Raw genomic sequence first — 114,070 nt, 5'->3', positions numbered from 1 at the left:
GGCGGCTCCTGGTACGTCGAGCAGCTGACCGAGGAGCTGGCGCGGGCCGCCTGGGCCTGGTTCCAGGAGATCGAGCGGGCCGGCGGGCAGCAGGCGGCGCTCGGCTCCGGGCTGGTCGGCGAGCGGATCGCGGCGACCTGGGCGGAGCGCTCGGTCAAGCTCGCCAGGCGGCGCGAACCCGTCACCGGCGTCAGCGAGTTCCCGCACCTGGACGAGCAGCCGCTGGTCCGCGAACCGGGCCCGGCCGGGCCCGGCGGCGGACTGCCGCAGGTGCGCCGCGCCGAGGCGTACGAGGCGCTGCGGGACCGCTCGGACGCCCACCTCGCGGCCACCGGCGCCCGGCCGACGCTCTTCCTCGCCTCCCTCGGCACCGCCTCCGCGCACACCGCGCGGACCACCTTCGCCGCCAACCTGTTCCAGGCCGGCGGCATCGCGACCACCGGCGCCGAGGGCACCGACGCCGTGGCCTTCGCCGAGGCCTTCACCGCCTCCGGCGCCACCGTCGCCTGCCTCTGCTCCAGCGACGCGCTGTACGGCGAGCACGCCGGGGCCGTCGCGGCCGCCCTGAAGGCGGCGGGCGCGCGGCGGGTGCTGCTGGCCGGGCGGCCCGGCGAGCAGCGGGCGGCCTACGAGGCGGCGGGCGTGGACGGCTTCGTGGCCGCGGGCGGCGACGCCGTCGCCACGCTGGCCGGCCTGCTGGCCGAGATCACCGGTGCGGGCACCGACACGACGAGCAGCACCGACGAGAGCAAGGTGGCGTGATGATCCCCGACTTCACCGGAATCGGGCTGGACGGCGACGCCGCCCGGGACGTCACCGACGGCCAGTGGCGGGCCGCGTGGCGCCAGGCCACCGGCAAGGACGTCGACGAGCTGGTCTGGGACACCCCCGAGGGCATCGGCGTCAAGCCGCTGTACACCGCGGCGGACCTGTCCGGCCTGGACTTCCTGGAGACCTACCCCGGCATCGCCCCGTACCTGCGCGGGCCGTACCCGACGATGTACGTCAACCAGCCGTGGACCGTCCGCCAGTACGCGGGCTTCTCCACCGCCGAGGAGTCCAACGCCTTCTACCGCCGCAACCTGGCGGCCGGCCAGAAGGGCCTCTCGGTCGCCTTCGACCTGCCGACCCACCGCGGCTACGACAGCGACCACCCGCGCGTCACCGGCGACGTCGGCATGGCGGGCGTGGCGATCGACTCGATCTACGACATGCGCCAGCTGTTCGACGGCATCCCGCTGGACAAGATGTCGGTGTCGATGACGATGAACGGCGCGGTGCTGCCCGTCCTGGCGCTGTACATCGTGGCCGCCGAGGAGCAGGGGGTGGCACCCGAGAAGCTGGCGGGGACCATCCAGAACGACATCCTCAAGGAGTTCATGGTCCGCAACACCTACATCTACCCGCCGCAGCCGTCGATGCGGATCATCTCGGACATCTTCGCGTACACCTCGCAGAAGATGCCCCGGTACAACTCGATCTCCATCTCCGGCTACCACATCCAGGAGGCCGGGGCCACCGCCGACCTGGAGCTGGCCTACACCCTGGCCGACGGGGTGGAGTACCTGCGCGCGGGCCTGGACGTGGGGCTGGACGTGGACGCCTTCGCGCCGCGGCTGTCGTTCTTCTGGGCAATCGGCATGAACTTCTTCATGGAGGTCGCCAAGCTGCGCGCGGCCCGGCTGCTGTGGGCCAAGCTGGTCAAGCAGTTCGACCCGAAGAACGCCAAGTCCCTTTCGCTGCGCACCCATTCGCAGACCTCCGGCTGGTCGCTCACCGCCCAGGACGTGTTCAACAACGTCACCCGGACCTGTGTCGAGGCGATGGCCGCCACCCAGGGCCACACCCAGTCGCTGCACACCAACGCGCTCGACGAGGCGCTGGCGCTGCCCACCGACTTCTCCGCCCGGATCGCCCGCAACACCCAGCTGCTGCTCCAGCAGGAGTCCGGCACCTGCCGGGTGATCGACCCGTGGGGCGGCTCGGCGTACGTCGAGAAGCTCACCCACGACCTCGCCGCCCGCGCCTGGCAGCACATCCAGGAGGTCGAGGCGGCCGGCGGCATGGCCAAGGCGATCGACGCGGGCATCCCGAAGATGCGCGTCGAGGAGGCCGCCGCCCGTACCCAGGCGCGGATCGACTCCGGCCGGCAGCCGGTGATCGGTGTCAACAAGTACCGGGTGGAGAACGACGAGCAGATCGACGTGCTCAAGGTCGACAACTCCTCGGTGCGGGCCCGGCAGTTGGAGAAGCTGCGCCGGCTGCGGGAGGAGCGCGACGAGGCCGCGACCCAGGACGCGCTGAACGCGCTCACCCGGGCCGCCCAGGCCGGTCCGCAGCGCGGCGGCTCACTGGACGGCAACCTGCTGCACCTGGCCGTCAACGCGGCCCGGGCCAAGGCCACCGTCGGCGAGATCTCGGACGCCCTGGAGAAGGTGTACGGCCGGCACTCCGGCCAGATCCGTACCATTTCCGGTGTGTACCGAGACGAAGCGGGCCCGTCGGCCTCCCTCCAGCGCACCCGGGACCTGGTCGAGCGGTTCGAGCGGGCCGAGGGCCGGCGGCCGCGCATCCTGGTCGCCAAGATGGGCCAGGACGGCCACGACCGCGGCCAGAAGGTGATCGCCACCGCCTTCGCCGACCTCGGCTTCACGGTGGACGTCGGCCCGCTGTTCCAGACCCCGGACGAGGTGGCCCGCCAGGCCGTCGAGGCGGACGTCCACATCGTCGGCGTCTCCTCGCTGGCCGCCGGACACCTCACCCTGGTGCCCGCGCTGCGCACCGCGCTCGCCGAGGCGGGCCGGGAGGACATCACCATCGTGGTCGGCGGGGTGATCCCCCCGCAGGACTTCGACGCGCTGTACGAGGCGGGCGCGGCGGCGGTCTTCCCGCCCGGCACGGTCATCCCGGACGCCGCCTACGACCTGCTGAAGTCGCTGGCGGCCGACCTCGGCCACGAGCTGTGAGCCGTTGATCGCATGCCTCCGCGGATGATCGACCTCGACAGCTACGTGACGGGCGTCCTGGACGGCTCGCGCGCCTGGATCGCGCGGGCCGTCACCCTCGTCGAGTCCTCCCGGCCCGACCACCGCGCGCTCGCGCAGCAGCTGCTTCAACGGCTGCTGCCGCACGCGGGCGGGGCGGTCCGGGTGGGCGTCACCGGCGTTCCCGGTGTCGGCAAGTCGACCTTCATCGACTCCTTCGGCACCATGCTGACGGGGTCGGGCCACCGGGTCGCGGTGCTGGCCGTCGACCCGACGTCGAGCCTCACCGGCGGCTCCATCCTGGGCGACAAGACCCGGATGGAGCGCCTGGCCGTCGATCCGCACGCCTTCGTCCGCCCCTCTCCCACCTCGGGTACTTTGGGCGGCGTCGCCAAGGCCACCCGGGAGTCGATGGTGGTGATGGAAGCGGCCGGCTACGACGTGGTGCTGGTGGAGACGGTCGGCGTCGGCCAGTCGGAGACGGCCGTGGCCGGGATGGTCGACACCTTCCTGCTCCTCAGCCTGGCCCGCACCGGCGACCAGCTGCAGGGCATCAAGAAGGGTGTGCTGGAGCTGGCGGACGTCATCGCCGTCAACAAGGCGGACGGCCCGCACGCGGCCGACGCCCGCGCTGCGGCCCGTGAACTCGCGGGCGCACTGAGGCTGCTGCAGGCCCCCGATGCCGCGTGGACGCCTCCGGTGCTCACCTGCAGCGGGCGGGACGGCGCCGGGCTGGACGTGCTGTGGGAGCGGCTGCAGCAGCACCGCAAGGTGCTCGACGCGACGGGCGCGCTGGCCGCCAAGCGGCGGGAGCAGCAGGTGAAGTGGACCTGGACGATGGTCCACGACCAGCTCTACGCGCGGTTGCACGAGCACCCGGACGTACGGCGCCTGGCCCCCGAGTTGGAACGCCAGGTCCGGGAGGGCTCGCTTCCGGCCGGCCTGGCCGCGCAGCAGATCCTGGACGGCTTCTTCGGCGACTCGTAGGTCCACAAAGCACCTCGACTCGCACGCGACGTCGAGGCGCTTTGTCGTACGGTCAGGCGGAAGGTACCCGGAAGGGGACCAGGATGACGCAGTGGACTGACTGCACCACAGGCGAGCGCATCAAACCTCTGCGCGGCACGGACATGACGCAGGAACAACTCGCCGAAGCCTCAGGCCTGTCGGTGGCAACGATCCGCAAGGCAGAGCGCAATCTCGGCGGCAGCCTGCAGACACTGCTGCGGATCTCCGCCGCGCTGCACACCGACGTGTCGGTGATCCTCGGCCAGCAGGCCCCCCGCCGGGCGATGCACGGCGCCGACCGGGCGATGATGCGCGAGCTGTCCCGCGCGGTCCACGACACCGCCGCCGGCGTCGGCGTCGACGTGCAGCCGCCGCCCCCGGCCGAGCTCGCCGCCGGGTCGTCCACTACCGCTACCAGTACGGGCTGGACTACACGTTCCCCGTCCCGCGCCTGGTCCTCTCGGACCTGTACCTGTTCCACTCCTTCACCGCCCCGGCCGGCGAGATCGCCGCGCACCTGCGGCAGATCGGCATGTGGCTCGACCAGGGCACGTGGCGCTCGCAGGGCGACGGCGTGTGGGCGAAGGGTGACCTGCGGGTCACCGTTACCGAGTACGACGACCACCCGCAGGACGAGCGTGCCGGGCGCCCCACGCCGGCCGGCTTCCGGTCCGTCGACCTGCGCTTCGTCTCGGAGGACTTCAAGGTTCCGCGCACCGTACGGAACCTGCCGTGGGATGTTCTCGCGGGCGGTATGCGGATCAAGGACCGGCGTGGAGAGCCGACGATCGCGCCCGACCTGACGCCGATCCTGGACTTCCTGCCGTTTCAGGTCGAGGTCGGCTGCGGCATGTCGATCGAAGCCGGTATCCCGCCGCTGCACTACCTGCACGAGGTGTACCGGGTCACCGACCGCCGCGACAACACCCTGACGCCGTCCCACGCTTTCACCCTCAGCCCCGAGGCTGACACGCTGATCCCGGAGATGCTACTCAGCGCCGACACCAAGGCGCCCGACCTGGTCGCGATGTTCCGCGCATGCTTCCTGGCCGAGCCGACGGCCGCGCACCACGCGCTCAAGGCCCTCCACACCGCCGGCTACCTGGTCGGCCCGGTGATCACGCACAACTTCGACGCCCTCTCGGCGCGGGCCGGGCTGCCCGAGGTCTTCGTCCGCCGCTATGACCAGAAGATCCCACCGGTGCCGCTGCTGCCCGAGGCCCGGGCCCTGCTGGTCGTCGGCCTGCACGCAGACCGGCGCGCGGTCCAGCAGCGCGCCCGCGAGATGGGCATGCGCATCTTCTACGTCGACCCCGAAGGGCTGGTGGAGAACGGCACCTTCAAGCCCTACCCGATCGAGGGAGCCCGTACCGGCGACGTGGTCGTACGGCAGGCCGCGATCCCGGCCCTGCTCCGGCTGTGCGAGCTGCTGAACGTCACCGCGTGACAGGCCGTCACATGTCGGCCGGTTGGGCCGCACCGGGCCGGTAGCGTCGCGGGTGCGCACACGCCCGTGTGCCCCGCGACCACTCCATTCGACAAGGACCACGATGCGCGTTTCCGTGATCGGCTGCGGCCACCTCGGCATCCCCCACGCCGCCGGGATGGCCCACCTCGGCCACGAAGTCCTGGGCGTCGATCTCGACGCCGCCAAGATCGACCAGCTCAGCCGGGGCGAAGCCCCGATCTTCGAAGCCGGGCTGCCCGAACTGCTCACCAAGCACACCAGCTCCGGGCAGCTGCGGTTCACGACCAGCATCGCCGAAGCCGCCGCGTTCGCCGACGTGCACTTTCTCGCGGTTGGAACCCCGATCGACGCCGACGGCCGGTCCTACGACCCGGGGCAGCTCTTCGGAGCCGCCCGCGCGCTGGCGCCGCACCTGACGCGGCCGTGCACGATCATCGGGAAGTCGACCGTCACCGTCGGCACCACCGCTCACCTGACCCGGCTCGTGCAGCGGCTCGCCCCGGCCGGCGAAGCCGTCCACGTCGTGTGGAACCCCGAGTTTCTGCGCGAGGGACACGCCGTCGAAGACACCCTTCGCCCGGATCGGCTGGTGGCCGGGCTCACCAGCCCCGACGCCGAAGCTGTCGTGCGTGAGGTCTTCGCGCCGATCCTCGCGGACGGCTGCCCGCTGTTCGTCACCACCCCGGAGACGGCCGAGCTGATCAAGGGCGCCGCGAACACCTTCCTCGGCCTCAAGGTGTCGTTCATCAACGCCGTGGCGGACATGTGCACCGCCGCCGGTGCCGACGTGATCCCCCTGGTGCAGGCCCTCGGTATGGACCCGCGCATCGGCACCGGTGGGATGCAGCCCGGCATCGGTTACGGCGGTGGCTGCCTGCCGAAGGACGTCCGGGCGTTCACCGCCTCCGCCGCCCACCTCGGCGCTAACGACGCCGCCGAGTTGCTGAGGGCGGCCGAGCGCATCAACGAGAACCGGTCACACTCCGCCGCCGCCCTGATCGAAGCCCACCTGGCGCGGCCCCTGAACGGCGCCCGGATCGCCATGTGGGGCGCCTCCTTCAAGGCCGGCACCAACGACGTCCGCGAATCCCCCGCGCTCGCTCTCGCCTCGCTGCTGCACACCCGAGGCGCGCAGGTCACCGTCCACGACCCGCACGCGAACGCGACCGCAATCGTCCGGCACCCCGAACTCGACTACGCCGACACCACCGCCGAAGCCTCCCGCGACGCGGACGCGGTCGTGATCGGCACCGAGTGGCCGCAGTTCCGCGACGCCAACCCCGCCAACCTCCGGCCGCTGGTGCACAACCCGCTGGTCATCGACCTGCGAAACGTCCTTGACGCCGACCTGTGGCGCGTCAACGGATGGACCGTCCACCAGCTCGGCCGGCCCCAACCCACCAGGTGAACCCGGAAAGGAACACCACGATGGAAGATCTCTTCGACGCGATCGAGAACCTGTCGGCCGTGTGCCGCGCCGCCGGCGCCGGCCTCCCACCCGAGGAGTTGAAAGCCTTGCAGGTCGGCAAGGTCGGCGAGGAAGCGGGCGAGGCCATGCACGCCCTGCACGGTCTCAAGGGGCTCACCACCTGCACCGACGACCACACGTGGGCCGAGGTGCAGAACGACCTGACCGGCGCCGTCATCGCCGCCATGATCGCCATGCACTACGTAGACCCCGACGGCTGGCGTGAGACCTTCGCCGAGATCTTCCACCGCCGCACCCGCCGGGGCCGCGAGACGGCAGCCGCCATCTGACCCCCACTACCAGGGTGGCAGCCGTCCGGCGACGGGCGGCTGCCGCCGTCTCATCCGGCCGCGCGACGACCAACGAGGACATCACCATCGTGGTCGGCGGGGTGATCCCCCCGCAGGACTTCGACGCACTGTACGAGGCGGACGCGGCGGCCCGTGGACTCGCGGGCGCACTAAGGCTGCTGCAGGCCCCCGATGCCGCGTGGACGCCTCCGGTGCTCACCTGCAGCGGGCGGGACGGCGCCGGGCTGGACGTGCTGTGGGAGCGGCTGCAGCAGCACCGCAAGGTGCTCGACGCGACGGGCGCACTGGCCGCCAAGCGGCGGGAGCAGCAGGTGAAGTGGACCTGGACGATGGTCCACGACCAGCTCTACGCGCGGTTGCACGAGCACCCGGACGTACGGCGCCTGGCCCCCGAGTTGGAACGCCAGGTCCGGGAGGGCTCGCTTCCAGCCGGCCTGGCCGCGCAGCAGATCCTGGACGGCTTCTTCGGCGACTCGTAGCGCGGGTGCCGTCCGCTGCCCGATGTCGGCGGCGGTGCTGGGCCCGCCGGCGGGTATCCGTTGTCGGTCGTCGGGAAAGGGCCTCACGTGCTGCTCACAGGCCGGGTGCCTGGGAGCCGTTCAGGTACCAGAAGGGGGCGACGTACCAGATCAGGGCGATCGCGGTGACGAGGGTACCGCCGGCCAGCGGGAGTGCCCAGCCGGGCCAGCGGCGGTGCCGGACCACGATGACCTTGGCGACGAAGGCCCCGTAGAGGAAGCAGCCGGCGAGCGCGTGCAGCGCCACGCGGGTGTCGGTCAGTTGGACGCCGTAGGCGGTGATGCAGTGCCGAGCGATGGGCAGGGAGAGGAGGAAGGCGGTCAGGCCGATGAGGCGGTGCGTGGTGCGGACCCCGTGCGGTGCGGCGCGCAGTACGGGCAGGCGGCCGTACATCCACAGGGCGAGAAGCAGTTGAATCAGCGCCAGGCCCAGGAGCGCGGAGCCCAGTTGGGCCTTCAGCAGCATCGCGTCGGTTCCGCGGTTTCCGAAGAGGCTGGTCTCGTAGTCGGGGGTGTGCACCCGGCCGTACCAGTAGAGGCCGGCCATCACCGCCACGGGCAGGAGAAGCCACAGGACGTCGTGGAGCCGTCGGTGGCCGGTGGGGTGAGCGAGGTCCTCCGCGTGATCACCCGCCCCCGACTCCGCAGCCCTGGACCTTGACGGCACAAGCCCGAGCTCGAAGGCCTGCCAGGTCGCGACGACGAGCAGGGCGAGCACCTCGGCGATGATGCTGAGCAAGGCCTGCGGGGCGGGCTGCAGGCCCTGTTCGGAGAACCCGAACAATCCAATGGTGCGCGATGCGGTGAACCCGGCGAGTGCCCCGATGGCGATCGCGGCAGCGGCGATCCGCAGGAGCAGGGGCGCCCCCAACAGCAGGAGCGCGGCCACCGCGAAGGCGGCGCTGGCCTGCAGCAGAAACAACAAGCCGATGACGTGGACGAAGCGGTATCCGTCGATGTAGAGCTGGGCGTGAATGTATCCGCTCACCGCGAGCACGGCGGCGAGCACCAGGCGCAGCGCGAGGGCGGGCAGGCTCCGGAGGGCCATGCGAGCTTCTTGTCCTTGCCGGCGGCCGGCGGGGTGAGCGAGGCCCTCCGCGTGATCACCCGCCCCCGACTCCACAGCCCTGGACCTTGACGGCACAAGCCCGAGCTCGAACGCCTGCCAAGTCGCGACGACCAGCAGGGTGAGCACCTCGGCGATGATGCTGAGCAAGGCCTGCGGGGCGGGTTGCAGGCCGTCTTCGGAGAACCCGAACAGTCCGCTGGTACGCGATGCGGTGAACCCGGCGAGTGCGCCGACGGCGATCGCCGCAGCGGCGATCCGCAGGAGCAGGGGTGCCCCCAACAGCAGAAGCGCGGCCACCGCGAAGGCGGCGCTGGCCTGCAGCAGGAACAACGAGCCGATGACGTGGACGAAGCGGTATCCGTCGATGTAGAGCTGGGCGTGAATGTATCCGCTCACCGCGAGCGCGGCGGCGAGCACCAGACGCAGCGCGAGGGCGGGCAGGCTCCGGATGGTCATACGAGCTTCTCGTCCTTGACGGCCAGTGCGTGGTTGCCCTGCCAGTAGTTGACGGTGCGGATGCCGAGTGCGTCCTTGAGGCGTCCGGCGGGCAGCACCTGGGGAAGTGGGGCGGGGCCCTGGCCGGGTTTGGGGAACGGGTAGCAGGTGGGAGCGGCCGAGTGGAAGGTGATGTTGCCCTCGGTCTTGCTGAACAGTTGGTGGACGTGCCCGTTGAGGCACGTGACTGAGGAGAAGCGGCGGAACATCGATAGCATCTGCACCGCGTCGTCGGTGCCCCAACCCCAGGTCGGATACATCGCGAACAGCGGGATGTGACTGAAGATGACGATGGGCGTGTCCGACGACAGACCGGCGATGTCCTTGCGCACGAAGTCGATCTGATCGTTGCCCAAGTGGCCGAGTTGCTCCAGGTGCAGTGTGTTGACCAGCGCGATGAAGTGCACACCGTGGGTGTCGAAGCTGTACCAGCCGTCGCCGAGGGTGTTCTTGCCGAAAGCCTGTCGGTAAGCGCGTGGTCCGTCGTCGCCGATCGAGTCGTGCTCGCCCGGCACGGTGAAGACCCGGTCCGTGTCCAGCTGCGACAGCATCTGCTTGACCTGGTCGAACTGGGCGGGGGTGGAAAGGTGCGTCAGGTCGCCGCTGTGCATGACGAAGTCGGGACGGAACCCGAGGGAGTTGACCTGGTTGATCGCTGTGCCGAACGTCCCGGCGACGTCCATGTTGGCCGGGCCCTGGAAGCCGATGTGGCTGTCGGAGACCTGCACGAAACGCAGGTCTGCGCTGCTTGCCGGAGCCGCGTGCGCCGAACCGGGGATATGACTGATCACCTCTCCTGCGGTGACTGTCAGGACCACGGCACCGCCGAACCAGGCGGAGTGCCGCATGAGCTGCCGGCGGGTCATGCCGTGCTCGCCGCCGCCGTCGGAGTCGGAGTCGGGTGTGGGCTCGGTCATGGGGTCACCTCCACGGTGGCGGTCATGAACGGGTGGATGGTGCAGTAGTACGGGTAGGTGCCGGGTTGGGTGAACGTGTAGCTGTAGGTGTCGTTGGTGGCCAGGGCCGCCGACTGCAGTGGCCCGCCCGATCCCTGCTTGCTGGTGACGGTGTGAGCGTCGGAGTCGGTATTGGTCCAGGTCACCGTCGTGCCCGCCTTGACCGTCAGCGTGGCCGGGGAGAATGCGAAGTTCTTGATCGTCACCGCGTTGGCGGCCGCCGGAGCGGACGGCTGGCCGCTGGTGGCTGAGGTCGAGGCCGTGGTTGGCAGTGGGCTGACCGCGACCGTACCGCTCGTTCCGGAGGCACCGGGAAATCCCGGCAGGGTCTGGCCGGGGCCGGGACTCAGCGCGCCGGCGGGGCTGGGATGTGACGATCCGCCGCACGCGCTGAGCAGTCCCAGTGCTCCGGCAACGGCAACGGCAACCAGGCACGCCGTACGAGACCGCCACACCGGCGCAGAGGAGTTCGCATTCATGGCCATCGTTCCTTCTACACGTCCCCAGCCGCACGGGACGGTGTGGTCCAGGACCGATCCGGGATCGGTCTTCTCAGGCAGATAGACGACCGCGTTACACCCGCCGGGGGATGCCGGAAGGGGATGCAACCCGGTGGGCCACGTTATGTGGGTGGGTAGCACATTCCTTGCAGCGAAACGAATTCCACAGCGGGGTCTCGTTGTTTCACCCCGGCGGCGGGCAGCGGAACAGGGCTTCGGCGTCCATACAGGTCAGGAGCAGCACGAGAGCGATGCGCAGTGTCGACCGACGCGCAGGAACGCGAGCACGACCGGGGCGGCCCCGCCGTTGTCGCCGCGGAAGGCGGCTCAGCGGCGGCCGATGGCCTGGCGGGTGCGGCGGGCGAGACGGTGGGCGCGCTGGACGGCGACGAAGCTGTGCATGGAGTCGGCCTGGGTGAGGCGGTACTTGAGGCGGAGCTGGCCGCTGAGGCCGGTCTGCGCCTCCGGGCCGATGGCCTGGAGCAGGCGGCTGACGTGCTGCTGGTAAGCGGCGCGGTAGGCGCGGTCGCCGTCCGGGACGGTCCAGAAGAACATCGGGATCTCCTCGACCAGGCAGTTGCGGTCGTAGGCGCGCAGGTGCTCGGCGAAGGCGGGCTCGGGGCGGGCAAGCAGCCACTCGCGGACGAGTTCCATCGAGCGGACCCGGTCGACCAGGCCGCGCGGGTCGGTCTTCCTCTGGGTGATGGAGAGGTCGCCGTCCTCGCGCACCCGCCAGTGGTAGATCGGGTCGGCGAGCACGTCGACCCGATCGGCGAGGAAGTGGTGGGGCACGCTGACCGGAGCGTCCTCGTAGAGGATGCCCTCGGGGTACGACAGGCCGGCGCCGTCGAAGAAGGAGCGCCGGTAGACCTTGTTCCAGGCGGTGCGATCGGTGACCAGGGCGGGCAACTCGCTGACGTGGGTGCGCAGCCGGGTCTCGCGGAACGGGCGGCGGTGGCCGTGCGAGGGGCTGAGGCCGGTGGTGCGCAGCCGCAGGGCGTTGCCGGCGACGAAGTCGGAGCCGGTCTCGTCCAGTGTGCCGGTCATCAGCTGGTAGGCGTGCGGCGGCAAGGTGTCGTCGCTGTCCACGAAGGCCAGGTACTCGGTGCCGGGGGTGAGGTGGCGCCGGCCGGTGTTGCGGGCGGCGCCCAGGCCCTGGTTGTGCTGGCGGACCAGTCGGAAGCGCGGGTCCTGTCCGGCGTACTCCTCGGCGATGGCCGGGCCGCCGTCGGTCGAGCCGTCGTCGACCATGACGCACTCGAAGTCCCCGAAGGTCTGTGCCGCGATCGAGTCCAGGCACTCCTGGAGGTAGCGCTCGACGTTGTAGACAGGGACGACGAGGGAGAGACGCGGGGCCATCGCACGGCCTTTCGCACAGGAGCGGACAGGCCGGGCGGCCGTCGACCGCCGGTCACCGACAGGTGGCCCGAGCATACGGACCGTACGCGGCCCGTGGGCGAACGCCGGGTTGAATCGAGCCAGTGGATCGGCACCTCAGCCGTGTCCGGCGCGAACCCGCCTTCGCGGGACGCCCCTTGGGGCACAAGGGGAAGGCCCCGGACCGCCCGACCGGTCCGAGGCCTTCCGTCACCCGCTACCGATCAGGCGGTCTTGGCCGCCGCGAAGCGTGACGAGACGTCCTGCCAGTTGACGACGTCCCAGAGCTTCTCGACGTAGTCCGGACGGACGTTGCGGTACTGCAGGTAGTAGGCGTGCTCCCAGGCGTCGAAGGCCAGCAGCGGGGTGGTGCCCTGGCCGACGTTGCCGTGGTGGTCGTAGACCTGCTCGACGATCAGGCGCTTGGCCAGCGGCTCCCAGGACAGGATGCCCCAGCCGGAGCCCTGCACGCCGGTGGTGGCGGTGGTGAGCTGCTTGCGGAAGGCCTCGAAGCTGCCGAAGTGCTCGGTGATGGCGTCGGCCAGCTCGCCCTCGGGGCGGTCGCCGCCCTCCGGGGAGAGGTTCTGCCAGAACAGGGAGTGCAGCACGTGGCCGGACAGGTGGAAGGCGAAGGTCTTCTGCAGGCCGACCAGGCCGCCGAACTGCTCCTTGTCGCGCGCCTCGGCGAGCTGGTCCAGGGTGTCGTTCGCGCCCTTGACGTAAGCGGCGTGGTGCTTGGAGTGGTGCAGCTCCAGGATCTCGGGGGACATCGCCCGCTCGAGCGCGGAGTAGTCGTACGGCAGGTCGGGAAGCGAGTAGGTGCCCATCAGGACACGGCCCCTTTCGGCGGGTTGAACGGTGGTGATCGTGCCGGAACAACACTATTGCGTATGACTTGCAGGAACGAAGCATGGGCTCCTGCTTATTCCGTACGTCTCGTCGGGCACAATGGTCACCGGAAGATGTAATGAGTGACAAGGGTGAGTGGCTGTGACCGGATCGCCGGTGGTGCTGGGGATCGAGTCCTCCTGCGACGAGACCGGCGCGGGCCTGGTCCGGGACGGCATGCTGCTCGGACAGGCGGTGGCGTCGTCGATGGACGAACACGCCCGCTACGGCGGGGTGGTACCGGAGATCGCCTCCCGGGCGCACGTGCACGCGATGGCGCCGGTGGTCCAGGAAGCGCTGGAGCGGGCCGGACTGACGCTCAAGGACGTCGGCGCGGTCGCGGTGACGACCGGTCCGGGGCTGGCGGGTGCCCTCCAGGTCGGGGTGGCCGCCGCGAAGGGCTACGCGTTCTCGCTCGGCGTCCCGCTGTACGGGGTGCACCACCTCGCCGGGCACGTCGCCGCCGCGACTCTGGACGGCGGGCCGCTGCCGAACCCGTGCGTGGTGCTCATCGTCTCGGGCGGGCACACCTCGCTGTTGCTGGTGCGCGACCTCGCCCGCGACCCGATCGTCCACCTCGGCGACACCCTGGACGACGCGGCCGGTGAGTGCTTCGACAAGGTGGCCCGGATCCTGGGACTCCCCTACCCCGGCGGGCCGGCCATCGACCGCGCGGCACGAGCGGGAGACGCGGCCGCCGTCCGGCTCCCCCGGCCGCTGACCGGGCCACGGGACGACCCGTACGCGTTCTCCTTCTCCGGGCTGAAGACCGCCGCCGCCCGCTGGGTGGAGGCACAGCGGACGGCCGGCGCCGAACCCCACGTCCCGGACGCGGCGGCCGCGCTGCAGGAGGCGATCGCCGACGTGCTGACCCGCAAGGCGGTGCGGGCCTGCACCGACCACGGGATCGGCACCCTGGTGGTGGTCGGCGGGGTCGCGGCCAACTCCCGGGTGCGGGCGCTGGCCGAACGGCGCTGCGCGTCGGCCGGGATCGCGCTGCGGGTGCCGCCGCTGCGGCTCTGCACGGACAACGGGGGGATGGTCGCGGCGATCGGCGACCTGCTGGTCCGCGCCAGGGCCGAACCGGCTCCGGCGGACCTGTCGGTGGATCCGTCGGCGCCGCTGGAGTTCGCGACGCTGACGCCGCTGGTGCGTGCCGCTGCCGCCTGACGGCACGTCCGATCAGGCGACGGCCCGGCAACGGTTAGGTCTCGCCGGTCGAAAATCCGTTCCCGGATCTTCCCTCCACGTTACTCCGTGTGCCATTTTACATGTCACACATCAGGTGCTCGTGTGCCCCAACCGCACGACGACCCTCAACAGCCCCGGAGGCCCCCACAGATGCGTCCCTTCCGGATATCCACGGCCCAGGCGCGCAGATTGCCCGCGCTTGGCGCCGCCTTCTTCCTCGCGCTCGGGCTGTTCGCGCCGCAGGCCCACGCGGCCGACGCCCCGTCAGCCGCCCCGGCCCCCACCGCCAAGGCGGCCGCGCCGCGCTCCGTCCCCGTGCCCAAGTCCCCCGACACGCCCAAGGACGCGCGCCCGCTGGCCTCGGACGCCCAGGCCAAGGCCACCGCTCCGGCGGCGGGCAGCGCCACCGGCGCCCACGCCGACGCCAAGGCCGCCAAGCAGCTCTCGGCCGCCGCCTGCGATGTCTCCGCCTTCACCGGCAACTCCGGTGCCGCGCTGGTCCAGCAGGTCAAGGCCGCCGGCCTCGACTGCGTCAACACGCTGTTCAACCTGACCGGCAACGACGCCAAGGCCGCGTTCAACGAGGCGCAGATGGCCACCGTCGCCAACGCCCTGCGCGACACGTCCGCCGCCTACCCCGGCGACGACTCCACCTCCGTGGGCCAGTTGGTCCTGTTCCTCCGCGCCGGCTACTACGTGCAGTGGAACCACGCGGACGTGGTCGGCCCGTACGGCACCACCCTGCAGACCGCCATCCGCGGCGCCCTGGACGGCTTCTTCGCCGCCCCGCACAGCAAGGACGTGACCGAGGCCAACGGCGCCACCCTCGCCGAGGCCGTCACCCTGATCGACAGCGCCCAGGAGAACGCCCGCTACACCGGCGTCGTCAAGCGCCTGCTGACCGACTACACCGGCGCCTGGACCGGCTCGATGGCCACCGCCGTCGCCAACACCAAGACCGTCATCGAGCGCGGCTTCGACCTCCCCGCCTTCACCGCCGCCCTCCAGGCCGACCCCTCCTTCGCCACCACCATGGCGTCCTTCGTCACCCGCAACAGCGCCCAGCTGAACGGCTCCGACCTGGTCACCTCGATCGGCATCCAGATCGGCAACCTGGTCGCCGTCGACGCGCTCAAGGCCCAGGGACGGCCGATCGTCAAGGACCTGGTCAACCGCTACCCGCTGGTCGGCAACACGGGTCCGCTCACCATGAACCTGGTCTGGTTCGCGGAGAAGAAGGACACCGGCAACTGCGCCTTCTACGGCACCTGCGACCTGCCCACCCGGCTCGTCCCGCTCGTGCTCACCGTCGACCACACCTGCAACGCCAACCTGCGCATCCGCGCCCAGGACATGACCGCGCAGCAGCTCGCCGACACCTGCACCAGCCTGATCAACGAGGACGCGTTCTTCCACAAGGTGGTCAAGGACAACGGCCCGGTCGCCAACGACAACAACACCAGCCTTGAGGTCGTCGTCTTCGACGACTACTACAACTACAGCCTCTACGCCTGGGAGATGTACGGCATCGCCGTCGACAACGGCGGCATGTACGAGGAGGGCGACCCGGCCAAGGCCGGCAACCAGGCCCGCTTCATCGCGCACGAGGCCTCCTGGCTGCGCCCCGCCTTCCAGATCTGGAACCTCAACCACGAGTACACCCACTACCTCGACGGCCGCTACGACTTCTACGGCGACTTCGACGCCGGCATGACCACCCCGACCGTCTGGTGGGTCGAGGGCCTCGCCGAGTACGTCTCGTACAGCTACCGGGGCGTCCACTACGACGACGCCGTCGCGCAGGCCGCCAAGGGCACCTACGCGCTGAGCACCCTCTTCGACAACACCTACGACAACTCCGACTCCACCAAGGTCTACAACTGGGGCTACCTGGCCGTCCGCTACATGCTCCAGTCGCACCCGCAGGACGTCGACGCGCTGCTCGCCAAGTACCGCGTGGGTGACTGGAACGGCGCCCGCACCCTGCTCAAGACCACCATCGGCACCAGGTACGACGCCGACTTCGCCACCTGGCTCAAGGCCTGCGGCGCCGACAACTGCGGCTCGCTGCCCACCGGCCAGGCCCCGCTCTGCACCGCCGGCGACACCCGGCAGTTCGACAAGAACTGCCGCCGCGACGGCGTCGCAGCCACCACCGGCAACTACAGCTACAGCTTCCTCAACCTGCCCGCCGGCGTGAAGCAGCTGACCATCACCACCAGCGGCGGCACCGGCAACGCCGACCTCTACTACAACGGGGGCGCCTGGGCCACCACCGGGTCGTACCTGGCCAAGTCCGCCAACGCGGGCAACGGCGAGACCCTCACCATCACCAACCCGCCGTCCGGCTGGGTGTACTTCAGCCTCTACGCCCAGCAGGGCTTCGGCGGCGTGACCGTCACCACGACGTACAACTGAGCGCCGACGCACGACTGACCGCCATGACGCACAACTGAGCACCGACGCACCAGGAGGGCCCCGCGGCGACGCGGGGCCCTCCCCCTTTCTCCGGCTACCCCGCCGCCCAGGTGACCACCGGCGGGCGGACGGCCGCGCACAGCGGGTGCCCCTTGGCGTCCGTCAGCCCGAGCCGGGCCACCAGCAGCCCGGTGCCCACGGCCTCCTCGACAGTCGCCCGGTCGACCGCCGCCAGCAGCAGCTTCGCCCGGCGGAACAGCGTCCCGGCGCCGGACGGCCACGTGGATGTCCCGGTACCCGGGGAACCCGGGCCCGGTGCCGCACTCGCGCCCCGGCAGGTCGGTGGCCTCGATCCTCAGCTCCATACCACGCATGGTCCCCCACCTGCGTCTCTCCCGGTCCCCCCGCCGTGATTCCTCCGCCGCGAATCGCCGGAAAAGGTTATAACGATTTGCCCATCGAATAGGCCGTCAGTGTTGCGCAAAGAGTCGGACATCTGTTGTCGGAGGGGTGTCAGAGAGACCCCTTTTCGGTTAAGGTCCAGAGACAGGTGAAGCCGTTCGGCCTTCCGGATCGGAATGCCGAATTTCACCGACAGCGCGGCCACACCCGTTAGCCGTGCCTGCAATCCCGAGATTGGAGAAGCCATGAAGAAGATCAAGGCGCTCGTGAAGAAGTTCAAGAAGGACGAGGACCTCGCCAACCACGCGTGGATCCTGCACGTGATCTGACGCACCACGGTCGGCGGAGGCAGCGGCCAAGCCATTGCTGCCTCCGCCGGCGCCGCAGAGTGCCCCGACCTCCCTCCGCCTTCCCCGGGAACCGCATTTCATCGCCGTTCCATGGAGGCGGGATTCTCGTGGAAGAAGTGGAAGAAATGGCGCCGACAGTGGTTCGCAACCATTCCGTCGTGTACGCCCCGCGAATTCAGGACCTGCTGGCCCGGGAAGAGAAGGTATTCCGGATCGACGCGACCACGGTCGGCGTCTCCGATTGCCATCTGATGGCCGAGATCGTCGCGGCGCGCCCCGTGCTGTCGACGGAACGCTCGGTCTACAAGCCCGCCGCAGGCGCCGACATCCACCACGACAGCGCGACCCGGACGATCCGCGCGCTGGGGCAGGACGTCATGGCTGGCATCCGGAACCCGCCGCCGCCGGCGCGCGGGCTGTCCGGCGCCTGGCCCTACGCGTCCACCTCCTACCTTCGCCGGTGGCTGTTCTCCTCCGACCCCCTGCCGGTCTCCCTGCTGTCGAAGCGCGGCATCACCCGCTCCGACACCCTCTCCCGGATCGTCGACCACGCCGTCACCGTCTGGCCGGGATCCGGCCCTGACGGCAGTTCCACCGCGCTGGCCGAGCTGATCCGCAACGCCTCCGGCACCCTGGAGCGGAAGCAGGCCATCGCCATGTACCGGCGGGCGACGGCCACCCTGTGCGACGGCGTGGCGGCCCTGGCCGGCAACGCCCTGTGGCTCATGGGACCGGCGCGGGAGCAGGAGGAAGCCCGCGCCGACCTCACCCCGGTCCTGTGGGAGACCCTGCGGCTGCTCCCGCCCGCGTGGATGCTGTACCGCAAGGGCGGGGACGCGTACACCGAGCTGCATCCCGAGATCCGCCCCGAGGACAACGTCGCGCTCTTCCCGCTCCTGATGCATCGTCATCCCGACTACTGGACCGACCCGATGGAGTTCCGGCCCGAGCGGTGGGCCGGGGTCGCGGACCCGGAGAAGACGCCCGGGTTCATGCCGTTCGGGTTCGACGGCGCCCGCTGCTGGGCCAAGCACCTGATCGTGCCCCTGGCCGAACGCCTGCTGACCGTCGCCTTCGACAACCGGCTCGTCATCCGCAGCCCGCGGCAGGACGCGGAAGTCCCCCTGCGCTCCCTGCTCTCCGTACGGTTCGAGGCCGAAGCCGGAGCCTGACCTGGGGGCCGACACTTCCGGCCGCGCGCACCGAACACCCTGACACCACGGGAACCACCATGGAATCGCCCACGCTGGCCGGCTGGGTCGGCGACGTCAAGACCTTCACCGGCCGCCAGTGGCAGCGCGAGCCCGCGGTCTTCACGCCGGAGACCCTCGCCGCGCCGTTCGACCTCGACGCGTTGGACGCCGCCTTCGACGGCGGACTGCTGCGCACCCCCTACCTGGAGATGGTCCGCTCCAACAAGGTCACCGTCCCGCCCGCCGCCTACACCACGTCACGCGTGGTCAACGGCACGACGTACGACGGCTTCGCCGACCGCGCGAAGGTCGTCGAACTCCTGCAGGCCGGGGCGACGCTGCTCCTGCGCTGCGTCGACCAGTGGCACCGCCCGACGGGCGATCTGGTGGCGCGGTTGTCCGAGGAACTCGACCGGCGGGTGGAGGCGTTCTTCTTCGTCACGCCCGCCGGCGGTCAGGGTCTCGCGGTGCACCGTGACGACGCCGACGTGTTCGTCCTCCAGGTGGCCGGACGCAAGACCTGGTACGTCCACGACGCCCCGACGGTCGCGGACTGGTCGCCGGGAGAGCTCCCGGACGACGAGCACTCCCCGCGGCTCCTGCACAGCGTCCTCGAACCCGGCAGCGTGCTCTACGTCCCACGTGGCTACGCCCACCGCGCGGTGGGCGCCGCCGGACTGTCCGCCCACCTGTCGCTGACGATCCGCGACATCTCCCTCCAGGACCTGCGCACGGCCCTGGAGCAGTGCTTGTCCGAAGGACTGGACCTCCCGCCGCGCCCGCTGGGCGAGGCCGCGATCGCCGACGCCTGCGCCACGCTGCTCGGCCACGTCCGGGCGAAGCTCGACACGATCGAACCGGAGGACGTGCGGCTCGCCGCCCGGGCCGCGCAGACGCGGCGACCGGTCGCGATGCCTCAGGCGCATCCGCAGACGCTCGCCGAGACGGCCCGGAACTGGGAGACCGACGGGCCCGGCGCCAGGCTCACCGGGCTGGCATCCGTCGGCCGCACCTGGCGCAGGCTGCGCGGCGGCGCGGAACGCACCGCGCGCTGACGCACAGTCACCGCGTGCCCGGGCTCCGCACCGTCCGGTCCTGATGTCCCGGACGGTGCGGAGCCCCCTGCACGCGCGGACTCCTAGGCCGGGACGGCCCGGTCGCGCTGGAGGTCCAGCAGTTCGCGGAACAGTCCGTCCGGGCGGGCCGCCAGCTCCGCCCAGGTGCCGGTCTGCACGATCCGGCCCTGGTCCATCACGATCACCCGGTCCGCCACCGCCGCGTTGGCGATGTTGTGGGTGACGAGGAGGGTGATCCGGCCCGGGGCGAGGGCGCGCAGGGCGTGCAGGATGCGGTGCTCCGCGCGCGGGTCCAGGTCCGAGGTCGGCTCGTCCAGGATCAGCAGCCCCGGGCTGCGCACCGTCCGGTACAGCGCCCGGGCCACCGCCGCCCGCTGCCAGCCGCCGCCGGACAACTCGGCGCCGCCCCACCAGCCCTGGGCCAGCAGGGTGCGCCAGCCCGAGCGCAGCCGGGACACGACCTCGTCGAAGCCCGTCCGCTCCGCCGCCCGCTCCACGTCCGCCATCACCTGCTCGGTGACGTGCCCCAGGTGGACGTTCTCGGCCGCGCCGAGCGGCCAGCGCGCGAACTCCTGCGGCACCCGGGCCACCCGCGACCACATCCCGTCCGCGTCCAACTCCTCCACCGGCACGCCGTCCCAGCTGATCCGGCCGGACTGCGGCAGGTAGAGGCCGGACAGCAGCTTCAGCAGCGTCGACTTGCCGCTGCCGTTCTGGCCGATCACCGCCACCACCTCACCGGCCCGCAAGGTCATGCTGACGCCGCGCAGCGCCGGATCCTTCTGCTCGCCCGGATAGGTGTGGCCGAGGTCCGCGACCTCGACCAGCTGCGGCGCGCCGGGCACGACCTGGCCGCGCCGGATCCGGTGCCCGCCCGCCTCGTCCAGGAAGGTGAAGTAGTCGTCCAGGTACAGGCCCATCCGGTACAGCCGGGCGCCGTTGCCGACCAGGCCCTGCAAGCCGGACGAGGCCGTCCGCAGCGCGAACGTCGCCGTGCCCGCGGCCGCCAGGTCGATCCGGCCGCTCGCCACCAGGTAGAGCAGCGTGCCCCAGATCAGCGCGCTGCCCGCCCCCGTGCCCAGCGCCGCGAGCAGGGACACCTTGGCCGCCTCCCGGGTCGCCCGGTCCGTGGCCGCGACGATCTTCGCCTCGGCCCGGCGGTACTTGGCCATCAGGAACGGTGTGACCTGGTCCGAACGGACCTGGTCGGCCCGGGTCTTGTCGATCAGGAACCAGCGGTACACGCGCAGCGCGCCACGGTCCTCGTTGGTGGCCACCGCTGCCAGGTAGTGGATCCGGGCCGTCCGGACGGCCGCCACCGCGGTCGGCACCGAACCGAGCAGCAGCAGCGGCACCAGCCACGGGTGGAGCGTCGCCAGGACGCCCGCGGCCGCCGCCAGCGAGACCGTGGAGGCGATCACGTCCTGGGCGTTGGAGAGGAGGTCCGGTGTGGTCGAGGCGCCCCGGTCCGCCGCCTCCCACTGCTCGTTGTACGCGGGTTCGTCGTACGCCTTCAGCTCGGCGGCGCACCCGGCCGCGATCAGCGCCAGCTCCGCCTCCCGGGTGATCCGCGGCGACACCCGGCCGGACAGGCCGACCACGGCGATCCCCAGCACGGCGCGCAGTCCGGCGGAGACGGTCAGCAGGAGCAGCGACGGCGCGGCGGTGCGCAGGTGCTCCCCCACCGGGCCCGCCACCAGCAGCGCGCCCAGGGTACCGGTGGTGGCGAACAGCGCCAGCGCCCCGAACACGCCCGCCAGTGCCTGGCAGACCAGCAGCAGCCCGGTGGACGTCCGGTCGGCCGCCCAGGCCAGCGCCAGCGCACGGCGCACCAGGTGCGGCAGGCGGCGCAGCATCGCGCTCGCCGACATCGAGGCACCGGCCTCGGCCCGGCGGTCGCCGGGAAACCGCAGGTGCAGCTCCTCGTCGTGCTCATCCTCCTGTCGTGGTCGGGGCATCTCCGGTTTCGCGATCTGCTCGGACACAGCGCTCCCTGCTCCCTCGTACGGCGGCCGGTGGCCGGTAGCCGGTGGCCGCAGCGGATCCGCACGCGGGCAGCCCTCAGCGCCGGGTGGGCGTGGTGGGGCGGCAGCGGTGCCGATGGGCACGCTGTGAAGGGCGGGCTGCCGGTGCGGACCCCGATCCTGGCAGCGGTCCGCGGGGCCGTCCGGCGTGTCCCGGCGGGTCTCACTCGATCCGGGCGATTCCGTGTCGGCGACGGCGAGTTGGTGGCAATCGATCACCGGAGGGGTCCGCGATGTTCGATTCGAGGGCGGGCCTCGGCGCACTGCGGGCATGCGATCCGACGATCACAGGAACCCCCCGGCACGGGGTGTGCCGGGGCGGTCGGGTCGGGCGCGGGGTGTGCCGGGGGCGGTCGGGTCAGGAGCGGGTCGGGGGGTGGAGGGCGAGGAGGGACGGGGTGGTGGCGGGGGCCGCGAGGCGGAGGAGGCCGTGGCCGATGCCGGCGAGGCCGACCATGAGGGAGGGGCTGTGGGCGCCCTGCGGGAGGCCACAGATCCAGCCCCGGGTGTCGAGGTCGTCGAGGGTGGACTGCGCCTGGCGGAGGGCGGCCGCGCGCCATGGGCCGCCGGCGAGGAGGAGGGGTTCGAGGTTGCCGAGGTCGCCGTGGCAGAGCGAGAAGTTGTGGCCGAAGCCCTCGCCCAGCACGGTGGTGAGGGCGGTGTCGCGTTCGGCGAGGAGCAACTCGTCGTCGCCGGACAGGAGTTCGGCGAGTTCGGTGCGGGCCAGGGAGATGCCGGCGGCGCCGTGGCACCAGAGGGTGGGGTAGGAGGGGGCGCCGGGGCCGCCGTCCTCGCGGACGTCGCGCCAGTTGGCGGCGGCCTGGTCGAACAGGGTGCGTTCGTACGCGACTGCGGCGAGGGCGAGTTGAGGCAGTCGCGGGTCGCCGAGGCGGTGGCCGGCCCGGGCGAGCGCCCAGGCGATGCCGGAGCCCCCGTGGGCGAAGCCGGCCAACGGGCGGGCGGCGGTACCGGCGAGGGAGGCGGGCAGCCAGCCGACGCCGCCTTCGGGGTGCGGGGCGGCGGCCTGCACGAGGCGCTCGGCGCAGACGGCGAGGGCGTCGGTGACCGCGGGCCCCGGGCGGACCGCCTCCCAGGCGAGCAGCCCGCCGATGGAGCCGGCGTTCCCGGCGATGAGGTCGTGCTGGGTGTCCTCGGCGGCGGTGGCGGCGATCCGGGAGACCACCAGGGCCCCCAGGGCGTCGAGTTCGGCGTCCTGGTGGTGGGCCGCGAGGTGGGCCAGCGCGTAGAGCACCCCGCCGGTACCGGCCAGGCCGCCGCCCAGGCGGTCGGCGCGCCGCCGGACCTGGTGCCGGAGCGTCACCTCCGCGGCGGTGGCTGCCTGCCGGTGCTCCCGCTCCCCGGTGGCCGTGGCGAGCTGGTGCAGGAAGAGGGTGACGCCGGCTGTCCCGCTGTAGAGGTCGGGGCCGAGTTCGGCGGGCGCCCAGCGACCGGGCGGGGCCCAGTTGGGGCCGACCCAGGCGAGGTCGGCGCTCCCCCGGTAGGCCTCGCGGAGCAATAGCCCGCCGGCTTCGACGGCCTTGGCGAGGGCGCGGGCGGCGAGGCCCTCGGCCGGCTCGCCGAGCCTCGCGGCACGGACCGCCACCGGGCGGCGGCGCGGCTCGCGGGCGCCGTCCGCAGTGGTCACCGACAGGCGCAGCAGCTGGAGTTGGCGGGTCAGGTCCTCCTCCCCGAGGACGCCCGCCTTGGCGAGGGCGAGGTCGAGTGCGGGCCGGTCGGTGACGCCGGGGATGACGGCGCCGGTGGAGGAGCGGGCGTCGACGCCGTCGGGGCGGATGGTGAACACCGGGACGTCGCCGCGCCAGAGGTCGGCGCGTTCGTGGTCGACGTAGGCGAGCGCGTGCTCCTCCCAGGCGGCGAGCGCCCAGAGCCGGTCGAGGTGGCGGTCCTGGTCGAGGCCGTCGCGGAGCAGGTCGGGGTGGCAGGCGGTGCTCGAAAGACTGCGGTACTCGAAGGTGTCGCGGCGCAGCATCCGGGTCTCGTCGGCGGCGAACGCCCTGATGAGGTCGCGGAGTTGGTCCTTGTGGGCGGCAAGCAACCGATAGGCCTCGGTGAAGCCGGCTTCGAGTTCGCCGACGTGGTCGGACAGCCGCAGCGGCTGTCCGGCCGGGACGGGCCGGCTGTCGGGCGCCACGACGGGCATCCGGCGGTACTCCAGCCGGAGCCGGTCGGTGCCCTGGTCGACCAGGACGGGCGCCGGGCGGGGCGGCAGGCTGGCCGGGTCCCAGCCGAGGGCGGAGAGGTCGGTACCGCCGTTGCCCTCGTCCCACATCCGTTCGGGCAGCAGGCCGGAGCGCAGGACGGAGTGCCGGGCCTGGTGTCGGGCGAGCCGTTCGGACTCGGAGAGCTCCTTGACGGGTTCGGGCAGGTCGGGGTGGAGCAGTGCCTCCAGGTCGATCAGTACGGGCTGGTCGCGGACGGCGAGCAGGTTCTGGGCGTGGCAGTCGACCGCGTCCAGCACGTACAGCAGCGCGGCGAGCGTCCCGGCGCGGTGGTAGAAGGCGCTCAACTCGGCGTCGTCGCGGGCCGGTTCGGCGGTGACGTAGGCGACCCAGCCGTAGCCGTCGCGGGCCAGGTGGGCGAGGTCGTGCAGCGGCAGCCGCAGTCGCGGGTTGAGCCAGCGCAGGAGGTGCTGGAAGTGGGTCTCGGCGCCGAGCGGGCGCGGCTTGTAGACGATCCGGGTGCCGTGTTCGAAGCGCAGGGCGCTGACGGTGGCGCCGCCGCGGTGCGGGTCGCCGAGGCCGGTGGCGAGTTCGGTGAGCCGGCCGAGCGGGCGGCCGTCGGCGAAGGTGCGGGCGAGGGCGGGGAGGTCGGCGGCGAGGCGGCGGTAGAGGGTGAGGCAGGTGTCGGTCCACTGCTCGGCACCGACGCTGAGCCGGTACGCCAACACCGGGTACTCCGTGAGGAGTCGGAGCGCCCGCTCGGGTTCGGTGAGCCGGTCGAGGAAGTCCCGGTAGCGCCGCTCGGGGGTGTCGCCGGTCAACTCGCCGCCCAGGCGGGCGATGTGGAGTTCGGTGATGACGGTGCGGACGGCGGTCGCGTGCGCGGCGGCGGTGAGCGCGGGCAGGACGAGTGCGGTCAGCTCCTCGGGGGTCCCGAGGTCGGCCAGCGGCAGGGCGGCGAGGCCGGTGCGCAGGCGGTCGCGGGCGTCCGCGAGCAGCGGGCCGGCGAGCCGGGCGAAGGCCTGCTCCTCGGGGAGGCCGAGGGTGAGGTCGAGGGCGGGCCCGGCCTCGAAGGCGGCGGCGAGGCGTTCGGCCCACGGCGGCGTGCCGAGGCGGTCGGCGAGCGCGTCCGGGTCCTCGGCGAGCAGGGCGCGCAGCCCGTCCGGGTCGAGGCCGTCGGCGGCGAGGCGGCGTTCGAACCAGCCGTCCCGGTCGAAGGGTGGTTGGGCGCGCCAGCGGTCGAGGATCCGGCCGGCCCGTTCCGGGTCCTTCCCGGCGGCGCCGGGCCGGGGCCCCCGGTCGGCGAGCGGGAGGGCCCGGGCGGCGGCCCGGCGGAGTTCGGACGCGTCAACCACGGGCGGTGCGGCCTCTCTGTCATCGGCTGAAGGCGGGGCGGCGGGCGGGGCGCCCCGGCGGTGCTGCCGCGGCGCGGCCGTCGGGTCGGGCGTCCGCGGCGCGGGCTCCGGCGGTGCGGCCGGGGCCCGCGCCGCGGACGGCGGGCTCAGAAGCTGCAGACCTGGCCGCAGCTGCTCCAGCCGCCACAGGTGCCGGACTGCACCGCGGCGGTCACGTAGACCTCGTCCGACAGGTCGCCGGCCGGGTGGACCTGGTGGCCCTGGCCGAGGGTGAGCCGGTAGTCCTCGTCCTTGAGCGCGCGGACCTGCTCAGCCGTGGGCTGCATGGTGCCTCCTTCAGACGGTCGGGTCTGGCACGGTCGTGCCGGGTCGGGATCCTGACACCGCCACACCCGTCACACCAGGGGCGGGCAGCGCACCGGGCCAAATTTCGGCCAGGGTCGAAATAGTGTCGATGTCGACCACCGGGATCCCGTTCCCGCAGGCCGGGCCCGTGCCCCGGGCGGCCCGTCGGCCCTCCTGCCCCTGTACACCTGTCCGGAATCCGGGCGGTGGCGGGCACCCGAACCGGGGCCCACGTTTGAACGGACGGGCCCCGGGCAGTCCGCGCCGACGGCCGCTCCTGTGGCCGGGCCGGGCACCGAAGGTCACGATGGAACCCGGCACCCCCGGCCCCGGCCCGATCGGAGCGCGATGAGCGACCAGCACAACGTCGTCCTGCTGACCTTCCCGGACGCCGCCGCGTGGCGGCCGGCCTTCGACGAGGCGCAGCACCTGCCGGGCCTGCGGCAGGTGGCGGCCCTGGAGCGCAGCGCCGACGGCCTGCTGGAGGTCAGGGACGCCTTCACCCGGGGCGCGGGCGTGGCCACCGTCGGCTCCGGCGTCCTCGGCGGCCTGGTGGGACTGCTCGGCGGGCCGATCGGCGTCCTGCTCGGGTTCGCGGCGGGTGCGGCGCTCGGCAACGCCGCCGAGGAGGGCCGGGCGACGGAGGGCGGCGCCGGGCTGATCATGCTCTCGCCCCGGGTCCCGGACGGCGGCGCGCTGCTCGTCCTGGAGCTGCGGGAGTCCTCCCCCGACCCGGCCGACGAACTGGCCACCCGGCACGGGGCCACGGTCGAACGGATCGATGCGCACACCTTCACCGAGCAGGTCCGGGCCGCCGAGCACAAGGCGGAGGGAGACCGGACGGACGAGGGCCGGACGAGCGAGCAGCGGACGGGCGAGCGGAGGACGGGCGAGGACAAGGCCGCTGGGGGCGGCTGACCCGCCCCCACCCCGCGCACCGCTACTCCGCCCGCAGTGCGTCCGCCGCCCGCGCCATGTTCCGTACCGCGTCGGACGGACACCGCGCGGGGTCATCCTTCCGAGGTAGTCGCCGGGTGGAGCGGACGACCGCCGAACCGGGGCTGTTCGCGGCGGCACCCGGCCCGCCAGAATGTCCCGGTGATCAACCTCCCCCGGTGGGACCTGCTGAGCGCGGCGGCCCGCCTCACCGGCGACCCGAGCGCCGACCCGCCGCCCCGGCCGACCCGGCGCGGCCGGGTGTTCGACGTCGCGCTGGCACTGCTCCTGGCCTGCATCGCCGGCCGCTACGTGACCACCGCGTCAGGGCCGCACGAGACCTCCTGGCGGGGGCTGATGCTGCTGGTGCCGCTCGTGCCACTGCCGCTGGCGCTGCGCCGCCGCTTCCCGCTGGCCGTGCTGTGGACGGTGCTGCCGGCCGCCCTGCTCATCCGGCACCAGTCCGCGGACATCGCCTACTCGGCGGGCGTGGTCGTCATCATCGCCGCCTACAGTGCCGCCGCGTACGGGCGCCGCCCCCGGCTGATGCTGCCGAGCCTGCCGGCGGCCGCCGCGGCCCTGGTGGTGCTCTTCGACGACGCCAAGCTGCCGCACTTCCCGAACTCGGTGATCGCCCTGCTGGTCCTGGTGCCGGTGTTCGCGGTCGCCTACGAACTGCGGATGTGGCGCCGCCGGGTGGAGGATGGACGCCGGCGGCTGTCCGCCCTGGAGCGCGAGCAGCTGGCCGCGCTGGAGCGCGCGGTGGAGCTCGAACGGGCGCGTATCGCCCGGGAGTTGCACGACGTGGTGACGCACAACGTGAGCATGATGACGATCCAGGCCGGGGCCGCCCGCAAGATCCTGGACACCGCCCCGGACAAGGCCCGTGAGGCGATGGCCGCGGTGGAGCGCGGCGGACGCGCGGCGATGACCGAACTGCGGCACGTCATGGGACTGTTGACGATCGACTCGGAAACAGGCGACGACCCGGCCGTGACCGCCGACCTCAGCCCGCAGCCGGGGCTGGGCCGGCTGGACGCGCTGGTCGACGGCGTCCGGCAGGCCGGGCTGCCGGTCGAGCTGACCGTCACCGGCGAGCGCCGGGCCGTCCCGCCCGGGGTCGAACTCGCCGCCTACCGCGTGGTCCAGGAGGCGCTCACCAACACCGTCAAGCACGCGGGCGGCGCGGACGCCGCGGTGACCGTCGAGTACGCCCCCGACCACCTGCGGGTGGAGGTCACCGACACCGGCGGCCGCCCCACCGGCGCCGCCGCCACCGGCAACGGACACGGCCTGATCGGCCTGCGCGAACGCCTCGCCGTCTACGGCGGCACCCTGCACACCGGCCCCCGGCCGCGCGGCGGCTACCGCGTCAAGGCCCTGATCCCCCTGGAGAGTTCATGACCGGCGAGCAGACGGCTGGCGCACCGACGACAGCGGCGCCGAACACCGGAGCGCCGCTGCGGGTGGTCGTCGCCGACGACCAGTCCCTGGTCCGGACCGGGTTCCGGCTGATCCTCGAATCGGAGGGGATCGAGGTGGTCGCCGAGGCCGAGGACGGCGGGCAGGCCGTCGCAGCCGTCCGCCGGACCCGCCCGGACGTCGTCCTGATGGACATCCGGATGCCCGTCCTGGACGGCCTGGAGGCCACCCGCCGGATCCTCGCCGACGCCGGCCCGACGGGCCACCCACCGCGGGTGATCATGCTGACCACCTTCGACCTCGACCAGTACGTCTACGCCGCGATGGCGGCCGGAGCGAGCGGCTTCCTGCTCAAGGACGTCACCCCGGAGCACCTGGCCGCCGCCGTCCGGCTGGTCCGCACCGGCGATGCCCTGCTCGCCCCGGCCATCACCCGCCGCCTGGTCGAGCGCTTCGCCCGCCCGGACGCCCCCGCCACCGCCCTGCACCGCGAACTGGCCGCGCTCACCCCGCGCGAACGGGAGGTGATGGGCCTGCTCGCCCGCGGCCTGAGCAACGCCGAGCTCGCCGCCCGACTCCAGCTCTCCGAGGCGACGGTCAAGACGCACGTGGCCCGGATCCTCGGCAAGCTGAACCTGCGGGACCGGGCCCAGGTGGTGGTCGCCGCGTACGAGACCGGGCTGGTCAGCGTCGGCGCGGGGCCGGGCCCGCAGTAGGGCTTGCCCCGCGCCGTCGTGCGGCGGTCAGCCGCGCAGGCTGGTGGTCTCCAGGTGCGGGGAGGCCTTGATCTCGGCCTCGGTGAACCGTTCGGTCACCCACTGCTTGCGGGAGTACAGCCCGGTCTGGTCGGTGTAGTGCGGCGACGCCGGGTTCACCGACTCGCCGTAGGTGAGCACCGTGCGGGTGCGCGGGCCCTGAGGGGTCAGCTCGGTGGCCATCACGAAGCTGGAGCCGTAGGCAGGGGCGGTCCCGTCCGGGTGCGCCGCGCCCGTGCTGCCCGAGTCCGCGCCCGCCCGGACGACGTCGAAGCAGCCCTCGCCCGAGTCGCAGCCGTGCAACGGGATGCCCGCCCAGCGCTGGACCTCGCCGACAGTCGCGTCCAACGCGGTGCCGTCCGTGGCGAGTTGCCGCACCGCTGCGGCCAGGGCCGTCCGGGCGGTGGCGCTGTCGCCCCGGATGCCGGCCGGGGTGGTCAGCGGGTGCGCCGGGTCGAACGGGATCCGCTCCCACGCGTCGGTCCGGTACCGGTACAGGTCGCTGACGAACTCGCCCCACAGGACGGCGCCGTGGCCGTCGGCGTCGGCCCGCGTGCTCCAGGCGGCGAGGACCTCGCAGGCGGCGCTGACGTCGACCGGATGGCCGTCTTTGTCGTTCAGCACCGGGTTGGCCCGGCACATCGCCACCGCGTCGTCCCGGCCCAGCTCCGCGCTGTAGACGCGATCGCCGAACATGGCCGCCTGCAGGGTCGACAAGGTGAAGCCCGGGGCACCGAGCCCGTCGCTGCCGTCGCGCCGGTCGGCGATCATCCGCAGGCCCAGCTGGGCGCGCGTCCCGATCCCGGGGAATGTGCCGTAGACCGTCGGGTAACCGGTGATCGGGGCGGCGGGGTTGGCGAGGTACGGGTTGTTGTTGGAATTGGCCACGTAGTCGGTCCGGCTCACCTTCGGGTGGTTCGCCGGGCCGAAGATCCCGGGCACCACCGCGTCCGGGTCGCTGCCCGCGTCGCAGGCCGACACCGAGCCGTCCAGGCCGACCGGCTCGTCGTGGACCGGCGGCAGGGCGCACTGCTTGAGCTGCGCATCGGTGAGGTGCGGGACGGCGGAGGAGTCGGTGAAGTACGTCTCCCCCGTGGAGTCCGTGGCGATCGTGTAGTTCCAGGGGTTGCCCTGGTAGGTGTCGTCCGCCTGCTTCAGCTCGGCCAGACTCTGCGCCCGGTCCATCGCCAGCCACCCGTTCATCGAGCGCAGGTTCTCGGCGTTGGCGTCGCGCAGGGCGTAGGCGTGCTCGGTGCTCCAACTGCCGCCCAGCACCGGGCCGTAGCGGGAGGTGTAGAGGGTGCGGGTGACGGTCGAGAGGGTGCCGTCCGTGCCCCGGACGGTGACCGGGACCTCCTGGCGGCCCATCGGCTCGGCCTTGCCGTCGACCAGGTAGCTGGTCGGGTCGCCGGGCACCAGCGTCAGGCGGAACTGCGCCGCGTGCTGGGCGAAGCTGGACGTCGCGGTGAACGCCACGTTCCGGGTGTGGCCGATCTCGACCAGCGGGGTGCCGTAGAGGCCGGCGCCGGAGACGTCCAGGACGCCGGGGATGGTGAGCTGCACCTGGTAGAAGCGGTCCGAACCGGTCCACGGCAGGTGCGGGTTGGCGAGCAGCATCGCGTCGTGGTCGCGGGTGACGTCGCGGCCGAGCGCCCAGCCGTTGCTGCCGAGCTCCGGGTCACGGCCGGGGCTCTCCTTCGGTAGCGCGGACGCCGGGGCCGGGCCGGACGGTGCGGACGCCGGGGCGGGCGCGGACGGGACCGCCGGGGCGCCCGGGGTCGGCGGGGTGGCGGACGCGATGGCGTCCTGGGCACCGCCGAGGCCGGCGGCCGTGTCGACCTCGTAGATCATCCCCCAGACGTCCTCGGCGGTGATCGGCCGCACCCAGTCCTGGCCCCGGCAGCCGGCGTCCGGCAGCCGGTCCACGCCGGTGTCGCTCAAGTACCGGTTGTAGCCCGCCGCGTAGCCCTCGACCAGTCGCCGCACGTCGTCGGTCGGGCCGAGCGGCGCGGGCTTGTCCAGCAGCCGCTTGACGGAACCGCTGCGCTGCAGACCCTGGTGGTAGACGTCGCTGGTCAGGTTGTCGGAGCCGCTCGGCGCCGTCGCGTCCAGCCCGAGGTAGCGAGCCCGCTCGCCTCGTACCGTCAGTACCTGGTCGGCGAGTTCACACAGGTTGTCCTGTGCGAAGGCGTACCCGTACCCGTAGCCGAGGCCCCGGAAGTCGTGCGCCAGGATGTGCGGGATGCCGTACTCGGTGCGCCGGATCTGCGCCGAATAGCCGTCCCGCCCGCCGAGTTGGCCATCGGAATCGGCGGCGACGGCCGTCCCGGGCAGCAGCCCGGCGGTGACCGAGGCGAGGCAGAGCGCCGCCAGGCCGGTGGAGACCCGCTTCGAGGGTGAGGTGCTGTGACGTGAGGTCATGCCGCAACAGTGCCCGGGACGGCACCCCGGCGGCATCGGCCCGTTGATCTAATCCCCGGGCACGGCATTGGCCCGGGGGCGTACGCCCCCGGGCCAATCGCCGGCGCCGGGCTTCGGGCCGACCGATCCGTCAGCCGGTCCGAAGCCGCGGCGATCAGACGAGGACGCTCAGACGAGGTCGAACCGGTCCAGGTTCATGACCTTGACCCAGGCCGCGACGAAGTCCGCCACGAACTTCTCCTTCGCGTCGTCGCTCGCGTAGACCTCGGCGACGGCGCGCAGTTCGGAGTTGGAGCCGAAGACCAGGTCGGCCCGGCTGCCGCTCCACTTGAGCGCGCCGGTCTCGGCGTCCCGGCCCTCGAAGGTGTGCGCGTCCGCCGAGGTCGCCTTCCAACTCGTGCCCAGGTCCAGCAGGTTGACGAAGAAGTCGTTCGTCAGGACCTCGGGTGTCCCGGTGAGGACGCCGAGCGGGGACTGCTGGTGGTTGGCGCCCAGCACGCGCAGACCGCCGACCAGGACGGTCAGCTCGGGCGCGCTCAGGTTCAGCAGGTTCGCCCTGTCGAGCAGCAGGTACTCGGCCTGCAGCCGGTTGCCCTTGCCCACGTAGTTGCGGAAGCCGTCCGCGGCCGGCTCCAGCGCGGCGAAGGACTCGACGTCGGTGAGCTCCTGCGGCGCGTCCACCCGGCCGGGCGTGAACGGCACCTCGACGTCGCGACCGGCCGCCTTGGCCGCCTTCTCGACGCCGACGCCGCCGGCCAGCACGACCACGTCCGCGAGCGAGACCTGCTTGCCGCCGGCCCGGGCGTTGAACTCCTGCTGCACGCCCTCCAGGGTGCGCAGCACCGAGGCCAGCCGGTCCGGCTCGTTGACCTCCCAGCCGATCTGCGGCTGGAGCCGGATCCGGCCGCCGTTGGCACCGCCGCGCTTGTCACTACCGCGGAAGGAGGAGGCCGCCGCCCACGCGGTGGACACCAGCTCGGACACCGAGAGGCCGGAGGCGGCGATCCGCTGCTTGAGGCCGGCGACGTCGGCCGCGTCGATCTGCTGGTAGGTGACCGCGGGAAGCGGGTCCTGCCACAGCAGTTCCTCGCTCGGGACCTCGGGGCCGAGGTAGCGGGCGACCGGCCCCATGTCGCGGTGGGTGAGCTTGAACCAGGCCCGGGCGAAGGCGTCCGCGAACTGGTCGGGGTGCTCCATGAAGTGCCGGGAGATCGGCTCGTAGATCGGGTCCAGGCGCAGCGACAGGTCGGTGGTCAGCATCGTCGGGGCGTGCCGCTTGGCCGGGTCGAACGCGTCCGGGACGGTGTCCGCGCCGGCGCCGTCCTTCGGCTTCCACTGGTACGCGCCGGCCGGGCTCTTGGTGAGCTCCCACTCGTAGCCGAACAGCGTCTCGAAGAAGCTGTTGTCCCAGGTCGTCGGGGTGGCGGTCCAGGCGCCCTCCAGGCCGCTGGTGATCGCGTCCGGGCCCTTGCCGGTGCGGAAGGTGCTCTTCCAGCCGAGGCCCTGCTGCTCCAGCGGGGCGTCCTCGGGGTCGGGGCCGACGTTGTCCGCCGGGCCGGCGCCGTGGGTCTTGCCGAAGGTGTGGCCGCCGGCGATCAGCGCCACCGTCTCCTCGTCGTTCATCGCCATCCGGTAGAAGGTCTCGCGGATGTCGCGGGCGGCGGCGATCGGGTCCGGGGTGCCGTTGGGGCCCTCCGGGTTAACGTAGATCAGGCCCATCTGGACGGCGGCGAGCGGGCTCTCCAGCTGGCGGTCGCCGGTGTAGCGCTCGTCGCCCAGCCAGGTGGTCTCCGGGCCCCAGTAGACGTCCTCGTCCGGCTCCCACTCGTCCACGCGGCCGCCGCCGAAGCCGAAGGTCTCGAAGCCCATGCCCTCCAGCGCGACGTTGCCGGCCAGGACCATCAGGTCGGCCCAGGAGAGGCTCCGGCCGTACTTCTTCTTCACCGGCCACAGCAGGCGGCGGGCCTTGTCGAGGCTGGCGTTGTCGGGCCAGCTGTTCAGCGGCGCGAAGCGCTGCTGGCCGCCGCCGGCACCGCCGCGACCGTCGCGGATCCGGTAGGTGCCCGCGCTGTGCCAGGCCATGCGGATGATGAACGGACCGTAGTTCCCGTAGTCGGCCGGCCACCAGTCGTGCGAGGTGGTGAGGGCCGTCGCGATGTCGCGCTTCACGGTCGGCAGGTCGAGGGAACTGAACGCCGCGGCGTAGTCGAAGTCCGCACCGAGCGGGTTCGCCACGGCCGGGTTCTTGGCAAGGATCTTCAGGTTGAGCCGCTCCGGCCACCACTGGCGGTTTCCGCCGCCCTGGGTCGGGTGCGGCGCGCGCCCGTGGGCTACCGGGCAGCCGCCCGTGCCCTCCGCCTGCGGCTCGGCAACGATCGGATCGTGGTTCTCAGACATGGGAATCCTTCCCTACAAGGCGGATCACGGTGTCTTCCTGCTACCCAGGCTATCGCCGGAGCCGATCCTACGATGGACGCAATCCAAGTCAAGAAAGGCACCAAACCCATATCCGATCGGGAACCGGAGAGAAGCCGATAACGGTTGGTAAAATCCGGTCTTCCCATTGACCTGAATAGGTGAACCGATATGAGTGACCTGCTGGAGCGGCTGCGCGGGCGCGGCTGGCGCCTCACCTCCCAGCGGCGTGTCGTGGCGGAGGTCCTGGACGACGGCGAGCACGTTCACCTCACCGCCGACGAGGTCCACGCCAGAGCCGCCGAGCGCCTGCCCGAGATCTCCCGGGCCACCGTCTACAACACCCTCGGCGAACTGGTCACCCTCGGCGAGGTCACCGAGGTCTCCACCGACGGCCGCGCCAAGCGCTACGACCCCAACGCCCACCACCCCCACCAGCACCTCGTCTGCACCGGCTGCGGCACCATCCGCGACGTCCACCCCAGCGGCAGCCCCCTCACCGACCTCCCCGCCGACCAGCGCTTCGGCTTCACCGTCACCGACGCCGCCGTCACCTACCGGGGGCTCTGCCCGGCCTGCGCCTCCTGACCCCGGCCGCCGGGCAGATCGGCGGGACGTGAGGCGCCGCGGTGGCGATCATCGGCTCGTCTCATCAGCCTGTCCTGAATACGCCGTCACACCACACACGGGCGTGCCTTCCACTGTTCCGACGACCGGGCTCACGACACCCTGTTCACGTGCTCCTGATCGAGCGTCACCTCACCGGCGCCACGGCAGCGCCGGGTGGCGCACCAGGGCCGCCGGGCACGGGGGCGGAACGGTCTGCCTCGGTATTGCCTTCGTGGCCCTCTCGCGCGGTGGCCCCTTGGTGCTATGGCTGGAGATCAAACCCCCAGCGACAGGAGCCGCCATGAAACGTGAACGCGAACAGCCGGGGCGGCCCGCCCCCGCACCCCGGGGCACCCCGGCCCGGCCGCAGGCGCGGAACGCGTCCCCGCCGCCCCGGAACTCCGTGCCCGGTCCGGACCTGCTCGCGACGCTGCAACGCACCGTCGGCAACGCGGCGGTGGCACGGCTGATGCAGCGCTCCTCCGCGCACCGGGGGCTCGACCCGCAGGGACAGCCGCTCGCACCCTCGCCGCGTGACGCCGAGGCCGACGCGGTCCGCGCGGTGTCCGGCCCGGTACCGGCGCACGATCCGCACGCCACGGAGTCGACCCCCGCCGGCGGGCGGAGCGGCGAGGCGGCCGTCCAGCGCACCCTGGCGCCGGGGCTCCCGAAGGGGACTGCCGTCGTCAAGCACGAGGACGACGGGGACAGTCCAGTGAACTACACGATCAGCGGGTTCAGTTTCGGGTCCTATCTGATCGCCGACGAAGCCGGCAAGAAGGTTCGCGCGTCCCCCCTCGCCAAGGAATGGGGAACTGTCGAGGGTCGCGAGGAGTCCCGCAGGAACTACACGGCCGCCCGCGAGCAGGAGCTGGATCCGGCGGCCGTCGCCGCCAGGCAGAAGCAGGCGGACCTCGATCTCGGCGAGAACTACCTCAGCGCGGACTACCGCCGGATCAATCCGCTGCTGGCGGCCCTCGGGGTGGTCGGCTACGGCCCTGCCGAGATCGCGAGCCCCGACTTCTCCTTCCAGTCGAAGGAGGCGGAGGTCCTTGAGGCATGGCGCAAGGTGGCCATCGCGCGAGGCTACGCGGACGAGATCAGCACGGAGGGGTGGGACACGAAGCACCTCCGGGACACCTTCGAGATCTTCCGGCGGATCAACGGCGTGTGGGGTGACTTCTCGAAGCCGTCCGCGAATGCGGAGGGGAAGGTGCTGCGTGGCGACAGCAAGCACCTGTACGACTCGTTCGGCGGCATCCTGAAGCCCGACGCCCACCCGGACGGCGGCTACGTCACGGTCAACAAGACGATCGCATGGCCGGCGATCCTGTCGACCACCTACGGCGATCCGCTGACCCACTCGTACGTGGCGGGCAAGGACATCGTGTGGGAATTCAGCGTGCCGGACGAACACCAGGGAAGGTCGCTCGGCCGGAACAACCAGTCCGAGCAGGAGATGACCTTCCCCCTCGGCACAAGGATCAACGTCAAGCAGATTCTCGTCCGGAGGGGCAAGTACCAGACCGAGAAGACGCAGAAGTACGGCGAGAGCGCCACCGTGATCGTGTTCGCCGACATCCTCTGACAGGTCGGCGGTGGCCGCCGTCGGGCGGCCTCTCCGGTCAGCTCGTCGCGGCCCAGGAGAGGAGGAGGCGGAGGGCGTCGTCGGAGGGAGTGGCGGGGTCGGGGGTGTAGGTGATGAGGGCCTGACCGGGGTCGTCGGCGGGGCGGAGGGTGTCGTAGGCGAGGTCGAGGGCGCCGGCGATGGGGTGGTGGAAGAGCTTGCGGCCGGAGGTCTTGTCGGCGACCGGGTGTTCGGCCCAGAGGTGGCGGAACTCCTCGCTGTGGACGCAGAGTTGGCCGACGAGTTCGGCGAGGAGGGGGTCGTGGGGGCGGCGGCCGGCTTCGAGGTGGAGGAAGGCGACGTTCTCCCGGGCGCAGGCCGTCCAGTCTCCGTAGAGTTCGCGCGAGGCGGGGTCGAGGAAGGTGCTGCGGGCGATGTTGCGGTCCTCGGGCGGGAGGGCGCCGTAGTCGCCGAAGAGGGCGGCGGCGGCGCGGTTCCAGGCGAGGACGTCCATCCGGTGGCCCATCACCAGGGCCGGGGTGTGGTCGAGTTGCTCCAGCAGGCGCAGCAGGGAGGGGCGGGGCTGCTGCGGGGCGGTGCGCCGGCGCGGGGTGCGGCGGGTGGGGCGGGCCAGGCGGTGGAGGTGGCCGGACTCGTCGGGGGCCAGCTGGAGGGCGCGGGCGACGGCGTCGAGGACGGCCTCGGACGGGTTACCGACACGGCCCTGTTCGAGCCGGGTGTAGTAGTCGACGCTGACGCCGGCGAGGTGGGCGAGCTCCTCCCGGCGGAGCCCGGCGACCCGGCGTCGGCCACCGTAGTCGGGCAGGTCGACGTCCTCGGGCCGCAGCTGGGCGCGGCGGGTGCGGAGGAACTCGCTCAGGGCGCTGGTCGGGTTCATACGGATGATTCTCACCCGTGGACGGGACGCCGTGCCTGGCCCTGTCAGGACCAGGCACGGCGTCCGAGCACGATCAGGCACGGCGACCAAGCGCAGCCAGGTACGGCCAGGGCTCAGCCGGCGACGGCCTGGACCGCGGGGACGAGCCCGCCGTCGATGACGATGTCCTGCGAGGTGATGTAGGAGGAGCGGTCGGAGAGCAGGAAGACGACGGTCTCGGCGACGTCCTCGGCCCGGCCGAGGCGGCCGAGCGGGACGCTGGCGCGGATCGGCTCGTGGGCGGCCGGGTCGGGAACGATCGCGTGGAACATCTCGGTGGCGATGAAGCCGGGGCTGACCGAGTTGACCCGGATGCCGCGCCCGGCGAGGCCGGTGCCGAGGGTGCGGGCGAGGCTGAGGACCGCCGCCTTGGTCGCGGCGTAGACCGGGGCGTCGGGCAGGCCGCGGTGCGGGGTCCAGGAGGCGTTGAGGACCACGGAGCCGCCACCGGCCGCCTCCAGCAGCGGCAGGGCGTGCTGGACGGTGAAGAAGACGCCCTTGAAGTTGACGTCGACGGTGTGGTCGAAGACGCCCTCCGTGACGTCGGCGGCGGGCTGGAAGACTCCGACGCCCGCGTTGGCGAAGACGCCGTCCAGCGTGCCGTGGCGTTCTCGGATGATGTCGGCGAGCCGGGCGAGGTCGGCCGGGACGGCGACGTCGGCGCGGACGGTGAGCAGGCGGTCGCCGCCGGCCGGTTGTTCGGCGGTCAGCTGTTCGGCGGCGCGGGCGAGCCGGGCGTCGTCACGGCCGGTGATGACCACCTGGGCGCCGGCGACGAGGAGGAGTCGGGCGGTGGCGAGGCCCATGCCGCTGGTGCCGCCGGTGACGAGGACGGTGCGGTCGGCGAATTCCCGGGAGGGGGCGTTGTCGGTCATGGGCCTCACTCTCCCGACGGCCGCCGGGGTGGGACCAGGCCCGGCTCGACCCTGGGTCCGGCAGGACCACCCTGCGTCCGGAAAAGCCGCCGTGCCACCGGGAATCGGAGCGGCCACCGGACGGTTGGGCCAAGGCGACGGGCTTGACGACCATCCGGTACTCGCACGAGGGGATCTCCCATGAAGATCGGCATCATCGGCGCAGGCAACATCGGCGGCAACCTGACCCGGCGGCTGACGGCGCTCGGGCACGAGGTCTCGGTGGCCAACTCGCGCGGTCCGCAGTCACTGGCCGCGCTGGTCGAGGAGACGGGTGCGACGGCCGTGCCGGCCACCGAGGCGGCGCGCGGGGCACAGGTCGTGGTGGTCACCGTGCCGCTGAAGAACGTGCCCGACCTGCCCGCCGGGCTGCTGGCCGGCGCGGCGGAGGGCGTCGCGGTGATCGACACCGGCAACTACTACCCGCAGCAGCGCGACGGCCGGATCGACGAGATCGAGGACGACGGGGTGACCGAGAGCCGCTGGACGGAGCAGCACCTCGGCCACCGGGTGGTGAAGGCCTTCAACGGCACCTACGCGCAGGACCTGCTGGAGCGGCCGCGCCCGGAGGGCGACCCGGAGCGGATCGCCGTGCCGGTGGCGTCGGACGACGAGGCGGCCAAGCGCGTGGTGCGGGCGCTGATCGACGAGTTGGGCTTCGACACGGTGGACGCGGGCGGGATCGACGAGTCCTGGCGCCAGCAGCCCGGCACGCCGGTGTACGGGCTGCGCGCCGGGGTGGCGGCCGTCACCCGGGCGCTCGCGGAGGCGTCTCCGGAGCGCCCGGCCGACCACCGGGCGTAAGGGCCTGTCAGCAGGCCCGTCCTCTCAGCCGATGCGGCGGGCACCCTCGGCCGGGACGGCGGTGAGGGTGCGCGGCGCGGCGTAGCCGGCGGCCCGGAACGCGGTGGTGACGGCGGCGGCGACGGTGTCGGCGGCCGGTGCGTCGACGAGGGCGATGACCGAGCCGCCGAAGCCGCCGCCGGTCATCCGGGCACCGTGGGCGCCGGCGGCGAGGGCGGCCTCGACCGCGAGGTCGGTCTCCGGGCAGGAGACCCGGTAGTCGTCGCGCAGCGAGGCGTGCCCGGCGGTGAGGATCGGGCCGAGCGCGGCGAGGTCGCCGGCGTCCAGGCGGGCCACGGCGGCCGTGACCCGCTCGTTCTCGGTGACCACATGCCGCACCAACGGTCGTAGCTCCTCCGGCAGTCGGGCCAGCGCGGCCGGCAGCGCAGCCGTCCCGAGGTCGCGCAGGGCGGGCAGCCCGAGCAGTGCGGCCGCCCGTTCGCAGCCGGCCCGCAGGGCGGCGTAGGCGCCGTCGCCGAGGTCGTGCTTGACCCGGGTGTCGAGGACGAGCAGGGTGAGTCCGGCGCCGGCCAGGTCGATCGGCACGTGACGCATCGCCAGGTCGCGGCTGTCCAGGTGCAGGGCGGCGCCGGCGCGGCAGCACATCGAGGCCATCTGGTCCATGATCCCGCAGGGGACGCCGACGAAGGCGTTCTCGGCCCGCTGCGCGATCAGGGCCAGTTCGGCCGCCGACAGCCCCAGCCCGTACAGGCCGTCGTACGCGACCGCGACGGCGCACTCCAGGGCGGCCGAGGAGGACAGCCCGGCGCCGCCGGGCACGTCGCTCTCCAGCCGGAACTCCGCTCCGCCGACCTCGTGCCCGGCCTCGCGCAGCGCCCACACCACGCCGGCCGGGAAGGCCGCCCAGCCGGGCACCGAGCCCGGGGCGAGGTCGGCGACCCGGAGTTCCGCGACCGTGTCGTCGCCCTGGGCCGACCAGAGCCGCAGCACGCCGTCGTCGCGGCGCCGGGCCTGGGCGCGGACGGCCTGCGGGAGGGCGATCGGCAGCACGAACCCGAGGTTGTAGTCGGTGTGTTCGCCGATCAGGTTGACCCGGCCGGGGGCGGCCCACGCCCCCTCGGGGGCGTGGCCGTACAGCTCCTCGAAGGTGTTCACAGGGCGACCTCTCGCAGCCGGCGGGCCGCGTCCTCGGGGGTGACGTCGTTGACGAAGGCGTCCATGCCGGATTCGACCCCGGCCAGGAACTTCAGTTTGTCGGCGGTGCGCCGGATGGTGAACAGCTCCAGGTGGAGGGCGAGTTCGTCCTCCTGCCCGGCGGGCGCCTGGTGCCAGGCGGAGATGTAGGGGGTGCGGCCGCCGCCGAAGAGACGGTCGAAGCGCCGCAGCAACTCCAGGTAGAGGGAGGGGAATTCGGCGCGCTGCGGCTCGTCGAGGCCGGTCAGGTCGGGCACCCGGCGGTGCGGGTAGAGGTGCACCTCGTACGGCCAGCGGGCGGCGAAGGGGACGAAGGCCGTCCAGTGCTCGCCGGCGAGCACCACCCGGTCGCCGTGGGCGCGTTCGGCGGCGAGGAGGTCGTCGAAGAGGCTGCGGCCGGTGGCGGCGCGGTGGTCGGCCGCGCGCGCGGCCATCCGGGCGGTGCGCGGGGTGGTGAACGGGAAGGCGTAGATCTGGCCGTGCGGGTGGGCGAGGGTGACGCCGATCTCGGCGCCGCGGTTCTCGAAGCAGTAGACCTGCCGGACGCCGGGGAGGGCGGCGAGTTCGGCGGTGCGGTCGGTCCAGGCGTCGAGGACCAGGCGGGCCCGCGGTTCGTCGAGGTCGGCGAACGAGGCGTCGTGGTCGGCGGTGAAGCAGACCACCTCGCAGCGCCCGGTGCCGGGGCCTGCGGTCCACAGGCCGCCGTCCGGCTCGGCGGGCGCACCGAACGCGCCGGGCACGCCGGGCACGCCGGGCACGCCGGGACCGTCCGCACCGAGCTCACCCGTACCGGCCAGCGAGGGGAAGCGGTTCTCGAAGACGGCCACCTGGTAGTCGTCGGCGGGGATCTCGCTGAGCCGGCCGTCCCGGGAGGGGCAGAGCGGACACTCCTCGGCGGGGGGCTGGTAGATGCGGGCCTGGCGGTGCGCGGCGACGGTGACCCAGGCCCCGGTGGCCGGGTCGAGCCGGACCTCGGAGCCGTGGGCCGGCGGATCGAGCGGGCGCCGGTCGACGGCGTCCCGGGGGACGGCCTCGCCACCGTCGTAGTAGATCAGCTGCCGCCCGTCCGCGAGTGTGGTCACGGTCTTGGCGGTGGGCTGGGTCAGAGTCCCGGCCATGGCCTTCTTCCCTCTATCCGACATGAAACAACAATATCCAACATTATCCATCAGACCTGGCTGTCCGGAAGGGGTCCGCGCCTGCCATGATGGCGGTGACCGTGACCCGCGGCCCGTGACCCGCGGCCCGTGACCCGCGGCCCGTTGATCCACACCGACACCGAGGAGGCCCCCGATGGCTGACAGCGCCCAACCGCTCGCCGGACAGCGCCGCGTGCTGATCCTGGAGCAGGTCCGCGCGCGCGGCGGGGTCCGGGTGACCGAACTGGTCCGGGACCTCGGGGTGTCCGACATGACGATCCGCCGTGACCTGGACGCGCTGGCCCGCCGCGGGCTGGTGCACAAGGTGCACGGCGGGGCGGTGCGGATCGAGGCGGCCGCCAGCGGCGAGCCCGGGTTCGAGACCAAGGCCGGCTGGCAGCTGCCCGCCAAGGAGGCGATCGCCAAGGCGGCCGCCGCCCTGGTGCCGCCCGGCTCGGCGGTCGGGCTGGCGGCCGGGACGACCACCTTCGCGGTCGCCCGGCACCTGCGCGCCGTCGAGGGCCTCACCGTGGTCACCAACTCGCTGCGGATCGCGGAGCTGATGGAGGAACCCGACGAGGACGGCACGCCCGCCACCGCGACGGTGATCCGCACCGGCGGCGTGCGCACGCCCTCGGACGCGCTGGTCGGCCCGGTGGCCGACCAGGCGATCCGCTCGCTGCACGTGAACGTGCTGGTCATGGGCTGCCACGGCCTCTCGGCCGAGACCGGGCTGACCACCCCGAACCTGGCCGAGGCGGAGACCAACCGGACCTTCCTGCAGTCCGCCCGCCGGGTGGTCGTGGTGGCCGACCACACCAAGTGGAACGCGGTCGGCCTGGCCTCCTTCGCCGCGCTGGAGCAGCTGGACGTCCTGGTCACCGACGACGCGCTGGCGGCCGAACACCGGGCGGCGGCGGCCCGGCTGGTCGGCGAGCTGATCGTCGCGCCGTCCGGGGAGCCGGAGCAGGTGGCGCACCCGTAGGCCCACCATCGGCTCACCCCGAGCTGGCCCGCACCACCAGCTCGGCGGGCAGCTCCAGCCCGGCCGCCGGCGGTGCCTCCCCCCGCACCTGGTCGAGCAGCCGCCCGACCAGCGCGGCGGCGATCGCCCGCAGCGGGAGCCGCACCGAGGTCAGCGCGGGGTGCAGGTGGCGGCAGAGCGGCGTGTCGTGGAAGCCGGTGACCGCCACCCCGGCCGGCCCGACCACCAGCCCCTCCGCCCGGACCGCCTCGTAGACGTCCAGCGCCAGCAGGTCGCTCGCCGCCGCGAAGGCGGTCGGCCGCTCGGGCCCGCGCAGCAGTTCCCGGACGGCCGCCACGTCCGGCCGCACCGCCTCCACCGCGGACAGGCCGAGCCGGCCCGCCTCGGCGAGGAAGCCCGCCCGGCGGGCGGCCATCCAGGGCAGCTCCCCGGCTCGGCCGACGTACCCGATCCGGCGGTGGCCGAGCGCCGCGAGGTGGCGCACCACCGCGGCCATCGCCGCGTCGTTGGCGATGTCCACCCAGTGCTGCGGCTCCCCCGGACCGGTCCGTCCGAAGGTGACGAACGGCACCCCGACCCGGGCGACGTGCCCGATCCGGGGGTCGTCGTGCAGCACGTCCGCCAGGACCAGGCCGTCGACCTGACGGGCCGCCACCAGTTCGTCGATGGCCGCCCGAGGGTCCGCCGCCCCCGGCCCGGCATCCCGCCCCCCGCCCTGTCCCGGACGGAAGAGCAGCACCCGCTGCCCCCGCGCCCCGGCCGCGTCGACCAGCGCCTCCAGGAAGCCGGCCATCAGCGGGTTGGGATCGAAGGGGTCGTCCACCGGGGCGAGGTAGCCGATGGTGCGCCGGGCGCCGCTGCGCAGCGAGCGCGCCGACTGGTCGGGCTGGTAGCCGAGTTCGCGGATCGCCGCAGTCACCCGTTCCAGGGTGTCCGGCCGGACCCGCTGGGGGGCGTTGAGCGCGTTGGAGACGGTCTGCCGGGACACCCCGGCCGCGCGCGCGACCTCCTCGATGGTGGTGGCGCCGCGGCGCGGTCGGCGTGTTCCCTCGGGCATCGCAGACTCCCAGGACGGTTGCTCAGGCGGTCGATCTGTCGAACCGGCAGCGGTCTGTCGGGCCGGTGCAGGCCGGCCGGATCAGTGGCGAGCCGGCAGGCCGGTGGCCGTCCGGTCAGACCAGTGGACGGCGCAGGGTCAGCAGCCCGCCGCGCGGCACCGGGATGGTGCCCGCCCGGTCGAGCTCGACCTCGCCCTGCCGGACGATACGCCCTCGGGCGTCCTGCACGGTGGCCTGCACCGTCCCGCCACCGCCGGTCAGCCGGACGTCCGGGTCGACGTCGGCGTTGGCGACCAGCAGCGTGCGCCAGCCGTCCCCGGAGGCGTCCACCGGCAGCGCGGCGTAGCGCGCCACCACGACGGTGGCGCCGCCGTCGGCGGTCACCATCGGGTAGCCGAGGTCCGGCCGGGCCGGGCGCAGCCCGCCGAGCTGCAGGGTGTCGGCGTGCTCGCGGAAGACGCCGAGCCAGAAGGCGATCGCCTCGCGCTGCCCGGGGCTCTGCGCGGCGAGGTCGACGGAGATCTGCGGCACCGAGTACAGCACGTTGATCAGGTGGCAGGCGATCTGCTCCGGCGGCTCGGCCGGGTGCCACATCAGCATGTCCGCGTGGACCGGCACCGGCCCGGCGGCGAGCCGCACGTCGATCGTCCGCTGCCGGTTCTCCTGCGGGCTGAGCGGGCAGTCGGTCGCGCGGATCATGGTGACGTACGGCCACAGGCCGGGGCTGACGTACGGCTGGCGGTGCTCGATCATCGCCTCCGGATCGACCGCGGTGATCCGGCCGCGGATCGCGGCGAGCAGCCGCTCGACACCCTCGTCGACGCTCTCGCAGTCCGCCTCGGGGCCGACGGGCGGCGCCTCCGCCCGGGCGAACCAGTCGACGAAGTCGACCTTGAGCCCGTCCATGCCCCACTCCTCGACGGCGCGGGCGAGCCGGCCGGTCAGGAACTCACGGACCTCGGGGTAGCGCGGGTCGGCGACGATCGCGCCCATGTGCGCGGCGTCGGCGAGCGCGTACCGGCCGATCCGTTCGAAGGCGGCGCTGTCCTTGCCGATGAACGGCAGCGCGTACCAGAGCATGTACCGCACGCCGAGGTCGTGGACGCGCCGCACGTGGGCGGCGGTGTCGGGGAGCGAGACCGGCTCCCAGTCGCCGCAGTGCGCGTAGCCGCGGGTGCGGTCGGCGGTCATCCAGCCGTCGTCGACGATGATGACGTCCAGGCCGAGTTCCCTGCCGAGCGCGGCCTGGGTCTCGACGCCCTCGGGCGTGATGTCCTGGTGCATCGAGTACCAGGTGGAGTAGGCGGGGCGGCGGGCGGCGGCGGGGATGTCGGCCTCGCGGCCGGTCCACCACCAGTCGGCGAGGCCGGCCAGGCAGCGGGCGAAGTGCCGGCGGGAGGTGTCGATGCGGACGGTGAGCCGGTCGGTGGCCTGGGCCCAGAACCGGAACTCGCCGGTCTCCTCCAGCACTCCGGCGCCGGCCAGCACGTCGGCGCGCTCGGCGGCGAAGGCACAGATCGCGACGTCGCCGGTGCCGATCAGGGCGGCGATCGGGGCGCCGTTGGCCAGGCTGGTGCGGCGCGGGGCGCTCCAGGCGGCGGGCAGCCAGCCGGTGCCGCGCGGCTCGGGGGTCCAGAAGGCGGTGGCGTCGACGCACGGCACCCGCCACTCGATCCGGACGTCGCCCTTCCCCTCCGCGGTCACCTCGACGACGCCCTCGCCCACCGTACGGGCGGTCGCCGGGCCGCTGACCCGCAGGTCCAGGCCCTCGGCGGACAGCGGGCGCAGGCCGCCGCCGGCGGTCGGGGCGTGCGGTTCCCAGATCTCGGTCATGCTCAGCCTTTCGTGGCGCCGGCCAGCAGGCCGGAGATGAACTGCCGTTGGAGGACCAGGAAGAGGACCATCATCGGCAGCGTGGACAGCGCGGTGCCGGAGAGGATCGCGCCGTAGTCGGTGTTGCTCTTGTTGCCGTGCAGGGTCGCGAGGGCGACCGGCAGGGTGTGCATCTCGGGGCTGCGCAGAGCGATCAGCGGCCAGACGAACTGGTTCCAGGAGCCGAGGAAGAGGAAGATCGAGAGGGCTGCCAGCACAGGCCTCATGACCGGCACCACCACGCTGAACAGCACCCGGAACTCGCCCGCGCCGTCGACCCGGGCGGCGTCCAGGAGCTCGTCCGGCAGGCTGCTCAGTGACTGCCGCATCAGGAAGATGGCGAACGGCACGCACAGGCTGGGCAGGATCAGCGCCTGGTAGGTGTCCAGCAGGCCGAAGTTCATCATCATCTTGAACAGCGGCACCAGCATGACCTGTTCGGGCACCACGAGGGTGGAGAACAGCAGGGCGAACAGCAGGGTCCGGCCGCGGAAGCGGAACTTGGCGAAGGCGTAGCCCGCCAGCAGGGCGACGACGAGGGCGCCCAGCGTCTGGATCCCGGCCACCAGCAGCGAGTTGCCGACGACCCGGAGCAGGCCGATCTTCTGCTGGAGGTGGTCGAGGTTCTCGCCCAGGTGACCGCCGGGCAGCAGCTTGGGCGGCCAGTCGAAGACCTCGGTGTCCTTGCGGGTGGAGGAGACCACCAACCAGTAGAAGGGGGCGATCGACAGCCCGGTGACGCCGGCGAGGAGGAAGGTCAGCGGCCAGCCGCGCAGCTTCTTGAGGGGGTTCACGCGCTTTGAGGTCTCGTTCTTGGAGGTCACGTGTCGCGCTCTCCCATCAGGCGCATCTGAACGGCGCCGAGCACCGTCACGAGCAGGGTGAGCGCGTAGGCGATGGCAGAGGCGTAGCCGAAGTCGAAGTACCGGAAGCCGTTCTGGTACAGGTACATGGAGACGGTCAGGGTGGCGTTGTCCGGCCCGCCACCGGTCAGCACGTACGGCTCGTCGAAGAGCTGGAGCGTGCCGATGGTCGAGAGCACGATCGTGAACAGCAGCACCGGGCGCAGCGCGGGGACGGTGATGGAGGTGAAGCGGCGGATCGGTCCGGCGCCGTCGACCATCGCGGCCTCGTACAACTCCCGCGGAATGGACTGGAGTCCGGCGAGGTAGATGACGGCGTTGTATCCGGTGTAGTGCCAGGTGAGCACCAGGACGACGGCCATCCGGGCCCAGACGGGCTGGCCCAGCCAGTCGACGGAGGGCAGGCCGACGGCGTTCAGCACCCAGTTGACCGCGCCGTCGTCGGCCTTGAGCAGGTAGGCGAAGATCACGCCGGTGGCGACCAGGCCGGTGACGGAGGGCATGAAGACGCCGAGCCGCCACACCGTGCGCCAGCGCACCAGCGCGGAGTTGATGCCGACGGCCATCAGCAGGGCCAGTCCGAGCATCAGCGGGACCTGCACGACGAGGATCTCTGCGGTGTTGCGCAGGGCGGTCCAGAACAGTGGATCGTCCAGCAGCCGCTGGTAGTTGGCGAGGCCGGCGCCGTGGGTGGCGGTGCCGGAGCCGGTGGTGAAGGACAGCAGCAGCGAGTCGATGACCGGGTAGGCCTTGAACACGCCGAAGGTCAGCAGGGCGGGGGCGAGCAGCAGGTACGGCACGGCGGTGCGCCGCCAGCGGGACCGGCGCGGCGCTGCGGACCTCCTGGTGAGGGCGGCGGGCGGGCTGGCGGCACTCATGCGGTACCGCGCCCGGTCTGCTGGGCGAGCTGCTTGGCGGCGTCCTGGAGGACGGCGGCCGGGTCGGCGCCCTTGAGGAGGACCTTGACCTGGGCGTCACTGACGAGCTTGAGGGCGCGGGCGTAGTCGCCGGAGTAGTTGGTGGGGTCGCCGCCCTCGGTGGCGAGGTCGGCGAAGGTCTTGAGCACCGGCTGGCCGCCGTAGTAGGCGCTCGGCGCGGCGTACAGCGGGTCGGCGTAGGCCTCGGTGAGGGCCGGGAAGACGCCGCCCGCGTTGAACATGGCGTTCACCGAGGCCGGACGGGTGACCGCGTACTCGACGAACTTCCAGGCGGCGCGGCGGCGCGGGCTGGACGCGGCGACGGCGAGGTGGGTGGAGTTGACCAGCGCGGTGCGCTTGCCGCCGGGGGTGACCGCCGGGGGCTTGGTGAGACGCCAGTTGCCGCTCTGGTCGGGGAACTTCTTCTCCAGGTAGTGCGCGACCCAGGCGGGCATCGCGGCCACCGCGAGCTTGCCGCTCTTCATCACGGGCATCCAGCTCTGGACGCCGGGGGTGTCGCCTATCAGCCCGGCCTCGTCCAGCCGCTTGACGATGGTCAGGGCGCGCACGGCCGGCTCCGAGCCGACGGTGATCTTGCCCTGGAGGTCGAAGTAGAAGGCGCCCTGGAGCTGCATCAGGGCCTGGACGAAGTCCAGGTCGGGGGTGGGGTTGGCGGCCCGGTTGACGCCGATCAGGGCGACGCCGGGGTTGGCGGCCTTGAAGCGGTCGGCCACGGCGAGCAGGTCGTCCCAGGTGGCGAAGGACTCGGGGTCGATGCCCGCCTTGTCGAAGTAGTCCTTGCGGTAGAAGAAGCCGAGCGGGTTGACCTCCCAGGGCAGCGCGTAGGCGTGGCCGTCCTTGCCGCTGACGACGGGCCACAGGCCCTTGGCGAACTTGTCCTTGTGCGCGTCGGCACCGAGCGCGGAGAGGTCGGCCAGGCCGCCGGGGAACTTCTCCATGTAGCCGGGCAGGTAGTCGCAGCCGATGTGCAGCACGTCGCCGAGGCCCTGGCCGCCGGCCGCCATGCCGACGGTGATCTTGTCCCAGATGGCCGGTTCGCCGATGTCCTGGACGTCGACCTTGATCCCCGGGTTGTCCTTCTCGAAGGCCGGGACGATCCCGCGCAGGGCGTCGGCGGCGGTGGCCCAGGACCAGACGGTGATGGTGCCGGTGTCGGCGTCCCCGCCCGAGGCGCTCCCCGAACCGGAGTCGCCGCAGGCCGTGAGCGCGCCGCCGGCCGCCAGGGCCAGCAGACCCGCCCCGGAGGCTCGGAGCAGATCGCGACGAGAAAGGTGTGACATTGCATTCCTCTCGGTGGGGTGGCGAGGGTAGGGGAGCGCGAGAAGGGGGGTGGCGAGAGCGGGGGGATGGCGAGAGTGAGGGGGTCGGGCTGGTTTTGAACGTTCAAATGCACAAAACAAACCGGAAACAAACAGGTTCGAACGGGCGGGTCACAGCAAACGCCCACCCTCCCCGCTTCGTCAAGACCCGAGCGCGGGGAGGGCGGGCTCCGAAACCGATCTGTTACCGACCCGCGCGCCGACCGCCGGGCGAAGATCCGCAGCAGTCATGGCAACCCCGCACCACCGAAGGAGCGTTAGGCGAAGACGACCAACATCGGTCTGTAGGAACAACTTTCCGAACACCAGCTGACCAGGTGTCGGAGAAAAGGAGGCAATGGTGCGGGCTGTTCGAGGCGTGGCCGTCCTGCTGGCGGTGGGGGTCGTCGCGGCCCTGGTCGCGGGAGACTCCGACGCGAAGGGCAGACCGACCGCCGCCGACGCCGCTCCGTCGAGCCCCGCGCCCGACCCGACCGACACGCCGCCCGCCGGCCCCGGCCCCGGCCCCGTCCCCGCCCCCACGCCGACCTGGGACGGCCAGGTCAAGGTGCTCGGCGACGGCTCCACCTCCGACACCGGCCCGCAGCCCAGGCAGGCCACGCCGGAGAAGCTGAAGCCCGGCGAGAAGCCGCCGCAGTTCGTGGTGTTCTCCTGGGACGGGGCACTGGAGGGCGACGACCACCTGTTCTCGCGCTTCCGCAAGCTGGGCGCGGAGAACAACGCCCAGATGACGTTCTTCCTCTCCGGCATCTACACCCTGCCCAAGTCCAAACGCACGCTCTACCACCCGCCGCAGCACGACGTCGGCACCGCCTCCATCGACTTCGCCACCGACGCCCACATCAAGGACACCCTGGAGCAGCTGCGCCTGGCGTGGCAGGACGGGAACGAGATCGGCACCCACTTCAACGGGCACTTCTGCAACGCCAAGGGCGGCAGCGAGTGGAGCACCGAGGAGTGGAAGAGCGAGCTCGACCAGGCGATCTCCTTCGTCACCAACTGGAAGACCAACACCGGCCTCAAGAACCTGCCGCCGCTGCCCTTCGACTACACCAAGGAGCTGGTCGGCGGCCGCGCCCCCTGTCTGGAGGGCCAGAAGGCCCTGCTCCCGGCCGAGAAGGCGACGGGCTTCCGGTACGACGCCAGCTCGCCGGGCGAGTTCCAGGTCTGGCCCACCAAGAAGGGCGGCATCTGGAACTTCCCACTCCAGATGCTGCCCTACCCGGGCAAGTCGACCCAGGGCCTCTCGATGGACTTCAACTTCCTGGCCGGCCAGTCCGGGGACAGCACCAAGGGCGACCCGAAGAAGTACGCCACCTGGGAGAAGGAGACCCGGGAGAGCTATCTCAGCGGCTTCGAACGGGTCTACAACGGCAGCCGGGCCCCGCTCTTCATCGGGAACCACTTCGAGACCTGGAACGGCGGCATCTACATGCAGGCCATCGAGGACGTGATGAAGAGCGTCTGCAAGCGGGACGGCGTCCGCTGCGTCTCCTTCCGCCAGGTCGCCGACTGGCTGGACGCCCAGGACCCCAAGGTACTCGACAAGCTGCGCAGCCTGGACCCCGGGCAGCCGGCCGACTGGTCACGACTGGTCAAGTGACCCGGTCCCGGCGGCCGTGGGGCCCGTGGTGTCACGGGCCCCACGGCGGGCCGGGCCTGCCCGGCCGCCGCTAGGACGTCTTCATGTACGAGGTCCAGATCCGGGTGGGCAGCGCGGAGTCCGGGGTGTCCGGGGCGGCGCCGCCCACCCCCTCCAGCGAGAGCAGCTTCATGTCCTTCAGGTCCGCCCGGAAGACCGTGACCGCCGTGGACACCTGCCCGTTGTAGCCGACGAACCACCCCGCCGTACGGTCCGCGGTGGTGCCGGGCTTCCCGGCGACGTCAGGGCCGGCCTCCGCCGCCGACGCGGCGCTGCCGGTGCGGACCGCGCCCTTGAGCGCCGTGTCCACCTCCGCCGCGACCGCCGGGGTCAGCGCCTGCGCGGCGGTCGGCAGGCGCAGGGCAAGCTGCTCGCCGTTCCGGGTGATCCTGAGGACCGAGTACGGGTCCGTGTGGCGGCCTCCCCCGGCGAAGGCGGCGTACGCGTCGGCGGTCCTGATCGCGCTCGGCGTGGAGTTCCCGACCCCGAAGGCCGGCACCAACTCCCCCATGGTGGCCGGGAGCACACCCAGGTCCGCGGCGGTCTTCTGTACCTGCTCCAGGCCGACGTCCAGGCCGAGCTGCATCATCGGCCCGTTGACGGACTGCTCCAGCGCGCTCCGCAGCGTGAGCGTGCCCCAGTCCCGCTTGCCGTCGTTGGCGGTCTTCACGATCTTCCCGTCCCGCCCCCAGTACGGCCCCTCCGGGGTCATCACGTTCACCCCGTTGTCGCCGTCGTAGGCCGTGGTGGGCAGGACCGGGGTACGGCTGCCGCCCCGCTGGCGCTGCACGCCCTGGCCGAGGCCGGCGGCGTACACCAACGGGGTGAAGGCCGAACCGACCGGCACCGAGGAGGTGTTGGCGTTGTCGAAGCCCTGCTTCAGGTAGTCGGGGCCGCCGTAGAGCGCGACGATCCGCCCGTCGAGGGACACCGACGCGGCGCCGACCCGCAGGAACCTGTCGGCCTCGCGGTTGCCGGGGTCGATCCCCTTGGTGGCGTCCTGCACCGCGGCGGCCAGGGCGGTGACCTTCGGCTTCTCGAAGGTGGTGTGGATCTGGTGGCCGCCGAGGTCGAACTGGGCCGCCGTGATGTCGCTGTGGCCCTCCACGTAGGTCCTGGCCATGTCCACCAGGTACCCGACCTGTCCGCTCAGCCCGGCCGACTTCGGCTGGGGCCTGGGCTCGGGGAACACCGTGTACTTGGCGCGCTCGGCGGCCGAGAGCTTGCCGGCCTTCACCATCCGGTCCAGGATCCAGGACCACCGGTCCTCGGCCCGCTGGTGGTTCTCCGTGCTGAGCGCCGGATCGAACTGCCCGGCCCCCTTCAACAGGGCTGCCAGGAAGGCCCCTTCACTCGGATCGAGCTGCGAGACGTCCTTGCCGTAGTACGCCGCCGCGGCACGTTCGATGCCGTAGCTGCCGCGCCCGAACCAACTGGTGTTCAGATAGCCTTCGAGGATGTCCTGCTTGCTCATCCGCTGGTCCAGCTTGATCGCGATGACCATCTCGCTGAGCTTGCGGGACATGTTCTGACGCTGGTTCAGGTAGATGTTCTTGACGTACTGCTGGGTGATGGTCGAGCCGCCCTGGGTGTCTCCGCCCGAAGCCATCTGGTAGACCGCGCGGCCGATGCCCGTGATCGAGATCCCCGGATCCGAGTAGAAGGTCTCGTTCTCGGCGGCCAGCACGGCCCACTGCACCGACTGCGGCACCCGGTCGAGCGGCACCTCCTGCCGGTTGGTCGGGCCGATCCGCGCCATCTCGGTGCCGTCCGCCCAGTAGTAGACGTTGTTCTGCTGGGTGGCGAAGGCGTTCAGGTCCTCCGGGACCTTGGTGGTCCGGTAGAACCAGGCCAGCCATCCCGCCAGCACCACCGCCCCCGTCCCCGCCACCAGGAGCAGCAGTCGCCAGGACGGAAGCCAGCGGCGGACCCCACGCCGCCCTCTGCGCGGGTAGTTGATCCACCGCAACGGACGCCATCGCCGACGTCCGGGCTTCTCGTCCTCGGCCCCGCCGCCTTGGTCAGCACACACAGTCCGGTCTCCGATTCGCTCGTGGGGACAGGTCCCCCGAACACTCAGACGCGATGGGGGCCGCATCACGGCAGACAGGAACGGGTGTGATCATGGTCATACCGCGCGCGGCCCGCGACCTCAACCGAACGCCCTCGCAGATCCGTTGACCCGGACGCCGACGTGGTCGTCACCGACCAGGTCGATGGCGACGTCGACCTCCCGTGCGACGTCCTCGAAGCGCCGGTGGCGGGCCTGCGGGCGAACCGGCGGGTGGTCAGTGCTGGGGGCCGGTGGCCAGGCTGAAGTGCGCGAAGTAGGCGTACTGGTCGGTGGCCGGGCCCCAACTGGTGTCGTGGCCGCCGTAGAAGGTGGAGAAGAACACTCCGCTGAACGGGATCGAGGCCAGGTCGGGCGCACCCGCCCCGGGCTGGGTGAACACCTGGCCGCCGTCGAGCCAGACGGTCACGTCGCCGCTGCCGCGGTCGACCAGCTGCTCGATGCTGTGCCAGTTGCCGTCGGCGGGCCACTGCCAGGAGCCGAGTCCGAGGTCCACGCCGTACCCGGAGGGGCCGGAGTTGGTCGGGGTGTAGAGGTAGACCTCGCCGTTCCCGACCCCGCTGCCGGGGTTGCGCCACATGTACCGGGTGGACCAGGCGTTGCCGTGGTTGCCGCCGGAGGCCTCGCCCGGGGTGCCGCCGTACAGCCCGGGGAGCTTGCCGGCCCGGCCGAAGTCGAAGCCCGAGGGCAGCTTGAGGTAGTACTTCAGGTCCAGGGTGGTGGAGTCGGCCAGGTCGCCGAGCCCGAGGGTGGGCAGGTCGGTGTAGAACTGGCCGCCGCCGCTGGAGGGGCAGTCGGAGCAGGAGTTGGCGGAGGAGCCGGCCCCGTAGAAGACCTGGAGGGCCGAGCCGTCCCCGGGGGCGGTGGGGTCGCTGGTCCCGCTGAGGTTCGGCCGGCCCCACTGGCCGGTGGACAGGGTGCCCCAGGCGCTGGTCCAGGCGCTGCTGCCGTAGCCGGTGAACTCGCCGGTCCAGGCGGCGGAGGTGGAGGCCGAAGCCTGGGCGGCGGAGGTGGCGGCGGCCGAAGCCGGGGCGGCGAAGGCCTCGGCGTCGACGGCCTGGGCGGGGCCGGCCAGGCCCAGCGCAGTGGCGCACAGGGCCATCGCGGCCCACGCGGCGATCAGTGAACGCTTCATGATGCTCCCTTGAGGCAGGTCGGCCACCCGGACGCGATGCGGGTCGCCGAGATGACTGGAACTCAGCTGCGCGAAGCTACGCACCACCCATGACAGCGCCGAGCGGCAAGGCTGGTCAAGTACCTGGACAGTGTTCACTGTTATGAACTCCATCGAGAGCCTGAGCCTGCCAGGGCGGCGCTATATTGGACCCCGTCCACATCTGTGAACAGGAAGGTCGTCCCGATGGCGCAGCCGAGCCCCGCCGCACCCGACGGCGCGAACGTGAAGTCCGCGGTTCGCACGGTCAAGCTCCTGGAGTACTTCGCCGGGCACGCCGGACTGCACAGCCTCGCCGACGTGCAGGAGGCACTGGGCTACCCGAAGAGCAGCCTGTACATGCTGCTGCGCACCCTGGTCGACCTCGGCTGGGTGGAGACCGACCTGACCGGCACCCGCTACGGCATCGGCGTCCGCGCCCTGCTGGTCGGCACGTCCTACATCGACGGCGACGAGGTGGTGGCGGCCACCCGGCCGGCGCTCGACCGGCTGGCCGACGAGACCTCCGAGACCATCCACCTCGCCCGCCTCGACGGCACCGACGTGGTCTACCTGGCCACCCGCGCCTCCCAGCACTACCTGCGCCCGTTCACCCGGGTCGGCCGCCGCCTCCCGGCGCACTCGACCGCGCTCGGCAAGGCCCTGCTCGCCACCCACACCGACGAGGAGGTGGAGCGGCTGCTGCCGGAACGGCTGGAGCCGCTGACGGAGCACTCCCACACCTCCCGCGCCGCTCTGCTCGACGACCTGCGCGCGATCCGCGAGCGCGGCTACGCGACCGACCGGGAGGAGAACACGGCCGGGCTGTGCTGCTTCGGCGTCCCCGTCCCCAACCGCACGCCGGCCCGCGACGCGGTCAGCTGCTCGGTGCCGGTCGCCCGGCTCACCCCGGGACGCGAGCAGATGATCCGCGACGCCCTCCTCACCGCGCAGGAGCGGCTCGACCTGGCCACCCGCCACCTGTGATCCGACCCCGCCCGTCGGGCAGGCACTGTGCCGGGGCGGGCAGGGCGGCCACCGCGCCCCGGACCGCCGCCAGGTCCGTACGCGACGCCAACCCCAGGTGGTAGAAGCGCAGTTCGCTCGCGCCGGCGCCGGCCAACGCCGCGCACCAGTCGGACAGGTCGGAGCGGTCGCCGCCCAGCCCCTCGACGGCGCCGACCGTCGCCACCACCCGACGGCCGGGACCGGCGTAGGCGCGGACGGCCGCCAGCGCCGCCGCGGAGCGGACGGTGGCGAGCAGGACCGGCCCGTCGGCCGGGGCGAAGGCGTCGGCGGGGTCCAGGCCGGGCGAGGGGCCGAAGCCGAGCGGGTCGGGCTGGGCGTGCAGCAGGACCGGCAGCCCGGGCCGCTCCCGCCGGACCGCCGCCACCGCCAGTTCCCGCAGCCGGGTGGCGGCGGCGACCCGCATCCGGACCACCGCCGCGTACGGCTCCGCGTCGAGTGCGGCATCGGGGGCGGCCCCGGCGAACACCGGGTCCAGGGCCGCCCGGACGGCCGCGCGCAGCGCCCGCGGTTCGGCTCCGGCGGCCCGGTAGGCGTGCCGGCAGCTCGGGCAGAAGCAGAGCGAGAACAGCAGCCGGGCGGAGGGTGGCAGGACGATCCCGGCCGCCTTGTCGTGGGCGTGCAGGTGGTCGAAGCCGTACCAGCCGCAGGACTCCAACTCCAAGCCCGCCAGGCCCGGTTGTCCGGCGACCTCGGCAGCGAGGGTGGCGCAGTACTGCTGGACCAGCGGGTTGGCGACGCACAGCGCCCACGGGTAGCGGTCGCCGTAGGCGTTGACCACGGCGGCCTCGGGACGGGCCTCGCCCAGCCGCTGGGCGTGCGCCAGCACGGTCCAGGCGTAGACCTCCACTCCGGCCTCGACCAGCGCATCGGCGGCCCGGCCGAAGGACCCGGGCGCCCCGGGGGCCTCGACCGGGCGCAGGCGCCCGGTCCCCTCCCAACGGGCCGGGTCCGGACGGTAGTACACGGCGGCATGGGCCGCGGTGACCACCTTGTGGCGCGGATGGTGCGGGGTCAGCGCCCGCACGCTGTGGTAGGCCGCGGCGACGGCCACCCGGCGGATACCGAGGCCGGCCAGGCGGTCGGCGAAGGCCGGGTCCCCGTCCACGTCCCAGGGGTAGAGGTAGCCGCCCACCTCGGGACGGCGACCCGGCGGCGCGCCGCCGCTCAGGTCGAACGGTGCCGCGCCGTCACTCGGGCGCAGCGGTGCCGCGCCGCCGCTCAAGCGAGCACCTCACGGGCGCGGTCGACCAGGTCGCGCAGGGCGCGCACGTGCTCGGGCTCGGGCTCGGCGAGCGGCGCCCGCACGGTGCCCACCGGGTGCCCGGCGGCCCGGGTCGCGGCCTTGACCAGGGAGACCGCGTAGCCGGGGCGCCGGCGCCGCAACTCGACGTAGGGGCGCAGGAAGACGTCGACCAGGGTGGCCAGGGTGGCCGTGTCCTCCTTGTCGAACGCCCGGTGGAAGGCGAGCGCGAGATCGGGGGCGAAGCAGAAGATCGCCGAGGAGTAGAGCGGCACCCCGATCGCCCGGTAGGCGAGCTGGGTCATCTCCGCGGTCGGCATGCCGTTGAAGAAGCGGAAGTCCGGCCGGTCCGCGGTGCGCACCGCGCTGACGATCCGGAGCATCAGGTCGAGGTCGCCGCGACCGTCCTTGAGGCCGATGACGGTGGGCACCTCGGCCAGTCGGGCCACGGTCGCGGGCTCGAAGGCCAGTTGGCCCCGCTGGTAGAGGATCAGGTCCAGTCCGGTGCCGGCCGCCAGCGCCTCGTAGTGGCGGGCGAGTCCCTCCTGCCCGCCGTCGACACCCTCCGGCGGGAGCACCAACAGGCCGTCGGCGCCGGCCCGTTCGGCGGCGGCGGCGTACTCGCGGGCGAGCGCGGTGCCGTAGCCGGTGCCGGAGATCACCGGGACGCGGCCGGCGGCGGCCGCCACCGCGACGGCGACGCAGCGCTCGTACTCGGCGGGGGCGAGGGCGGGGAACTCGCCGGTGCCGCAGGCGGCGAAGACCGCGGCGGGGCCGTCCGCCAGCCGCGCCTCCAGGTGGTGCCGGTAGCCACCGGGGTCGAAACCGCCGTCCTGGCCGAAGGCGGTCACGGGGAAGAACAGCAGGCCGTCCAGGCGGTCGGCGAGCGGGGAGTTGCCGGCGGGTGCGGACACGGGGCCGATCCCTTCAGATTCACGAACCGCGTACATGAATATGAACGCGTCCAGCGTAGGTTCGGGCCGAGTGGCGGTCAAGGCACCCGGCGTTCCCGTACCTGAACATCAGCCTTTCTTGTGAACGGCCTGATCCTCTGTGAGCATGGGCGGCGCCCCCATCCAGACAAGCCAGGCAAGGGAGTTCACCGTGTCCCTAATCCTCGTCACCGGCGCGGCAGGCGGCGTCGGCACCCTGATCCGGCCGCGGCTGGCCCGGCCCGGCCGCACCCTCCGGCTGCTCGACCTCGTCGCCCTCGAACCGGGCGAGGGCGAGGAGTTCGTCCAGGCCTCGGTCACCGACCCGGTCGCGATGCGGGCGGCCTGCGAAGGGGTCGACGCCGTGATCCACCTCGGCGGGCTCTCCCTCGAAGCGCCCTGGGAGCGGATCCTCGACGTCAACATCAACGGCACCCACACGGTCTTCGAGGCCGCCCGCCGCGCCGGCGTCCCCCGGGTCGTGTTCGCCTCGTCCAACCACGCCGTCGGCTTCCGCACCCCCGCCGAGTACCCGCTCACCGCCGCCACCCCGCCCCTGCCCGACACGTACTACGGCGTCTCGAAGGTGGCCGGCGAGGCACTCGGCGCGCTCTACCACCACCGGTACGGACTGGACGTCATCTGCATCCGCATCATGACCTGCTTCGCCGAGCCGCCCGACCCCCGCGCCCTCTCCACCTGGCTCTCCCCCGACGACTGCGCCCGCCTGCTGGAGGCCTGCCTCGCCGTCGAGCACCCCGGTTACCGGATCGTGTACGGCGTCTCCCCCAACACCAGGGGCGGCTGGGTCTCCCTCGACGAGGCCCGCGCGCTCGGCTACGCCCCCGTCGACGACGCCGAGGTCCACGCCGGCGCCGTCCTCGCCGCCCACGGACAGCCCGCCGCCGACGACCCCGTCCTCGCCCACCTGGGAGGGCGCTTCACCTTCCCCGACCTCGACGCCGACCACCTCTGCGGAGCCCCCGTGACCAGCCTCCCGCCCCGCCAGGGCCACGCCCCCCGCTGACCGGACGCGCGGCGCCCCGGCTCGCCCCGCCCGCCGGACGAACACGGCGGCCGGGGCAGGCCGGGGCCCGTCCGTGTCTCAGTGGCGCAGGCCGAGTTCGATCTGTTCCAGGCTGCGGCCCCTGGTCTCCGGGACCAGCCACGTGGTGAGGAGCAGGAGCACCACGTTGACCCCGGCGAAGACGTACATCGACCCGCCGACGCCCAGATGGTTGCCGTCGGACATGATCGGGTAGACGGCCGTGATCACACCGGTCGCCGCCCACAGCACGACGGAGGCCACGCCCATCCCCGCGCCGCGCGCCTTCAGCGGGAAGACCTCCGCCATCATCACCCAGACCACCGCACCCCACCCCAGTTCGTACCCGGCCAGGTACAGCACCAGCAGCACCACGGTCAGCACGCCGAGGGTGCCCTTGTCGTGGACGTGGGTCACCACCCAGCCGGCCAGGGCGAGGGTCACCACCATCACCACGTTGCCGATCAGCAGCAGCGGCTTGCGGCCCCAGCGGTCCACCACGAAGACCACCCAGGCGGTGAAGGCCAGTTTGGTGACGCCGAGGACGACCGCCGAGAGCAGCGCGGTGTTGGCGGTGAGGCCGAGCGCGACCAGCATGGTCGGGAAGTACGCGTTGATCGCGTTGACCCCGCTGAACTGCTGGCCGATCGCGAGCAGCAGGGCGACGAAGAGCATCGGACGCACCCACGGCGCCAGCAACTCCCGGACCCGGTAGGCGGTCTGGCCGGTGTCCAGGCGGATGACCTCGCGGATGGACGCCAGTTCGGCCTCGATCTCGTCCGCCGGGTGGGTGGCCGCCAGGACGGCCCGGGCCTCGTCCTCGCGGCCCAGGTTCACCAGCCAGCGCGGGGTCTCCGGCAGGAACGCCAGCCCGGCCACCAGGACCACCGCGGGCAGCAGGGCGCCGGCGAACATCCAGCGCCACTGCCCGTGCGGCTGGAGCCAGTAGTCGACCAGGAAGGCGATCAGGATGCCGCTGACGATGAAGATCTGGTTGAGCGAGCCCATCGCACCGCGGATCCTGGCCGGCGCCAGCTCGGACAGGTAGGTGGGCACGGTCGCGGACGAGAGGCCGACGCCCAGCCCGAGGACGGTACGGAAGGCCACCAGCGAGCCGAAGCCCGGCGCCAGCACGCAGGCCAGGGTGCCCAGGATGACCACGCCACCGGCCACCATGATGGTGCGCCGGCGGCCGATCCGGCCGGTCAGCCGGGCGGCGAGGCCCGCACCGAGCACCGCCCCGACCGACAGCGCCGCCGTGACGACCCCCTTGTCCAGGCCGGACAGCTGCCAGGTCTTGGATATGACGACCAGAATGCCCGCGATGACACCGAGGTCGTAGCCGAACAGGATGCCGCCGAGCGCGCCGAAGGCGTACAGCGTCACGGGATTGATGCTGCGCGGTGTCGATGACGACACCGCGGACGCGGTGCTCTGGGTCATGGATGGGATCGCCCTGTCTCGTGAGTGACCGGTGGCGGTGCTCCTGACCCGGGAGTGAAGCGGCAACCCACTGACCGGTCAAGACCTCTCGTCCACATCCACGAATTGAGGGCTTTGGCTATGTCCAGTTATCGACTGATATCCACCGAGATGTTGGTTCACATCCATGAATTCAGAACCAAATGGCGAACCGCCGCGCAGACCTACCTCCCGACCTCGCGCAGGCGGAAGTCCTCCACCGTCTCGCGGCGGATCAGCAGCCGGGCCCGGCCGTCCTTCACCGCGGCCACGGCGGGGCGGCCGACCAGGTTGTAGCCCGACGCCATCGACAGCTGGTAGGCCCCGGCCGCCGGGACGGCCAGCAGGTCGCCCGGCCGCAGGTCGGCGGGCAGGACGGCGTCGCGCACCAGCACGTCGCCGGCCTCGCAGTGGCGGCCCACCACGTCCACCCGGGCGGCGCCCGTCTCCGAGCGGCGGCCCACCAGCCGGACGCTGTACGGCGATCCGTACAGCGCCGGGCGCGGGTTGTCGCTCATCCCGCCGTCCACGGCGGCGAAGCAGTGGCCGTCCGCGGTGTGCTTCACCGACAGCACCCGGTACACCGCCACCGCGGCCGGCCCGGCCACCGCGCGGCCCGGCTCGACGATCAGGCGCGGCACCTCCAGGCCCGCCTCGGCGCAGCGCACCGCCAGCCGGTCGGTCACCCGCACCGCGAAGTCGGCGACGTCCAGCTCGGCGTCCCCCGGCAGGTAGCGGATGCCGTGGCCCCCTCCGAGGTCCAGCTCGGGCAGTTCCACGCCGTGCTGCGCCCGGATCTCCGCGAGCAGGCGCACCAGCGCGTCCACCGCCTGCAGGTACGGCTCCACCTCGGTGATCTGCGAGCCCAGGTGGCAGTGCAGACCGGCCAGTTCGAGCCCGGGCTGATCCAGCACCCGGGCGATCGCGTCGGCCGCGTCCCCGCCCTCGATCGGGAAGCCGAACTTCTGTCCGCCCACGCCCGTCCGCACCGCCGCGTGGTGCCCGGCCGCGATCCCCGGCACCACCCGGACCAGCACCCGCTGCGGGGTGTCGGCGGCCACCAGCGCGGCCAGCCGGGCGATCTCGGCCGGCCCGTCGATCACGATCCGCCCCACCCGCAGCCGCCGGGCCAGCCGCAGCTCCTCCGGGGACTTGGCGTTGCCGTGCAGCAGGATCCGCTGCGCCGGGAAGCCGGCCGAGGCGGCCAGCCACAGCTCGCCGGAGGAGCACACGTCCAGGCCCAGCCCCTCCTCTGCCACCCAGTCCGCCATCGCGCTGCACAGGAAGGCCTTGGCCGCGTACAGCACCTCGGCGTGCGGCAGCGCCCGCCGGTACGCCCGCGCGCGGCCCCGCACCTCGGCCTCGTCCAGGACGTACAGCGGGGTGCCGAACCGCTCGGCGGCCTCCGCCAGCCCCACCCCGCCGACCAGCACGTCACCGCCGGGACCGGGCCGCGCCGAGGCCGGCCAGGGGCCGCCGAGCGCGTCGGCGGGGGCGGTCGAGGGGACGGTCGAAGGGGCGGTCGAGGGGGCGGGGAAGGCCGGGGCGGTGAGCTGGGTCATGGCGGTACTCCAAGGGGGTGGGGCGGGGTGCAGGGGGCCGGTCAGTCCTCGAAATGCATCGCGATCCGGCAGTGCGCCGGGCGACCGCGGTCGTGGCCGACCGTGGCCGCGGGCGCAGGATGCGGCGGCTCGGCGCCGTCCTGGCGGTCCTGGCCGTCCTGGCGGCCGGCGGCAGACACCAGGCGGACCAGGCGGCGCGTCGGCTGCTCGACGGCGGTGGCGATCGTGCTGTTCACGAGAGGCTCCTCGGGGCTCGGGCGGGCCGCCGTGGTGCGGCCCTCGATTCAGTGGATCCCCACCGGCCGCCGATCGCACCGGGCCTTGACGCGTGGCCTACGCGCCGCCGGGCGTCCTTGACGCCTTCCTGACATCCGCCGCCGCCCGCCCGGCATCCGCCGCCACAGAGGCTCACCCGAACGGCCGCCCGCACACCCGAACGGCCGATCGACTCGCGTGTCAGAGAGCTGTCAAGGACGCCCGCCCCGGCGCCAAGCCCGCGTCAAGAGGTGCATGACGGGCAGGGATCCGATGGTGGGCTGTGCGCCGTCCCCGTCGCCACCGAGCACGCCGTCCCGCCGCTTCGGGGCGGCCCGGAAGGTCCCCCGAGACGATGCGCCGTTCGGCCCTCACCCCACCGGACACCACCACCGCCGCCCGAACCGACTGGTTCCGTCGCCCGGCACGGGTCCCCGAGCAGTCCCCACGCCACCAAGCGGACCGCCAACCGGACCACCGGTCCGATCAGCACCCGCACCACCACCCGAGCCACCGGCCGAGCAAGCCCGGCGGGCGGCGCCGGCTCATCACCCGCCGCCAGCTCGCCGAGGCCCTGCCCGCCGCCGTCCGCAAGCTCCACCCGCGCACCATGATGCGCAACCCGGTGATGCTCGTGGTGGAGACCGGCTCGGCGCTCACCACCCTCAGCGCGGTGATCCACCCGAGCGTCTTCGCCTGGGTGATCGGCTTCTGGCTCTGGCTGACCGTGCTGTTCGCCAACCTCGCCGAGGCCGTCGCCGAGAGCCGGGGCAAGGCGCAGGCCGAGTCGCTGCGCCGCGCCCAGGCCGGGACCACCGCCCGGCGGCTGCTGCACTGGCGGGTCGGCACCAGCGACCACCGCCACGACGTCATTCCCGCCGAGCAGTTGATGCTGCACGACGTGGTGCTGGTGCCGGCCGGCGAGGTCGTGCCGCAGGACGGCGAGGTGGTCGAGGGCGTCGCCGCCGTCGACGAGTCGGCGATCACCGGGGAGTCCGCGCCGGTGATCCGCGAATCCGGCGGCGACCGCACCGGTGTCACCGGCGGCACCAGGGTGCTCTCCGACCACCTGGTCGTGCGGGTCACCTCCCGGCCGGGGCAGAGCTTCGTCGACCGCATGATCGCCCTGGTGGAGGGGGCCGACCGGCAGAAGACCCCGAACGAGATCGCGCTCAACATCCTGCTCGCCTCGCTCACCATCGTCTTCCTGCTGTCCGTGGTCTCGCTCCAGCCGATGGCGATCTACGCGCACGCGCCGCAGACCACCGTCGTGCTGGTCGCCCTGATGGTCGCGCTCATCCCGACCACCATCGGCGCGCTGCTGTCCGCGATCGGCATCGCCGGGATGGACCGTCTGGTACAGCGCAACGTGGTCGCCCTGTCCGGCCGGGCGGTGGAGGCCGCCGGGGACGTCGACGTGCTGCTGCTCGACAAGACCGGCACCATCACCCACGGCAACCGCCGGGCCGTCGCGCTGCACCCGCTGCCCGGCGCGAGCACCGAACAGCTCGCCGAGGCGGCCCAGTTGGCCTCGGTCGCGGACGAGACGCCGGAGGGTCGCTCCCTCATCGAGTTGACGAACCGTCAGTACTGGGTGCCGCCTCGCGCACCCGGCGAACTCGGCGAGCAGCGGCCCGTCCCGTTCAGCGCGCACAGCCGGATGAGCGGCGTCGACCTCAGCTGGCCCGACGGGACGGGCTGTCTGATCCGCAAGGGTGCCGCCGGCGCCGTCGCCCGGTGGGTGGTGGAGTCCGGCGGGCGGATGCCGATGGAGGCCGAGCCGCTGGTGGACCGGATCGCCGAGGCCGGCGGCACCCCGCTGCTGGTCGCCGTCCACGACCGGCACGGCGCCCGCGCGCTCGGCGTGGTCGAGCTCAAGGACGTGGTGAAGGAGGGCATCGCCGAACGCTTCGCCGAGCTGCGGCGGATGGGCATCCGCACCGTCATGGTCACCGGCGACAACCCGCTCACCGCCCGCGCCATCGCCACCGAGGCCGGGGTCGACGACTTCCTCGCCGAGGCCACCCCCGAGGACAAGCTCGCCCACCTGCGGCGTGAGCAGGCCGCCGGGAACATGGTGGCGATGACCGGAGACGGCACCAACGACGCCCCCGCCCTCGCCCAGGCGGACGTCGGGGTGGCGATGAACTCCGGCACCCCGGCCGCCAAGGAGGCCGGCAACATGGTCGACCTCGACTCCAACCCGGCGAAGCTGATCGAGATCGTCCGGATCGGCAAGCAACTCCTGATCACCCGGGGCGCGTTGACCACCTTCTCGATCACCAACGACGTGGCGAAGTTCTTCGCGATCATCCCCGCGATGTTCGCCGGCTCCTATCCCGGCCTGCACCACCTCAACATCATGGAACTGCACAGCCCCACCTCGGCGATCGCCTCCGCGATCATCTTCAACGCGCTGATCATCATCGCGCTGATCCCGCTGGCCCTGCGCGGTGTCCGCTACCAGCCCGCCTCCGCCACCGACCTGCTCCGGCGCAACCTGCGGGTGTACGGACTGGGCGGGCTGATCCTGCCGTTCCTCGGCATCAAGGCGATCGACCTGCTGATCCAGTTCGTGCCCGGGCTTGGCTGACCCGGCGGCTGTCAGGAGGCCGTCAAGAAGTCCGCGGCCGGCGTCATGGTGGTGTCAGCGGTGGTACGGACGAACCGGTTCCGGGGTTCACTGGAGTCATCCGAAGCCTGGGAGTACCGACCCGGCGAGACAGCACCGGAGAGACGGAGGCGAACCGCCATGACCGGGACCACCCGAGTGATCGTCGGCCTGAGCGGATCACTGAGCAGTCTGGCCGCCCTCTACCACGCCGTCGGCGAGGCGGCCCGCCACGAGGCCGTGCTGGTGCCCGTCGTCGCCTGGACCGCGAGCGAGCGGGACGGGCTGCGCCCGCTGTCCGAACTGGAGCACGCCGCCCGGCGGCGGCTGGACATCGCCTTCGAGCAGGCCTACGGCGGCTACCCGGCCGGCCTGGTCATCCACCCGCTGGTGGTCAACGCCGAGCCGGGGCCGGCCCTGGTCGGCGCCGTCACCGGGCCGGCGGACCTGCTGGTCCTCGGCGCCGCCACCCGCCGCCGCCTCGACCGGCTGCGGCACGGCTCGGTGGCCCGGCACTGCCGCCACCGCGCGGGCTGCCCGGTGGTCGAGGTGTCGCCCTCCGCCCTGCTGACCCGGCTCGAACTCCCCGCCCGCACCGGCGCCCCGCTGCCTCTGCTCGGGCGGGTCTGACCCGCCGCCCACCGACCCATAGCCCGCCCGCCGACTCGGCGCGTCACCTCACCCACGCCGAGCCGGCGGGCGCCATCATGTCCGGAGCCGGCCCCAACTCGACCACCGTGTCCGCGTGTTCGCGTACCAGTGGCAGGTCGTGGCTGATCAGCGCCAAGGTCACCCCGTGCTCGGCGCGCAGCCGGCCCAGCAGGGCCATGATGCCCGCCGCCGTGTCGGCGTCCAGCGCCGAGGTCACCTCGTCGCACAGCAGGACGTCCGGCTCGGCCGCCAACGCCCGGGCGATGGCGACGCGTTGACGCTGGCCGCCGGACAGCTCGTGCGGGTGCCGGGCAGCCAGGTCGGCCGGGAGGTCGACGGCGGCCAGCAGTTCGGCGATCCGACCGGGGCACTGCTCGTGCGGGGTGGCGTGGTGCAGCCGCAGCGGCCTGGTGAGGGTGGCGCCGACGGTGCGGGCCGGGTTGAGCGCGCCGAGCGGGTTCTGCGGGACGAGCTGGACGCGGCGGCGCTGTTCGCGGGTGCGGGCGTGGTGCGAGCCGGCCAGCGGGGCGCCGTCCAGGGCGAGGGTGCCGCCGGTGGGCGGGTGGAGCCCGGCGAGGACGCGGACCAGGGTGGTCTTGCCCGCGCCGGAGGGGCCGGTGATGCCGGTGCAGCTGCCGGGCGCCAGGTGCAGGTCGACCCCGGCGAGGATCCGGCGCCGCCCGCGCCCGTACCCGACGTGGGCGTCGACGCCGAGCGCGGCCAGTCCGGCGGCGGCGCGGTCCGAGCCCGGTTCACCCGGTCCGGGCCGGAAGGTCCGTACGGCGGCCTGGACGGCGGCCTGGACGGGGACGGCCCCGGGGCGGGCCGGGGCGAGGGCGAGCACCTCGTCGGCGCAGCGGGCGACGAAGGCGGCGTCGTGGCTGGAGAGCAGGACGGCGATGCCGTGCCGGCGGGCCAGTTCACGCAGCAGGTCGGCGATCTCGTCCCGCAGTTCGGAGTCGAGACCGGCGCTGGGCTCGTCGAGGAGCAGCAGGTCGGGGCGGCGGGCGAGGGCCCGGGCGAGGGCGACGCGGCGCTGCTGGCCGCCGGACAGGGCGGCGGGGCGGCGGCGTTCGAGCTGCTGGTCGGCGGGCAGCCGGACCTGGGCGAGCAGCTCGCGCAGCGCCTGCGGGCTGCGGTCGACGGCGGTCTCGGCGAGCAGCTTGGCGACCCGCATCCGGGGGTTGAGGCCGGAGCCCGGGTCCTGGCCGAGGAAGGCGATCCGGTGGCGGCGCAGCCGGCGCAGCGGTTCGGGGGCGAGGTCGAGGACGTCCTGGCCGAGGACGGTGACCCGTCCGGTGGCGCGGGCGCCCGCGGGCAGGGCGCCCGCGAGGGCGTGCAGCAGGGTGGTCTTGCCCGCGCCGGAGGGGCCGGTGACGGCGTGCACCCGCCCGGGGCGCAGGTCGAGGCTGACCGGGGCGAGCAGCGGGGTGCCGTCCGTGAGGGCGACGGCGAGCCGGTCCACTCGGGCGGTGGGGGTGTCGGTCACAGCACTGCCTCCGAGTCGGTCCGGGTGGGGGCCAGGGCGTCGGCGGCGAGGTTGACGCTGACCGCGAGCAGGCCGATGGCCAGGCACGGCGCGGCGACCGCCCACGGGTTGAGCAGGATCCCGGCGGAGTTCTCGCGGATCATCAGCGCCCAGTCGGCTTCGGGAGGCTGCGGCCCGAGCTGGAGAAAGGCGGCGACCGAGACGACGTACACGCCCTCGACGAAGCGCAGCCCGAACAGGGCGAGGACGGTGGCCCGCAGGTTGGGCAGGACCTCGCGGGTGACCAGGTACCAGAGCCGTTCGCCGCCGGCCGCGGCGGCCTCGACGTAGCCGGTGGCGGCGATCGGCGCGGCCGCGGCGGCGACCACCCGGACGGCGTAGGGGGTGCCGAGCACCACCGCCGCGGCGGCAACGGCCAGGCGGCCGCCGGCCGGCCAGGCGAGGGCGATCAGCATGATGCCGAGCACGGCGGGCAGCAGGATGGCGACGTCGGCGGTCCGTTCGACCCAGCGGCCGAGCCGCGGGCGCAGCACGGCGAGCACGCCCAGCACGGTGGCGGCGCCGGTGACCAGCACGGCGACGGTGAGCGCGGTGGCGATCAGCGGCGCGCCACCGTGCAGCAGGCGGCTGAACACGTCGCGGCCGAGCTGGTCGCCGCCGAGCACGGCCTGGTCGTCCGGGGCCCCGTAGGGCGCGGTGAGCGGCAGGTCGACGGGGTGCGGGGCGAGCAGCGGCCCGGTGAGCGCGAGCAGGACCAGCAGCAGGGCGGGCAGGGCGCGGACCAGCACCCGGCGGCGCTGCTTGGGCAAGGCGCTCATCCGCGCACCCCCAGGACCCGCTCCCGGATCAGGTCGGCGGCGAGCAGCAGGACGCTGATGGCGGCCCCGGCCGCGGCGACCACGCCGGCCACCAGCGGAGTGTCCCGATCGGCGATGGCCCCGGCGAGGACGGCACCGATCCCGGGGTAGTTGAACAGCGTCTCGACCACGACGGCGCCGCCGAGCAGCATGCCGGCCGAGGTGGCGGTGGCGACGGCGATGCCGGGCAGGGCGCCGGGCAGCAGGTGGTGGGTGAGGATGCGGTGGCGCGGCAGTCCGTCCAGGACGGCGGCCCGTACGTGCGGCAGCGCGGCCTGGTCGGCGAGGGCACCGCGGACGATCCGGGTGTTCCAGCCGATCTGCGGGACGGCCAGGGCGAGGGCGGGCAGCACGATCATGTCCCAGGAGGCGGGTGCGCCGTCGGCGCCGGTGAGGGTGACTGCGGGCAGCCAGCCGGTCCACAGCGAGAAGACCAGCAACAGGCCGACGGAGAGCACGAATTCGGGCAGCGCGAAGGCGGCGGTGGCGAGTACCGCGATGGTCCGGTCGACGCGGCCGCCGGGGCGCAGCGCGGCCCAGCCGCCGAGGGCGAGGGCGCCGAGGACGCTGGCGGCGAGGGCGAGGCCACCGAGCAGCAGGGTGTTGGGGAAGGGGCCGGCCAGCACGGAGGTGACCGGTTCGCCGTGGGCGGTGGTGCCGAGGTCGCCGGTGGGCAGGCCGGTCATCCAGTCCCAGAAGCGTTCCGGGAGTGGCCGGTCGAGCCCGAGGGCGGCGCGGCGGGCGGCCACCTCGGCGGCGCTCGCGCCGCGGTCGGAGGTGGCGCCGGCGGCGTCGCCGGGCAGCAGTTCGACGGCCGCGAAGACGGCGGCGAGCAGGACGGCGAGCAGGCCGATCCGGCGGGCGGCGAGCAGCCCGACCCGGCCGAGGCCGCCGAGCCGCCCCGCCGGGGACGCGGCGGCGCCCCCGGCGGGAGTGTGCGTGGGCGTCACCGAGGCGGTGGTCAACGCGCCAGCCAGGTCTTTTCGAGCTGTACGCGCCCGTAGCCGGGCAGCGTGGGCAGGCCCCGGACGGCGGAGCCGGCGAGGTCGATGCCGTCGGCCATGCCCCAGAGCAGGTAGCCGGACCCGGCGTACTCGATCTCCTGGAGCTGGTGCAGCAGCTTGCCGCGCTCGGTGGCGTCGGCGGTGCCCATGGCCTTGCGGTAGGCCTCGTCGAAGGCGGGCTCGTTCCAGCCGGCCTCGTTCTGGCCGGCGTCGGAGAGCATGGTCTTGGAGGCGAAGAAGACCACCGCGTCGTTGGTGCCCCAGTAGCTGGTGTAGAGCTGGCCCTTGAGCCAGGTGGCGTCCCAGAACACCTTGGAGTCCTGCTTGACCACATTGATCTTCACGCCGGCCTCGCGGACCTGGGTGGCGAAGAGGGTCGCGGACTCGGCGAGGCCGGCGATGTCCTCGGTGGTGATCAGGTCGTAGGTCCTGCCGGTGTCGAAGCCGGCCTCGGCGAGCAGCTGCCTGGCCTTGTCGAGGTCGCGCCTGCGCTGCGGGACGTCCTTGGCGTAGACCGGGTCGCCGGTGCCGAGGATGTCGTTGGCGACGGTGCCGTAGCCGGAGAGGACCTGCTTGACCATGGCGTCGCGGTCGACCGCCAGGCGCAGCGCCTCGCGGACCCGGGCGTCGGCGAACGGGCCGTCGGCGGTGCGCATGACGACGGGCATCGCCATGTCGTTGGGGCGACGCAGGATCTGGACGTCCTTGCGGGCCTCGGCGGTGCGGGCGGCGACGGCGCCGACGTTGGAGGCGACGTCGATCTGCCCGGCGAGCAGGGCGTTGGCCATCGCCTGGGGGCTCTCGAAGATGCGGACCTCGACGGCGTCCAGGGGCGGCTTGCCGCCGTACCACCGGTCGTTGCGGACGAGGCGGGCGTTGCCGTCGCGGTACCAGTCGAGCTTGAACGGGCCGGTGCCGGGGGCGCCGGCGAGGGCGTCGTCCTTGGTGTCCTTCTTGAGGACGAACGTGGTGAGCCGGGTGAGCAGCGGCAGTTCGGCGTTGGGGTAGTCGGAGACCAGGACGACGGTCCTGGCGTCCTCGGCCTGGATGCCCTCGGGCTGGATGCCGGGCAGTCGGCTCTTGCCGGAGGGGGTGTTGCGCAGGCGCTTGAGCGACCAGACGACGTCCTCGGCGGTGACGGGGGTGCCGTCGTGGAAGGTGGCGCCGTCGGCGATCGTGAACCGCCAGGTCCTGAGGTCCTCGGAGGGCTTCCAGGAAGCGGCGAGCCGGGGGGCGGTGTTGGTGATGTCGCCGGGGATCGTCAGCGTGTCGTAGAGCAGGCTGATGATCAGGTAGTCGCTCTCGTTGGACTGGGTGCCGTGCGGATCCCGGGTGACGGCGGAGGCCCGGCCGAGCGCGCCGATCTTCAACGTGCCGCCGCTGCGGGGCTCTTCGCCCGCGGCGCCGGAGGACGGGGCGGTACTCCCGGCGCCGGGCTTGGCGCCGCCACAGGCGGCGAGCACCCCGGCGGCGCCGATTCCGGCGGTGGCCCACATCAGCTGTCGTCTGGTGACGCTCACGTCGTACGTCCTCGTTTCCGGGTGGAGCGGGGTTGAGCGGGGTTGAGCACGACGAGGCTGGAACAGCCCTGAAGCAGGCTCAAGCGAAAATGCTTAGGTTTGCCTATCCTAAAATCACAGCTCAGCGCAACCCACCTGCGCCGGAATGGCGCAAGGGCGCCCCGGCCCAGCCGTGATCCAACTCACGCCCGCACAACGGCAACTGAGCCCCACCCCCACTCCTCCGTACACGTACGCGACCACACCGCCACCGGAACTCCGTCAGACTCACTGGTAAGGATTGCCTTACCTAAGGCCGGTTGTTAGGTTCTCGATCGTCGCCCGGCCGCCGACACCTGCCCACGCCACCCCTGGAAGGTGCCCCCCGTGCCCGCCTGCCCCGCACCGGTCCGCCCGCTCGATGCCGCCGCCGTCGCCGAACTCACCGGCGCCGCCGACGCCCTGCTGGTCCGCCACGGCTCCGCCACCAGCCCCGGACTGCTCGCCGACCTGCCAACCGCGTGCGCCGCCCTCAGCCCCGCCCTGCGCCACACCCTGCGTCCCGTCGACACCGCCGACGGCCTGTTCGTCCTGCGCGGCCTGACCGTCGACGACGCCCGCCTCGGCCCCACCCCGGCCCACTGGTCGAAGGTCGAGGACGCCGGCGCCGGCTGGGACGTGGTGCTGCTGCTCGTCTCCACCCTGATGGGCACCCCGATCGCCTGGGACGGCCAGCAGGACGGCCGGTTCGTCCACAACATCGTGCCCTCGCCCGGCCACGAGAGCGAGCAGACCGGCGCCTCCAGCTCCGTCCTGCTCACCCCGCACACCGAGGACGCCTTCCACCCCGGCCGCGCGCACCTTCTGCTGCTCTGCTGCATGCGCAACCACGACCGGATCGCCACCACCGCAGCCAGCGTGCGCCTGACCGGGCTCTCCGAGTCGGACGTCGACCAACTCCGGCGCCCCGTCGCACCGATCCTGCCCGACGACGCGTACGAGCAGGCCCGGCACTACGGTGGCCGACCCGCGCCGGTGCCCACGCTCTTCGACTCCCCCGAGGGCCTGACCATGCGCTACGACCCGGCCTACACGCCCCTGGACGGCACCGACCAGGCGTGGCGCGAGGCGTACGGGCACCTGGGCGAGGAACTGGCCCGCGTCTCCGTCGCGGTGAGCCTGGAGCCCGGGGACATCCTGGTCGTCGACAACGACATCGTGGTCCACGGCCGGGTGCCGTTCCGGGCCCACTACGACGGCACCGACCGCTGGCTCAAGCGCGCCTCCGCCCGCGTCGAGGGGCGCCCCACCCGGCCCACCGCCGAGCACGACGAGCACGGCTACGGCCAGGCCGCCCTCACCGCCTGGGCCGTCTAGGCCACCTGGCCCGCCTGGGCCCCGCCCCCACCACCACCCACCTCGAAAGGGCCCGCCCGTGGACCGCGACGACACCACCCTGCGCGTACTCTCCACCAGCGACCTCGCCGGCCTGGACATCACCCTCGCCGACGTCGTCGACACCGTCGAACAGGCCTACCGCACCCTCGCCGCCGGACTGTCCGACAACCCGCGCAAACTCACCGTCAAGCCCGCCGACGGCCACTCCGTCTCCTACGCCATGCTCGGCCGCGACGGCTCCCGCGACATCGTCGCCGTCAAGACCTCCTACAAGAACGGCCTGCACGACAGCCGCGAACGCCAGCACTACTACACGACGCTGACCATCTACGACGACGTCACCGGCCTGCCGGTGGCGATGATGGACTGCTCCCGGATCGGTTCGCTGCGCACCCCGGCCGTCTCCGCCCTGCTGGCCCGCGAGTGCGCCGCGCCCGACCCGCGCACCGCGCTGGTGATCGGCACCGGCACCCAGGGCCGCCTCGCCCTGCCCTTCCTGCTCACCACCCTGCCCGGGCTGGAGCGCCTGCTGCTGTCCGGCACCCACCCCGACGGCATCGCCGCCGTCCGCGCCGAACTCGCCCGGCACTTCCCCGACCGCGAGCTCGAACTGGTCACCGACCTGCGCAGCGCCGCCGCCGACGCCGACATCGTCATCGCCACCGCCGGCGGCCACACCCCCGCCGCCGTCGAGGCCGAGTGGCTCAAGCCCGGCGCCGTGTCGATCCTCGTCGGCCACGGCCTCGCCCCCTCCACGCTGCACCGCGCGGACCGGGTGATCGCCACCAGCGAGGCCCAGATGCACGTCACCGGCACCGACATGGCCGACGCGGACGGCACGTTCCCGGCCGTCGACCTGGAGCTGCCCGCCGCCGTCTCCGGCGCCGCCACCGCCCGCACCAGCCCCGACCAGCGCATCTTCGCCTACAACAGCGGACTGGTCGTCACCGACATCGCGCTCGGCCACCGCTTCGCCCAGCTCGCCGCCGCCCAGCACCTCGGCACCGAGGTCGCCCTGTGGCGCTGAGCCTGCCCGCGCACCCCGACCCGCTCGCCGCCCGCCTGCACGCGAGCGGCCTGCTGGCCGAACTCGCCCACGGCCTCGGCGGCCCGTTCCACTACCTGCTGCCGGAACGCTTCGACGCCAACCTGGCGGCCTTCCGCGCCGCCCTCACCGACGCGGGCGTCGACGGCCTCGTCTACTACGCCAAGAAGGCCAACAAGGCCGCCGTGTTCATGGACCGCTGCGCCGCGGCCGACGCGGGCGTCGACGTCGCCTCCCTCGGCGAACTGCGCGACGCCCTCGGCCACGGCGTGCGCGGCGAGGACCTCGTCGTCACCGGGCCCGCCAAGAACGACCGGCTCCTGTGCGTCGCCGCCCGGCAGGGCGCGCTGATCGCCGTCGACGCCCTCGACGAACTGGACCGCCTCCTCGCCCTCAACAGCGAGCGCCCCGTCCGGGTGCTGCTGCGCCGCCACCCGCCGGCCCAGCCGCGCAGCCGGTTCGGGCTCGACGAGGCGCAGCTGCACGAGGCGCTGGAGCGCTGCGTCGAGGCCGGGCCCACCGTCCGGATGGAGGGCTTCAGCTTCCACCTGTCCGGCTACGAGATCCGGCCGCGTGCCGACCTCGCCGGGGAGCTCGTCGAACTCTGCCTCAAGGCCCGGACGTTGGGCCTCCAGGCCGACCGGATCAGCATCGGCGGCGGCTTTCCCGTCGACTACGTCCCCGCCGACGACTGGCACGCCTTCCTCGCCGAACAGGGGCCGGAGCACTACCACGCCCACAAGGCCTTCACCGCAGCCGACTTCTACCCCTACCACTCCCCCGTCGCCGGGGCGGACGCGCTGCGCTCGATCCTCGCCGCCCGCCCCGGCGGCACCGGCGCCACCCTCGCCGAACGGCTGCGGCAGTCCGGGGTGACGCTGCTGCTCGAACCCGGGCGCGCCCTGCTCGACCGCGCCGGCTCCTCCGTCTTCCGCGTCCAGGGCGTCAAGGACCGCGCCGGGTACGGCATCGTCACCGTCGACGGGACCAGCCTCAGCCTGTCCGAGCAGTGGTTCGCCAGCGAGTACCTGCCCGAGCCGCTGCTGCTGACCGCACGCACCGACGCCTCGGCGGGGCCCTACCCGGCCTGCGTCGGCGGCGCCAGCTGTCTCGACTCCGACCTCCTGACCTGGCGCAAGATCGCCTTCCCCGCCCGCCCCCGCCCGGGCGACCTGCTCGTCTACCCCAACACCGCCGGCTACCAGATGGACTCCAACGAGTCCCCCTTCCACGAACTGCCACTGCCGTCCAAGGTCGTCATCGACCACCCGGCGGACGGCCACCGGCCGCGCTGGCGCCTCGACCGCTGACTCCCGCCCACCCCGGCCCTGCTCACCGAGTCCCTACCTACCCCGTCCCCGCTCACACCGTCCCCGCGGAGCCCCACACCATGACCGACGCCCTCCACCGCCCCCCGGTGGTCAGCCGGATATCCGACCTCATCGGCTACACCCCGCTGTTCGAACTCGCCCGCTCCGACAACGGCGCCCGGCTGCTCCTCAAGCTGGAGATGTACAACCCCACCGGCAGCGCCAAGATCCGGATGGCCCGCCAGATGGTCCTCGACGCCGAGGAACGCGGCGAACTGGGCCCGGGCGGGCACATCATCGAGTCCACCTCCGGCAACACCGGCCTCGGCCTCGCCGTCGTCGCCGCCGAACGCGGCTACCGCTTCACCGCCGTCGTCGACAACCACGCCGCCGCCGACAAGCTGCGCGGCATGAAGGCCATGGGCACCGACCTCGTCTACGTCGCCGAGGACGGCGGCGAGGAGCTCAACACCGCCGCCCGCGAGGAACTCGCCGAGGAGATGGCCCGCGGGCGGGAGAACACCGTCTTCACCGAACAGCACAACAACCCCGGCAACGCGGTGGGTTACCACGCCGTCGGCCGCGAGATCGCCCAGGCCCTCGACAACCGGGTGGACGTGCTGATCGGCGCCGTCGGCACCGGCGGCGGCCTGTGCGGCACCGCCCGGGAACTGAAGAAGGCCGTCCCCGGCCTCGCCGTCATCGGCGTCGAGCCCAAGGGCTCCATCGCCTTCGGCCCGCCCGCCCACGACTACTACCAGTCCGGCACCGGCACCCCCGAAGGCGCCACCATCGGCCTCCTCGTCGACTACGACCTCATCGACGAGGGCGTCAAGGTCGGCGACGTCGAGGCCTTCGCCACCGCCCGCGTCGTCGCCCGCCGCACCGGCCTGCTGATCGGCGGCTCCGCCGGCGGGGTCGTCCACGAGGCCCTGACCCGCCTCGGCCAACTCCCGCCCGACGCGGTTATGGTCGCCTTCATCAACGACGGAGGCGAGAAGTACCTGGACACCGTCTTCAACGACGACTGGATGAACGCCCGTTCCCTGATCGACGGCGCCGTCGAAGCCGGCATCGACGAGACCCTCACCAAACTCCGCAGGAACTGAACTCCACCATGCAGCAGCTGACCACCCTGGCCCGCGACAGCCGCGCCCTGGCCGCGCTCGCCGTCCCCCTCGCCCTCACCCAACTCGCCCAGGTCGCCCTCACCACCACCGACACCATCATGATGGGCGTCCTCGGCACCGAGGCGCTCGCGGCCGGCGGCCTCGCCCTGGTCATCTTCAACCAGCTGCGCACCATGGGCGTGGGCCTCGTCACCTCCGTCGGCAACCAGGTCGCGGCCGCCGCCGCCCGCGCCGAGCAGGCCGACTCCGCTCGCGCCGAGCAGGCCGACTCCGCTCGTGCCGAGCAGACCGACGGCGGAGTCGACGCCCAGCGCAGGGCCGACGACGAGGTCCGCGGCCTGGTCCGCGCCGCCCTGGCGGTCGCCACCCTCGCCGGGATCGCCGGCGCCGTCCTGATGGTCCTGATCGGCCAGGCCGCCACCCTGCTCGGTCAGGAGGCCGCCGTCGCCCACCGCACCCAGGGCATGCTCGCGGCGCTCGCCCCGGGTCTGCTGCCCTGCCTGTGGTTCCAGGCGATCCGTCAGTTCACCGTCGGCATGCGCCGCCCGCAGGCGCTGCTGCAGATCACCCTGGTGTCCGTCGCCGTCAACGCCGCCCTCAACTGGGCCTTCATCCACGGCAGCTGGGGCTTCCCGAAGCTGGGCCTGACCGGCATCGGCGTCGCCACCAGCTGCGTCCACCTGCTCTCCTTCCTCGCCCTCTACGGCTCCGCCCGCCGGGATCCGCTGCTCGGCCCGCTGCTCAGCCTGCGCGCCTGGCGGGCCGACCTGCCGACCGTCCGGCGCCTGCTCGGCCTCGGCACGCCGATCGCCGCCACCTACGGCTCCGAGGCCGGGTTCTTCTCCGTCACCGCCCTGCTCGCCGGCAGCTTCGGCGCCGCTGCACTGGCCGCGCACACCGCCGTCAACCAGCTGATCTACCTGGTGTTCCAGGTCGCGGTGGGGCTCTCGCACGCGGCCTCCATCAACGTCAGCCGGGAGCTGGCGCTGGGCGACTATCCGGCGGCCCGGCGCATCCGCAACACCGCGCTCGCCTGCGGGGCCGTCGTCATGACGGTGGTCGGGACGGTCTACCTGGCCCTGCCCGAGCTGGTGCTGCGGCCGTACTTCGACCCGTCCTCGGCCGCCGACCAGCAGGGGCTGGACATCGCCACCGGACTGCTGGGCGTCGTGGCCGTCCTGCAGTTCTTCGACTGCGCGCAGAACATCGGCGTCGGCCTGCTCCGCGGCCTCGACGACACCAGGAGCGGCTTCCGCATCACCCTGGTCGGCTACTGGCTCGTCGGCCTCCCCGCCGCCTGGCTGCTCGCCTACCCCCTCGGCGGCGACACCCGCGGCCTCTGGCTCGGCCTGCTGATCGGCCTCGCCACCACCGCCGTCCTGCTGCTGCGCCGCTACGGCCGGGCCCTCGCCTCCCGGGCCACCGACACCCAGGAGCCCGTCCCTGCGGTCTAGCCGGCGCAATCGTGTTCACCTGCATAGGCCACCACGGGCGTTCGGCCGTGCGTGGCCCGATTCGGCGCCAACTCATCTCTACATTCCTGTAGTTCTGCGCCAATGCTCCGCATGGCAGCAGTCAGGGGAACAGGGTGGGGCCACCTTCTTGTAGCGGCCCTTCGCCGGCGGGACACTCGGCTCAGCCGGTTGACATGCACCCGGCCAGTGTTCGGCCGCCGACCCGCGCCCAGCGCGCGCCCCTCCCGGCGGCTCCTCCCTCAGGCCCCAATCCCCCACAGCAGGAGCCGAGTTGAAGACACGACGGATCACCCCGACCCCGACCCGCCGCACCGCGCTCGCCGCCGCAGGCGTCACCGCCCTCACCGCCGCGCTGATCCTCCCGCAGGTCTCCGCGCAGGCCGCCCCGTCCGGGGCGGCCGTGCCGCGGACGTTCTCCACCACCGCCGCCGCCACGGCACGGCTCGCGAGCGACCTCACCGGGCAGCTCGGCGACAGCGCCGGCGCGGGCGCCTACGTCGACACCGACGGCAGGCTCGTCGTCAACGTCCTGGACGCGGCGGCCGGCGAGCGCGTCCGGCAGACGGGCGCGCAGCCGCGCACCGTCCGCCACTCGATGGCGGAACTGCTCGGCGCGCAGCAGGAGTTGCAGCGCACCGCGACCATACCGGGCACCGCCTGGTCGATCGACCCGCGCACCGACCAGGTGGCGGTCACGGCGGACCCCACCGTGACCGGCGCGGACCTGGAGCGACTGACGGCGGCGGTCGCGGCCCTCGGTGACACCGCCCGGCTGAACCGGTCGGCCGACCGCTTCAAGCCCCTCATCGCGGGCGGCGACGCGATCTGGGCCAGCGGCGCCCGCTGCTCGCTCGGCTTCAACGTCGTCAAGAACGGCCAGCCGTACTTCCTGACCGCGGGCCACTGCGGCGTGGCCTTCCGCAGCTGGTCGGACTCCCAGGGCGGCGGCCAGATCGGCTCGGTGACCAGCGCTACCTTCCCCGGGAACGACTACGCGCTGGTCAAGTACACCAGCGCCGTCGGACACCCGAGCGCCGTCGACCTGTACGACGGCACCACGCAGTCGATCAGCGGCGCCGCCCAGGCGTTCGTCGGCCAGTCGGTCCAGCGCAGCGGATCCACCACCGGCGTCTACGGCGGCACCGTGACCGGCCTGAACGCCACCGTGAACTACCAGGAGGGCTCGGTCCACGGACTGATCGACACCGACGTCTGCGCCGAGCCCGGCGACAGCGGCGGTGCGCTGTTCTCCGGCGACCAGGCCGTCGGCCTGACCTCGGGCGGCAGCGGCGACTGCACCAGCGGCGGGGAGACCTTCTTCCAGCCGGTCACCGCCGCGCTGAGCCACTTCGGCGCGACGATCGGCTAGAAGCGGACCGGCCCCAGCCAGGCACGGACCGCCGATCCGGCCTGACCAGCAGCGGTCAGGCCGGATCGGCCAGGTGCGAGCTCAGCCAGCCGAGCGAGGGCGGGATCAGCCGGTTCCAGGTGGTGAAGTTGTGGCCGCCGGCATCGACGGTGGCCTGCGCGACGGTCAGCGGGGGGCGCGCGGCGGCGGCGAAGGCCTTCGAGTCGGCGTAGGTACTGCCGTCCTCCTTGCTGTCGGCGAGCAGCACCGCCACCGCGGGGGCGGGCAGGTGGGCGAGCCGCCAGTTGAGGTCCGCCTCGTCGCGGCGCTGCTGGCTGCCGCCGAAGAGGTCACCCGTGGTGATGTCCTCCGCCGCCTTGAAGTAGCCGGACAGTGACACCACCGCCGAGTAGACCTGCGGGTGCACCATGCCGAGCTTCAACGCGCAGTAGCCGCCGGTGGAGTCGCCGATCGCCCCGAGGCTGTTCGGCCCGGTCGAGACCCGGTACGAGGCCCGGATGTCCTGCGGCACATCGGTGGTGAAGTAGGTCTGCGCCTGCGGGCCGTTCGGGATGTCCTCGCACTCGCTGTCCCGGGGCATCGACGGGGAGGGCCGCATCAGCACCAGGACGGCCGGTTTCATCGTCCCGTTCCGGAGGAGATCGAGCTCGGTGGCCGGGTAGCGCAGCTTGGTGACCAGGTTCGTGGCGTCTCCGGGAAAGCCCGTCATGACGATGACGGCGGGGAAGCGCCGGCCCTCGAACCCCGGCTGGAAGTACTGCGGCGGCAGATAGACGTACCCGTCCGTGGACAGGCCAGTGCTCGGGCCCGGGATGCGGACCCGGTCGATCCGGCCGATCCGGGCCGGGTCGCGGCTCTCCGACCCCGTGCCGGTGACCTCGGCCTTCCCGAGCACCTGCACGCCGGGCGCCGGCCCGCCCGGGGTGCCGGAAGCGCCCGGGGTACCGGTGGCGCCCACGCCCGGCGTGGCCGGACCGCCCTGGATCACGGCCCTGCCGTGGTTGTGGCCCAGCAGGTCCGCCCAGCTGCTGTAGAACACGAAGTAGTCGTTGACGGCGAGCCCGAGGGTGGCCAGCAGGGCGAGCTGGGTGAGGGCGATGGTGCCGAGCCGAAGGAACATCGCGGGCCAGCTGCGGACGGCCAGCCGGGGCCAGACCCAGAGCGTGCCGAGCACCGTGAACACCGCGAGCAGCCCCACGAGCGCCAACAGCTTGTGACTGGTGAGTCCCATCCGTCCCGGCCTCCCCTACCACTGTGGACCACCGGCCGGGGCCGGCGCGCCCCGTACCCAGGGTAGCCATCCACGGGCGGAGCGTCATTCCCGCCGGTCGGCGAGGGCCTGCCAGACCTGGTCGCGCAGGAACGGCGGGTCGGTGAAGCGGATGCCGGTGGCGTCGCGCAGGGCGTTGGCGAAGGCGGGGGCGACCGGGTTGAACGGGCTCTCGCTCATCGACTTGGCGCCGAGCGGGCCGATCGCGTCCGAGGTGGTCGAGAAGTGCACCTCGGTGCGCGGGACGTCGGCGTACGCGGGGAGGCGGTAGCGGCGGAACGCGGCCGTGGTGACCTCGCCCCGGTCGTCCAGCAGCACCCGTTCGAACAGCGTCGCGCCGAGCGCCTGGGCGACGCCGCCCTCGACCTGCCCGCGGCACTGCATCGGGTTCATCACCCGCCCGGCGTCCGCGCCGTGCACGCTGCGCAGGATCCGGATCTCCCCGGTGTCCGGGTCGACGGCGAGGCGGAACCACTGCGAGTTGAACGCCACCGAGCGCGGCGAGCCGCCCCAGTGCCCGGTGCCCGCGAGGTCGACGCCGCGTTCGCGCGCCGCCGCGTACAGCTCCTTCAGCGGGGCGCTCCGCCCGTCGCAGTCGACGGCCTCGGCGCCGAGCCGGACCAGGCTGCGCGGGGCCCGCGCGTACTCGGCGGCGAAGGCGGTCAGCCGTTCGGCGAGCGCGTTCGCAGCCCGCATCACCGCCTTGCCCGCGACCACCGTGCCCGCCGAGCCGAAGGCGCCGGTGTCGTGCCGGACCACGTCGGTGTCGGACTGGCGGATCGCGATCCGGTCGACGGTCGTGCCGAGTGCGCCCGCGGTGATCTGCTGGTGCACGGTGGTCGTCCCGTTGCCGAACTCGGCCGTGCCGACGGCGACGTCGTAGCCGCCGTCCTCCAGCAGGGCGACGGTGGCGTCGGCGAAGTGCCCGCCCGGCGGGCCGGTGGCGATCATCGCCATCGCGAAGCCCTGCCCGACCAGCCAGCCCGCGGGGGCGTCCGCCGCGCTGCGGTCGTTCGCGAGCGCGTCGCGGACCACCTGGAGGCACTGGTCGAGGCCGTAGCTGGCGATGTGCAGGTCCTCCTCCTCGCCGCCGGGGCTGAGCATGTCCTCGCCGGGGCCGATGACGTTGCGCTCCCGGAACTCCAGCGGGTCGATCCCCAGCCGGCGGGCCAGTTCGTCCATCGCCGACTCCACCGCGAAGGTGACCTGCCCGAGCCCGTAGCCCCGAAAGGCCCCGGCGGGAACCAGAACCGGATCGGGCGGACGGTGGCGGCGGTGACGGTGACGGTCAGCGAGCCGTCCACCGGGTCGAGGGTGCCGATCAGCAGGGCGCCGGAGCGGCCCAGCCCGTACAGCGAGGCCTGGCGGAACGCCGTCCGGGCCGCCAGGGCGCGGGCCGGCAGGGTGATCGAGCGCAGCAGTTCGCCCGGCCGCAGGTCCTTGACGCCGGCGCCGGTGACGAACTCGACGACCGGGACCCGGCGTTGCTCCCCCGACGGGGCGCGCAACAGGCAGACGCCCTCCAGGGCGGCGGTCAGCGAGATCATCGGACCGGCGGGCAGGCCGTTGCAGAGGTTGCCGCCGACGGTGGCCATGTTCCAGATCTTCCAGGACGCGAGGAACGCCCGGCAGCACTGCTCGAACAGCGGCGCCGCCGCCCAGGCGGCGGGCTTGGGGAAGCGCGAGAGCTGGGTGACCGTACAGGTCGCGGCGATCTCCAGGTCTCCGTCGGGGGTCGGGGTCAGCGGTTCCCAGCCCATCCGGCCGAGGTCGATCAGTCGGCGGATGTGCGGCTGCGGCTCGGAGAACAGGTACGTGCCACCGCCGAGCCAGGCGTCCCCGGGCCGCCAGGTGCCGCCCCGGCGGGCGTCGCGTATCTCGGCCACCGTGTTCAGATCCATGTCGCTCCATCGCCCGGCCGGAATCGTTCCTTCGGTACGGCGATTGAAGCCGCGGCGGCGGGCCGGGCGCGAGTGGGTCCGCACACCAGGCGCACCCGCCCCGACCTGGTCGATCGTCCAGCGGCGGGGCCGGCTCCCTCACCTGGTGCCCGCGTCCTGCCCGCGCGTGTCCGCGTCTGGCCCGCGTCTCGCCCGCGCCTGTCCGCGCCAACTTCGACAAGCGTGTCGAAGTTGGCTTGGGGGCCGGGCTATGCTGTCCCGAGATCCGAGGACGAGCCCCCCTTGCCCCGTCGACGAACGCACCGGCACGGTGCGCCCGACCGGAAGGAGGCGAGACAGATGGACAGCAGCAGTCCGGGCCGCACCCTCCCCCACCTCCGCTCCCGCATGCCCCGGTCCGCCTCCGGCAGACGGTGAACACACCCGTCACCCAGGCTTTCTGACGCCACGTCAGTCCCGTCGGCCCTGCCGCCACCGCCGTCCGCGTCCCCTTCACCCACCCCGGCGCCCCCCGCCGAGGAAGAGGTACCCCATGACGACGTCCCGGCCCTACCCGCGCCCCGCCGAGGCCGCGGTGCTGCTCACCGTCCTCGCCCTCCTCGTCGCCGAGGAGCTCGCCCTCGGCCTGGCCGAGGAGGAGGACCGCCCGGTCATCAACGCCGTCCTGATCGGGGCCTCCGGCTCCGGCCTGCTGGCGGTCGGCGCGGTCCTCCTCGGCCGCTGGCTCGACACCCGCCGCCCGCTCCCGTTGCCCCCGCCCGGCCCCAACGGCCGCGAGTACAGCGCCCGCGCCCTGGCGGACTTCCCGATGGACGCCGTCCGCCCGCTCCTCCTCGCCCACCAGGCACCGCAGTTGGGCCAGCTGTACTCCGCCTGGATGCTCGCCCGGGCCGGCCGCCCGGCCCCGTGGATCGCCCGCCGACTCGCCATCCCCCTGGACGCCGCCCACCTCCTCGTCGACGCCGCCCGCGCACGCACCGCCACCCGACCGGGCCACCAGGCCGGCGACTGACCCGGCGCCGGCCCCGGCACCGCGCGCTGCGGTGCCGGGGCCGGTGATCGTGCGGATGGTCAGCTCTCGCGGGCCGAGGCGTCGTCGATCAGGAACGCGGTGGTCGGGGTCGTACCGGCCTCGTGGGAGACGAGCTTGAGGCCGATGGTGGTGCCCCAGCCGACCTGCCCGATGACCGGGCTGAGGTCCACCGACTGGTACTGGTAGCCGCTGGTCGGGTTCTGACTGGTCCAGGTCTTCACCGTGCCGATCGGCTGCCCGGTGTACTGGTTGATCGCCACCAGCGACAGCGTGTCGGGCGCGGTGGCGGAGGTGTTGGTCGACTCGACGTCCAGCCAGAAGGAGAAGCTCGCCGACCCGTAGCCCGGGTAGGTGTTCAGGTAGGTGGTGACGGAGTCGTCCGTCCCGGCGTCCTGGCCGAGCCAGGCGTACCAGGTGCCCGAGTGCGCCGCGTGCAGGCTCGACGGGGTGACGATGTTGTACCCCGACGGGCTCCAGGAGTCCGTCATCACCGTGTGGTTGACGTTCGCCGAACCGTTCTCGAAGCCGGGGTTCGTGAGCTGCTCGATCGCACCGCAGCCCGGCTGACCGGTGGCGCCGACGTTCTCCCAGAAGCCGGTGGAGGCGGTCTTGCCCGCGCCGTCCGTCGCCGTCACGGTGATTCGCTGATAGCCGTTGGTCGCGGCGGCGGCGCCGGAGATCACCCCGCTGTGCGCGTCGATGGACAGGCCCTGCGGCAGCCCGTTGGCGCTGTAGGTGAGGGCCGAACCGCTGCTGGACACGCCGACCGCCGGGATCGACATCGGCCGCGCGGCCGGGTCCACCCGGTCGCACATCGTGCTCAGGGAGACCGGCGGACTGGCCACCACCGGGTCGGAACCCACGCACAGGTGGTCGGTGTTGGACCACAGGGTCTGCAACGGGAAGCTGCCCGTCGACAGGTTCTCGAAGAACAGCCCGCCGTTGGCGCCGTACGGGATCCAGGCGCACTTGTCGCCGATCTCCTGACCGGTGGCGTCGGTCCAACCGCCCGGGGTGTTCGGGTCGGTCACCGTCTCCGCGTACTCGTGGCCGCCGATGATCCCGTAGCCGTCCAGCCGGCCGCGCGGGGTGTTCTCATGGAACCAGTTGGTGCCGCAGCCGGCCACGTCCGTCAGGTACGGCATGTTGGTGTAGGCGAGTTGGCCGTACGGCGAGCGCTGGAAGTCGTGCCAGGCGCAGTAGCCCAGTTCCTTCCACTTGTCCGGATCGGTGCCCTGCGGCGAGTCGATGACGTACTGGACGTTGCGGTTCTGCGCCTCGGTCAGGTTGCCGAAGTGCTTGGCGGCGGCCAGCGCCTCGGCCCCGATCTGCGGCTCGGTCGCGGCCTGCGGCGCGGGGGCGGCGTTGTCCACCCAGACACCCGCGAGCACGCTCCCCGCCTGCGGGTAAGGGATGTGCGCGGACCCGGCCGGGCACTGGATGCCGCCGGCGGCGATGCCCTCGCAGTACTGGGTCAGGACGGCACTCCAGTTGTCGCCGGCGCTGCCGAGAGCCTTGAAGAAGTCCTGCTGGTACGGGGCGGCCTGGTCCGGGTCGCCGGACGCCACGATGTCGCCGGTCGAGTTCGTCGAGGGGGTGCCCCACTGGGAGCCCCACAGGACCAGGTAGACCTTGGGCGCGCCGATCACCACGCCGGTCGACTCCTGGCCGCCCTTGTAGGTGACCTGGAGGTCGTACTCGTTGGCGACCGAGCCGTCGCCGTCCTTGCCGGTGCCCGGGTCGGCACCGTCCACCAGCTGGGGGGTCTTCCCGGCGCCGGCGTTCGCGCTGGCGGCCGGCCCCGTCCTGGCGGCCTTGGCCCGGTGCGGGCCGGACTTCTGCGGGGTGGTGACGGTCTTCGGGGTGCCCGGCTGGACGGCCACGGTGGCGGTCTCCGGCGCATGGGGGTCGGCCACGGCGGGCAGCGGGCTGCTGAGCGCGGCGCCGGCCAGGGCGGCGGCGAGCGCCACCAGGGCGGTCCGTCGGCCGCGTTGGAACAGGCGGGATCGGAATCTGATCACGGGTCGGGTTCCGTCTCTCGTGACGTGGGGGGGAGGGGATGCGCGTTGCGGCACGCGCACGGAGCTGACTGATCGTCAACAGGACTGCGGCGGGAGGACGGGGAACCGGTTCTCACCCCGGACCGCTGTGCAATGCGCCATATGATATTTCACCGACCGTCGCACACAAGGCCCCCTGCGCGACGCGCGACGGCGCCACCCGCCCGCCGACACGCCGCGCGGCCACACCCCGGCACGCCACCGCGCCAACCCCCGCCCGGCCCGATCGCCCCCGAACCGGCGCGGCCACCGCCGGCCCGCCAACTCCACGACCGGGCGGGGATTTTAACGGCTCCTTACCCGCTTCAACCCCGCCTTGGGACTCCGGCCGCCGAGGGCGCCGTCAAACCCTCCGGCCGGCGCCCGCCTGCGCCAGCAGGAACGGCACCAGGCCGCGCTCCGCCAGCGCCGACCGCCAGGCGTCCCGCGCCAGCCCCAACTCCCCCACGACGGCCTCCCCGCCGGCCTCCGCGGACCGCGACCGCGACGCCGCCCCGAGCAGCCCCAGCCCGCCCACCAGCAGACTCACCGCCGCCACCCCGGCCGCCACCCACCCGGCGCCGACCAGCGCGTGCCCCAGCACGTCCACGTCCTCCGCCAGCCCCAGCACGTACCCCAGCAGCAGGAAGATCGCAGCCGCCGCCCCGGCGACGATCGGCACGATCACCCCCACCACGCCCCACCACCCCGACACCCGCTCCCGCCCCGGCTCGTCCACCGGCAACCGCGCCACCGCATCCTGATCCGCCCGCACGGCCACGTACCGCTCGTACTCCGGCGCGGCCGCCGCCAGCACGAACTCCGCGTTCTCCCGCGCGCACCGCCGCAACCGCTCCACCCCCCGCCCCTCGTCCCCCGCCGCCCGCAACGCCGCCAACACCCGCGGCCCGGCCAGCGCCCTACCCAACTCCGTCTCGAAGTCGGCCCGATCCTGCTGCGGCAGTCGAAGCGGCCTGTCCATGAGATGCCCCCGTTCACTCTTCACCCAGTTCTACAGAACTGTAGAACATGAGAGCGCACAGGAGCAGCCCCGTTCACCTGTGGGATCGGGAGGTCAGGGGGGTGACCCGGGCCACGGCCCGGGCCGGCGGGGGCGTCAGGAGACGGTGAGCGGTACCCGCTGGGCGTCCGACGAGGCGGGCGGGGTGGCGCCGAGGTTGGCGACCGTGGCGATCAGCACGGCGTCGGCGCCCGGGATCCAGTTGACCGTCTTGGACTGGACGACGAGTTGGCGCTCCTGCTGCGCGCCGTCGCAGATCACGTCCGCCTCGGCCGTCCGGCTGGAACCGAAGGCGACGCTGGAGGAGTCCTCCGGGTCCCGCTGCTCCACCGAGACGGTGAGCGACCGGAACTCGTCGGCGACCCCGCAGAGGTAGCCGACGTTCACCCGGACCCGGCCGGGGACCTTCGGGTCGATCCGGACCTCACCGAGGGCGATGGCCGTGACGGGCGCCGAGGCCGTTTCCGGGGCCGGGCCGGGATCCGGTCCGGGATCGGCGGCCAGGGCGGGCGCCGTGAGGCCGCTGAGGGCCGAGGTGAGAGCCGTCGCTATGATCCACCGCTGCACTGCCGACCTCCCGGGGCTGCGGACGTGTTGCGGCCGACGCTAACCGCCCCGCCGGTGGCCCGCGCGCCGAGCGGTCCACCCGTCGCACGGACAGCCCAGCCCGGCGCCGACCCGGCGTCGCCAACGGCTCGACCCCCGGACAGCCCCGCGGCCGCCTCGCCGGTCCGGACGAGGGCCGCCTCGACAATCGGCCGGTCTGGCTCCAGGAGATCGCGCCGGCGGAAGCGCCCCGCATGATCGAGCGATCAGTGTGGCCCTCCGTCGACGCTCGCACGGTCGGCGGGGCGCCTGACCGAGGAGGCGACCACCGTCCTGCACCACCACCTCGGCCGACTCCTCCCCCACCGCGCCTGAGCGCGCCCGCACGTGCAGGGGCCCGCCGCGCAACCGGCGCGGCGGGCCCCGAAAGAGCGGATTACCGGCGGCCGGCCGCCACCTCGGCATCCTCGTTCTCGTTCTCGCCCTGGTCGTCGCCCCAGCCGTCGCTGCGGTCGCGGTAGAGGGTGAAGCGGTCGTACAGCACCGGGGTCGGGACGGGGTTGGCGGCGGTGGCCGGGGCCGAGTGGTAGTAGCTGACCGTGATGGTGGTGCGGCCGCCGGGGACGCGGCCCGGGTCGACGTCGAAGACCGCGACGCCGTACGGGAAGTCGGTGTCGGGGTCGGTGACCGCGGACCAGTGGGCCTTCTCCTTGGCGTCCGGGTCGGCCTTGAAGGTGAGCCGCTGGGTGCGGACGGAGGCCTGGCGGACACCGTCCGCGTCGGCGGGCAGGTAGACGTCGTCGTGCCCGGCGGTGCCGCCGCCACCGAGGATCAGGTGGACGGTGCCCTGCGAGGTGTCGATCTGCCGCAGGTCGTCGTCGGCGACGGCCGGGGTGAGCAGCCCGCCCGGTTCGGTGCCGCGGACGGGGTGGGTGCGCTCGTAGTCGTGGTCGTGGCCGGCCAGGACGAGGTCCACGGAGTAGCGGTCGAGCAGCGGCAGCAGCTTCTCCCGGATACCCATGTCACCGCCGTGACTGGCGGCGGAGGAGGACATCGCGAACTGGTGCAGGTTGACGACGATCCAGTCGACCTCGCCGCCGCGCCGGGCACGCGACAAAGTGCGCTCCAGCCACCGGAGTTGAGCCCCCTCGCTGTAGTCGCTGAGGTAGATCGACCGGCCGGTGGCCGGGTCGAGGCTGGCGTCGTCCTCGACCGCGATCTCGTTGCCGTCCAGGCTCACGAAGAGCACCGAACCGACCTGGAAGCCGTACCAGTTGCCGCAGTAGTCGCGCGTCCCGTTGTCGGGCAGCTCGAAGCGGGTCAGGTAGGAGGCGTACCCGAGGTCCCCGCCGCCGGCCTCGACCTCGTGGTTGCCGGGCGCGGGCATCCACGGGCGGTGGGCGGCCGACGTGGCGAGGTTGTTCATGAAGGCGTTCCAACACTGCGGCTGGCGCTGCGGGTTGTTGTTGGCGTACGCGAGGTCGCCGTTGAGCAGGTGGAACAGCGGAGCGAACTGCTCCACCTGGCGGACGGCGGCGGCACCGTGGATCGAGGACTTGCTGAACACGTTGTCGCCGGTGCCCAGGTCGCCGAAGCTGGTGAAACGGAACGCGGCCCGGCCGCGCGCGGGCGCGGTGCGGAAGGTGCCGCGCACCGCGTCGGCGCCGTCGTGCAGCACCTCGTACACGTACGTGGTGTCCGGCCGCAGGCCGTCCAGGCGGACGTGGTGGGTGTACGTCTCGACCTTGTTGAGCCCGTCGACGTAGCTGCGGGTCGCGGCGTCCACGGTGTGCCCGGCGCCACCGCGCGGGGTGCCGACCCGGACCCGGGGACGGCGCACACTGCCCGCCGTCGCCCAGGAGACCGTCATCTCCCGGGACGGCTCGTTGCCCCACTGCAGGTGGATCTGCTCCGGGCCGGGGGTGCCGGCCAGCGCCGGCTGCGTCCACAACAGGGTGGACCCGGGCAGCGCGGCGAGCGCACCGGCCGCCGTACCCGTCCGAAGGACCGTTCTACGCGAGGGATGTGACACTGCCGCCTCCTGGGCTCCGAGAAACGCCCTGGAGAGTGCCAGTCGCACCGGGCGGCCGGGCCACCGACGAAGGTGTGTTCGGCGAACGGAAGTTGAACGCTGTCCCGGCTCGGGCGAGGCGATCGTACTGGCCCGGACGGATTACCGAACCCTGACGCTCCGCCCACCTGCACCCGTACCGGACCCGGGCGCGGCTAGCGTCGGCGGCATGGAGATTCTGGTCACCGGCGGCGCCGGGTTCATCGGGTCGGCCGTGGTCCGCGCGCTGGTCGCGGCCGGGCACGGGGTTCGGGTGCTGGACGCGCTGCTGCCCGCCGTCCACCCCTCCGGGCGGGCGCCCGACCTGCCCGCCGGCGTCGCCTTCCGGCACGGGGACGTCCGCGACGCCGAGGCCGTACGGCGGGCGCTCGCCGGGGTGGACGCGGTCTGCCACCAGGCGGCGATGGTCGGCCTCGGGCTCGACCTGGACGACGCCCCCGCCTACGCCGGCTGCAACGACCTCGGCACCGCCGTCCTGCTCGCCGCCATGGCCCGCACCGGCGTCCGCCGACTCGCCCTGGCCGGCTCGATGGTGGTGTACGGGGAGGGCCGCTACCGCTGCCCGGCGCACGGCGACGTCGCCCCGGGCCCGCGCCGCCCGGCCGACCTGGACGCCGGCCGTTTCGAGCCACCCTGCCCGGTGTGCGGCCACGCCCTGAGCCCCCACCTGGTCACCGAGGACGCCCCGGCCGATCCGCGCAACGTGTACGCGGCCACCAAACTCGCCCAGGAGCACCTGGCGTCCGCCTGGGCCCGCGCCTGCCAGGGCACCGTCCTGACGCTCCGCTACCACAACGTGTACGGCCCGGGCATGCCGCGCGACACCCCGTACGCGGGGGTCGCCTCGCTGTTCCGCTCGGCGCTGGCCCGGGGCGAGGCCCCCCGGGTGTTCGAGGACGGCGGCCAGCGCCGCGACTTCGTCCACGTCGAGGACGTCGCCGCCGCCAACCTGGCCGCCCTGACCGCCCTCGACGCCTGCCCGCCGGGCGGCTCCCGCGCCTACAACGTGGGCAGCGGCGAGGTCCGGACGGTCGGCGAGATGGCCGAGGCGCTGGCGGCGGCGTACGGCGGCCCGGCGCCGCTGGTGACCGGCGAGTACCGCCTGGGCGACGTCCGGCACGTCACCGCCGACTCCTCCCGGCTGCGCGCCGAACTCGGCTGGCGCCCGCGGGTGCCGTTCCACACCGGGATGGCCGAGTTCGCCGCCGTTGCGGTGCGGGTCGGGCACCGCGGCTGACGCTCCGTCGGATCTGGCCGGAACTCCCCGGTGAAGAGCGGAGGATGGGGTTAGCCTGTCAATATGGTTGCAGACTACAAGGAAGAAGTCGCCGTGAACGACCGGGAATTCATCAGCACACCCGCCCTGATCCTCCGGTCCCTCTCCGCCGACCCCGGCCGGCCGGCCGTCATCACCCCCGACGGCGCCGAGATCACCGCCGGCGACTTCGCCGCCGCAAGCTACCGCCTCGCCCACGAGCTCATCGCCCGGGGCGTCACCCGCGGGGACACCGTCACCCTGCTCACCGGCAACACCGCCGAGGCGCTGAGCGCCCGCTACGCGGCGGGCCTCGCAGGTGCGCGGGTGGTCAACCTGTACGAGGGCATGAGCACCCCGGTCCTGGCCGAGATCGTGGCGAGCGTCGACACCACCGTTCTCCTCGTGGACGCCGAACGGTTCGCGGGAGCCGCCGAGTTGCTGCCCCTGATCGACGTGCCGACGGTCCTCCGCCTCGGCCCCGGCCCGGCGGCCGTCGGCGAGGACGTGATCGCCGCCGCCGCGCACCGCCCCGCCGAACCGCCCGCCGTCCGGATCGGCCCGGACGACGACCTCGGCATCCGCCACACCGGCGGCACCACCGGAATCCCGAAGGGCATCCTCAGCCGGCACGGCACCTACCGCGGCGTCTTCGACGTCCCGTTCGGCCGCGGCGGCAGCACCGACGAGCCGCCCCGCTTCCTCGCCGCCACCTCGCTCGCCCACCTCGCCGGGATCTTCTCCGACCTGACGCTCCACCACGGCGGCACGGTGGTCCTCCAGCGCACCTTCGACCCCGGCGAGGTCCTGGCCGCCGTCGAGCGCGAGCGGATCACCGCCCTCTGGGTACTGCCACCGCTGCTCTACCAGCTGCTCGACCACCCGGCGATCGGCCGCACCGACCTGTCCAGCCTGCGGCAGATCTGGTACGGGGGCTGCGCCGCCTCGCCGACCCGGATCCGGGAGGCGCTCAAGGTGTTCGGGCCGGTCCTGGTGGGCGTCTACGGGATGTCCGAGGCCCAGCTCATCTCCCTCCTCAGCCCGGAGGAGCACGACCGGATCGCCCAGGGCGGCCAGGTCCCGGTCGGCCGCCCCTTCCCGGGTGTCGAGGTGGAGATCCGCGCCGAGGACGGCACCGCGCTGCCCGCCGGAGAACAGGGCGCGGTCCACATCCGCTCGGCCGGCCTCATGGCCGGCTACTGGAAGCGGCCCGACCTGACCGCCGAGGTGCTGCGCGACGGCTGGCTGCACACCGGCGACGTCGGCCACCTCGACGCGGACGGCTACCTCTACCTGTCCGACCGGGTCAAGGACCTGATCATCGTGGTCGGCGGGCACGTCTACCCGTCCGAGGTGGAGGACCTGCTCCTCACCCACCCGGCGATCGCCCGCTGCGCGGTCTTCGGCGTACGCGACGCCCAGGAGGCGGAGCACGTCCACGTCGCCGTCGTTCCCGCTCCGGGGCAGCAGCCCGAGCTGGCGGACATCCAGGCGTTCGTCACGGCCCGCAAGGGGCGGATCTACGCACCGGAGGCCCTGCACCTGGTGGCCGAGATCCCGCTGACGTCGGTCGGCAAGCCGGACAAGAAGCGGCTGCGCGCGGCCGTGGCCGAGTAGGCCGGACGCACCGCACCCGGAGTCGGCGGCTTCCTCAACCTCAAGCCCTAGCGGGCCTCGGCCCGAGGCGCCGGCAGGGTGATCTCGAAGCAGCAGCCCCCGTCGACGTTGTGCACCCGGGCCCGCCCGGCGTGCGCCTCGACGATGCCGCGCACGATGGCCAGCCCGAGCCCGGCGCCGCTCTCCCCCGGCTCGCCGGCCGCCCGGCCGTCGTCGCGGCGCGGGGTGCGGGCGGAGCCGCCGCGCCAGCCGGTCTCGAACACCCGGGGCAGGTCCTGGTCCGGAATGCCGCCGCAGCCGTCGGTCACCGACAGCACCACCTCGTCCGCCTCCCGCCGGGCGGCCACCGCCACCACGCCGTCCTCGGGGGTCGAGCGGATCGCGTTGACCAGCAGGTTGCCGAGCACCCGGGTGATCTCCTGGCTGTCCACCTCCACCGGCTCCGCCGCCACCTGCCGCCCCTCCAGCCGGACGCCACGCCGCCTGGCCAGCGGGTACGCCCCGGCCAACGCGTCATCCACCAGGTCGTACACCGACACCCGGGTGAGCGAGAGGGAGAGCGCCCCGGCCTGGATCCGGGAGAGCTCGAACAGGTCGTCCACCATCCCGGTCAGCCGCTCGACCTCGGCGCGGATCCGCACCAGGTAGCGCTCGGGCTCCTCGGCGACTCCGTCCTCCAGCGCCTCGGCCATCGCCCGTAGACCGGCCAACGGGGTGCGCAGGTCGTGCGAGATCCACGCGATCAGCTCCCGGCGGGAGTGTTCCAGGGCCTGCTCACGCGCCCGGGACTCCGCCAGCCTGGCGCTGGTGGCGGCCAACTCCTCGCTCAGCGACGCCAGTTCGGCGCCGAGCGGGTGGACCGGCGCGGTGAACCCGGCGTCGCTGCCGACCGTCCGGGCCGCCTCGGCCAGCGCCCGGCTGCCGGCCACCACCTGGCGGCCGAGCAGCGCGGCGGTGACCAGCGAGACGACCGCGGCCATGCCGAGCACCGTGATGACCACACCGAGGTCGTGGGTGGACAGGAACATCGCCTGCGCCACCGCGAACGTCCCGGAGGTCACCGCGAGGACGGTCACGGCCGCCACGCAGAACAGCGACAGGGCGACCGAACGGCGGCGCAGCAGCCGGATCGCCGCCCAGCCGAGCAGGCCCGCCCCGCCCGCGCCGAGGGCGGCGAACAGGGCGATCAGCAACAGGTCCTTCACGCCGCACCGCCCTGCGGGCGGGCCGGGTCGTAGCGGTAGCCGACGCCCCAGACGGTGCTGATCAGGGCGGGCGCGGCCGGGTCGTCCTCGATCTTCTCGCGCAGCCGCCGCACGTGGACGGTGACGGTGGAGAGGTCGCCGAAGTCCCAGCCCCAGACCCGCTGCATCAGGTCCTGCCGGGAGAACACCGTGCCGGGATGCCGGAGCAGGAATGCCAACAGGTCGAATTCCCTGAGGGTGAGGGCGAGTTCACGCCCACCCCGGTGGGCCCGGCGGGCCTTCGGGTCGAGCGTGACGTCCCCCGAGCGCAACGCCCCGCCCGCCTCCGCCGTGCCGTCCACCGCGCCGCCCGCCATCGTGGCCGCCCCGGCCCGGGCGCGGCGCAGCACCGACTGCACCCGCAGCACCAGCTCGCGCGGGCTGAACGGCTTGGTGACGTAGTCGTCCGCACCCAGCTCCAGGCCGAGGATCCGGTCCGCCTCGTCGCCCTTGGCGGTGAGCAGCACCACCGGCAGCGCGGCGCCCTCGGCGGAGGCCCGCAGCCGGCGCAGCACCTCCAGGCCGTCCAGTCCGGGCAGCATGAGGTCCAGGACCAGCAGGTCGGGGCGGGTGCGCTCGGCGAGGTCGAGTCCGCGCGCGCCGTCGGCGGCCCGGTCCACGTGGTACCCGGCGCGGGCGAGGTAGCCGACGACGACCTCGGAGACGGTCGGGTCGTCGTCGACCACCAGGATGTGCGGGGTGTCGTTCACCTCGCCGAGGATAGGAGGTCGCGGCGGCGGGTGCGGACCGGACGGGCGCGCGTTCGAGTTCCGTAACATCCGCCGGCCCCGATCCGCCGGGCCCGCTCCGCCGGGCCCGCTCCGACAGACCGTGATCCGCCGGACGGGTCAGCCGCCGCGACGTCCGACTTCCGTAAGGCTGCGTCGCCACCGCAGGCCGCCCGGCCGCGGTTAGCGTGGCCCGCGTGACCTCACCCACCTCCACCGTTGCAGCCGTCGACGTCGTGCTGCCCTGCCTCGACGAGGCCGCCGCGCTGCCCTGGGTGCTGGGGCGGATCCCGGACGGCTGGCGGGCGATCGTCGTCGACAACGGCTCCCGGGACGGCTCCGCCGACCTCGCCCGCTCCCTGGGCGCGACCGTGGTCGAGGAGCCCCGGCGCGGGTTCGGCGCCGCCTGCCACGCCGGGCTGCGCGCCGCCACCGCCGACCTGGTCTGCTTCCTGGACTGCGACGGTTCCCTCGACCCCGCCCAACTCCCCCGGGTCACCGGCCCGGTGCAGACCGGCGCCGCCGACCTGGTGCTCGGACGCCGCCGCCCGGCCACCGCCGGGGCCTGGCCGCTGCACGCCCGCCTCGCCAACACCGTCCTGGCCCGCCGGCTGCGCGCCCGCACCGGCGCGGCCCTGCACGACCTCGGCCCGATGCGGGCCGCCCGCCGGGAGCACCTGCTGGCCCTGGGCCTCGGCGACCGGCGCTCCGGCTACCCGCTGGAGATGGTGCTGGCGGCCTCGGCCGCCGGTCTGCGGATCGCCGAGACGCCCGTCGACTACCTGCCGCGCGCGGGCCGCTCCAAGGTCACCGGCACCCTGCGCGGCACCCGCCAGGCCGTCCGCGACATGCGGACCGTGCTGGCCGCGCCCCCGCCGACCCTGCTGGTGATCGCCAAGGCGCCCGTCCCCGGCCGGGTGAAGACCCGGCTCACCCCGCCCTGCACGCCCGAACAGGCCGCCGCCCTGGCCGCGGCCGCCCTCGCCGACACCCTGCACACCCTGGGCACGATGCCGGCCGGGCGCCGCCTGCTCGTCCTGGAGGGCGAACCGGCCGATCGGCCGCCCGCCGGCTGGGAGGTCGTCGCGCAGAGCGGCGGCGGGCTGGACGAACGGCTGGCCGCCGCCTTCGCCCACGCGGCCCGGGTGGCCCCGGACGTACCGGCGCTGCTGGTCGGGATGGACACCCCGCAGCTGAGCGCCGCCGCCCTGGCCGAACCGCTGTCGGCCGCCCGGCGGGCGGGCGTGGACGCCTGGTACGGCCCGGCGGCGGACGGCGGCTTCTGGGCCCTGGGCCTGGCCCGGCCGACGGCCGACCTGGCCGCGCACCTGTTGCACGGCGTGCCGATGTCCACCCCGGGGACCGGTGCGGCCCTCCTCGAACGCCTCACCGCAGCGAACTTGACGATCCGCCACCTTCCACCGCTCACCGACGTGGACACCATCGAGGACGCCCACCGAGTCGCCGCCGAGGCGCCGGGCAGCCGCTTCGCCGCACAACTGAGGCACCTCGACCTCAGCCCGGAGGTGGCGAGTTGACGATCACCGCACCCCGAGTCGGCGACCCCCGCCCGGCCTCCGGCTGGGGGGACCGGGATCCCTATGCCGAGGCCGTCCGCACCGGGCACGGCCCGCTCTGGCTGCGCCGCGCGGACGGCCACCGGCATCGGCTGGACATCGAACGCTGGTGCGCCCCGGCGGCCGGCGCGGACCACAGCCTGCTGCTGCGCTGCACCCGCCTGGCCGCGCCCGTCCTCGACCTCGGCTGCGGCCCCGGACGGCTGGTCGCCGCGCTGGTCGCCCTCGGCGTCCCGGCCCTGGGCGTCGACGTGACCAGGGCGGCCGTCGCCCGCACGGTCCGGCTGGGCGGTCCGGCGCTCTGCCGCTCGGTCTTCGACCGGCTGCCCGCCGAAGGCCGCTGGGGCGCCGCGCTGCTCGCCGACGGCAACCTCGGCATCGGCGGCGACCCGGACGCACTGCTCCGGCGGGGCGCCGAACTCATCGCGCCGGACGGGCTGTTGCTGGTCGAGGTGGAGCCGGTGGAGCTGGACGAGCGGGTCACCGTCCAGGTCGAGGGCCCGGACGGCCGGCTCGGGGCGCGCTTCCCCTGGGCCCGGCTCGGTACGGCCGCCGCCCTGCGGCGGGCCCGCGCCGCCGCCGGACTGGTCGAGGCGGAGCGCTGGACCTCGCACGGCCGCCACTTCCTCGCGATGCGCAAGCGGTGAAGCACCAACGGTGAAGCACCAGCGGTGAGGCACACAAAACGAAGCACCCACCGATGTGCACAAGGTGAGGCGCGGGCGCCCAGGAGCCCGCGGCACGGCCCCGGCGAGGCCCGACAGCCCAGGCGCAGAATGAAGTTGGGCCGGGGTCCAAGGAGCCTTGCAGGATGCCGATCGTGCACCACGCGTGCGGCTGTCGCCCAACCGCCTCTTGGCCCCACGGTCAGGGGTGCCCCGGCGGCACCCTTCGAGGCGTCCCGGCCGAGCCTGCCACATGCCCCGGGCTGCGACAAGACATCCGGCCCACCCCCTACTCCGGGCCCATCGACCGCCACTGCGGGTGCTCGCGCTCGGCCCACCGGCGATCCACCCACCCGGTCCGCATTCCGAGCCGCGCCTCCGGGTCCCGCCAGGCCATCCGGACGTGCCCGACCACCACCACGGCGATGCCGGCGGCCAGCCAGTCGTGCACGAAGGTCGCCCCGACCCGCCAGGCGGGCGGGGTGAGGCCGGTCAGCCACATGAGCAGCCCGGTGCCGACGATCACCAGCATCGTCCCGAGCGTCCACTGCGCGTACAGCTTCTGCCCGGCGTTGAACTTGCCCGCCGGCCGGCCCGTCGATCTCGTCCGGACCGCGCGCAGCCACTGCCGGTCCGCCGGGGTGAAGCGGCTCAGCCGGGCGGCGTCCGCCCGCAGCGCCCGCGAGGCGAGCCCGAGCAGCAGCGGTACGGGCAGTGCCAGGCCGCACCACACGTGCACCGTCACCACCAGCGGCCGGTCGCCGACCAGTTCGGCGAGCGGCGCGAGGTAGAGGCAGGCGGCCGTGGCCAGGCAGACGCCCATCAGCACGGCGGTCGTCCGGTGCACCCAGCGCTCGGCGAGGGTGAAGCGGTGGCGGAGTTCAGCTCGTCGGCGCATCGCCACGTCCGTTCGACCGGCCGACCCAGGCGTCGACGTCGTACCCGTTGCGTTCCCAGTAGCCCGGCTCCACCGAGCCGGTCACGGTGATCCCGGAGAGCCACTTGGCGGACTTGTAGAAGTACATCGGCGCGACGTACAGCCGCACCGGGCCGCCATGGGTGTGGGAGATCGGGTCGTCCTGCATCCTGAGCGCGACCAGCACGTCATCGCGCCGGGCCTGGTCGAGGGTGAGGCTCTCGGTGTACTCGCCGTCGAAGCAACTGAACCGGACGGCCGTGGCGCCCGGCCGCACCCCGGCGGCGTCCAGCAGATGGGCGAGCGGCACCCCCTCGAACGGGGTGTTCGGCACCCGCCATCCGGTGACGCACTGCACGTCCCGCACCAGCCGCCGCTGCGGCATCGCCTGCAGGTCCGCCAGGCGGTGCGTCGTCGGGCGGTCCACCAGGCCGTCCACCGTGAGCGTGTAGCTGTTCGCATCCCGCGCCGGGACCGAGGAGACCACCGAGTAGTACCGGAACCCGTTGTTCCCCGGCAGCAGCCCGCTCAGCCCGCTCGGATCCCGCTCGGCCAGCCCCGACTCGACCCGCTGCAGGTACGGCCCGGCCGCGACCCCGACCGCGCCGAGCCCGAGCAGCCCGAGCACCACCCGCCGCCCCACCGGCGTGCCCCGGCCTTCTTCGTCTGTTCCGTCCACACCCCGATTGCACCAGTCCGGAGCCGGGAGGACGAGGCCCGGCCCCGATACGTCAGCCTTTCGTCATCTCTCCGGCGTCGTCCCTCCCGCCCGGGCGGCACCGGATCGCGTTCCGGTCACGGTCGTCGGAACATCCCACCCGAGCACTGCCCGCGCCCACTAGGGTGCGACGCGTCCCCGCTGTTACGCCCCCCCCTCGGCCGACCCGACCGCCGAGGACCAACCGATCGGATCGGTGCCCCGTGACCGTGACCCTGCGTCACCTACGGCCTGCCACCCGCACGAAGGCCCTGCTCAGCCGACTCGTCCGGACGGTCGCGACGGTCGCGCTGTTCGCGGCCGCCCTCACCGGCACGGCGGCCGGAACGGCCACCGCCGCCCCGGCCGCGCCCGCGGCGGCGGCCTCGGTGGGCGGATGGACCTGCCCCGGCACGCCCGTGCCCCCGGGGTACGTCATCACCATGTTCAACAGCGGCGGCTGCAACGGACACGGTTCCTGGTTCCAGGCACCCGCCCAGGACCGACTGTGGACCTGTTCGGGCTCGCCGATCGTCTCCGGATACGTCCTGACGAGCTACAACCCCCAGGGCTGCAGCGGTGTCGGCGCCTGGTTCCACGAGCTGGTCCGCAACGGCATCTGGACCTGCCCGTACTCGCCGATCCCGGCCGGCTACCGCAGCACCACCTATGACGCCCGCGGCTGCAACGGCCTCGGCGCCTGGCTCACCATACGCGCCTGACCCCCGGAACATCGCGCGGGCCCCGGCCGAAACCCCGGCCGGGGCCCGCGCGTTGCCCTGTGTCCGGCGACGCCGTCGCCGTGCTCCGACGGTACCGACGAGACCGTGCGGCGCGGCGCCGCTTCGCGAAGAGGTTGTCCGTGACACCGGACGAGAAGGGCACAGAAGGAAGACCCTCTCCTGGCCACTTCTAACGTATAGCGCACGGGGGGGCTTGCGGCAAGGCCCTGGTGGTGGCGCAGAATCATCGGCCCAGGCCGGAATCCGCGGAAATGGAAGTCACTGAATGCGTGTGCTGTTGTCGACGTACGGATCGCGCGGGGACGTCGAACCGCTGGTGGGGCTCGCGGCGCGGTTGCGCGAGCTCGGCACGGAGGTTCGGATGTGCGCGCCGCCGGACGAGGACTTCGCGCAGCGGCTGGCCGGTGTCGGCGTACCGCTGGTGCCGGTCTGCCGGGTGGCCGCCGTCGTGCACCACGGCGGAGCGGGCACCACGACGACGGCCGCGAGGCTCCTGCTCGACGCGGTCGGCCGAGGCCGGTAGCGGGCTCCCGCGCCCGTGTGAACCACCCGAGATCCAGAACCGATGGAGTCAGCTTTGCCCCTCTCCCCCGCCTCACCGTCCGTGCCCTCGCCCTCGCCCTCGCCCTCGTCCTCGCCCGCACTCGACTCCGCCGCCACCGCCGGCTGGCGGGCCGAGGAACTGCGCGCGGAGAACGAGTACGTCGGCAAGCTGTACGACCGCCTCGAAGCCCAGCGCGAACTCGCGACGACCCGGCTGCGCGAGGTCCACCTCCGGGACAAGGGCGGAACGGCCCAGTCCCGCATGGAGCGCGACACCCTGGAGATCCACCACACCCGGCGGCTGGCGGAACTGCACGCCGCCGAGTACGGGCTCTGCTTCGGCCGGATCGAGAGCGCCGACGGCGAGCGGCAGTACATCGGCCGGATCGCCCTGTCGGACGAGGACCACGAGCCGGTCCTCACCGACTGGCGGGCGTCGGCCGCGGAGCCGTTCTACCGGGCGACGCCCGCCGCGCCCGGCGCGGTGGTGGGGCGCCGCCACCTGCGGGCCAAGGGCCGGACCGTCGTCGACTTCGACGACGACGCCTTCGGCGTGGGCTCCCCGCAGGGCCGGGACGGCGCCGAACTCAGCGGGGAGGGCGCCCTGCTCGCCTCGCTGACGGCGGCCCGGACCGGTCGGATGGGCGACATCGTCTCCACCATCCAGGCCGAGCAGGACCAGATCATCCGCTCCGCACTCAGCGGCGTGCTGGTGGTGCAGGGCGGTCCGGGCACCGGCAAGACCGTGGTCGCCCTGCACCGCGCCGCGTACCTGCTCTACACCCACCGCGACCGGCTGGCCAAGCGCGGTGTGCTGGTCATCGGGCCGAACACGACCTTCCTGCGCTACATCGACCAGGTGCTCCCCGCGCTCGGCGAGAGCGAGGTCGTGCTGAGCAGCATCGGCGCGCTCTACCCGGGCGTGACCGGGACGGACACGGAGACGCCCGAGGCCGCCGCCGTCAAGGGCGACGCCCGGATGGCGCGGGTCCTCGCCACCGCGCTGGAGGGGCTGCGGCAGCTGCCGGAGACGTCCTGGACCATCACCGTGGGCCGGACCTCGCCCTACCACGTGGAGCTCCAGATCGGCCGGGCGCTCTGCGAGCGGGCCCACGCCGCCGCACACCGCAGCGGCAAGCCCCACAACGCGGCCCGCGCCGAGCTGGTCGAGCGGCTCTCCTCGGAGCTGGCCCTGCGGATCGCCCGGGACCGGGGCGGAGACATGGACCTGGACGACGTCGCGGACCTCGCCGACGCGCTCGTCGGCGAGCCCGAGTTCCAGGCCCTGGCCGAGCGGCTGTGGCCGCTGCTGAGCCCGGAGCGGCTGCTCACGGCCCTGTACGGCTCCCCGGAGCTGCTGGCCACGGCGATGCCGGACTTCTCCGAGGCCGAGCGCGCCGCACTCCTGCGCGCGCAGCCGGCCCCGGATCGGCAGGCCGTCCCCCGGACGACCGACGGGACGACCGACCGGACCGCCGACGGGACGACTGACAGGACGACCGACGGGACCACCGGCTGGACCACCGACGACGTTCCGCTGCTCGACGAGGCCGCCGAACTGCTCGGCCCGCTCCCCGGCGGCGCCGTCGCCCGCCGGGCCGACGCCGCCGAGGCCGCGGAGCTGGAGTTCGCGAAGCTCGTCCTCGACGACTTCGGCGTGGGGCTGGTCGAGATGGACGCGCAGATGCTGGCGCGGCAGTACCGCGGCGAGGAGTCGCTCCGCCCGCTGGCCGAGCGCGCGACCGAGGACCGGACCTGGGGCTTCGGACACGTGATCGTGGACGAGGCGCAGGAACTGTCCCCCATGGCCTGGCGGCTGCTGGCCCGCCGCTGCCCCGGTCGTTCCATGACGATCGTCGGCGACCTGGCGCAGACCGGCGCACCGGCCGGGCTGAGCTCCTGGGGCGAGGCGCTCGACGAGTACACCGCGGGGCGCTGGCGCACGGTGGAACTCACCATCAACTACCGCACCCCGGCCGAGATCATGGCGGTCACCGAGGGAGTCCTGCGGGCAGTCGACCCGGCGCTCACCGCGCCCACCGCGGTGCGCAGCGGCGGCATCCGCCCGTGGAGCCTGCGGGTGCCCGAGGAGGGCCGGGGAGCGGCGCTGCGCGACGCCGTCGAACAGGAGCTCGCGGCGCTGGACGGCGGCCGGATGGCGGTCATCCACGCCCCGCACCCTCCGGCCGAACTGTTCGACGCGCTGGCCGGGTTGGCGGGCGTCGCCGCCTTCACCGACGGTCCGTCGGCGCTGGACTCGCCGGTCGTCCTGCTGACCGCCGCCCAGTCCAAGGGGCTCGAGTTCGACGTGGCCCTCGTCGTGGAGCCCGCGGAGATCCTCGCGGCGCACACGCACGGCGCGAACGACCTCTATGTGGCCCTCACCCGCGCGACGAGGAGCCTCGGGGTCGTCCACCGTGGGGAGCTGCCGGAGATGCTGACCGGCCTCGACCCGCGCTGACCCGGCCGGGGCGGCCACCGGCCCTACCCCTCGGCGTAGGTCGGCACCCTGCCGCGCACCCGCCGTCCCGCCTGGCCGCGCAGCAGGGAGCCGACCGTGACGCACGCCAACGCGGCGCCGTAGGCGGCCTGTTGGGCCTCCATGCCGCCCGCCAGGTAGAGGTACTGGGCGGCGGCCGGGACGGCGAGCCACTCCCAGCGGCCGCTGAGCCCGACCAGGGCGACCACCAGCAGGCCGTACCACGGGTAGGCGGGCGCCACGACGATCAGCGCCGTGCCGGTGACGAGCAGCGCGCCGTCCCAGGGGCGGGCCGGGTCGCCGCGCCGGAGCACCCACAGGGCCACGGCGGCCAGCACCACCCCGGCGGCCCACGGCAGCAGCGCGTCCGGCAGGAGGAGGGCGAGCAGCCCGAAGCGGTCGAGGTGCCCCTGCTCGTACCCCTCCTCCTTCAGGTAGCCGGGCAGGTAGCCGAGCACCCCGGTGCCGGAGGCGGAGAGGTACGGCAGATAGGCGAGGGCGAACGCCCCGAGCGCCGTGCCCAGCAGCAGGGCGCTCTCCCGTACGGACCGGCGGGACAGCGCCCCCGGCAGGGCGAGCCCGGGGATCAGCTTGACCGCCACCGCCGCGCCGAGCAGCGCGCCCGCGCCCGTCACCCGACGCCGCACCGCGCATCCGAGCCCCGCGACCAGCAGCAGTGCCCCCAGCGTGTCCACGTGCGCGTCGTTGACCGACCACACCGCCACGCCCGGGCACCACCCCCACAGCGCGGCCCGTCGGCTGCCCCGCCCGACCACGAGCAGCACCCCCGTCGTCGCCACCGCGAGCAGCGCGCCGGCGGCCTGGACGCCGCGCACGCCTCCCCCGGAGGGGTGCAGGGCGAGGAACCAGGCCTCCGCGACCGGCGGGTAGATGGTGTGCACGGCGGGCCGGTTGATGCGGGTGCAGTCCCCGGCGGCCGTGCGCCGCTCGTCCCAGCCCGCGCAGGCGCCGTCCACCGGCCAGAGGTCGGCGGAGCGCAGCCGGGCGAGCGTCGGGTCGTCCGGGGTGTGCGCGTACGGGGAGATGCCGGCGGCCTGGACGCGGCCGTCCCAGACGTAGCGGTAGGCGTCGTCGCTGGTGCGCGGCGGGGCGAGCAGCCCGACGGCGGCGACGGCGATGCTCCCGGCCAGGACCAGGGGCGCGACCTGACGGCCACTCACCCGCCGCAGCGCCAGCAGGGCGAACGCGAACAGGAGCGCGTCCGCGGTGTACCACGCGTAGAGCGGAGCGCGGTGGCCGAGCGTGCCGCCGCCGGTGACGGTGAGGGCGAGCGCGGCGACCAGGGCGGCGAGTGCGAGCAGGCAGTGCGACAGGGGGGCGCGGAGGGGGTGGAGAGGGGTGGGCACGCGCCCACCCTGCCACCGGAGCACGGCGCCCGGCCGCACCGGCGTGGCACCGTTCGGATTCCGTAAGCACGTCTCAGCACCGCGAAGCGCCGGCCCGGCGGTTCCATGAACACGTGACTCCGAACTTCCTTCCGCGATTCCGCTCACCGCTGCACGAGCCCCGCACGACCGTGGTGCTCGGCCGCTGGTTGGGCGCGGCGCTGCTGGTGTGCTTCCTGACCGGGCTGATCAGCCACGCTCTGCAGGACCCACCCGACTGTCTGACCCCGTACCTGCAGAGCCGCCCGGTGAACGGCTACCGGGTCACCCAGGGGCTGCACGTGATCAGCGGCCTGGCCGCCGTGCCGCTGCTCGGGGCGAAGCTGTGGACGGTCTACCCCCGGCTGTTCGAGTGGCCGCCGGTGCGCAACGCGGCGCACGCGCTGGAACGGCTCGGGATCTTCGTGCTCGTCGCGACGATGCTGATGGAGCTGTTCACCGGGCTGCTCAACACCCTGCAGTGGTACCCGTGGCCGTTCCCGTTCCGCCAGACGCACTTCTGGCTGGGCTGGCTGGCGACCGGCGGCCTGCTCGTCCACGTCGCGGCCAAGGGCCCGCTGATCGCGCGGCACTGGCGTCGCCCGGCGGCCGGGCTGCCGCAGCGGCGGGCGTTCCTGGCCGCCGTGACGGCCGCGGTCGGCGCGGTCACGCTCACCACGGCCGGGCAGACCGTCCCCTTCCTGCGCCGGCTGGACCTGCTCGCCGCGCGCCGCCCCGACATCGGCCCGCAGGGGCTGCCGGTCAACCGGACCGCCGCACAGGCCGGGACGGTCACCGTGCCTGCTGACTGGCAGCTCCGGGTGGACGGCCCGCAGCCGTACCAGCTGTCCCTCACCGAGCTGCACCAACTCCCGCAGTACGAGGTCGAGTTGCCGATCGCCTGCGTGGAGGGCTGGAGCGCCTCGGCGCGCTGGACCGGGGTCCGGGTCGCCGATCTGCTGGTGCGGGCCGGCGCCCCGGCCGGCTCGGGCCTGCGGGTCACCTCGCTGGAGGTCGAGGGCCCCTACCGGGTGACGCAGATGCCCGCCGAGTACGCCGTCGACCCGCTCACGCTGCTCGCCCTGCGGGTGAACGGCGAGGTGCTGGCGGCGGACCACGGCTTCCCGGCGCGGATCATCGCGCCCAACCGGCCGGGTGTGCTGCAGACCAAGTGGGTCGCGCGTCTGGAGGTGATCTGATGTCCCGGTGGCTGCGCGCGGTCCTGCTGCTCGGCGGGCTCGCCCTGATCGGCTACGGCCTGGCCGGGCTGCTCACCGACTCCTACATCACCGACCCGTGGGGGGTGCTGGTCTGGGCGGTGGGCGCGGTGCTGCTGCACGACGGGTTCTGGGTGCCGCTGGCCTGCCTGGTCGGTGCGGCCCTGGCGCGGGGGTGGGTGCTGCGCGGCTGGCTGGTCGTCGCGGCGGCGGTGAGCGCGGTCGCGCTGCCGGCGGTGCTGCGGGACGGCGAGAACCACGGCAACGCCTCCGTCCTGCCACTGCCGTACCTGCGCAACTGGCTGCTGGTGCTGGCCGTCACCGCCGGGCCGGCGCTGCTGTTCGCGCTGGCCCGGCGGTGGCGGCACCGGCCGGGGGGCGGGCACCCGGCGGGCGGCCGCCCAGGGGCCGGGCGACCGGGGGGCGGCCGCCCAGGGGCCGGGCGACCGGGGGGCGGGCGGCCGGGGGGCGGGCGGCCGGGGCTCAGGCGCCCGACGAAACGCCCGGCAGACCCGTCGTGAGCCCGTCCAGGGCGCGCGAGCAGCCGCAGTCCCGGGCGACGGGCAGGCTCTCCAGCGCCTTGAACAGCACGGTGCGCAGCCGGTCGACGTTCCCGGCGAAGACCTCCAGCACCTCCGTGTGGGTGACGCCCTGGCCGCTCTCCACACCCGCGTCGAGGTCGGTGACCAGCGCCAACGAGGTGTAGCAGAGCCCGAGTTCGCGGGCCAGGACGGCCTCCGGGTGGCCGGTCATGCCGACCACCGACCAGCCGTTCGCGCTGAACCAGCGGGACTCGGCGCGGGTGGAGAAGCGCGGGCCCTCGATCACCACCAGGGTGCCGCCGTCGACCGGTTCCCAGGCCGCGTCCCGGGCGGCGTCCAGCGCGGCCGGCCGCCCGGCCGGGCAGTACGGGTCGGCCATCGAGACGTGCACCACCTCGGGCAGCGCGCCGTCCGGCAGCAGCAGGCCGTCGTAGTAGGTCTGCACCCGGCCGGAGGTGCGGTCGACGAACTGGTCCGGCACCAGCAGCGTGCCGGGCCCGTACTCCGGGCGCAGCCCGCCGACGGCGCACGGCGCGAGCACCTGGCGCACCCCCAGGGAGTGCAGCGCCCACAGGTTGGCCCGGTAGTTGATCCGGTGCGGCGGCAGGCCGTGGCCGCGCCCGTGCCGGGGGAGGAAGGCGACCCGGCGGCCGGCCACCTCGCCCAGGAACACCGCGTCGCTGGGCGGCCCGTACGGCGTGTCGACGCGCAGTTCGGTCACGTCGTCGAGCAGTGCGTAGAGCCCTGAGCCACCGATCACGCCCAGTTCGGCGCGCTGAGCGCCGGCTCCCTGATCGATCGTCATCGTTCGTACCCTTCCTCGGAGACGTCCCGGCCACTGTAGGAGCCGCCGGGCCCGCAGCGGCGACGCCCGGCCTTACGGTTCCGGAACGGCGGGCGGGGCCGGATGGCCGCGGGCCACCCGGGTGGTCCACGGCGGCCGAGCGGGTGACCTTTCGGACGTGTCGGCGGTGGTGCGCCCCACCCGGCGTGCGTCGGTGGGTGTGCGCCGCCTCCGGGCGGTGCACGCTCTGTTCCCGAATCTGAGAGCCGCCCATGCCTGCCACCGCTCGTCTACGCCGCCTCGTCCCCGCCGCCGCCCTGTGCGCGCTCACCGTGGCCCTCGCCGCCCCCGCGGCCCAGGCCGCGCCCCCGGGTCGCGCCACCGGCTCCGACCCCGGCGGGGGACCCGACGGCGGGAGGTACGACTGGGACCGCGTGGCGGCCTGCGAGAGCAACGGCAACTGGCGCGTCAACAGCGGCAACGGCTACTTCGGCGGCCTCCAGTTCGACGCCCCCACCTGGCGCGAGCACGGCGGGCTCGCCTACGCCCCGCGCCCCGACCTCGCCAGCCGCGAGGAGCAGATCGCGGTGGCCCGGCACCTCGCCGGGCGGCGCGGTCTCTCCCCCTGGCCGGTCTGCGGCGCCCGCGCCGCCCGCGGCCACGACCACGAGCACGGCCACGACCACGAGCACGGCCGGGACCACGGCCGGGACCACGGCCGGGACCGGGACCGGGACGTCGCCCTGCCGCCACCGGCCGCGCCCCCGACCACCAGCGGGGGCGCCGCCGGCGAGTGGACGGTCCGCGAGAACGACACCCTGGCCGACCTCGCCGACACCCTGCGCGTCCCCGGCGGCTGGCCCGCCCTCTACGCGCTCAACCGCGACGCCATCGGCGACGACCCGGACCTCATCCAGCCGGGTGCGGTCCTGCGCCTGCCGTCCTGACCCACCCGCGCCGCCCGCTCAGAACGCCGCCAGGCCCGTCCGATCCGTTGCGATCGGGCGGGCCTGGCGGCACTGGGCGAGCGGTACGGCGGGGTCAGCCGACGTGGACGCGCGGACGACGGCTGCGGTCGGGTTCGGCCTCCCGCAGCACCTCGCGGGTGACCGGGGCCACCTCGCCCTGGCCGAACAGGAAGAACCGCAGGAACTGGGCGAAGGGGTTGCCCTCGGTCCACTCGAAGTAGAGGTGCGGCTGCTGCCCGGTGCGGTCCCGGATGGTGAGGGCCAGCGCGGCGAGCGCGTTCGGGATGCTGGAGCTCTCCAGCGTCAGCACCCGGTAACGGCCGTGCAGCACCTCGCCGCGCACGGTCAGCTCGGCCTCGAAGTCGGACGCGTCGCGGACGGTGACCTCGACGAAGACCAGGTCGTCCTCGCCGGGGATGTCGTTGTCGGCGCGGATCTGGCGGATCTTGTCGCGGTACTCGGCGACGTCCCGGTTGGTCGGCTCGTTGGCGATCAGCCGCAGCGGGCGGTGCGTGTAGTCCCTGACGAATCGTTCCGCCACGTCGTCCAGCACCACGTCGGTGACGCGCAGTTCGAAGGCCCGCTTGAGCCGGGAGAGCAGCGACACCAGGATGATGCCCGCGATGAAGCAGGCGCCGATCTTGACGCCGTCCGGGCGCTCGGCGACGTTCAGCACGGTGGTGTAGAGGAAGATCGCCGCGATGATCGCGAAGGCCGTGGTCCAACCGCGCTGCTTGGCCTTGTACGCGGCGATGGTCACCGCGATGGCGGCCGAGCTGATCAGCACCAGCACACCCGTGGCGTACGCACCGCCCTGGGCGTCCACGTCCGCGTCGAACAGCCAGGTCACCAGGAAGCCGATCAGGGTCAGCACGATGACCATCGGCCGCACCGCGCGCGCCCAGTGCGGCGCCATCCCGTACCGGGGCAGGTAGCGCGGCAGCAGGTTGAGCATGCCCGCCATCGCCGAGGCGCCGGCGAACCACAGGATCGCGATCGTGGACAGGTCGTAGACACTGCCGAACCCGCCGCCCAGGTACTGGTGGGCGAGGTAGGCCAGCGCACGGCCGTTGGCGTCGCCGCCGGGCTTGAACTGGTCCGCCGGGATCAGCAGCGTGGTGATGAAGCTGGTGGTGATCAGGAAGCAGCTCATGATCACGGCCGCGGTGGTCAGCAGCTTGCGGGTGCCGCGGATGCGGCCGGTGGGGTTGGCCTCGGTGTCGTCCGGGTCGCCCTGGATGTGGGGCATGACCGCCACACCGGTCTCGAAGCCGGACAGGCCCAGGGCCAGCTTGGGGAAGACGACGAGGGCGACGCCCACCATGATGACCGGGTTGCCGTGCTGGGCCGTGAGGGCGCTGGTCCAGTCGGTGACCACGTGCGGCGCCTGGATGATCTTCCAGATGCCGACGGCGACGACGACGACGTTGAGCACCAGGTAGACGGCGACCAGCACGACGGCCAGGCCGATGGCCTCACTGAAGCCCTTGAGGAAGACCGCGCCGAGCAGCGCGACCAGGATCAGGGTGATCAGGACCTGCTTGCCGCCCAGCACGCCGGTCAGGTGCGGGTTCTCCACCAGGTGGGCACTGGCATCGGCCGCGGACAGGGTGATGGTGATCAGGAAGTCGGTGGCCGCGAAGCCCAGCAGCGCCAGGACGAACAGCTTGCCCTTCCAGAACGACAGCAGCCGCTCCAGCATCGCGATCGAGCCCTCACCGCGCGGACTCTCCTGCGCGACCCGCCGGTACACCGGCAGCGCACCCAGCAGCGTCACGATCACCAGCACGATCGTCGCGATCGGCGACAGCACACCCGCCGCCAACGCCGCGATACCCGGCTGGTAGCCGAGCGTGGAGAAGTAGTCGAGGCCGGTCAGGCACATCACCCGCCACCAGCGCTGACCCTGGTGCGCACCGTTCGCCCCCTGCGCACCGTTCGCCCCGGCGTCCCCCGGCTCCGCGCCCTCGGCGCCCTCGGCGCCCTCCGCACCGGCGGGCTTGGCCGCCGACACGTCCTCCAGCAACCAGCCGCGCAACCGTATTCGCGCCGACGACGGTTCCGCCGTCGTCGCGTCCGTCGAACCCGACGAAACCACCTTGCACCTCTTGTTTAAAGACCCCGTAAAAGCGCCGTCGGGCGACGGCAGTGCGACAGGCTATGCGACCGGCGTTAAGGACACGTCATCGCCCCGCGTTAAGAAAACGTCATTGCTCCGCAGGTCGCGGCGGGTGGCACGGCGGGCGGGAGCGGAGGCCGGGTGCCGGGCCGGGGCGCGGCCCGGCACCTCAGGGCCTCCGGGGTCAGGCCCGGTAGCCGAGAACGGTCATCATGCCCGTCTCCGCGTGGTAGACGTTGTGGCAATGCACCATCCACAGGCCCGGGTTGTCGGCGTCGAAGTCGACGGCCAGGGTCGCGCCCGGCAGCACGATCGCGGTGTCCTTGCGCGGCCCGTCACCGGCCAGCGCGAAGGTGTGGCCGTGCAGGTGGACGGGGTGCCACATGCTCGTGCTGTTGCGGAACTCCAGCCGCACCCGCTCCCCCGCCGCCACCGGATGGCGCTGCGCCGGGTCGTACGTGCGGCCGTTGAACGCCCAGTCGGCCTTCGCCATGCCGCCGGTGAGCTCCAGTGTCACCGTCCGGTCCGGCGCCTTGGCGGGCAGCCGCACGCCCGGGTCGGCCTTGAGCTGCGCCGCGCCGAGCAGCCTGCCGTCCAGCTCGGCCGGGCGCACCGAGGCGTCCGGCACGGCGCCGCCGCCGGTGCGCAGCAGGGCCAGTGCGGTGGCGTTCTTGCCCTCGGCGAGCGCGGTCAGCGGGAACACGCCGTCCTTGACGGTGACCAGGACGTCGTAGCGCTCGCCCATGCCGAGCAGCAGCGCCTGGGTGGTGGCCTGCTCGACCGGGAAGCCGTCGGTGTGGGTGACGGTCAGCTCGTGGCCGCCGAGCGCGACCCGGTAGGCGGTGTCGCCGCCCGCGTTGATCAACCGGATCCGGACCCGGTCGCCGGGCTTGGCGGTGAAGGTCTCGGGTGCGGTCGCGAGGCGGCCGTTGACCAGGTGGAACGGGTGACCGACGTCGCCCGCGTCGCCGCCGAGCAGGGCGCTGCGGGCGCCCATCAGCATCCGGGACGGGCCGGCGGCACCGCTCGGGGTGCCGCCGCCGGCCATGCCCGGCATCCCGGACATGTCGTGGCCCATCGTGGAGTGGTCCATCGTGGAGTGGCCCGTCGTGGGTCGGTCCGTCGCGGAGTGGTCCATCCCGCCCATGCCCTGGGCGAGTTCGGCGAGGACGGCGTCCGGGGTGCTGCCGTCGATGCCGTCCAGCCAGTCGTCCAGGACGACGACCCACTCCTTGTCGTAGCGCAGCGGCTCCTTCGGGTCCTCGACGATCAACGGCGCGTACAGGCCGCGGTCCTGCTGGACGCCGGAGTGCGGATGGAACCAGTACGTGCCCGGGTGGGCGAGCGCGAAGCGGTAGTCGAAGGAGGCCCCGGCCTTGACGGCGGCCTGGGTCACGCCCGGCACGCCGTCCATGTCGTTGCGCAGCGCGAGGCCGTGCCAGTGCAGCGAGGTGGGCTGCGGCAGGTGGTTGGCGAGGCTGACGGCGAGCGTCTCGCCGACGGTGGCGCGCACCTCCTGGCCGGGCAGGCGGTCGCCGTACGCCCAACTGCGGACGGTGCGGCCGCCAAGGTCGAGGGTGGTCTCGGTGGCGGTGAGCGCGACCTTGCGCTCCGGACCGGGGGTGCGCCGCGCCTCGGCGGCGGCGACCTCGGGGCCGCCGGGGGCGACGAAGCCGCCCGGGGTGGTGGGGGCGGCCCCCCGGTGGTCCATGCCCTTCATGGGATCGGCGGAGCAGGCGGCGAGCAGACCGGTGCCGGCGGCGGCGAGCGCCGCGCCGAGCACGGTGCGACGGGTGGGTGTGCGCATGACGGAGTGCACCTCGTGCGGTGGGTGTGGATGAGCAGGACGTCGCGACGGCCGTCCCGTCCGCGCCGGGCGCGGACCGGGGACGGCGGGCGCGCGCCTACTGACGCAGCACCGACAGCCGGGTGAGGAGTATCCGCCCGCCTTCGGGCGGGGGCAGCGCGCGAACGGCCCGCAGCAGCCGGGCCCTGACCTCGGCGGCGGCATCGCCGTTGTGGCGCAGCAGGGGGCCGGCGACGAGCAGCAGCAGCGTCCAGCCGGCGAGGACGGCGAGGCAGACCGCCATCGGGTCCATGCCGTCGGCCGCCGCGGTGTGCGCCATCTCCTCGGCACCCGCCAGGTGACCGGCACTCACGGCGTGCCGGGCCGGCCCGTGGTCCGTTCCGTGCCCGCCCGCGGTCGGATGGCCGAGCGTGTGCATCGTCACGACGCCGAACAGCAGCGCGGCGAGCAGGAGCAGTCGCAGGGCCCGGGGGACGGCCGGACGCGGCTCCACCATGGTCCACCTCCCGACCGATCCCGCCACCACGTACCCCCACAGGGTATCCCGAGCTGCAACCCCCGGCCCCGCCGGGGAGGGCCGGGCGCGCCATGCCCTCCCGACCGCCGAAGATCAAAAGGCCGGCGGCGGGTCGCGAATCGACGGCGCCGACCATTCCGCCCCCGAACGGCCGCGTCTGCTCACCCTGGGAATGGCCGGCTACACCGCGAACGGCATCATCGGCACGCCTTCGTTCAGCACCACCGCGAAGGGGAAGGCAACACTCGACAACCTGTCCGAGTCGGCCGCCGCCCACCCTGCCCTCCGCATCGGGAGTCGAGCCGCCGAACCGCCCCCGACCAGGCGCCCCGACCCGGACGGCACCCTGAGGAACGTCCCCTAAGGGAGTAGACGCGCGTGCGGCCGGGCATGGCACAGACGTAGCTGCAGGCCGCCAAACGTGAGAAGGTACCATCCATGACGGTGCTCAAATTCATTCTCAATGTCATTTGGCTGCTTTTCTGCGGCATCTGGATGGCAATTGCTTATACAGTTGCAGGAATTATCTGCTGCCTGCTCGTCATTACCATTCCATTCGGCATCGCCTCTTTCCGGATCGCCGGATTCATCCTCTGGCCGTTCGGCCGGACCACGGTGGAGAAGCCGGGCGCCGGAGCGGCGTCGTGCATCGGGAACGTCATCTGGCTGATCTTCGCCGGGTGGTGGTTGGCGATCGCGCACCTGATCACCAGCATCCCGCTGTTCCTGTCGATCATCGGCATCCCCTTCGGCTGGGCCAACCTCAAGATGATCCCGATCTCGCTGATGCCGCTCGGCCGCGAGGTCGTTCCCACCGACCAGGCTTGGGGCGCCCGCTAACTTCCGTGAACACCGACGGCCGGCGAGGGGAGAAACCCTCGCCGGCCGTCGTCGTCCGCACGGCTCGCGCCGACCTCGGCGTCGAGCGGGCGCTCAATTCGGGCGGGGCCTGAGGAGGTCGTCGACCAGGGCGTCCACCAGGTCGCGGGAGATCGTCGACCCGGCCAGGGCGCCGAAGCCGTGCTCGGCGAGCAGATCGTCAGCGGCATGCAGCACGGCCAGACGTGCGACCTCGTCGCGTCGGCTGCCGGAGTACGGCCTGCGGGGCTGGGATCTCGTGGCGGGCATGCGAAACACAGTACCCGTCAGCAGTTCCGTGCGATTATCCAGACGCAACGGCTCGTCTAGACAAAGTCCCCCACCGCCAAGGAGTTCATGTGTCCACCACGACCGACCGCCGAGCTCTGGTCATCGGTGCCTCGCGCGGGCTGGGGCTCGTCCTCGCCGACGAACTCGCTCGACGCGACTGGCACGTCATCGCCACGGCCCGCCGGGGCGGCGGCGAGCTGCACGCTCGTGCCGATGCCTGGAAGGGACGACTGGAGGTCGAGTCACTGGAGATGACGAGCTCCGAACAGTTGGCCGCGCTGCGCGAGCGCCTGGACGGCCGTCGACTCGACCTGCTCTTCGTCAACGCCGCGATCAACCTGGGCAACCAGCCCATCGGCGAGGTCCCGACCGACATGTTCACCGAGGTCATGGTCACCAATGCGTTGAGTCCGCTGCGCGTCCTCGAAGCCCTTCGTGGACTCGTCGTGCCCGGCGGAACCGTCGCGGTCATGTCCTCCTCGCAGGGCAGCATTTCGCGGAACACCCAGGGCGGCTACGAGCTCTACCGGGCCAGCAAGTCCGCGCTCAACCAGCTGATGCGCAGTTACGCCGCCCGCCACGCCGGCGACGGACAGACCAAGCTGCTCATCGACCCCGGCCACAACCGGACCGAGCTCGGCGGACCGGACGCACCACTCGCGCCCGAGGAGAGCATCCCGGCCGTCGTCGACGTCCTCGAAGCGCAGGCCGGCGCCCCCGGCCTGCAGTTCCTGGATCTCCATGGCGAGACCGTCCCGTGGTAGGGCTCCGGGTCTGAGCACCGGAGGACGGCCTCGCGCCGGCGGGGGGGCGCCGGCGCGAGGCCGCGGGGTGGGTGCGGGGATCAGGACGGGCGGGGGATGTAGGCGAGGCCGTGGGCGCCGGCTTCGCCGCGCTTGGCGATGTCCAGTCGGCCGAGGCCCTGGAAGGTCTCCAGGTCGACGATGTCGACGGTGGAGGAGACGAGGTTGGACACGTAGGCGAGCCGGCCGTCGGGGGACGAGGTGATGGTCAACGGGAAGAGCCCCACGTCGAGTTGGCCGAGGCGCCGACGGGTGTCGGCCGCGAAGACGGTGAGCCGCCCGGGCGTCTGTCGGCCGAGCCCGGACGCCGGGTCGGGGGCCATCCGCACCTCGCCGACGAGCAGTTTTCCGGTGGACGTCAGGTGCACCGGCAGGACGATGTCCCGGGTGGGCAGGGTGTCGACGACGGCCGCCGTCCGGGCGTCGACGACCCGGATCCCGGTGACCGGTCGGTCGTGGTCAGGGGCATCGGCGTCGGAGCCGGAGGAGGCGATGGCGGAGCCGGCGTAGGGCGCGGCGACGAAGGCGTGGGTGCCGTCGGCCGAGACGGCGAGCCCTTCACTGCCCGGCACCTCGACCTTCGCGGTGAGGACGCCCCGTTCGAGGTCGACGATCGAGACGAACGGCGCCTCCTTGTTGGTGGCGTAGCCGATCCGCCCGGCCGGGTCGATGGCGAACCAGTGCGGGCCGGGCGCGTCGGTGTCGATCCGGCCGATCGGCCGGCGGGTCTCGGTGTCGATGACCACGACGCCGCCGGGGCGGTCCGCCGAACCCTCCACGCTGACGTAGAGGCGGCGGCGTGCCGCGTCCAACGCCAGTCCGTGCGGCCCGTGTTCGGGGGCGAGGTCGACGACCTCGACGATCCGGCGGGTGTCGGGATCGATGACGGTCAGTTCGGTGCGGCGGCCGGTGTTCGCGTGGTAGTAGCCGGAGTGGTAGGCCGTGGCGCACCACAGCAGGCGCTGGGTCGGGTCGAAGCACAACTCGTGCGGCTCGGCGAGGACTTCGAGGGTGCCGAGGTGCCGGTCGGAGGCCGCGTCGAAGAAGGAGACGGTCGGCCCGGTCTGGCTGACGACGGCGAGGACATCGCCTTCCCGGCCGGCCCGGGGCGGATCGAGGGGGGACTGCTGCACAGCGGACTCCTTGCCCGGGAGGTGGTGGTTGCCGCGCGATCTGCGGGCAGTTCCACTCTCCGCGCACGACGGTGCCGCAGCAATGCAAGGATTGGCAGAAGATCCTTGCCCCAGACGCAAAACTGCAGTTCAGGAGCCCCCACCATGGACCTCAACCTGCTACGCGTCCTGGACGCCCTGCTCCAGGAGAACAGCGTGACCCGCGCCGCCGAGCGGCTCGGCACCTCCCCCGCGGCGGTCAGCCGCAGCCTGGCCCGGCTCCGCCGCGCCGTCGGCGACCCGCTGCTGGTCCGCGCGGGCCAAGGGCTGGTGCCGACCCCGCGCGCCGTCGAACTCCGGGACGAGGTCGGCGCGTTGCTGCGCGGCTGCGACAACGTCCTGCGGCCGGGGGCCGGTTTCGACGCCGTGCACCTCCAGCGCACCTTCACCGTCCAGGCCGCCGATCTGCTGCTGGTCGGGCTGGCCGGGGCGTTGACGGAGCGGATCCACGCCGAGGCCCCGCACGTGGATGTGGTCTTCCTGCCGGAGGCCATGGAGGGCGGCCCCGCGCTGCGGCAGGGTTGGGTCGACGTCGAACTGGGCGTCCTCGGGCACCTGGACCCGGAGATCCGGACCCGGCCGCTCACCCGGGGGCCGCTGGTCGGCGTCGCGCGCAGCGACCATCCGCTCTTCGACGGGCGGATCACCGCCCGCCGGTTCGCCGCGGCCGACCACATCGGCGTCTCCCGGCTCGGCAAGCGGCTCGGACCGATCGACACCGCGCTCGCCGAGCTGGGGCTGCGGCGCCGGGTCGCGGCCGTCGTCCCCAGCCACACCAGCGCGATGATGCTCGCCCGGGACACCGACCTGATCGCGCTCAGCCTGGCCGACTGGCTGCCCGACACGATCGCCGCCCTGGGCCTGCGCACCTTCCCGATCCCCCTCGACCTGGCGCCGCTCGATCTCGGCATGGCCTGGCACCCCCGCAACGCGGCCGACCCGGGACACCGCTGGTTCCGCGAACACCTGGCGGCGGCCGTCCTCGACCCGTCGAGGCCTGCCCGAGGCGCGGGGGACCCGGAACGGCAGTCCGGTGTTTTGCCGAAACGGCAAAGTTTCTCGCCCGCCGCGCGGGCCGTCCCCCACGATCGACGGGAGGCCGGTGGCGCCACGGATGAGCACCACGCGATGTGATCGGCGCGGCGAGCAGCACGCGGCGAGCACACGGGACGAGCAGCACGCGGCGAGACCGGCGCACGGCAGACCGACGGTTCAGGAGGACGCATGACACGGCACGACACGGAGCCCAGGCACCGGCTGGTCCCCTCACCCGGGGGCCGGATCCACCTGGTGGAGCAGGGCAGCGGGCCGCTGGTGCTGCTGGTGCACGGCTTCCCGGAGTCCTGGTACTCCTGGCGCCACCAGCTCCCGGCGCTCGCCGCGGCGGGCTACCGCGCGGTCGCGCTGGACGTACGCGGCTACGGCCGCTCCTCCCGGCCCGCCGCCCCGGAGGCCTACCGGATGCTCGACCTGGTCGAGGACAACGCCGCGGTGGTGCGCGCCCTGGGCCGGGAACAGGGCCAGGGAGAGGGCGAGGAACGGGCGGTGGTGGTCGGTCACGACTGGGGCGCGACGATCGCCGCCAACAGCGCGCTGCTCCGGCCGGAGGTGTTCCGCGCGGTGGGCCTGCTCAGCGTCCCCTACACGCCGCGGGGCGGTCCCCGGCCCGGCGAGCTCTTCGCCGCGATGGGCGGTGCCGAGGAGTTCTACGTGTCCTACTTCCAGGAGCCGGGCCGGGCCGAGGCCGAGATCGAACCCGACGTCCGCGGCTGGCTCGCGGGCTTCTACGCCGCGCTGTCCGCCGACACCATGCCCGGGCCCGACGCGCCCGACCCGCACTTCGTCCGCCGGGGCGGCACGTTGCGCGAGCGCTTCCCCACCGGTCCACTGCCCGGCTGGCTCGGCGAACGCGACCTCGACGTCTACGCCGGGGAGTTCGAGCGCACCGGTCTGACCGGTGCGCTGAACCGCTACCGGAACATGGACCGGGACTGGGCGGACCTCGCCGCCTTCGACGGCGCCCCGGTCACCCAGCCCGCCCTGTTCCTCGGCGGCACCCGGGACGCCTCCACCACCTGGCTGGCCGACGCGATCGAGGCCTACCCCGTCACCCTCCCGGGCCTGCTCTCCTCCCACCTCCTCGACGGCTGCGGTCACTGGATCCAGCAGGAGCGCCCCGCCGAGGTCAACCGACTGCTCATCGACTGGCTGGACGCACTGCCCCGCTGACCCGCACCACCGGCGAGGACGGAGTCCGCGGCGAGGCCGCGGCCGAAGGTGTGCGTGGTCATGCCAGGACCGTGCGCCGTAGGGCTTGTCCCACCGTTCCCGCCGCGCGCTGATGCGACGCGCATGGCGGGACAAGCCCTACAGCCCGAGGATGCGCGCGGCCGCCTCCCGCATCTCGACCTTGCGGACCTTGCCGGTGACGGTCATCGGGAACTCCTCGGCCACGTGCACGTAGCGCGGGATCTTCACGTGGGCGAGGCGGCCGGTGCAGTAGGCGCGGACGGCCTCGGCGGTGAGCGGCTCGGCACCCTCGCGCATCCGGACCCAGGCCATCAGCTCCTCGCCGTACGCGGCGTCGGGCACGCCGACGACCTGCACGTCGAGGATGTCGGGGTGGGTGTGGAGGAACTCCTCGATCTCGCGCGGGTAGAGGTTCTCGCCGCCGCGGATGACCATGTCCTTGATCCGTCCGGTGATGGCGAGGTAGCCGTCCTCGTCCATCACGGCGAGATCGCCGGTGTGCATCCAGCGGGCGGCGTCGACGGCCTCGGCGGTGCGCTCGGGCTCGCCCCAGTAGCCGAGCATCACCGAGTAGCCGCGGGTGCAGAGTTCGCCGGGCTCACCGCGCGGGACGGTACGGCCGGTGGCCGGGTCGACCACCTTGACCTCCAGGTGCGGGCCGACCCGGCCGACGGTGGACACCCGGCGGTCGACCGAGTCGTCGGCGCGGGTCTGGGTGGAGACGGGCGAGGTCTCGGTCATGCCGTAGCAGATGGCCACCTCGGCCATGCCCATCCGGCCCATGACGTCCTTCATCACCTCGGCCGGGCAGGGCGCGCCCGCCATGATGCCGGTGCGCAGGCTGCCGAGGTCGTAGCGCGCGAAGTCGGGGTCCGCGAGTTCGGCGATGAACATGGTGGGCACCCCGTACAACGAGGTGCAGCGCTCGGCGGCGACGGCGGCCAGGGTGGCGCCCGGCTCGAAGGAGGGGGCGGGGATCACCGTGCAGGCGCCGTGGGAGGTGGCGGCGAGGTTTCCCATCACCATGCCGAAGCAGTGGTAGAAGGGCACCGGGACGCAG

At 73.3% G+C, this 114,070-nt stretch carries 92 protein-coding genes and 6 pseudogenes (2 of these 98 only partly in view); 48 read left to right on the top strand and 50 right to left on the bottom strand.

What is annotated here, in order from left to right; translation table 11 throughout:
* The 8 genes and pseudogenes from mutA to ACIOJE_RS14710 all read left to right on the top strand — a co-directional run.
* Positions 1–762, top strand: the end of a protein-coding gene (gene mutA, locus ACIOJE_RS14745) for a methylmalonyl-CoA mutase small subunit (protein ID WP_400776381.1). Its footprint begins 1,161 nt before the window's first position; the window shows 762 of its 1,923 coding nt (coding positions 1,162–1,923); its start codon lies beyond the left edge, outside the window; its stop codon occupies positions 760–762.
* The gene (scpA, locus tag ACIOJE_RS14740) at positions 762–2,966 is read left to right on the top strand and encodes a methylmalonyl-CoA mutase (RefSeq protein ID WP_280680534.1); all 2,205 of its coding nucleotides are present in this window, start codon (positions 762–764) and stop codon (positions 2,964–2,966) included. The genes mutA and scpA overlap by 1 nt, the downstream gene beginning before the upstream one ends.
* 12 nt (positions 2,967–2,978) lie before the next feature.
* The gene (gene meaB / locus ACIOJE_RS14735) at positions 2,979–3,971 is read left to right on the top strand and encodes a methylmalonyl Co-A mutase-associated GTPase MeaB (RefSeq protein WP_400776379.1); all 993 of its coding nucleotides are present in this window, start codon (positions 2,979–2,981) and stop codon (positions 3,969–3,971) included.
* 83 nt (positions 3,972–4,054) lie between these two features.
* Positions 4,055–4,228, top strand: a pseudogene (locus tag ACIOJE_RS14730) (helix-turn-helix domain-containing protein); the annotation flags it as partial.
* Between the two features lie 296 nt (positions 4,229–4,524).
* On the top strand, positions 4,525–5,439 hold the full coding sequence (locus tag ACIOJE_RS14725; protein ID WP_400776435.1) for a hypothetical protein: 915 nt from the start codon (positions 4,525–4,527) through the stop codon (positions 5,437–5,439).
* 103 nt (positions 5,440–5,542) lie between these two features.
* Positions 5,543–6,868 (top strand): UDP-glucose dehydrogenase family protein, encoded by a 1,326-nt coding sequence (locus ACIOJE_RS14720; RefSeq protein ID WP_400776377.1) that lies wholly within the window; start codon positions 5,543–5,545, stop codon positions 6,866–6,868.
* A 20-nt stretch (positions 6,869–6,888) separates the two neighbouring features.
* Positions 6,889–7,218, top strand: coding sequence for a MazG-like family protein (locus ACIOJE_RS14715; protein WP_400776375.1), 330 nt, complete (start codon positions 6,889–6,891; stop codon positions 7,216–7,218).
* A 62-nt stretch (positions 7,219–7,280) separates the two neighbouring features.
* Positions 7,281–7,718, top strand: a pseudogene (locus ACIOJE_RS14710) (methylmalonyl Co-A mutase-associated GTPase MeaB); the annotation flags it as partial.
* Positions 7,719–7,812: 94 nt separating this feature from the next.
* On the opposite strand, the gene ACIOJE_RS14705 reads toward ACIOJE_RS14710, so the two are convergent.
* The 5 genes from ACIOJE_RS14705 to ACIOJE_RS14685 form a co-directional block, all read right to left on the bottom strand.
* Entirely contained in the window at positions 7,813–9,282 is a 1,470-nt protein-coding gene (locus ACIOJE_RS14705; RefSeq protein ID WP_400776372.1) for a DUF6529 family protein, read from the bottom strand.
* Complete coding sequence (locus ACIOJE_RS14700) at positions 9,279–10,238, bottom strand: metallophosphoesterase family protein (RefSeq protein WP_400776370.1); 960 nt, start codon at positions 10,236–10,238, stop codon at positions 9,279–9,281. Before ACIOJE_RS14700 ends, ACIOJE_RS14705 begins: the two co-directional genes overlap by 4 nt.
* Complete coding sequence (locus ACIOJE_RS14695; RefSeq protein WP_400776367.1) at positions 10,235–10,756, bottom strand: plastocyanin/azurin family copper-binding protein; 522 nt, start codon at positions 10,754–10,756, stop codon at positions 10,235–10,237. Before ACIOJE_RS14695 ends, ACIOJE_RS14700 begins: the two co-directional genes overlap by 4 nt.
* Positions 10,757–11,104: 348 nt before the next feature.
* Positions 11,105–12,136 (bottom strand): glycosyltransferase family 2 protein, encoded by a 1,032-nt coding sequence (locus ACIOJE_RS14690; protein ID WP_400776364.1) that lies wholly within the window; start codon positions 12,134–12,136, stop codon positions 11,105–11,107.
* Positions 12,137–12,378: 242 nt separating this feature from the next.
* A complete protein-coding gene (locus tag ACIOJE_RS14685; RefSeq protein ID WP_363587062.1) occupies positions 12,379–12,981 on the bottom strand; it encodes a superoxide dismutase in 603 nt (200 codons plus the stop codon).
* A 178-nt stretch (positions 12,982–13,159) separates the two neighbouring features.
* Between ACIOJE_RS14685 and tsaD the strand changes: the two genes are divergently transcribed.
* On the top strand, positions 13,160–14,212 hold the full coding sequence (gene tsaD, locus ACIOJE_RS14680) for a tRNA (adenosine(37)-N6)-threonylcarbamoyltransferase complex transferase subunit TsaD (protein WP_400776430.1): 1,053 nt from the start codon (positions 13,160–13,162) through the stop codon (positions 14,210–14,212).
* Positions 14,213–14,422: 210 nt separating this feature from the next.
* Positions 14,423–16,651, top strand: coding sequence for a M9 family metallopeptidase (locus ACIOJE_RS14675; protein ID WP_400776361.1), 2,229 nt, complete (start codon positions 14,423–14,425; stop codon positions 16,649–16,651).
* Positions 16,652–16,745: 94 nt separating this feature from the next.
* Here ACIOJE_RS14675 and ACIOJE_RS14670 read toward each other — a convergent pair whose 3' ends face one another.
* Entirely contained in the window at positions 16,746–16,886 is a 141-nt protein-coding gene (locus ACIOJE_RS14670) for a DUF5990 family protein (protein ID WP_348534117.1), read from the bottom strand.
* Positions 16,887–17,229: 343 nt separating this feature from the next.
* Here ACIOJE_RS14670 and ACIOJE_RS14665 point away from each other — a divergent pair, with 343 nt between their 5' ends.
* The 3 genes from ACIOJE_RS14665 to ACIOJE_RS14655 all read left to right on the top strand — a co-directional run bounded on the left by ACIOJE_RS14665 (position 17,230) and on the right by ACIOJE_RS14655 (position 19,651).
* Positions 17,230–17,382, top strand: coding sequence for a hypothetical protein (locus tag ACIOJE_RS14665; protein WP_280680525.1), 153 nt, complete (start codon positions 17,230–17,232; stop codon positions 17,380–17,382).
* A 179-nt stretch (positions 17,383–17,561) separates the two neighbouring features.
* Complete coding sequence (locus ACIOJE_RS14660; RefSeq protein ID WP_400776357.1) at positions 17,562–18,575, top strand: cytochrome P450; 1,014 nt, start codon at positions 17,562–17,564, stop codon at positions 18,573–18,575.
* Positions 18,576–18,634: 59 nt separating this feature from the next.
* Complete coding sequence (locus ACIOJE_RS14655; protein WP_280680523.1) at positions 18,635–19,651, top strand: JmjC domain-containing protein; 1,017 nt, start codon at positions 18,635–18,637, stop codon at positions 19,649–19,651.
* Positions 19,652–19,734: 83 nt separating this feature from the next.
* Here the strand turns inward: ACIOJE_RS14655 and ACIOJE_RS14650 are convergent, their stop codons facing one another.
* The 3 genes from ACIOJE_RS14650 to ACIOJE_RS14640 all read right to left on the bottom strand — a co-directional run bounded on the left by ACIOJE_RS14650 (position 19,735) and on the right by ACIOJE_RS14640 (position 25,557).
* Positions 19,735–21,657 (bottom strand): ATP-binding cassette domain-containing protein, encoded by a 1,923-nt coding sequence (locus tag ACIOJE_RS14650; RefSeq protein WP_400776352.1) that lies wholly within the window; start codon positions 21,655–21,657, stop codon positions 19,735–19,737.
* Between the two features lie 397 nt (positions 21,658–22,054).
* Complete coding sequence (locus ACIOJE_RS14645; RefSeq protein WP_400776349.1) at positions 22,055–25,231, bottom strand: type 2 lanthipeptide synthetase LanM family protein; 3,177 nt, start codon at positions 25,229–25,231, stop codon at positions 22,055–22,057.
* A 146-nt stretch (positions 25,232–25,377) separates the two neighbouring features.
* On the bottom strand, positions 25,378–25,557 hold the full coding sequence (locus tag ACIOJE_RS14640) for a hypothetical protein (protein WP_280680520.1): 180 nt from the start codon (positions 25,555–25,557) through the stop codon (positions 25,378–25,380).
* Between the two features lie 367 nt (positions 25,558–25,924).
* On the opposite strand from ACIOJE_RS14640, the gene ACIOJE_RS14635 reads away from it, so the two are divergent.
* The 3 genes from ACIOJE_RS14635 to ACIOJE_RS14625 all read left to right on the top strand — a co-directional run bounded on the left by ACIOJE_RS14635 (position 25,925) and on the right by ACIOJE_RS14625 (position 28,650).
* On the top strand, positions 25,925–26,494 hold the full coding sequence (locus ACIOJE_RS14635) for a hypothetical protein (protein WP_400776348.1): 570 nt from the start codon (positions 25,925–25,927) through the stop codon (positions 26,492–26,494).
* A 180-nt stretch (positions 26,495–26,674) separates the two neighbouring features.
* Positions 26,675–27,916, top strand: a complete 1,242-nt coding sequence (locus ACIOJE_RS14630; RefSeq protein ID WP_280680518.1) for a sensor histidine kinase — start codon at positions 26,675–26,677, stop codon at positions 27,914–27,916.
* A complete protein-coding gene (locus tag ACIOJE_RS14625) occupies positions 27,913–28,650 on the top strand; it encodes a response regulator transcription factor (protein ID WP_280680517.1) in 738 nt (245 codons plus the stop codon). The genes ACIOJE_RS14630 and ACIOJE_RS14625 overlap by 4 nt, the downstream gene beginning before the upstream one ends.
* A 27-nt stretch (positions 28,651–28,677) precedes the next feature.
* Here ACIOJE_RS14625 and ACIOJE_RS14620 read toward each other — a convergent pair whose 3' ends face one another.
* Positions 28,678–31,110, bottom strand: coding sequence for a penicillin acylase family protein (locus ACIOJE_RS14620; protein WP_280680516.1), 2,433 nt, complete (start codon positions 31,108–31,110; stop codon positions 28,678–28,680).
* A gap of 168 nt (positions 31,111–31,278) precedes the next feature.
* Positions 31,279–33,507, bottom strand: a complete 2,229-nt coding sequence (katG, locus tag ACIOJE_RS14615) for a catalase/peroxidase HPI (RefSeq protein WP_400776343.1) — start codon at positions 33,505–33,507, stop codon at positions 31,279–31,281.
* 189 nt (positions 33,508–33,696) lie between these two features.
* Here katG and ACIOJE_RS14610 point away from each other — a divergent pair, with 189 nt between their 5' ends.
* Together ACIOJE_RS14610 and ACIOJE_RS14605 are read left to right on the top strand one after the other, a co-directional pair.
* Complete coding sequence (locus ACIOJE_RS14610) at positions 33,697–34,113, top strand: Fur family transcriptional regulator (RefSeq protein ID WP_400776340.1); 417 nt, start codon at positions 33,697–33,699, stop codon at positions 34,111–34,113.
* 322 nt (positions 34,114–34,435) lie between these two features.
* Complete coding sequence (locus ACIOJE_RS14605) at positions 34,436–35,722, top strand: hypothetical protein (protein WP_400776336.1); 1,287 nt, start codon at positions 34,436–34,438, stop codon at positions 35,720–35,722.
* A gap of 37 nt (positions 35,723–35,759) precedes the next feature.
* On the opposite strand, the gene ACIOJE_RS14600 is transcribed toward ACIOJE_RS14605, so the two are convergent.
* Complete coding sequence (locus ACIOJE_RS14600; protein WP_280680512.1) at positions 35,760–36,599, bottom strand: helix-turn-helix transcriptional regulator; 840 nt, start codon at positions 36,597–36,599, stop codon at positions 35,760–35,762.
* 113 nt (positions 36,600–36,712) lie between these two features.
* The gene (locus tag ACIOJE_RS14595; RefSeq protein ID WP_400776334.1) at positions 36,713–37,513 is read right to left on the bottom strand and encodes an SDR family NAD(P)-dependent oxidoreductase; all 801 of its coding nucleotides are present in this window, start codon (positions 37,511–37,513) and stop codon (positions 36,713–36,715) included.
* A gap of 180 nt (positions 37,514–37,693) precedes the next feature.
* On the opposite strand from ACIOJE_RS14595, the gene ACIOJE_RS14590 reads away from it, so the two are divergent.
* A complete protein-coding gene (locus ACIOJE_RS14590) occupies positions 37,694–38,356 on the top strand; it encodes an NADPH-dependent F420 reductase (RefSeq protein WP_400776331.1) in 663 nt (220 codons plus the stop codon).
* Positions 38,357–38,380: 24 nt separating this feature from the next.
* Here the strand turns inward: ACIOJE_RS14590 and galK are convergent, their stop codons facing one another.
* Together galK and galT are read right to left on the bottom strand one after the other, a co-directional pair.
* Entirely contained in the window at positions 38,381–39,511 is a 1,131-nt protein-coding gene (gene galK / locus ACIOJE_RS14585; protein ID WP_400776329.1) for a galactokinase, read from the bottom strand.
* Positions 39,508–40,668, bottom strand: coding sequence for a galactose-1-phosphate uridylyltransferase (galT, locus tag ACIOJE_RS14580; protein ID WP_400776327.1), 1,161 nt, complete (start codon positions 40,666–40,668; stop codon positions 39,508–39,510). The genes galK and galT overlap by 4 nt, the downstream gene beginning before the upstream one ends.
* Positions 40,669–40,843: 175 nt before the next feature.
* Here galT and ACIOJE_RS14575 point away from each other — a divergent pair, with 175 nt between their 5' ends.
* Positions 40,844–41,674, top strand: coding sequence for a DeoR/GlpR family DNA-binding transcription regulator (locus tag ACIOJE_RS14575; protein ID WP_400776325.1), 831 nt, complete (start codon positions 40,844–40,846; stop codon positions 41,672–41,674).
* Between the two features lie 13 nt (positions 41,675–41,687).
* On the opposite strand, the gene ACIOJE_RS14570 is transcribed toward ACIOJE_RS14575, so the two are convergent.
* From ACIOJE_RS14570 to ACIOJE_RS14550, 5 genes are all read right to left on the bottom strand, one after another.
* Positions 41,688–42,731: a LacI family DNA-binding transcriptional regulator gene (locus ACIOJE_RS14570; protein WP_400776323.1), complete on the bottom strand. Its 1,044-nt coding sequence runs from the start codon at positions 42,729–42,731 to the stop codon at positions 41,688–41,690.
* Positions 42,732–42,846: 115 nt separating this feature from the next.
* A complete protein-coding gene (locus ACIOJE_RS14565) occupies positions 42,847–44,565 on the bottom strand; it encodes an alpha-galactosidase (protein WP_280680506.1) in 1,719 nt (572 codons plus the stop codon).
* A gap of 2 nt (positions 44,566–44,567) precedes the next feature.
* Positions 44,568–45,428 (bottom strand): carbohydrate ABC transporter permease, encoded by an 861-nt coding sequence (locus tag ACIOJE_RS14560; protein ID WP_400776320.1) that lies wholly within the window; start codon positions 45,426–45,428, stop codon positions 44,568–44,570.
* A complete protein-coding gene (locus ACIOJE_RS14555) occupies positions 45,425–46,345 on the bottom strand; it encodes a carbohydrate ABC transporter permease (protein WP_400776318.1) in 921 nt (306 codons plus the stop codon). The genes ACIOJE_RS14560 and ACIOJE_RS14555 overlap by 4 nt, the downstream gene beginning before the upstream one ends.
* A complete protein-coding gene (locus tag ACIOJE_RS14550; protein ID WP_280680503.1) occupies positions 46,342–47,685 on the bottom strand; it encodes a sugar ABC transporter substrate-binding protein in 1,344 nt (447 codons plus the stop codon). The genes ACIOJE_RS14555 and ACIOJE_RS14550 overlap by 4 nt, the downstream gene beginning before the upstream one ends.
* Before the next feature lie 376 nt (positions 47,686–48,061).
* Here ACIOJE_RS14550 and ACIOJE_RS14545 point away from each other — a divergent pair, with 376 nt between their 5' ends.
* Positions 48,062–49,327, top strand: a complete 1,266-nt coding sequence (locus ACIOJE_RS14545; RefSeq protein WP_400776314.1) for a hypothetical protein — start codon at positions 48,062–48,064, stop codon at positions 49,325–49,327.
* Between the two features lie 70 nt (positions 49,328–49,397).
* Here ACIOJE_RS14545 and ACIOJE_RS14540 read toward each other — a convergent pair whose 3' ends face one another.
* Both ACIOJE_RS14540 and ACIOJE_RS14535 read right to left on the bottom strand, forming a co-directional pair.
* A complete protein-coding gene (locus ACIOJE_RS14540; protein WP_280680501.1) occupies positions 49,398–51,398 on the bottom strand; it encodes a transglycosylase domain-containing protein in 2,001 nt (666 codons plus the stop codon).
* Between the two features lie 256 nt (positions 51,399–51,654).
* Complete coding sequence (locus ACIOJE_RS14535) at positions 51,655–52,572, bottom strand: polysaccharide lyase (RefSeq protein ID WP_400776311.1); 918 nt, start codon at positions 52,570–52,572, stop codon at positions 51,655–51,657.
* 225 nt (positions 52,573–52,797) lie between these two features.
* Between ACIOJE_RS14535 and ACIOJE_RS14530 the strand changes: the two genes are divergently transcribed.
* Complete coding sequence (locus tag ACIOJE_RS14530) at positions 52,798–53,577, top strand: IclR family transcriptional regulator (protein ID WP_400776308.1); 780 nt, start codon at positions 52,798–52,800, stop codon at positions 53,575–53,577.
* Here ACIOJE_RS14530 and ACIOJE_RS14525 read toward each other — a convergent pair.
* Both ACIOJE_RS14525 and ACIOJE_RS14520 read right to left on the bottom strand, forming a co-directional pair.
* Positions 53,534–54,787, bottom strand: a complete 1,254-nt coding sequence (locus tag ACIOJE_RS14525) for a hypothetical protein (protein WP_400776427.1) — start codon at positions 54,785–54,787, stop codon at positions 53,534–53,536. The two genes, ACIOJE_RS14530 and ACIOJE_RS14525, sit on opposite strands and share 44 nt — an antisense overlap.
* Positions 54,788–54,837: 50 nt before the next feature.
* Positions 54,838–55,809 carry a 5-dehydro-4-deoxyglucarate dehydratase gene (locus ACIOJE_RS14520; protein ID WP_400776305.1) on the bottom strand — a complete coding sequence of 324 codons (972 nt, stop codon included), beginning with the start codon at positions 55,807–55,809 and terminating at the stop codon, positions 54,838–54,840.
* A gap of 109 nt (positions 55,810–55,918) precedes the next feature.
* Here ACIOJE_RS14520 and ACIOJE_RS14515 point away from each other — a divergent pair, with 109 nt between their 5' ends.
* On the top strand, positions 55,919–56,818 hold the full coding sequence (locus ACIOJE_RS14515) for an NAD-dependent epimerase/dehydratase family protein (protein WP_400776302.1): 900 nt from the start codon (positions 55,919–55,921) through the stop codon (positions 56,816–56,818).
* A gap of 78 nt (positions 56,819–56,896) precedes the next feature.
* Here ACIOJE_RS14515 and ACIOJE_RS14510 read toward each other — a convergent pair whose 3' ends face one another.
* The 3 genes from ACIOJE_RS14510 to ACIOJE_RS14500 form a co-directional block, all read right to left on the bottom strand.
* Positions 56,897–58,279 (bottom strand): sugar porter family MFS transporter, encoded by a 1,383-nt coding sequence (locus ACIOJE_RS14510; protein ID WP_400776299.1) that lies wholly within the window; start codon positions 58,277–58,279, stop codon positions 56,897–56,899.
* A gap of 203 nt (positions 58,280–58,482) precedes the next feature.
* On the bottom strand, positions 58,483–59,859 hold the full coding sequence (gene lysA, locus ACIOJE_RS14505; RefSeq protein ID WP_400776296.1) for a diaminopimelate decarboxylase: 1,377 nt from the start codon (positions 59,857–59,859) through the stop codon (positions 58,483–58,485).
* A gap of 41 nt (positions 59,860–59,900) precedes the next feature.
* Positions 59,901–60,095 carry a hypothetical protein gene (locus tag ACIOJE_RS14500; protein ID WP_400776294.1) on the bottom strand — a complete coding sequence of 65 codons (195 nt, stop codon included), beginning with the start codon at positions 60,093–60,095 and terminating at the stop codon, positions 59,901–59,903.
* Between the two features lie 374 nt (positions 60,096–60,469).
* Here ACIOJE_RS14500 and kdpB point away from each other — a divergent pair, with 374 nt between their 5' ends.
* Positions 60,470–62,707 (top strand): potassium-transporting ATPase subunit KdpB, encoded by a 2,238-nt coding sequence (gene kdpB / locus ACIOJE_RS14495; protein WP_400776292.1) that lies wholly within the window; start codon positions 60,470–60,472, stop codon positions 62,705–62,707.
* Positions 62,708–62,866: 159 nt separating this feature from the next.
* On the top strand, positions 62,867–63,355 hold the full coding sequence (locus ACIOJE_RS14490; protein WP_400776290.1) for a universal stress protein: 489 nt from the start codon (positions 62,867–62,869) through the stop codon (positions 63,353–63,355).
* Positions 63,356–63,398: 43 nt separating this feature from the next.
* On the opposite strand, the gene ACIOJE_RS14485 is transcribed toward ACIOJE_RS14490, so the two are convergent.
* The 4 genes from ACIOJE_RS14485 to ACIOJE_RS14470 are packed head-to-tail and all read right to left on the bottom strand — an operon-like array spanning position 63,399 to position 68,246.
* The gene (locus ACIOJE_RS14485; RefSeq protein WP_400776287.1) at positions 63,399–64,865 is read right to left on the bottom strand and encodes an ABC transporter ATP-binding protein; all 1,467 of its coding nucleotides are present in this window, start codon (positions 64,863–64,865) and stop codon (positions 63,399–63,401) included.
* Entirely contained in the window at positions 64,862–65,683 is an 822-nt protein-coding gene (locus ACIOJE_RS14480; protein ID WP_400776283.1) for an ABC transporter permease, read from the bottom strand. Before ACIOJE_RS14480 ends, ACIOJE_RS14485 begins: the two co-directional genes overlap by 4 nt.
* Positions 65,680–66,699 (bottom strand): ABC transporter permease, encoded by a 1,020-nt coding sequence (locus ACIOJE_RS14475; RefSeq protein WP_400672993.1) that lies wholly within the window; start codon positions 66,697–66,699, stop codon positions 65,680–65,682. Before ACIOJE_RS14475 ends, ACIOJE_RS14480 begins: the two co-directional genes overlap by 4 nt.
* Positions 66,684–68,246, bottom strand: coding sequence for an ABC transporter substrate-binding protein (locus ACIOJE_RS14470; protein ID WP_400776280.1), 1,563 nt, complete (start codon positions 68,244–68,246; stop codon positions 66,684–66,686). The genes ACIOJE_RS14475 and ACIOJE_RS14470 overlap by 16 nt, the downstream gene beginning before the upstream one ends.
* A 366-nt stretch (positions 68,247–68,612) precedes the next feature.
* Between ACIOJE_RS14470 and ACIOJE_RS14465 the strand changes: the two genes are divergently transcribed.
* From ACIOJE_RS14465 to ACIOJE_RS14440, 6 genes are all read left to right on the top strand, one after another.
* Positions 68,613–69,602 carry a TauD/TfdA family dioxygenase gene (locus tag ACIOJE_RS14465; protein WP_400776278.1) on the top strand — a complete coding sequence of 330 codons (990 nt, stop codon included), beginning with the start codon at positions 68,613–68,615 and terminating at the stop codon, positions 69,600–69,602.
* 58 nt (positions 69,603–69,660) lie between these two features.
* Positions 69,661–70,650 carry an ornithine cyclodeaminase family protein gene (locus ACIOJE_RS14460; protein WP_400776275.1) on the top strand — a complete coding sequence of 330 codons (990 nt, stop codon included), beginning with the start codon at positions 69,661–69,663 and terminating at the stop codon, positions 70,648–70,650.
* The gene (locus tag ACIOJE_RS14455; RefSeq protein ID WP_400776273.1) at positions 70,641–71,978 is read left to right on the top strand and encodes a Y4yA family PLP-dependent enzyme; all 1,338 of its coding nucleotides are present in this window, start codon (positions 70,641–70,643) and stop codon (positions 71,976–71,978) included. Before ACIOJE_RS14460 ends, ACIOJE_RS14455 begins: the two co-directional genes overlap by 10 nt.
* 80 nt (positions 71,979–72,058) lie before the next feature.
* A complete protein-coding gene (locus tag ACIOJE_RS14450) occupies positions 72,059–73,087 on the top strand; it encodes a cysteine synthase family protein (RefSeq protein ID WP_400776270.1) in 1,029 nt (342 codons plus the stop codon).
* Between the two features lie 8 nt (positions 73,088–73,095).
* Positions 73,096–74,562, top strand: coding sequence for an MATE family efflux transporter (locus ACIOJE_RS14445; RefSeq protein WP_400776267.1), 1,467 nt, complete (start codon positions 73,096–73,098; stop codon positions 74,560–74,562).
* Between the two features lie 292 nt (positions 74,563–74,854).
* Complete coding sequence (locus tag ACIOJE_RS14440; protein WP_400776265.1) at positions 74,855–75,952, top strand: S1 family peptidase; 1,098 nt, start codon at positions 74,855–74,857, stop codon at positions 75,950–75,952.
* Positions 75,953–76,007: 55 nt separating this feature from the next.
* Here ACIOJE_RS14440 and ACIOJE_RS14435 read toward each other — a convergent pair whose 3' ends face one another.
* The 3 genes and pseudogenes from ACIOJE_RS14435 to ACIOJE_RS14425 form a co-directional block, all read right to left on the bottom strand.
* Positions 76,008–77,183, bottom strand: coding sequence for an alpha/beta hydrolase (locus tag ACIOJE_RS14435; protein ID WP_400776263.1), 1,176 nt, complete (start codon positions 77,181–77,183; stop codon positions 76,008–76,010).
* A gap of 84 nt (positions 77,184–77,267) precedes the next feature.
* Positions 77,268–78,467, bottom strand: a pseudogene (locus ACIOJE_RS14430) (xanthine dehydrogenase family protein molybdopterin-binding subunit); the annotation flags it as partial.
* Positions 78,452–79,123: pseudogene (locus tag ACIOJE_RS14425) on the bottom strand (FAD binding domain-containing protein); the annotation flags it as partial. The pseudogenes ACIOJE_RS14425 and ACIOJE_RS14430, both read right to left, overlap by 16 nt.
* Before the next feature lie 532 nt (positions 79,124–79,655).
* Here ACIOJE_RS14425 and ACIOJE_RS14420 point away from each other — a divergent pair.
* Entirely contained in the window at positions 79,656–80,135 is a 480-nt protein-coding gene (locus ACIOJE_RS14420; protein ID WP_400776262.1) for a hypothetical protein, read from the top strand.
* Positions 80,136–80,194: 59 nt separating this feature from the next.
* Here the strand turns inward: ACIOJE_RS14420 and ACIOJE_RS14415 are convergent, their stop codons facing one another.
* From ACIOJE_RS14415 to ACIOJE_RS14400, 4 genes are all read right to left on the bottom strand, one after another.
* Positions 80,195–82,177, bottom strand: coding sequence for a putative Ig domain-containing protein (locus ACIOJE_RS14415; protein ID WP_400776259.1), 1,983 nt, complete (start codon positions 82,175–82,177; stop codon positions 80,195–80,197).
* A 382-nt stretch (positions 82,178–82,559) separates the two neighbouring features.
* Positions 82,560–83,177: a hypothetical protein gene (locus tag ACIOJE_RS14410; RefSeq protein ID WP_280680484.1), complete on the bottom strand. Its 618-nt coding sequence runs from the start codon at positions 83,175–83,177 to the stop codon at positions 82,560–82,562.
* 135 nt (positions 83,178–83,312) lie between these two features.
* Complete coding sequence (locus tag ACIOJE_RS14405; RefSeq protein WP_400776256.1) at positions 83,313–83,783, bottom strand: hypothetical protein; 471 nt, start codon at positions 83,781–83,783, stop codon at positions 83,313–83,315.
* A 415-nt stretch (positions 83,784–84,198) separates the two neighbouring features.
* A complete protein-coding gene (locus ACIOJE_RS14400; RefSeq protein ID WP_400776254.1) occupies positions 84,199–85,713 on the bottom strand; it encodes a purple acid phosphatase family protein in 1,515 nt (504 codons plus the stop codon).
* Between the two features lie 289 nt (positions 85,714–86,002).
* Between ACIOJE_RS14400 and ACIOJE_RS14395 the strand changes: the two genes are divergently transcribed.
* Together ACIOJE_RS14395 and ACIOJE_RS14390 are read left to right on the top strand one after the other, a co-directional pair.
* Positions 86,003–87,070 (top strand): NAD-dependent epimerase/dehydratase family protein, encoded by a 1,068-nt coding sequence (locus tag ACIOJE_RS14395; RefSeq protein WP_400776252.1) that lies wholly within the window; start codon positions 86,003–86,005, stop codon positions 87,068–87,070.
* Between the two features lie 63 nt (positions 87,071–87,133).
* Positions 87,134–88,705 carry an AMP-binding protein gene (locus tag ACIOJE_RS14390; protein ID WP_400776249.1) on the top strand — a complete coding sequence of 524 codons (1,572 nt, stop codon included), beginning with the start codon at positions 87,134–87,136 and terminating at the stop codon, positions 88,703–88,705.
* A 47-nt stretch (positions 88,706–88,752) separates the two neighbouring features.
* Here the strand turns inward: ACIOJE_RS14390 and ACIOJE_RS14385 are convergent, their stop codons facing one another.
* Positions 88,753–89,910 carry a sensor histidine kinase gene (locus ACIOJE_RS14385; RefSeq protein ID WP_400776247.1) on the bottom strand — a complete coding sequence of 386 codons (1,158 nt, stop codon included), beginning with the start codon at positions 89,908–89,910 and terminating at the stop codon, positions 88,753–88,755.
* Complete coding sequence (locus tag ACIOJE_RS14380; RefSeq protein ID WP_400776244.1) at positions 89,907–90,728, bottom strand: response regulator transcription factor; 822 nt, start codon at positions 90,726–90,728, stop codon at positions 89,907–89,909. Before ACIOJE_RS14380 ends, ACIOJE_RS14385 begins: the two co-directional genes overlap by 4 nt.
* A 146-nt stretch (positions 90,729–90,874) precedes the next feature.
* Between ACIOJE_RS14380 and ACIOJE_RS14375 the strand changes: the two are divergent.
* The 3 genes and pseudogenes from ACIOJE_RS14375 to ACIOJE_RS14365 all read left to right on the top strand — a co-directional run.
* Positions 90,875–91,585 (top strand): annotated as a pseudogene (locus ACIOJE_RS14375) (glycosyltransferase family 2 protein); the annotation flags it as partial.
* A 102-nt stretch (positions 91,586–91,687) separates the two neighbouring features.
* Entirely contained in the window at positions 91,688–92,215 is a 528-nt protein-coding gene (locus ACIOJE_RS14370; protein ID WP_280680546.1) for a DUF2064 domain-containing protein, read from the top strand.
* Positions 92,212–92,901 carry a class I SAM-dependent methyltransferase gene (locus ACIOJE_RS14365; RefSeq protein ID WP_280680477.1) on the top strand — a complete coding sequence of 230 codons (690 nt, stop codon included), beginning with the start codon at positions 92,212–92,214 and terminating at the stop codon, positions 92,899–92,901. Before ACIOJE_RS14370 ends, ACIOJE_RS14365 begins: the two co-directional genes overlap by 4 nt.
* 307 nt (positions 92,902–93,208) lie before the next feature.
* On the opposite strand, the gene ACIOJE_RS14360 is transcribed toward ACIOJE_RS14365, so the two are convergent.
* Complete coding sequence (locus tag ACIOJE_RS14360; RefSeq protein WP_400776242.1) at positions 93,209–93,817, bottom strand: cytochrome b/b6 domain-containing protein; 609 nt, start codon at positions 93,815–93,817, stop codon at positions 93,209–93,211.
* On the bottom strand, positions 93,801–94,514 hold the full coding sequence (locus ACIOJE_RS14355) for a molybdopterin-dependent oxidoreductase (RefSeq protein WP_400672879.1): 714 nt from the start codon (positions 94,512–94,514) through the stop codon (positions 93,801–93,803). The genes ACIOJE_RS14360 and ACIOJE_RS14355 overlap by 17 nt, the downstream gene beginning before the upstream one ends.
* Positions 94,515–94,756: 242 nt before the next feature.
* Here ACIOJE_RS14355 and ACIOJE_RS14350 point away from each other — a divergent pair, with 242 nt between their 5' ends.
* The 3 genes and pseudogenes from ACIOJE_RS14350 (at position 94,757) to ACIOJE_RS14340 (ending at position 98,279) form a co-directional block, all read left to right on the top strand.
* Positions 94,757–95,254 carry a hypothetical protein gene (locus ACIOJE_RS14350; protein ID WP_400776239.1) on the top strand — a complete coding sequence of 166 codons (498 nt, stop codon included), beginning with the start codon at positions 94,757–94,759 and terminating at the stop codon, positions 95,252–95,254.
* Between the two features lie 286 nt (positions 95,255–95,540).
* Positions 95,541–95,705, top strand: a pseudogene (locus tag ACIOJE_RS14345) (glycosyltransferase); the annotation flags it as partial.
* 147 nt (positions 95,706–95,852) lie between these two features.
* Complete coding sequence (locus ACIOJE_RS14340; RefSeq protein WP_400776236.1) at positions 95,853–98,279, top strand: HelD family protein; 2,427 nt, start codon at positions 95,853–95,855, stop codon at positions 98,277–98,279.
* Between the two features lie 23 nt (positions 98,280–98,302).
* Here ACIOJE_RS14340 and ACIOJE_RS14335 read toward each other — a convergent pair whose 3' ends face one another.
* Positions 98,303–99,664, bottom strand: coding sequence for a glycosyltransferase 87 family protein (locus ACIOJE_RS14335; protein WP_400776233.1), 1,362 nt, complete (start codon positions 99,662–99,664; stop codon positions 98,303–98,305).
* A 113-nt stretch (positions 99,665–99,777) separates the two neighbouring features.
* Between ACIOJE_RS14335 and ACIOJE_RS14330 the strand changes: the two genes are divergently transcribed.
* Together ACIOJE_RS14330 and ACIOJE_RS14325 are read left to right on the top strand one after the other, a co-directional pair.
* The gene (locus tag ACIOJE_RS14330; protein ID WP_400776231.1) at positions 99,778–100,881 is read left to right on the top strand and encodes a molybdopterin-dependent oxidoreductase; all 1,104 of its coding nucleotides are present in this window, start codon (positions 99,778–99,780) and stop codon (positions 100,879–100,881) included.
* A complete protein-coding gene (locus ACIOJE_RS14325) occupies positions 100,881–101,420 on the top strand; it encodes a hypothetical protein (RefSeq protein ID WP_400776230.1) in 540 nt (179 codons plus the stop codon). Before ACIOJE_RS14330 ends, ACIOJE_RS14325 begins: the two co-directional genes overlap by 1 nt.
* On the opposite strand, the gene ACIOJE_RS14320 is transcribed toward ACIOJE_RS14325, so the two are convergent.
* A complete protein-coding gene (locus ACIOJE_RS14320) occupies positions 101,383–102,246 on the bottom strand; it encodes an S-methyl-5'-thioadenosine phosphorylase (RefSeq protein ID WP_280680469.1) in 864 nt (287 codons plus the stop codon). The genes ACIOJE_RS14325 and ACIOJE_RS14320 overlap by 38 nt on opposite strands.
* A 251-nt stretch (positions 102,247–102,497) precedes the next feature.
* Here ACIOJE_RS14320 and ACIOJE_RS14315 point away from each other — a divergent pair, with 251 nt between their 5' ends.
* The gene (locus ACIOJE_RS14315; protein WP_400776226.1) at positions 102,498–103,172 is read left to right on the top strand and encodes a transglycosylase family protein; all 675 of its coding nucleotides are present in this window, start codon (positions 102,498–102,500) and stop codon (positions 103,170–103,172) included.
* A 94-nt stretch (positions 103,173–103,266) separates the two neighbouring features.
* Here the strand turns inward: ACIOJE_RS14315 and ACIOJE_RS14310 are convergent, their stop codons facing one another.
* From ACIOJE_RS14310 to ACIOJE_RS14300, 3 genes are all read right to left on the bottom strand, one after another.
* Positions 103,267–105,078, bottom strand: a complete 1,812-nt coding sequence (locus ACIOJE_RS14310; protein WP_400776425.1) for an amino acid transporter — start codon at positions 105,076–105,078, stop codon at positions 103,267–103,269.
* A gap of 418 nt (positions 105,079–105,496) precedes the next feature.
* Positions 105,497–107,119 carry a multicopper oxidase family protein gene (locus ACIOJE_RS14305; protein ID WP_400776224.1) on the bottom strand — a complete coding sequence of 541 codons (1,623 nt, stop codon included), beginning with the start codon at positions 107,117–107,119 and terminating at the stop codon, positions 105,497–105,499.
* 97 nt (positions 107,120–107,216) lie between these two features.
* Positions 107,217–107,615, bottom strand: a complete 399-nt coding sequence (locus ACIOJE_RS14300; protein WP_400776223.1) for a DUF6153 family protein — start codon at positions 107,613–107,615, stop codon at positions 107,217–107,219.
* 193 nt (positions 107,616–107,808) lie between these two features.
* On the opposite strand from ACIOJE_RS14300, the gene ACIOJE_RS14295 reads away from it, so the two are divergent.
* Both ACIOJE_RS14295 and ACIOJE_RS14290 read left to right on the top strand, forming a co-directional pair.
* Complete coding sequence (locus tag ACIOJE_RS14295) at positions 107,809–108,000, top strand: hypothetical protein (RefSeq protein ID WP_280680465.1); 192 nt, start codon at positions 107,809–107,811, stop codon at positions 107,998–108,000.
* Positions 108,001–108,074: 74 nt separating this feature from the next.
* Positions 108,075–108,476, top strand: a complete 402-nt coding sequence (locus ACIOJE_RS14290) for a YccF domain-containing protein (RefSeq protein WP_280680464.1) — start codon at positions 108,075–108,077, stop codon at positions 108,474–108,476.
* 93 nt (positions 108,477–108,569) lie between these two features.
* Here ACIOJE_RS14290 and ACIOJE_RS14285 read toward each other — a convergent pair whose 3' ends face one another.
* Positions 108,570–108,764, bottom strand: coding sequence for a hypothetical protein (locus tag ACIOJE_RS14285; protein WP_400776220.1), 195 nt, complete (start codon positions 108,762–108,764; stop codon positions 108,570–108,572).
* Between the two features lie 89 nt (positions 108,765–108,853).
* On the opposite strand from ACIOJE_RS14285, the gene ACIOJE_RS14280 reads away from it, so the two are divergent.
* Entirely contained in the window at positions 108,854–109,549 is a 696-nt protein-coding gene (locus tag ACIOJE_RS14280; RefSeq protein WP_280680463.1) for an SDR family NAD(P)-dependent oxidoreductase, read from the top strand.
* 80 nt (positions 109,550–109,629) lie between these two features.
* Here ACIOJE_RS14280 and ACIOJE_RS14275 read toward each other — a convergent pair whose 3' ends face one another.
* A complete protein-coding gene (locus ACIOJE_RS14275; RefSeq protein ID WP_400776218.1) occupies positions 109,630–110,721 on the bottom strand; it encodes a YncE family protein in 1,092 nt (363 codons plus the stop codon).
* A 144-nt stretch (positions 110,722–110,865) separates the two neighbouring features.
* Between ACIOJE_RS14275 and ACIOJE_RS14270 the strand changes: the two genes are divergently transcribed.
* Positions 110,866–111,894 carry a LysR family transcriptional regulator gene (locus tag ACIOJE_RS14270; protein ID WP_280680461.1) on the top strand — a complete coding sequence of 343 codons (1,029 nt, stop codon included), beginning with the start codon at positions 110,866–110,868 and terminating at the stop codon, positions 111,892–111,894.
* A 90-nt stretch (positions 111,895–111,984) separates the two neighbouring features.
* Positions 111,985–112,989, top strand: coding sequence for an alpha/beta hydrolase (locus tag ACIOJE_RS14265; RefSeq protein WP_280680460.1), 1,005 nt, complete (start codon positions 111,985–111,987; stop codon positions 112,987–112,989).
* A 138-nt stretch (positions 112,990–113,127) separates the two neighbouring features.
* On the opposite strand, the gene ACIOJE_RS14260 is transcribed toward ACIOJE_RS14265, so the two are convergent.
* Positions 113,128–114,070 carry the 3' portion of an AMP-binding protein gene (locus tag ACIOJE_RS14260; RefSeq protein ID WP_400776424.1) on the bottom strand. Its footprint extends 680 nt past the window's final position, so only the last 943 of its 1,623 coding nucleotides appear in the window; its start codon lies off the right edge, out of view; the stop codon is at positions 113,128–113,130.

Source organism: Kitasatospora sp. NPDC087861 (assembly GCF_044742585.1).
In the GTDB taxonomy this organism is placed as follows: domain Bacteria; phylum Actinomycetota; class Actinomycetes; order Streptomycetales; family Streptomycetaceae; genus Kitasatospora.
Note: the sequence above shows the minus strand (reverse complement) of the source record. Positions and strands in the feature narration are given on the sequence as shown.

Bases quoted from the DNA above. Each gene is read 5' to 3' on its own strand.
- ACIOJE_RS14325 (WP_400776230.1), top strand. From the start codon at position 100,881: ATGTCCCGGTGGCTGCGCGCGGTCCTGCTGCTCGGCGGGCTCGCCCTG.
- meaB (WP_400776379.1), top strand. From the start codon at position 2,979: ATGCCTCCGCGGATGATCGACCTCGACAGCTACGTGACGGGCGTCCTG.
- katG (WP_400776343.1), bottom strand. From the start codon at position 33,507: ATGTCTGAGAACCACGATCCGATCGTTGCCGAGCCGCAGGCGGAGGGC.
- ACIOJE_RS14550 (WP_280680503.1), bottom strand. From the start codon at position 47,685: ATGTCACACCTTTCTCGTCGCGATCTGCTCCGAGCCTCCGGGGCGGGT.
- ACIOJE_RS14685 (WP_363587062.1), bottom strand. From the start codon at position 12,981: ATGGGCACCTACTCGCTTCCCGACCTGCCGTACGACTACTCCGCGCTC.
- ACIOJE_RS14545 (WP_400776314.1), top strand. From the start codon at position 48,062: ATGGTGCGGGCTGTTCGAGGCGTGGCCGTCCTGCTGGCGGTGGGGGTC.
- lysA (WP_400776296.1), bottom strand. From the start codon at position 59,859: ATGACCCAGCTCACCGCCCCGGCCTTCCCCGCCCCCTCGACCGCCCCT.
- ACIOJE_RS14715 (WP_400776375.1), top strand. From the start codon at position 6,889: ATGGAAGATCTCTTCGACGCGATCGAGAACCTGTCGGCCGTGTGCCGC.
- ACIOJE_RS14305 (WP_400776224.1), bottom strand. From the start codon at position 107,119: ATGCGCACACCCACCCGTCGCACCGTGCTCGGCGCGGCGCTCGCCGCC.
- ACIOJE_RS14315 (WP_400776226.1), top strand. From the start codon at position 102,498: ATGCCTGCCACCGCTCGTCTACGCCGCCTCGTCCCCGCCGCCGCCCTG.
- ACIOJE_RS14655 (WP_280680523.1), top strand. From the start codon at position 18,635: ATGGAATCGCCCACGCTGGCCGGCTGGGTCGGCGACGTCAAGACCTTC.
- ACIOJE_RS14420 (WP_400776262.1), top strand. From the start codon at position 79,656: ATGACGACGTCCCGGCCCTACCCGCGCCCCGCCGAGGCCGCGGTGCTG.
- ACIOJE_RS14285 (WP_400776220.1), bottom strand. From the start codon at position 108,764: ATGCCCGCCACGAGATCCCAGCCCCGCAGGCCGTACTCCGGCAGCCGA.
- ACIOJE_RS14600 (WP_280680512.1), bottom strand. From the start codon at position 36,599: ATGAACCCGACCAGCGCCCTGAGCGAGTTCCTCCGCACCCGCCGCGCC.
- ACIOJE_RS14515 (WP_400776302.1), top strand. From the start codon at position 55,919: ATGGGCGGCGCCCCCATCCAGACAAGCCAGGCAAGGGAGTTCACCGTG.
- ACIOJE_RS14595 (WP_400776334.1), bottom strand. From the start codon at position 37,513: ATGACCGACAACGCCCCCTCCCGGGAATTCGCCGACCGCACCGTCCTC.
- ACIOJE_RS14610 (WP_400776340.1), top strand. From the start codon at position 33,697: ATGAGTGACCTGCTGGAGCGGCTGCGCGGGCGCGGCTGGCGCCTCACC.
- ACIOJE_RS14435 (WP_400776263.1), bottom strand. From the start codon at position 77,183: ATGGGACTCACCAGTCACAAGCTGTTGGCGCTCGTGGGGCTGCTCGCG.
- ACIOJE_RS14700 (WP_400776370.1), bottom strand. From the start codon at position 10,238: ATGACCGAGCCCACACCCGACTCCGACTCCGACGGCGGCGGCGAGCAC.
- ACIOJE_RS14410 (WP_280680484.1), bottom strand. From the start codon at position 83,177: ATGGACAGGCCGCTTCGACTGCCGCAGCAGGATCGGGCCGACTTCGAG.
- ACIOJE_RS14565 (WP_280680506.1), bottom strand. From the start codon at position 44,565: ATGACCGAGATCTGGGAACCGCACGCCCCGACCGCCGGCGGCGGCCTG.
- kdpB (WP_400776292.1), top strand. From the start codon at position 60,470: ATGCGCCGTTCGGCCCTCACCCCACCGGACACCACCACCGCCGCCCGA.
- ACIOJE_RS14555 (WP_400776318.1), bottom strand. From the start codon at position 46,345: ATGAGTGCCGCCAGCCCGCCCGCCGCCCTCACCAGGAGGTCCGCAGCG.
- ACIOJE_RS14320 (WP_280680469.1), bottom strand. From the start codon at position 102,246: ATGACGATCGATCAGGGAGCCGGCGCTCAGCGCGCCGAACTGGGCGTG.
- ACIOJE_RS14530 (WP_400776308.1), top strand. From the start codon at position 52,798: ATGGCGCAGCCGAGCCCCGCCGCACCCGACGGCGCGAACGTGAAGTCC.
- ACIOJE_RS14480 (WP_400776283.1), bottom strand. From the start codon at position 65,683: ATGAGCGCCTTGCCCAAGCAGCGCCGCCGGGTGCTGGTCCGCGCCCTG.
- ACIOJE_RS14390 (WP_400776249.1), top strand. From the start codon at position 87,134: ATGGTTGCAGACTACAAGGAAGAAGTCGCCGTGAACGACCGGGAATTC.
- ACIOJE_RS14360 (WP_400776242.1), bottom strand. From the start codon at position 93,817: ATGCGCCGACGAGCTGAACTCCGCCACCGCTTCACCCTCGCCGAGCGC.
- scpA (WP_280680534.1), top strand. From the start codon at position 762: ATGATCCCCGACTTCACCGGAATCGGGCTGGACGGCGACGCCGCCCGG.
- ACIOJE_RS14490 (WP_400776290.1), top strand. From the start codon at position 62,867: ATGACCGGGACCACCCGAGTGATCGTCGGCCTGAGCGGATCACTGAGC.
- ACIOJE_RS14450 (WP_400776270.1), top strand. From the start codon at position 72,059: ATGACCGACGCCCTCCACCGCCCCCCGGTGGTCAGCCGGATATCCGAC.
- ACIOJE_RS14265 (WP_280680460.1), top strand. From the start codon at position 111,985: ATGACACGGCACGACACGGAGCCCAGGCACCGGCTGGTCCCCTCACCC.
- ACIOJE_RS14295 (WP_280680465.1), top strand. From the start codon at position 107,809: ATGGCCGGCTACACCGCGAACGGCATCATCGGCACGCCTTCGTTCAGC.
- ACIOJE_RS14310 (WP_400776425.1), bottom strand. From the start codon at position 105,078: ATGTGCCTGACCGGCCTCGACTACTTCTCCACGCTCGGCTACCAGCCG.
- ACIOJE_RS14605 (WP_400776336.1), top strand. From the start codon at position 34,436: ATGAAACGTGAACGCGAACAGCCGGGGCGGCCCGCCCCCGCACCCCGG.
- ACIOJE_RS14720 (WP_400776377.1), top strand. From the start codon at position 5,543: ATGCGCGTTTCCGTGATCGGCTGCGGCCACCTCGGCATCCCCCACGCC.
- galT (WP_400776327.1), bottom strand. From the start codon at position 40,668: ATGGCCGGGACTCTGACCCAGCCCACCGCCAAGACCGTGACCACACTC.
- ACIOJE_RS14590 (WP_400776331.1), top strand. From the start codon at position 37,694: ATGAAGATCGGCATCATCGGCGCAGGCAACATCGGCGGCAACCTGACC.
- ACIOJE_RS14380 (WP_400776244.1), bottom strand. From the start codon at position 90,728: ATGTTACGGAACTCGAACGCGCGCCCGTCCGGTCCGCACCCGCCGCCG.
- ACIOJE_RS14395 (WP_400776252.1), top strand. From the start codon at position 86,003: ATGGAGATTCTGGTCACCGGCGGCGCCGGGTTCATCGGGTCGGCCGTG.
- ACIOJE_RS14640 (WP_280680520.1), bottom strand. From the start codon at position 25,557: ATGCAGCCCACGGCTGAGCAGGTCCGCGCGCTCAAGGACGAGGACTAC.
- ACIOJE_RS14535 (WP_400776311.1), bottom strand. From the start codon at position 52,572: ATGAAGCGTTCACTGATCGCCGCGTGGGCCGCGATGGCCCTGTGCGCC.
- ACIOJE_RS14665 (WP_280680525.1), top strand. From the start codon at position 17,230: ATGCCGAATTTCACCGACAGCGCGGCCACACCCGTTAGCCGTGCCTGC.
- ACIOJE_RS14510 (WP_400776299.1), bottom strand. From the start codon at position 58,279: ATGACCCAGAGCACCGCGTCCGCGGTGTCGTCATCGACACCGCGCAGC.
- ACIOJE_RS14370 (WP_280680546.1), top strand. From the start codon at position 91,688: ATGCCGGCCGGGCGCCGCCTGCTCGTCCTGGAGGGCGAACCGGCCGAT.
- ACIOJE_RS14625 (WP_280680517.1), top strand. From the start codon at position 27,913: ATGACCGGCGAGCAGACGGCTGGCGCACCGACGACAGCGGCGCCGAAC.
- ACIOJE_RS14300 (WP_400776223.1), bottom strand. From the start codon at position 107,615: ATGGTGGAGCCGCGTCCGGCCGTCCCCCGGGCCCTGCGACTGCTCCTG.
- ACIOJE_RS14725 (WP_400776435.1), top strand. From the start codon at position 4,525: ATGTGGCTCGACCAGGGCACGTGGCGCTCGCAGGGCGACGGCGTGTGG.
- ACIOJE_RS14705 (WP_400776372.1), bottom strand. From the start codon at position 9,282: ATGACCATCCGGAGCCTGCCCGCCCTCGCGCTGCGTCTGGTGCTCGCC.
- ACIOJE_RS14445 (WP_400776267.1), top strand. From the start codon at position 73,096: ATGCAGCAGCTGACCACCCTGGCCCGCGACAGCCGCGCCCTGGCCGCG.
- ACIOJE_RS14690 (WP_400776364.1), bottom strand. From the start codon at position 12,136: ATGGCCCCGCGTCTCTCCCTCGTCGTCCCTGTCTACAACGTCGAGCGC.
- ACIOJE_RS14570 (WP_400776323.1), bottom strand. From the start codon at position 42,731: ATGCCCGAGGGAACACGCCGACCGCGCCGCGGCGCCACCACCATCGAG.
- ACIOJE_RS14575 (WP_400776325.1), top strand. From the start codon at position 40,844: ATGGCTGACAGCGCCCAACCGCTCGCCGGACAGCGCCGCGTGCTGATC.
- ACIOJE_RS14695 (WP_400776367.1), bottom strand. From the start codon at position 10,756: ATGAATGCGAACTCCTCTGCGCCGGTGTGGCGGTCTCGTACGGCGTGC.
- ACIOJE_RS14290 (WP_280680464.1), top strand. From the start codon at position 108,075: ATGACGGTGCTCAAATTCATTCTCAATGTCATTTGGCTGCTTTTCTGC.
- ACIOJE_RS14520 (WP_400776305.1), bottom strand. From the start codon at position 55,809: ATGTACGCGGTTCGTGAATCTGAAGGGATCGGCCCCGTGTCCGCACCC.
- ACIOJE_RS14270 (WP_280680461.1), top strand. From the start codon at position 110,866: ATGGACCTCAACCTGCTACGCGTCCTGGACGCCCTGCTCCAGGAGAAC.
- ACIOJE_RS14635 (WP_400776348.1), top strand. From the start codon at position 25,925: ATGAGCGACCAGCACAACGTCGTCCTGCTGACCTTCCCGGACGCCGCC.
- ACIOJE_RS14620 (WP_280680516.1), bottom strand. From the start codon at position 31,110: ATGACCTCACGTCACAGCACCTCACCCTCGAAGCGGGTCTCCACCGGC.